At 38.6% G+C, this 86,522-nt stretch carries 86 protein-coding genes and 3 tRNA genes; 56 read left to right on the forward strand and 33 right to left on the reverse strand.

What is annotated here, in order from left to right; translation table 11 throughout:
• Positions 1 to 692: 692 nt before the first annotated feature.
• The 8 genes from BGO42_RS09200 to BGO42_RS09235 all read left to right on the forward strand — a co-directional run bounded on the left by BGO42_RS09200 (position 693) and on the right by BGO42_RS09235 (position 8,689).
• Entirely contained in the window at positions 693 to 1,190 is a 498-nt protein-coding gene (locus BGO42_RS09200; protein WP_273246886.1) for a hypothetical protein, read from the forward strand.
• A 211-nt stretch (positions 1,191 to 1,401) separates the two neighbouring features.
• On the forward strand, positions 1,402 to 2,766 hold the full coding sequence (locus BGO42_RS09205) for a hypothetical protein (RefSeq protein WP_273246885.1): 1,365 nt from the start codon (positions 1,402 to 1,404) through the stop codon (positions 2,764 to 2,766).
• Complete coding sequence (locus tag BGO42_RS09210; RefSeq protein ID WP_273246884.1) at positions 2,766 to 3,806, forward strand: hypothetical protein; 1,041 nt, start codon at positions 2,766 to 2,768, stop codon at positions 3,804 to 3,806. The genes BGO42_RS09205 and BGO42_RS09210 overlap by 1 nt, the downstream gene beginning before the upstream one ends.
• Before the next feature lie 8 nt (positions 3,807 to 3,814).
• Positions 3,815 to 4,861, forward strand: coding sequence for a JAB-like toxin 1 domain-containing protein (locus BGO42_RS09215; protein ID WP_273246883.1), 1,047 nt, complete (start codon positions 3,815 to 3,817; stop codon positions 4,859 to 4,861).
• Positions 4,836 to 5,396 carry a hypothetical protein gene (locus BGO42_RS09220; RefSeq protein WP_273246882.1) on the forward strand — a complete coding sequence of 187 codons (561 nt, stop codon included), beginning with the start codon at positions 4,836 to 4,838 and terminating at the stop codon, positions 5,394 to 5,396. The genes BGO42_RS09215 and BGO42_RS09220 overlap by 26 nt, the downstream gene beginning before the upstream one ends.
• 217 nt (positions 5,397 to 5,613) lie before the next feature.
• Positions 5,614 to 6,243, forward strand: a complete 630-nt coding sequence (locus BGO42_RS09225) for a hypothetical protein (protein WP_273246881.1) — start codon at positions 5,614 to 5,616, stop codon at positions 6,241 to 6,243.
• 427 nt (positions 6,244 to 6,670) lie between these two features.
• The gene (locus BGO42_RS09230; protein ID WP_273246880.1) at positions 6,671 to 7,660 is read left to right on the forward strand and encodes a phosphotransferase; all 990 of its coding nucleotides are present in this window, start codon (positions 6,671 to 6,673) and stop codon (positions 7,658 to 7,660) included.
• Between the two features lie 393 nt (positions 7,661 to 8,053).
• A complete protein-coding gene (locus BGO42_RS09235) occupies positions 8,054 to 8,689 on the forward strand; it encodes a hypothetical protein (RefSeq protein ID WP_273246879.1) in 636 nt (211 codons plus the stop codon).
• Between the two features lie 80 nt (positions 8,690 to 8,769).
• Here the strand turns inward: BGO42_RS09235 and BGO42_RS09240 are convergent.
• The 4 genes from BGO42_RS09240 to BGO42_RS09255 all read right to left on the reverse strand — a co-directional run bounded on the left by BGO42_RS09240 (position 8,770) and on the right by BGO42_RS09255 (position 11,137).
• Positions 8,770 to 8,845: transfer RNA gene (locus tag BGO42_RS09240), tRNA-His, on the reverse strand.
• Between the two features lie 62 nt (positions 8,846 to 8,907).
• Positions 8,908 to 9,624: a bacillithiol biosynthesis deacetylase BshB1 gene (gene bshB1, locus BGO42_RS09245; protein WP_177733713.1), complete on the reverse strand. Its 717-nt coding sequence runs from the start codon at positions 9,622 to 9,624 to the stop codon at positions 8,908 to 8,910.
• Positions 9,625 to 9,647: 23 nt separating this feature from the next.
• On the reverse strand, positions 9,648 to 10,712 hold the full coding sequence (locus BGO42_RS09250) for an isochorismate synthase (protein ID WP_273246878.1): 1,065 nt from the start codon (positions 10,710 to 10,712) through the stop codon (positions 9,648 to 9,650).
• On the reverse strand, positions 10,709 to 11,137 hold the full coding sequence (locus BGO42_RS09255) for a PaaI family thioesterase (RefSeq protein ID WP_273246877.1): 429 nt from the start codon (positions 11,135 to 11,137) through the stop codon (positions 10,709 to 10,711). Before BGO42_RS09255 ends, BGO42_RS09250 begins: the two co-directional genes overlap by 4 nt.
• A gap of 138 nt (positions 11,138 to 11,275) precedes the next feature.
• Between BGO42_RS09255 and BGO42_RS09260 the strand changes: the two genes are divergently transcribed.
• Together BGO42_RS09260 and purL are read left to right on the forward strand one after the other, a co-directional pair.
• On the forward strand, positions 11,276 to 12,829 hold the full coding sequence (locus BGO42_RS09260; RefSeq protein WP_273246876.1) for a hypothetical protein: 1,554 nt from the start codon (positions 11,276 to 11,278) through the stop codon (positions 12,827 to 12,829).
• A 106-nt stretch (positions 12,830 to 12,935) separates the two neighbouring features.
• Positions 12,936 to 16,622 (forward strand): phosphoribosylformylglycinamidine synthase, encoded by a 3,687-nt coding sequence (gene purL / locus BGO42_RS09265; RefSeq protein WP_273246875.1) that lies wholly within the window; start codon positions 12,936 to 12,938, stop codon positions 16,620 to 16,622.
• 188 nt (positions 16,623 to 16,810) lie between these two features.
• On the opposite strand, the gene BGO42_RS09270 is transcribed toward purL, so the two are convergent.
• The gene (locus BGO42_RS09270) at positions 16,811 to 17,857 is read right to left on the reverse strand and encodes an RluA family pseudouridine synthase (RefSeq protein WP_177733703.1); all 1,047 of its coding nucleotides are present in this window, start codon (positions 17,855 to 17,857) and stop codon (positions 16,811 to 16,813) included.
• Entirely contained in the window at positions 17,847 to 18,467 is a 621-nt protein-coding gene (locus BGO42_RS09275) for a PASTA domain-containing protein (RefSeq protein WP_177733701.1), read from the reverse strand. Before BGO42_RS09275 ends, BGO42_RS09270 begins: the two co-directional genes overlap by 11 nt.
• A 144-nt stretch (positions 18,468 to 18,611) precedes the next feature.
• On the opposite strand from BGO42_RS09275, the gene BGO42_RS09280 reads away from it, so the two are divergent.
• Both BGO42_RS09280 and coaD read left to right on the forward strand, forming a co-directional pair.
• Positions 18,612 to 19,583, forward strand: coding sequence for a D-alanine--D-alanine ligase (locus tag BGO42_RS09280; protein ID WP_273246874.1), 972 nt, complete (start codon positions 18,612 to 18,614; stop codon positions 19,581 to 19,583).
• 23 nt (positions 19,584 to 19,606) lie between these two features.
• On the forward strand, positions 19,607 to 20,062 hold the full coding sequence (gene coaD, locus BGO42_RS09285) for a pantetheine-phosphate adenylyltransferase (RefSeq protein ID WP_177733697.1): 456 nt from the start codon (positions 19,607 to 19,609) through the stop codon (positions 20,060 to 20,062).
• A 52-nt stretch (positions 20,063 to 20,114) separates the two neighbouring features.
• On the opposite strand, the gene BGO42_RS09290 is transcribed toward coaD, so the two are convergent.
• A complete protein-coding gene (locus BGO42_RS09290; protein WP_273246873.1) occupies positions 20,115 to 20,978 on the reverse strand; it encodes a T9SS type A sorting domain-containing protein in 864 nt (287 codons plus the stop codon).
• Positions 20,979 to 21,088: 110 nt separating this feature from the next.
• On the opposite strand from BGO42_RS09290, the gene BGO42_RS09295 reads away from it, so the two are divergent.
• The gene (locus BGO42_RS09295) at positions 21,089 to 22,822 is read left to right on the forward strand and encodes a M14 family metallopeptidase (protein WP_273246872.1); all 1,734 of its coding nucleotides are present in this window, start codon (positions 21,089 to 21,091) and stop codon (positions 22,820 to 22,822) included.
• A gap of 38 nt (positions 22,823 to 22,860) precedes the next feature.
• Here BGO42_RS09295 and BGO42_RS09300 read toward each other — a convergent pair whose 3' ends face one another.
• Positions 22,861 to 23,460, reverse strand: coding sequence for an NUDIX hydrolase (locus BGO42_RS09300; RefSeq protein ID WP_177733691.1), 600 nt, complete (start codon positions 23,458 to 23,460; stop codon positions 22,861 to 22,863).
• Positions 23,461 to 23,467: 7 nt separating this feature from the next.
• On the opposite strand from BGO42_RS09300, the gene pyrE reads away from it, so the two are divergent.
• The 4 genes from pyrE to BGO42_RS09320 all read left to right on the forward strand — a co-directional run bounded on the left by pyrE (position 23,468) and on the right by BGO42_RS09320 (position 26,446).
• Positions 23,468 to 24,115: an orotate phosphoribosyltransferase gene (gene pyrE, locus BGO42_RS09305; protein WP_273246871.1), complete on the forward strand. Its 648-nt coding sequence runs from the start codon at positions 23,468 to 23,470 to the stop codon at positions 24,113 to 24,115.
• Positions 24,116 to 24,147: 32 nt separating this feature from the next.
• Positions 24,148 to 24,540 carry an SRPBCC family protein gene (locus BGO42_RS09310; protein WP_177733687.1) on the forward strand — a complete coding sequence of 131 codons (393 nt, stop codon included), beginning with the start codon at positions 24,148 to 24,150 and terminating at the stop codon, positions 24,538 to 24,540.
• 266 nt (positions 24,541 to 24,806) lie between these two features.
• Entirely contained in the window at positions 24,807 to 25,700 is an 894-nt protein-coding gene (gene bla, locus BGO42_RS09315; protein ID WP_273246870.1) for a class A beta-lactamase, subclass A2, read from the forward strand.
• 2 nt (positions 25,701 to 25,702) lie between these two features.
• Positions 25,703 to 26,446, forward strand: a complete 744-nt coding sequence (locus BGO42_RS09320; RefSeq protein ID WP_273246869.1) for a GNAT family N-acetyltransferase — start codon at positions 25,703 to 25,705, stop codon at positions 26,444 to 26,446.
• 33 nt (positions 26,447 to 26,479) lie between these two features.
• On the opposite strand, the gene BGO42_RS09325 is transcribed toward BGO42_RS09320, so the two are convergent.
• Genes BGO42_RS09325 through BGO42_RS09335 form a run of 3 tightly spaced genes read right to left on the reverse strand, consistent with a single transcriptional unit; the run spans position 26,480 to position 27,539 of the window.
• Positions 26,480 to 26,857, reverse strand: coding sequence for a YchJ family protein (locus BGO42_RS09325; protein ID WP_273246868.1), 378 nt, complete (start codon positions 26,855 to 26,857; stop codon positions 26,480 to 26,482).
• Positions 26,858 to 26,859: 2 nt separating this feature from the next.
• Complete coding sequence (locus tag BGO42_RS09330) at positions 26,860 to 26,994, reverse strand: hypothetical protein (RefSeq protein WP_273246867.1); 135 nt, start codon at positions 26,992 to 26,994, stop codon at positions 26,860 to 26,862.
• Positions 26,991 to 27,539: a hypothetical protein gene (locus BGO42_RS09335; RefSeq protein ID WP_273246866.1), complete on the reverse strand. Its 549-nt coding sequence runs from the start codon at positions 27,537 to 27,539 to the stop codon at positions 26,991 to 26,993. Before BGO42_RS09335 ends, BGO42_RS09330 begins: the two co-directional genes overlap by 4 nt.
• A 111-nt stretch (positions 27,540 to 27,650) precedes the next feature.
• Between BGO42_RS09335 and BGO42_RS09340 the strand changes: the two genes are divergently transcribed.
• Positions 27,651 to 28,028 carry a DUF423 domain-containing protein gene (locus BGO42_RS09340; protein WP_273246865.1) on the forward strand — a complete coding sequence of 126 codons (378 nt, stop codon included), beginning with the start codon at positions 27,651 to 27,653 and terminating at the stop codon, positions 28,026 to 28,028.
• A 67-nt stretch (positions 28,029 to 28,095) separates the two neighbouring features.
• On the opposite strand, the gene BGO42_RS09345 is transcribed toward BGO42_RS09340, so the two are convergent.
• Positions 28,096 to 29,370 (reverse strand): Glu/Leu/Phe/Val family dehydrogenase, encoded by a 1,275-nt coding sequence (locus tag BGO42_RS09345; protein WP_177733672.1) that lies wholly within the window; start codon positions 29,368 to 29,370, stop codon positions 28,096 to 28,098.
• 245 nt (positions 29,371 to 29,615) lie between these two features.
• Here BGO42_RS09345 and BGO42_RS09350 point away from each other — a divergent pair, with 245 nt between their 5' ends.
• The 5 genes from BGO42_RS09350 to BGO42_RS09370 all read left to right on the forward strand — a co-directional run bounded on the left by BGO42_RS09350 (position 29,616) and on the right by BGO42_RS09370 (position 34,019).
• Positions 29,616 to 30,248: a Crp/Fnr family transcriptional regulator gene (locus tag BGO42_RS09350; RefSeq protein WP_273246864.1), complete on the forward strand. Its 633-nt coding sequence runs from the start codon at positions 29,616 to 29,618 to the stop codon at positions 30,246 to 30,248.
• On the forward strand, positions 30,249 to 31,049 hold the full coding sequence (locus BGO42_RS09355) for a sulfite exporter TauE/SafE family protein (RefSeq protein ID WP_273246863.1): 801 nt from the start codon (positions 30,249 to 30,251) through the stop codon (positions 31,047 to 31,049). It begins immediately after the preceding gene.
• Positions 31,050 to 31,111: 62 nt separating this feature from the next.
• Positions 31,112 to 32,527 (forward strand): MBL fold metallo-hydrolase, encoded by a 1,416-nt coding sequence (locus BGO42_RS09360; protein ID WP_273246862.1) that lies wholly within the window; start codon positions 31,112 to 31,114, stop codon positions 32,525 to 32,527.
• A 130-nt stretch (positions 32,528 to 32,657) separates the two neighbouring features.
• The gene (locus BGO42_RS09365) at positions 32,658 to 33,776 is read left to right on the forward strand and encodes a TlpA disulfide reductase family protein (protein ID WP_273246861.1); all 1,119 of its coding nucleotides are present in this window, start codon (positions 32,658 to 32,660) and stop codon (positions 33,774 to 33,776) included.
• Positions 33,777 to 33,937: 161 nt separating this feature from the next.
• Positions 33,938 to 34,019, forward strand: a tRNA-Tyr gene (locus BGO42_RS09370).
• A 115-nt stretch (positions 34,020 to 34,134) separates the two neighbouring features.
• Here BGO42_RS09370 and BGO42_RS09375 read toward each other — a convergent pair.
• Both BGO42_RS09375 and BGO42_RS09380 read right to left on the reverse strand, forming a co-directional pair.
• Positions 34,135 to 35,409 carry a sensor histidine kinase gene (locus BGO42_RS09375; RefSeq protein WP_273246860.1) on the reverse strand — a complete coding sequence of 425 codons (1,275 nt, stop codon included), beginning with the start codon at positions 35,407 to 35,409 and terminating at the stop codon, positions 34,135 to 34,137.
• A gap of 310 nt (positions 35,410 to 35,719) precedes the next feature.
• Positions 35,720 to 37,642: an LTA synthase family protein gene (locus tag BGO42_RS09380; protein WP_177733660.1), complete on the reverse strand. Its 1,923-nt coding sequence runs from the start codon at positions 37,640 to 37,642 to the stop codon at positions 35,720 to 35,722.
• Between the two features lie 132 nt (positions 37,643 to 37,774).
• On the opposite strand from BGO42_RS09380, the gene BGO42_RS09385 reads away from it, so the two are divergent.
• From BGO42_RS09385 to BGO42_RS09420, 8 genes are all read left to right on the forward strand, one after another.
• Positions 37,775 to 39,553, forward strand: a complete 1,779-nt coding sequence (locus BGO42_RS09385) for an AMP-dependent synthetase/ligase (RefSeq protein WP_177733658.1) — start codon at positions 37,775 to 37,777, stop codon at positions 39,551 to 39,553.
• Positions 39,554 to 39,668: 115 nt separating this feature from the next.
• A complete protein-coding gene (locus tag BGO42_RS09390; RefSeq protein WP_177733656.1) occupies positions 39,669 to 40,121 on the forward strand; it encodes a MarR family winged helix-turn-helix transcriptional regulator in 453 nt (150 codons plus the stop codon).
• A gap of 78 nt (positions 40,122 to 40,199) precedes the next feature.
• Positions 40,200 to 42,590: a 3-hydroxyacyl-CoA dehydrogenase/enoyl-CoA hydratase family protein gene (locus BGO42_RS09395; RefSeq protein ID WP_177733653.1), complete on the forward strand. Its 2,391-nt coding sequence runs from the start codon at positions 40,200 to 40,202 to the stop codon at positions 42,588 to 42,590.
• Between the two features lie 83 nt (positions 42,591 to 42,673).
• Positions 42,674 to 43,855 carry an acetyl-CoA C-acyltransferase gene (locus BGO42_RS09400; RefSeq protein WP_273246859.1) on the forward strand — a complete coding sequence of 394 codons (1,182 nt, stop codon included), beginning with the start codon at positions 42,674 to 42,676 and terminating at the stop codon, positions 43,853 to 43,855.
• A 47-nt stretch (positions 43,856 to 43,902) separates the two neighbouring features.
• Positions 43,903 to 44,256 carry a four helix bundle protein gene (locus BGO42_RS09405; protein ID WP_177733650.1) on the forward strand — a complete coding sequence of 118 codons (354 nt, stop codon included), beginning with the start codon at positions 43,903 to 43,905 and terminating at the stop codon, positions 44,254 to 44,256.
• A 46-nt stretch (positions 44,257 to 44,302) separates the two neighbouring features.
• Positions 44,303 to 46,093 (forward strand): acyl-CoA dehydrogenase FadE, encoded by a 1,791-nt coding sequence (locus BGO42_RS09410; RefSeq protein ID WP_177733648.1) that lies wholly within the window; start codon positions 44,303 to 44,305, stop codon positions 46,091 to 46,093.
• A gap of 128 nt (positions 46,094 to 46,221) precedes the next feature.
• Complete coding sequence (locus tag BGO42_RS09415; RefSeq protein WP_177733646.1) at positions 46,222 to 46,746, forward strand: superoxide dismutase family protein; 525 nt, start codon at positions 46,222 to 46,224, stop codon at positions 46,744 to 46,746.
• Between the two features lie 82 nt (positions 46,747 to 46,828).
• Positions 46,829 to 48,028, forward strand: coding sequence for an LETM1-related biofilm-associated protein (locus tag BGO42_RS09420; RefSeq protein ID WP_177733644.1), 1,200 nt, complete (start codon positions 46,829 to 46,831; stop codon positions 48,026 to 48,028).
• 36 nt (positions 48,029 to 48,064) lie between these two features.
• On the opposite strand, the gene can is transcribed toward BGO42_RS09420, so the two are convergent.
• The 5 genes from can to BGO42_RS09445 form a co-directional block, all read right to left on the reverse strand.
• Positions 48,065 to 48,700, reverse strand: a complete 636-nt coding sequence (can, locus tag BGO42_RS09425) for a carbonate dehydratase (RefSeq protein WP_273246858.1) — start codon at positions 48,698 to 48,700, stop codon at positions 48,065 to 48,067.
• A 39-nt stretch (positions 48,701 to 48,739) separates the two neighbouring features.
• Entirely contained in the window at positions 48,740 to 49,378 is a 639-nt protein-coding gene (locus tag BGO42_RS09430) for a carbonic anhydrase (protein ID WP_177733640.1), read from the reverse strand.
• Positions 49,379 to 49,515: 137 nt separating this feature from the next.
• Positions 49,516 to 51,114 carry a SulP family inorganic anion transporter gene (locus tag BGO42_RS09435; protein ID WP_273246857.1) on the reverse strand — a complete coding sequence of 533 codons (1,599 nt, stop codon included), beginning with the start codon at positions 51,112 to 51,114 and terminating at the stop codon, positions 49,516 to 49,518.
• A gap of 86 nt (positions 51,115 to 51,200) precedes the next feature.
• Positions 51,201 to 51,488, reverse strand: a complete 288-nt coding sequence (locus tag BGO42_RS09440) for a hypothetical protein (protein WP_177733636.1) — start codon at positions 51,486 to 51,488, stop codon at positions 51,201 to 51,203.
• 91 nt (positions 51,489 to 51,579) lie between these two features.
• Positions 51,580 to 52,059, reverse strand: a complete 480-nt coding sequence (locus tag BGO42_RS09445; RefSeq protein WP_177733634.1) for a Dps family protein — start codon at positions 52,057 to 52,059, stop codon at positions 51,580 to 51,582.
• Between the two features lie 105 nt (positions 52,060 to 52,164).
• On the opposite strand from BGO42_RS09445, the gene BGO42_RS09450 reads away from it, so the two are divergent.
• Positions 52,165 to 53,115: a LysR substrate-binding domain-containing protein gene (locus BGO42_RS09450; protein WP_177733632.1), complete on the forward strand. Its 951-nt coding sequence runs from the start codon at positions 52,165 to 52,167 to the stop codon at positions 53,113 to 53,115.
• Positions 53,116 to 53,129: 14 nt separating this feature from the next.
• On the opposite strand, the gene BGO42_RS09455 is transcribed toward BGO42_RS09450, so the two are convergent.
• The 4 genes from BGO42_RS09455 to BGO42_RS09470 form a co-directional block, all read right to left on the reverse strand.
• On the reverse strand, positions 53,130 to 53,327 hold the full coding sequence (locus tag BGO42_RS09455) for a hypothetical protein (protein ID WP_246296973.1): 198 nt from the start codon (positions 53,325 to 53,327) through the stop codon (positions 53,130 to 53,132).
• Positions 53,328 to 53,478: 151 nt separating this feature from the next.
• Positions 53,479 to 54,141, reverse strand: a complete 663-nt coding sequence (gene mnmC2, locus BGO42_RS09460; protein ID WP_273246856.1) for a tRNA (5-methylaminomethyl-2-thiouridine)(34)-methyltransferase MnmC2 — start codon at positions 54,139 to 54,141, stop codon at positions 53,479 to 53,481.
• Between the two features lie 2 nt (positions 54,142 to 54,143).
• A complete protein-coding gene (locus BGO42_RS09465) occupies positions 54,144 to 54,575 on the reverse strand; it encodes a hypothetical protein (RefSeq protein ID WP_177733628.1) in 432 nt (143 codons plus the stop codon).
• Positions 54,576 to 54,577: 2 nt separating this feature from the next.
• A complete protein-coding gene (locus tag BGO42_RS09470) occupies positions 54,578 to 55,084 on the reverse strand; it encodes a DUF4920 domain-containing protein (RefSeq protein ID WP_177733626.1) in 507 nt (168 codons plus the stop codon).
• 365 nt (positions 55,085 to 55,449) lie between these two features.
• Here BGO42_RS09470 and BGO42_RS09475 point away from each other — a divergent pair, with 365 nt between their 5' ends.
• Positions 55,450 to 56,517 carry a branched-chain amino acid aminotransferase gene (locus BGO42_RS09475; protein ID WP_177733624.1) on the forward strand — a complete coding sequence of 356 codons (1,068 nt, stop codon included), beginning with the start codon at positions 55,450 to 55,452 and terminating at the stop codon, positions 56,515 to 56,517.
• Between the two features lie 51 nt (positions 56,518 to 56,568).
• Here the strand turns inward: BGO42_RS09475 and BGO42_RS09480 are convergent, their stop codons facing one another.
• A complete protein-coding gene (locus BGO42_RS09480; protein WP_177733623.1) occupies positions 56,569 to 56,952 on the reverse strand; it encodes a pyrophosphohydrolase domain-containing protein in 384 nt (127 codons plus the stop codon).
• A gap of 303 nt (positions 56,953 to 57,255) precedes the next feature.
• Here BGO42_RS09480 and BGO42_RS09490 point away from each other — a divergent pair, with 303 nt between their 5' ends.
• Complete coding sequence (locus tag BGO42_RS09490; protein ID WP_273246855.1) at positions 57,256 to 58,350, forward strand: SRPBCC family protein; 1,095 nt, start codon at positions 57,256 to 57,258, stop codon at positions 58,348 to 58,350.
• A gap of 36 nt (positions 58,351 to 58,386) precedes the next feature.
• Here BGO42_RS09490 and BGO42_RS09495 read toward each other — a convergent pair whose 3' ends face one another.
• From BGO42_RS09495 to BGO42_RS09505, 3 genes are read right to left on the reverse strand one after another with little or no spacing between them, the layout of a single operon-like run.
• Positions 58,387 to 59,103 carry a tRNA threonylcarbamoyladenosine dehydratase gene (locus tag BGO42_RS09495; RefSeq protein WP_273246854.1) on the reverse strand — a complete coding sequence of 239 codons (717 nt, stop codon included), beginning with the start codon at positions 59,101 to 59,103 and terminating at the stop codon, positions 58,387 to 58,389.
• A 17-nt stretch (positions 59,104 to 59,120) separates the two neighbouring features.
• Entirely contained in the window at positions 59,121 to 59,765 is a 645-nt protein-coding gene (locus tag BGO42_RS09500) for a TatD family hydrolase (RefSeq protein WP_337955196.1), read from the reverse strand.
• The gene (locus BGO42_RS09505) at positions 59,765 to 60,364 is read right to left on the reverse strand and encodes a DUF1684 domain-containing protein (protein WP_177733617.1); all 600 of its coding nucleotides are present in this window, start codon (positions 60,362 to 60,364) and stop codon (positions 59,765 to 59,767) included. The genes BGO42_RS09500 and BGO42_RS09505 overlap by 1 nt, the downstream gene beginning before the upstream one ends.
• A gap of 153 nt (positions 60,365 to 60,517) precedes the next feature.
• Here BGO42_RS09505 and BGO42_RS09510 point away from each other — a divergent pair, with 153 nt between their 5' ends.
• The 4 genes from BGO42_RS09510 to BGO42_RS09525 all read left to right on the forward strand — a co-directional run bounded on the left by BGO42_RS09510 (position 60,518) and on the right by BGO42_RS09525 (position 64,342).
• Positions 60,518 to 61,732 (forward strand): MDR family MFS transporter, encoded by a 1,215-nt coding sequence (locus BGO42_RS09510; protein WP_273246853.1) that lies wholly within the window; start codon positions 60,518 to 60,520, stop codon positions 61,730 to 61,732.
• A gap of 167 nt (positions 61,733 to 61,899) precedes the next feature.
• Complete coding sequence (locus BGO42_RS09515) at positions 61,900 to 62,259, forward strand: BlaI/MecI/CopY family transcriptional regulator (protein ID WP_177733613.1); 360 nt, start codon at positions 61,900 to 61,902, stop codon at positions 62,257 to 62,259.
• A 4-nt stretch (positions 62,260 to 62,263) separates the two neighbouring features.
• Positions 62,264 to 64,138 carry a M56 family metallopeptidase gene (locus tag BGO42_RS09520; RefSeq protein WP_273246852.1) on the forward strand — a complete coding sequence of 625 codons (1,875 nt, stop codon included), beginning with the start codon at positions 62,264 to 62,266 and terminating at the stop codon, positions 64,136 to 64,138.
• A gap of 63 nt (positions 64,139 to 64,201) precedes the next feature.
• Positions 64,202 to 64,342, forward strand: a complete 141-nt coding sequence (locus tag BGO42_RS09525) for an SsrA-binding protein (protein ID WP_177733609.1) — start codon at positions 64,202 to 64,204, stop codon at positions 64,340 to 64,342.
• Here BGO42_RS09525 and BGO42_RS09530 read toward each other — a convergent pair.
• Entirely contained in the window at positions 64,339 to 64,851 is a 513-nt protein-coding gene (locus BGO42_RS09530; RefSeq protein ID WP_177733607.1) for an adenine phosphoribosyltransferase, read from the reverse strand. The genes BGO42_RS09525 and BGO42_RS09530 overlap by 4 nt on opposite strands.
• 73 nt (positions 64,852 to 64,924) lie before the next feature.
• Here BGO42_RS09530 and BGO42_RS09535 point away from each other — a divergent pair.
• The 4 genes from BGO42_RS09535 (at position 64,925) to BGO42_RS09550 (ending at position 69,014) form a co-directional block, all read left to right on the forward strand.
• Positions 64,925 to 64,998 (forward strand) — tRNA-Arg (locus tag BGO42_RS09535).
• Between the two features lie 305 nt (positions 64,999 to 65,303).
• Positions 65,304 to 67,994 (forward strand): PAS domain S-box protein, encoded by a 2,691-nt coding sequence (locus BGO42_RS09540; RefSeq protein WP_286749142.1) that lies wholly within the window; start codon positions 65,304 to 65,306, stop codon positions 67,992 to 67,994.
• Positions 67,991 to 68,395: a response regulator gene (locus BGO42_RS09545; RefSeq protein WP_177733603.1), complete on the forward strand. Its 405-nt coding sequence runs from the start codon at positions 67,991 to 67,993 to the stop codon at positions 68,393 to 68,395. Before BGO42_RS09540 ends, BGO42_RS09545 begins: the two co-directional genes overlap by 4 nt.
• A gap of 43 nt (positions 68,396 to 68,438) precedes the next feature.
• Entirely contained in the window at positions 68,439 to 69,014 is a 576-nt protein-coding gene (locus BGO42_RS09550; protein WP_177733601.1) for a pentapeptide repeat-containing protein, read from the forward strand.
• A 4-nt stretch (positions 69,015 to 69,018) separates the two neighbouring features.
• Here the strand turns inward: BGO42_RS09550 and BGO42_RS09555 are convergent, their stop codons facing one another.
• Positions 69,019 to 69,750, reverse strand: a complete 732-nt coding sequence (locus tag BGO42_RS09555) for a biotin--[acetyl-CoA-carboxylase] ligase (protein ID WP_273246850.1) — start codon at positions 69,748 to 69,750, stop codon at positions 69,019 to 69,021.
• A 93-nt stretch (positions 69,751 to 69,843) separates the two neighbouring features.
• Between BGO42_RS09555 and rsfS the strand changes: the two genes are divergently transcribed.
• The 9 genes from rsfS (at position 69,844) to BGO42_RS09600 (ending at position 77,271) form a co-directional block, all read left to right on the forward strand.
• A complete protein-coding gene (gene rsfS / locus BGO42_RS09560; protein ID WP_177733583.1) occupies positions 69,844 to 70,215 on the forward strand; it encodes a ribosome silencing factor in 372 nt (123 codons plus the stop codon).
• Between the two features lie 15 nt (positions 70,216 to 70,230).
• The gene (gene ftsH / locus BGO42_RS09565; protein WP_177733581.1) at positions 70,231 to 72,168 is read left to right on the forward strand and encodes an ATP-dependent zinc metalloprotease FtsH; all 1,938 of its coding nucleotides are present in this window, start codon (positions 70,231 to 70,233) and stop codon (positions 72,166 to 72,168) included.
• 115 nt (positions 72,169 to 72,283) lie between these two features.
• A complete protein-coding gene (locus tag BGO42_RS09570) occupies positions 72,284 to 72,886 on the forward strand; it encodes a lactate utilization protein B/C (protein WP_177733580.1) in 603 nt (200 codons plus the stop codon).
• 1 nt (position 72,887) lies between these two features.
• Positions 72,888 to 73,697, forward strand: a complete 810-nt coding sequence (locus BGO42_RS09575) for a phosphatidate cytidylyltransferase (protein WP_273246849.1) — start codon at positions 72,888 to 72,890, stop codon at positions 73,695 to 73,697.
• Positions 73,687 to 74,340 (forward strand): phosphatidylserine decarboxylase family protein, encoded by a 654-nt coding sequence (locus BGO42_RS09580; RefSeq protein WP_177733576.1) that lies wholly within the window; start codon positions 73,687 to 73,689, stop codon positions 74,338 to 74,340. Before BGO42_RS09575 ends, BGO42_RS09580 begins: the two co-directional genes overlap by 11 nt.
• On the forward strand, positions 74,340 to 74,606 hold the full coding sequence (locus BGO42_RS09585) for an acyl-CoA-binding protein (RefSeq protein WP_177733573.1): 267 nt from the start codon (positions 74,340 to 74,342) through the stop codon (positions 74,604 to 74,606). The genes BGO42_RS09580 and BGO42_RS09585 overlap by 1 nt, the downstream gene beginning before the upstream one ends.
• 3 nt (positions 74,607 to 74,609) lie before the next feature.
• The gene (locus tag BGO42_RS09590; RefSeq protein ID WP_273246848.1) at positions 74,610 to 75,398 is read left to right on the forward strand and encodes a superoxide dismutase; all 789 of its coding nucleotides are present in this window, start codon (positions 74,610 to 74,612) and stop codon (positions 75,396 to 75,398) included.
• 88 nt (positions 75,399 to 75,486) lie between these two features.
• Positions 75,487 to 75,876, forward strand: a complete 390-nt coding sequence (locus BGO42_RS09595; protein WP_273246847.1) for a helix-turn-helix domain-containing protein — start codon at positions 75,487 to 75,489, stop codon at positions 75,874 to 75,876.
• A 321-nt stretch (positions 75,877 to 76,197) separates the two neighbouring features.
• Positions 76,198 to 77,271: an RHS repeat domain-containing protein gene (locus BGO42_RS09600; protein WP_273246846.1), complete on the forward strand. Its 1,074-nt coding sequence runs from the start codon at positions 76,198 to 76,200 to the stop codon at positions 77,269 to 77,271.
• A gap of 118 nt (positions 77,272 to 77,389) precedes the next feature.
• On the opposite strand, the gene BGO42_RS09605 is transcribed toward BGO42_RS09600, so the two are convergent.
• Positions 77,390 to 77,551, reverse strand: coding sequence for a hypothetical protein (locus BGO42_RS09605; RefSeq protein ID WP_177733565.1), 162 nt, complete (start codon positions 77,549 to 77,551; stop codon positions 77,390 to 77,392).
• 208 nt (positions 77,552 to 77,759) lie between these two features.
• On the opposite strand from BGO42_RS09605, the gene fumC reads away from it, so the two are divergent.
• A complete protein-coding gene (fumC, locus tag BGO42_RS09610) occupies positions 77,760 to 79,157 on the forward strand; it encodes a class II fumarate hydratase (RefSeq protein ID WP_177733562.1) in 1,398 nt (465 codons plus the stop codon).
• Positions 79,158 to 79,234: 77 nt separating this feature from the next.
• On the forward strand, positions 79,235 to 79,798 hold the full coding sequence (locus BGO42_RS09615; RefSeq protein ID WP_177733560.1) for a pentapeptide repeat-containing protein: 564 nt from the start codon (positions 79,235 to 79,237) through the stop codon (positions 79,796 to 79,798).
• A gap of 3 nt (positions 79,799 to 79,801) precedes the next feature.
• Here the strand turns inward: BGO42_RS09615 and BGO42_RS09620 are convergent, their stop codons facing one another.
• Together BGO42_RS09620 and corA are read right to left on the reverse strand one after the other, a co-directional pair.
• Positions 79,802 to 80,497: a DUF1003 domain-containing protein gene (locus BGO42_RS09620; RefSeq protein ID WP_177733558.1), complete on the reverse strand. Its 696-nt coding sequence runs from the start codon at positions 80,495 to 80,497 to the stop codon at positions 79,802 to 79,804.
• Positions 80,498 to 80,517: 20 nt separating this feature from the next.
• On the reverse strand, positions 80,518 to 81,600 hold the full coding sequence (gene corA, locus BGO42_RS09625) for a magnesium/cobalt transporter CorA (protein ID WP_177733556.1): 1,083 nt from the start codon (positions 81,598 to 81,600) through the stop codon (positions 80,518 to 80,520).
• 158 nt (positions 81,601 to 81,758) lie between these two features.
• Here corA and hutI point away from each other — a divergent pair, with 158 nt between their 5' ends.
• The gene (hutI, locus tag BGO42_RS09630; protein WP_273246845.1) at positions 81,759 to 82,997 is read left to right on the forward strand and encodes an imidazolonepropionase; all 1,239 of its coding nucleotides are present in this window, start codon (positions 81,759 to 81,761) and stop codon (positions 82,995 to 82,997) included.
• Between the two features lie 51 nt (positions 82,998 to 83,048).
• Here hutI and BGO42_RS09635 read toward each other — a convergent pair whose 3' ends face one another.
• Entirely contained in the window at positions 83,049 to 83,924 is an 876-nt protein-coding gene (locus BGO42_RS09635) for a DUF8428 domain-containing protein (protein ID WP_177733552.1), read from the reverse strand.
• 101 nt (positions 83,925 to 84,025) lie between these two features.
• Here BGO42_RS09635 and BGO42_RS09640 point away from each other — a divergent pair, with 101 nt between their 5' ends.
• Positions 84,026 to 85,060: a formimidoylglutamase gene (locus BGO42_RS09640; RefSeq protein WP_177733551.1), complete on the forward strand. Its 1,035-nt coding sequence runs from the start codon at positions 84,026 to 84,028 to the stop codon at positions 85,058 to 85,060.
• Positions 85,061 to 85,121: 61 nt separating this feature from the next.
• A complete protein-coding gene (locus BGO42_RS09645; protein ID WP_273246844.1) occupies positions 85,122 to 86,381 on the forward strand; it encodes a DEAD/DEAH box helicase in 1,260 nt (419 codons plus the stop codon).
• The last annotated feature ends 141 nt before the right edge of the window (positions 86,382 to 86,522 follow it).

Genomic DNA, 86,522 nt, shown 5'->3' on the forward strand with positions numbered 1-86,522 from the left:
GAAACTACAGCTAATTTAAAAGCCATATTATAATCCTTTTGAGTACGCTTAACTCGCGTTGTTGTTGTGTCTTTCATAATAAGTCGATTTTGTGTCAACTTATTTCAGGACGGGACAAACAAATAAAAAAAGGCGGGACACCATGTGCCCCGCCTTTTAAATATATACGTATTATATCATTAAAAAACAGAAAAGCCTCATTATAATAATGAGGCTTTTCTTAATACCAGTTTTGTTTTTTCTTTTTGGAAAGTGTCTTTCCATCGCGTCTTTTTACATTGGATTTACCTTCAAAACTTAATTGTTTTTTCTTGCTTTTTGTAAAAAACCTAATAACTGATTCAAGTAAATTAGACATGAGAGTTTAAATTTGCTCTTCAAATGTATAAAAATTCATTAAATTAAAAATTTTTATGACTATTTTTTACATTAAAACAACATCAAATAGTAAAAAAATAATAATTAACACAATTTTTGAAAAATAAAACAATTTGTAATGATTCTAAATTATACTATTTTTCTTATATATATAAATTTATATAAGTTTTTTAATACAGTTTTTCACTTCTCCTATCCGATATCAGGTTACGGAAAACCGTAATGCCGCTGTCATACGCTTCAATAAGTTTGTACTGAACATTATGCCTTGTTCCAACAGGCATATAAAACGTATAATCTAAATATAAAAAAGTATGGCATTCATTAACAGTTTAGCAAAAGGTTTTATCAGATCGGCCGTTAACCAGGCGGGCAGGGATTATGGAAGATCCTTAAACAATCGTGTTTATACCGACTCTCAGGTCACTTCTTTAAACCTGATTTCAAATACGACCCAAAATACCGATCTGAAAGAAGAAAGGGAATATATTTATGTAAAGTTCATTTGGGCTATTATACTTTCATTAGTGTTACCGCTGGTGGGAAGTTTAATTGTCATCTACCGGGGTTATGTGAACTATACCAAAAACTATAAGATGATGTACCGTATAAAAGAGGAAATGATGTATTCCAGGGACAGAAGATTCCGGAACGGACTTAGGCCGGAAGGCTACCGCGATGTAAAGGTAAACGAGAAAGTGGCTATTGACGAACAAAAAAAAGCCAAAAACAGGTATAAGGCTATCGGCTATTTTATAATTGGAGGAGTCATTTTTACGATATACTTTATCCGTTTTTTTGTAATAAAGTAAAGATTGAGGTGGTGTTATTGATTGGATTAAACAGCATAAAAAAAGCGGCTTTAGAAATAAAGCCGCTTAAGACATTATAGCTCATTAAACATTCAAAATATACTCATTCACACTTATAAAAACATCTGCGTATTGATGCGTATTTATAAGTGCTTTATGAGAACATATTTTACTTTACATTTAAAAATCAAACAATTACAACCACAAAATTATGACCAGGACCAGACATCTTATAAATCTTCTTATACTACATTTCGGCTGTTCTGGTCTTGCTCAAAATATTCCTGAGTTACCAATGCCGAAATGGGTTACGATACCAAATTACGCTATACAGCTTAACACCATCAATCGGGGCATTCCAAAACAATCTGATTATTTTAAGCAAACTATAAGTCAAACACAGCAACAGAACGAAGCTAACATAAAAGAAATCGAATACTACATTAAACAGACAATACTGCAAAGACAAACCTATAATGCGCTTAATACAGATATCACAACCTTAAAAGCCGAGATGCTGTATTCTTTACCCTCCTGGGCTTCTCGCCCAGGAGCAGAATATTATTGTCAGGCTTTTGATAAGCTGATTTTATCAGATAGTCTGTATTCGCTTAAAGAAAATACATTTCTAATTGAAAACACCTATTACAACAATAAGCTTGACAAACAGGTATTTGACCAAACAATAAACAATTACCGTACATTTCTGATCTCAATTATGAAAGAACGTGGTTATGATACAAATAGTAATACCGCCAAAAACTTCATACTATTTCAGTTTTTTTCGGAAACATTACAGCTAAAAAAATCAAAAGAAAAACATGTACCGTTCCAATATGATTTTGACGATTATTCAGGGCTAAAAGATCATTCCAAAATGTTTATCACTAAGTTGCTTAAAACAGGAACAGGACAATGCCATTCCATGCCGCTTTTGTACCTGATACTGGCGGACGAGATCGATGCAGAAGCCTACTTATCTCTTTCTCCGAACCATTCCTATATCCGCTTTCCTGATGATAATGGCAAATGGTATAATATTGAATTGACCAACGGGATGTTCTCAACAACATCCTATATTCTACAATCGGGCTATATCAAATCCGAAGCATTGCAGAATAAAATATATATGCAGAATTTAAGCCGTAAAGAACTTATGGCACAACAGCTTGCTGATTTAGCCCAAGGTTATATTCATAAATTCGGTTATGATGAATTTATAACCAAGGTAATTGATAAAGCTTTGCAACTTCATCCGAACAGTATCAATGCGAATATGATTAAAGCCAATCTTGATACAGCTCGTTTTGAATACGTAATGAAGCAACTAAACATTAATCCACGTGATCACCAACAACTTCAACAGATTGGATATTTCCCAAAAGCAGTTGAATTGTTGAACATGGTTAACGAACAATATAATGCTGTTGACAATCTTGGTTATGACCCCATGCCTGCCGAAGCTTATCAGAAATGGTTACAGGCTATGAAGAATACCGAGCAGAAACAAGAAAACGACAGAATACAAAAAATGTTTAACGGGCTTAATGCTAAAGCCAAAACCTTGCGTAATTAATGAAGCCGTTCATAATTTTATTCTTTTTTCTGATAAGCGCGACCAACATTATAGCGCAAGACCAGCAAAAGGCTTACGAAGACAGTTTTACGCTTTTAAACAGTATGTTGAAAGGCGAAAGAACGTACAGCTTTAAAAAGGCGGTATTTTCGGTGGAGAATGCTTATTTCAACGGACATATTGATACCGTTTTTGTAAACCGAGAAATCCAAATCCTAACCAGTCTTTGTCATTCTTTGGTTGAGAATAGATTTTTAGCTTATCTCGAAAACGACAGGAAAGACGTAAATAAATGGGCTGCTACCTATCAGGTTTTATGTGACAGTATTCCATTAGTAATTAATGACAAGGAATATAAATACATTCCTTTCCAATATGATTTTGAGGATGTATTCGGCAGTAAAGACATCGCCAATATGTTTGTATCAAAACTGCTTTACTCCAGAAAAGGGAATTGTCATTCACTCCCCTATCTGTACAAAATTTTATGCGAAGAACAGGGAACATCTGCACATTTAGCCCTTGCGCCAAGCCATGTCTATATCAAGCATCAAAACAAAGCGAATGGTTGGTATAACACCGAGCTAACAAGCGGAATATTCCCGAATGACGCTTGGCTGATGGCCTCCGGATTTATTCATGTAGATGCCATTACAAACGGGGTTTACATGAAAGCTCTGAACGACAAAGAAAGTATTGCACTTGTATTGATTGACCTTGCACAAGCTTACGAAAGATCATTCCCTTACAATGACGGCACTTTCCTTTTAAAATGTGCTGAAACCGCAATCAAGGCTTACCCGAACTTTGCAACAGCGTTAATTCTAAAAGCCGAAGTCCATAAAAAACAGCTTGAACAGGAAACCGATACGGAAAAAGCAAAAAAGAAATTCCGTTCATTAGAAAAAGAATATGCCTATATCCATGAATCAGGCTATCGGTTTATGCCGGAACAAATGTATTTGAACTGGTTAGTGTCACTCAAAACCGAAAGAGATAAATATGAAAATAAAAAATTGAATACTTTTAACAAACAATAAAACCAAACATGAAACAGTTTTATTTTATTATGATATGTTTGCTTGTTTCCGGTGTAATTATCGCACAGGAAAAAACAAAGCTTCCCAATGAAGAAAAGGAACGCAGGGAAAAGAATATACAGGCTGCCAATCCTTTTGCTAAATTCGGCTATAAGGCAAGAATTGCTACCTTAAGTAAAGGAAAATACCTTGAAGTACACGACCTGGATAGCATTGTAACGATAGGCTCGGTTCGTTTCCATGTGGATAGAAAAGAGATTGTCGGTATTATAGAACCTGACAGGATTAACGGTGAATATACAAGACCTGTCGGTGATATTGCCAGCCGATGGTTATCGCCAGATCCATTAGCGGAGGAATTTCCTAGTTGGTCGCCTTATACGTTTGTATTTAACAATCCTGTTTATTTTATTGACCCGGATGGTATGCAGGCTATAGAAAATGATTCTACTTATGGAGTAGATAATAAAGGAAATATTAATAAAATTGATGATAAAGTATATTATGATAAAGATGGAAAAGAAATAGATAAATTAATCAGGGGTAATACTGCTAATTATAATAGTAAAGGGGAATTAACAAATAAAAGTGTTGATGTTTCCAAAGGTGTTTTAGATAATAAGCAAGATTTAAGTATGAAGGATAGTAAAAACAATGCAGTTAAGGGATATAGCCTTGACTTTGGAAAAAATCAATCTGAAGCTAAAAACGTTTTTGAATTCTTAGCAGATAAAGTCAATGTTGAATTTTCTTTAATTACTATTTCTAATCCTGAAAATGCTTCCAATCAGAAAAGCATGATATTAACATCTCAAATAGAAGATCGAGATTATTTTGGGGCTGATTTAGCTAATAAATACTCTAAATCTGGATTCCTTAAAGAGCATACACATAGTCATCCATATTATGATGGTCCTGGAGCTTCTAATGCTGATCAACGTTTTCGGTCAGTTATAGATCAAAACATAAAAAATCTTAAAGAGACAACTCCTAACAAGAAAATCAACGAACCCAAATTCAATGTATATCATGGATTTAAATATAACCCTTATTAAAATGGTAAGATTCAAAGCTATTATTTTGCTTACCCTTATCATCTTTTTACTTGATTCATGTTCCATAAAAAGAATGGAGAATTTTCAGGTAGAAAACAATAAAGAACTAATCACAACTCGGAAATTTATTATAAGCAATCACAATTTTAAAAAGTTAATTTTGAGTTCTAAAGAGCGCTTTAAAAAAAGATATAAGAAAGAACCAAATTCAATTACAATTTCATTATTAAAAAAAGACAATCAATTTATTGTAGAAATAATCAATTCCGAATATTTATACAATAATAAAGAAGAAAAAGATTTTATGAACGAATCATTCTTTGCTGGTATGTTGATTGACAATACACTTATTCTAATAAAAAACTCAGGAGATTATTATCTTGAAAAAGGACTAATCAATATAGAAAATGAATCAACTTCTTTCAAAACTTATTATGGGAATAGTATAAATTCATGTCTACAAACGTTTAAAATATTAGATAATAATTATGTTCTAATTAATAATAGCTGTGCATCTGATATTTATACTGAATAAAATTGATTGTAGTGATAAAAGTTAATATTTAATTAATGAATTTATTTTCTTTTTAGACATCAAATATTTAATAAAGAAGGAAACAAATTTCCTTCTTTATTAAACAATTACAGGATGAATTGGGATTGAATTTGAGCTTTAAAACATATACTGCAACAACAAATCTAGCTACGCGGGATGAGGAAATATTTAAAATCAGGAAATTAATCCATACAAGATGAAAAATAAAACTTTAATTCTACCATTTTTGTTTATTGGGTTACTTTCAAACTGTCAAAATAAAAATACAGTTGTGAAAAATAATGTAAATAATGTTGAAAAAAAAAGTGCAAATGATTGTAAAGCAATCTTTCGTAAGTTCAACGAAAAGTTAGTGGTAGAAGAAAATGATAGTGCTTTGTATTATCTTGATAAGGCTATTGAATGTGACCCGAAAAATAACAGTTTCAAGTATAGTAAAGTCAAATTTTTAACGAATATAAAAAAATACGAAGATGCAATTAAACAATTGGATGAGTTAACTTCCAATAGTACTGATCCTTCTTTAAAAATGCAAAAAGGGATTCTTAAGCTGAAAATTAATGCAGTTGATTCAAAAAATGTATTAGAAAAATGCTACGCAGAATTCAATCAGATTGAAAAGCCAACATCTAGCAATTCATTATATAAAATAGCGTTAGATAATTACTTTAAAGGAAAGGAATATTCTCTGAATGAAATTAAAAAATTCAGACAGGAGTATATGGGTAAACCTTATGAAACGGATAATATTAATGCTTTGGAGGAATTAATAAAAAAAGAAAGCAAAGAAAATGTTCTTTTTAAGTTATTTGATATAAACGATTAATAAAATTTTAAAGCGTTCCGACATCCTGAAACGAACCACAAACGGGTAATGTATAACGAGTTGAATAAGGATTGTAAATAGTCCTTATAATTTGTTGTACTCTATAAAAAACCTGTACTCTATAATTGCACAGGCTTTCGTTGTTTTGGATATATGATTGGCCTGAACCCACAATATTCGGTACCTTAATTCAATAAAGATTTAATAGAAAATATTAACACTGATTTTCGGCACTTTAAAATATAGGTATTATATTCAAAAACTATTGTTTAATCAAAATATAATTCAGATAATTTCAGATAAAAAACAAGAATCATCTTAACTTAGTGCATCTTTATACAAAATACAAAGATGATTGACGCAATGCGTAAATTAGAGGGTTAGCCGTCATGTACAACAACCGTAACCAATAGACAAACAAAGATTGATGACAGAAAAATTTTCGACAATTAACAGCACACTTTCGCCAAATGGACTTAGTGAACTTATCAGGCAAAAATATGGACTAAGCGACAAAACGGAATGTAGCATCTTCCGCCTTGCAATGAACCATTTATACCTAGTTCATGATGACGAAAACAAATACGTTTTTAGAGTTTATACCTGGAATTGGCGGACAAAATCAGAAATAGAAGAAGAATTAAGACTTTTAGTTCATCTTAAAGAAAATGACAAACAGGTTGCTTATCCAATAGTAGACAAATCAAACGAATACATACAAGAAATTGAAGCGCCGGAAGGAAAAAGATTTGGTGTTTTATTTTCATATGCCAAAGGCAACAAGACAGCAAGATTTTCGGCTGAAACAAGTTTCTTAATTGGACAAGCATTAGCCAAAGTCCATCAATCGACAGAAAATTTTGAATTGTCGAGAATGTCTTATAATTCTCAAAACTTACTTGACAACTCTATTATAAGAATAAAAAAGTTCTTCGCTAAAGCCAACAGCGAAACTGATTTTTTGGAAAAACTCTCAATTTTCTTAACATCGAAAATGCCCGGAATGGACAAACAAAAAATGAGATATGGAAGCGTTCATCTTGATGTTTGGTTTGACAATTTACATATTTACGATGAAAAAGACGTGACCTTTTTTGACTTTGATTTTTGTGGAAACGGCTATTTATGTTTTGACATTTCTTATTTTTTATACCAGTTGCTTGCAACAAATTTAAACGAAGAAGAATATCAGATAAAAGCCGAACGTTTTTTAAAAGGTTACGAATCCGTAATTGAGATTAGTGATGAAGAAAAAAAGTTTTTGCCTTTTGCCTGTTTAGCAATTATGACCTATTACATAAGTGTTCAGTGTGACAGATTTGAATATTGGACTAATATTTTCTTAAATGAAGACCATTTAAAGCGAATGGTAGGAAATATGAAACGGTGGATGGCTTATAATAAAATTGAAATGTAATAACAATTGAAAAACAACGAACGGCTCACAAATTTTTTAGCTCTCATGGGTGAAATCAGAATAAATTGGAGCAATTGTCCGGTAAACAGGACAATAATGTTGATGCTAATAAGATTTGCCTTGAAGAAAAAGCGTTTTACGAACTTGTAGAACAAAAAAACACCATCATCGGAATATATTAAATGTTTTCAGTTAGGTATGATGCAATACGAAGTCGAAAAAAAGATAGAGCGCAATATGATTTTTTTAAAGGACAGACCTGGTATAGATAACGACTATAGAAAAGATAGAGATGTTGATATGGAAAGATAATAATCAATTCCACTATTTACACCTCCTTTTTTAATCTGTCTGATACTAAGCAATAAATATTAATTTAATAATGAGGAAAATATGAAACAGGATTTAGTTTGGTATGCCGTATATGGGTCAAATTTGCATGAGGATCGTTTTATGTGTTACATTAAAGGAGGTAAGCCTTCCGGAAGTAATAAAGACTATGAGCCTTGCAATGATATATCTAATCCGGTCAAAACACTTCAATATAAAATAAACTATGAACTAATATTTTCTAAAAATTCTAAGACATGGCAAAATGGCGGCGTGGCTTTTATAAATAAGATTAAAAACTATGAACAAAACACATATGCAAAATTGTATTTAATCACCAAAGAACAATTCAATCATATAGCAAAGGGTGAAACAAGTTCAACTGAGAGAATAAATATTGATTTTGAAAATACAATTAGTACCGGATCTTCAGTATTCAAGCAGCATTCATGGTATGGTATGGCATTATATATAGGTGAAATAGAGGGTTATCCTATTTTAACTCTGACAAGTGAGTATGAATTAAAAGATTTTAAGAAACCAAGCTCCGATTATCTTAGCCAAATTATAAAGGGTTTAAAAGAAACACATTCATTATCTCATGATGATATTTTTGAATATCTGAAATCTAAAAATGGTATCCTAAAAGAATATCTGGATTCAGAACTTAGTTCCATTATCAGTAAAGTTCTAGGATAATAAAACTTAAAAATGTTCTACCTATGTTGTACCCAATAAAAAAGCCTGTGCTTTATATCGCACAGGCTTTCGTTGTTTAAGGGTGAATGATGGGTCTCGAACCCACGACCTTCGGAACCACAATCCGACGCTCTAACCAACTGAGCTACAATCACCATTTGATTACGGGTGCAAATATACGCCATTTCCCATATCCTGCAAATATTTTTTAAAGAAAATTATATTAAATTTTCTAAACTATTGACAGCCAAATACCTCTCTGCCGTAAAACCTTCACCAAAATCGGTCCCGATTAGTCTTCCCAGGTCCTGAGAGCGGTAATTCAGGCTTTCCAAAAAGTTTTTTGTGGCTATCGGCGTCACCGGTTCGTTAGAATTCGGCTCATAAAACTGGGAACTGTATGCCATTATTGCGGCAACCTTTGTATCCATAAACCCGGTTACGTCCACTACAAAATCGGGAGTGATGTTTTTCCATTGTATATAATGGTACACTACTTTTGGTCGCCAGGCTTCCTGAGCTGCACCGTCCACTTCCGTTTCGATACGTCGCAATCCGGATAAAAAGCAGGCATCCGAAACCAGCTTGCTGCCTTTTCCATGGTCGATGTGACGGTCGTCAACAGCATTGCACAATACTATTTCAGGACGGTACTTGCGAAGCATTTTAATGATCTCCAATTGGTGCTTTTCATCGTTTACAAAAAAGCCGTCACGGAACCTAAGATTCTCTCTTACGGCAATCCCTAATATCTCCCCCGCTTTACGCGCTTCTTCATCGCGTATTTCGGCAGAACCGCGCGTTCCCAATTCCCCGCGGGTTAAATCAACAATGCCTACTTTTTTCCCTAAGGATATTTCTTTTGCTATGGTAGCGCCACAACCCAACTCTACATCGTCAGGATGTGCTCCAAAAGCCAGTATATCTAATTTCATTTTTAAATCTTTATATCATACTATTATAGCAACACTTTTTTCATCGTCATGGATTTGTTCAGCGTCTCGAAAAACTCTTTTTCAGGATCACTGTCCTTTGTAATACCACAACCGATAAAAAGGTGTACATTTTCTTTTTTTAACTTCATGCATCTCAAATTGACATACAAATCGGAATGCTCACTCCTTCCGGTCGAAAAATTCTTGTTGAGCTCTCCCAAAAAACCGGAATAAAATTCCCGGTCGTAACCTTCATTTTCAAGAATAAAATCTTTGGCAAGATGTTTCGGCAAACCGCAGACAGCCGGCGTGGGATGCAAAATTTCCACAACCTGTTTCAGGCTTTCCTTATCGTTTAACCGCGCCGAAATATCCGTTTTGATATGCAGCAGATTCCCCGCCCGTGCCGTATACGGACTGGATACCACTTCCTCCGAAACACGGTCTTTAAGCTTATCCAGAATAAACTCGGTTACAAAATGCTGCTCCTCTATTTCTTTTGGTTCCCAAACCACATTCTCCGTTCCTTCATATAACTGCGTTCCGGCAAGTGCCACCGTTTGCAGCTGGTAGTCCTTCACTTTTAACAGCTGTTCCGGAGTTGCTCCCATCCACATCCCTACTTTGGGATGGTAAAAGCAATACTTAAAGGCATTAGGATAATTAGACAGCAGCCTGTTAAACAAATACTCTGTTTCCTTATTTTCAACCGCTACTTTCTCTTTGCGGGACAAAACCACTTTTTGGAAATATCCTGACTGTATCGCTGCTACCCCTTTGTCGACCAGTGCCTCAAAATCGGCTTTAGCCTCCTGCTCAAAATCCTTTGGAATATTTACCTCTTCCGGCAACGCATTCTTTTCATATTTTTCAATGATGATTTCCGCATAATCCTCCGGAATTAAAACATAATTCTCCCCGTCGAAGGGTGCAAAAACAAATCCCGTTTCGGCAAACGTTTCGGCATGATACAAATGATCATTGCTCTGAAACAAGCCAACTATTTCATCGGAACCGGGTTTGGAATAGATCACAAAGGGCAAATTTATCCCTTGCTGTATCTTTACTTTAAGGAATAAATCGGTCATGACTCTCTTTTTGGTAAAACCATATTGGTGAGCTTACACAGGGAGATCAGGCTCCCTTCTTCGTCGGTAATTTTAATTTCCCATAAATGAAGACTTCTTCCTTTATGTATGATCCGGGCAGTTCCGTAAACGATTCCCTCTCGTTTGCTTTTTAAATGATTGGCCGAAATTTCAATCCCTCTTACCTCTTGCTTTTCAGGATTTACAAACATAATAGAAGCGGCACTTCCCACGCTTTCTGCCAGGGCAACCGACGCCCCTCCGTGTAATAAGCCCATCGGCTGGTGTACTCTTGGATTAACAGGCATTTTGGCTACTAAAAAATCTTCTCCGGCATCTATATATTCTATTTCTAAAGTTTGCATCAAAGTGTTCTTCGACAAATGATTGCAAAGTTGCAGTACTTTTTCTTTATCAAATGACATAGTGTAGTTTTTGAAGGGTAAAAATACAAAATCAAAATCGAAGAGAGAATAAATTACCTTGCTTAACGTTATAGATAAATTCTCTTTTAAGTATAATTTAACATCTAAAAATTAGTATTTTTACCAAAATTCAAAACCATGCGCCATTATTACTATTTTCTTTTAGTGACTATATTAATCTCTTTGAGTTCCTGCCGTAACGATTTCTCGTTTGAACCCAGCAGCGGAAATTTAGAATTTTCTAAAGAAACGGTTTATCTGGATACCGTTTTTACCAATATTGGTTCCAGCACCTATACTTTAAAAGTATACAACCGCAGTAATAAGGATATCAAAATCCCGAGTGTACGCTTAGGAGAAGGAGAAAATTCAAAATACCGTTTAATGGTCGACGGTATGCCCGGTAAAGTATTCAACAATGTAGAACTACTGGCAAAAGACAGTATGTATATTTTTGTGGAAACCACCATCAATTATAATGAGTACGCCAATCCGGATGCCCAGTATTTATATACCGATAAAATCGAATTTGATTATGGTGCCAACTATCAGAAAGTAGACCTGATAACGCTGGTTAAAGATGCCTATTTTATCTATCCGGGACGTACGAACGGTATTTACGAACAGGTGGAAGCCGGTATCGACAACGAAGGCAACATCCTTACCACACGAGGCCGGAACCTAAATGAGGTGCATCCTGATAACGGGAATGAATTCCTTTGGAAAAAAGACAAACCTTATGTAATATACGGCTATGCCGCTGTTCCAACCGGAAAAACACTGACAGTTGAAGCCGGTGCCCGGATCCATTTTCATGCCGAATCCGGACTGATCGTACAAACCGGAGGCAGCTTAAAAGTGGAAGGTTCAAAATCGACAACGGAAGCCTTAGAAAATGAAGTTATTTTCCAGGGAGATCGTTTAGAACAGGATTTCTCTGAAATTCCGGGACAATGGGGAACTATCTGGCTGCGCAACGGCAGTACCGGACACCATTTAAAAAACCTGACCATTAAAAATGCCGTTGTAGGCTTATTAACCGAAGGAAATGACGGTACAGACGAAACATTGAAACTGACCAACGTTCAGATATACAACAGTGCCAACGTTGGCCTGTTGGCCCGTAATGCCCATATTAAAGGGGATAATGTTGTAATCAATAAAGCCGGACAGGCCGGATTAGCCTGTACCTATGGCGGGAAATATGCATTCCGTCAATCCACCTTTGCCAACTACTGGTCCCGCCCGAACCAGGTTGCAGTTGCAGTCGACAACGGTCCTGCCGAACAGCCGGTTGCTTTGGAAGCAGCCCAGTTTGACAACTGTATTATCTTCGGTTCCAGCAATATTTCGCTTTCAATGAGTAAAAATCCTGCCTCAGCTTTTAACTATAAATTCAACAACTGCCTGATTAAATTCTTTGATGTAGCACAACAGTACACCAACAATAGCCTATACCCTATTGCCAATACAACAGATTACGCAAATTGCCGTATTGCTGTAAATTCCAACAGCAATTCTTTTAAACCGGAATTCAAAAACACCGCTAAAAACCAGCTGAACATCGGAGAAAACTCCAGTGCCAGAGGATATGGTGTAGCGGTAGCCAATCCGTTTTTAGAAGATATCTTAGGAAATTCCAGACCAAACGGGGGTTCCGATCTGGGAGCTTATCAATATATTCCGGAATAAAACCCCGGTAAAATATTCCTTAATTAATTCTGATTTCAAAATTGGCTAATTGACCGAATTAGATTAATTTTGCATTTTTAAAAACAACACACAAACAACACACACAATGATTCATTTCTTCGGAAACCAGACCAATACGGTTTTTGCAGTACAATCGCAAAGCGAGCTTTCTGCTCAGGACATTACGAAATTAAACTGGCTGTTTGCAAGCGCTACTGAAAACCCTTGCACAGTTCTTAACGATACAAAGGCATCTCTGGATGCTTTTTTTGTTGGCCCACGTGCAGCAATGATCACACCGTGGAGTACCAATGCCGTTGAGATCACCCAGAATATGGGTATTTCGGGCATTATCCGGATTGAGGAATTTGAAAAAGTAACGGAAGATTTTAACGATTTCGATCCGATGCTTTTCCAGAAATATACTGCGCTTCACCAGGATATTTACACGATCAACATCCAGCCGGAACCTATTTTGGAAATTGAGGACATCGCAGCCTACAACCAAAAAGAAGGATTGGCATTAAGTCAGGAAGAAGTGGATTACCTGAACAACTTAGCCGTAAAATTAGGGCGCAAGTTAACCGATTCGGAAGTATTCGGATTCTCACAGGTAAATTCGGAGCACTGCCGTCACAAAATTTTCAACGGAACATTTGTGATTGACGGTGAAGAAAAACCGACTTCCCTATTCAAATTAATCAAAAAAACATCCGAAACACATCCAAACGATATCGTTTCGGCCTATAAAGATAACGTGGCTTTCGTAAAAGGGCCGCGCGTACAGCAGTTTGCACCTAAAACCGCCGACAAACCGGATTTTTATGCCATTCAGGAATTTGATTCGGTTATTTCGTTAAAAGCGGAAACACACAACTTCCCTACCACGGTAGAGCCTTTCAACGGGGCGGCAACCGGTTCGGGAGGAGAGATCCGTGACCGTTTGGCAGGTGGCCAGGGTTCTTTGCCATTGGCAGGAACAGCGGTGTATATGACTTCATATTCCCGTCTGGAAGAAAACCGTCCGTGGGAAAATGCCATGAACGAAAGAAAATGGTTGTACCAGACTCCAATGGACATCCTGATCAAGGCTTCCAACGGAGCTTCCGACTTTGGAAACAAATTCGGACAGCCGTTAATTACCGGTTCGGTATTGACTTTTGAACACGAAGAAGATGCCCGCAAATTAGGTTTCGACAAAGTGATCATGCTAGCCGGAGGAATCGGATACGGAAAAGAAAGCCAGGCAAAAAAACAAAAACCCGCTGTAGGTGACAAAGTAGTCATTTTAGGTGGTGAAAATTATAGAATCGGAATGGGTGGTGCTGCTGTTTCATCGGCAGATACCGGAGCTTTCGGTTCAGGAATTGAATTAAATGCGATCCAGCGTTCCAATCCGGAAATGCAGAAACGTGCTGCCAATGCCGTTCGCGGATTAGTGGAAAGCGATCACAATCCTATTGTTTCCATCCACGATCACGGTGCCGGCGGACATTTGAACTGTCTATCGGAATTGGTGGAAGAAACCGGTGGAAAAATCGATCTGGACAAACTTCCTGTTGGTGATCCTACTCTTTCTGCTAAAGAAATCATCGGAAACGAATCACAGGAACGTATGGGATTGGTTATCGGTGAAAAAGATTTGGAAACGCTACAGCGTATTGCCGACAGGGAACGTTCGCCAATGTATGCTGTGGGTGACGTAACCGGTGATCATCGTTTTACTTTCGAATCGGCTTCTACGGGTGCCAAACCAATGGATTTTGCTTTGGAAGACATGTTTGGAAGTTCTCCGAAAGTGATCATGAACGACAGCACCATCGACAGAAAATATCAGGATTTAGAGTATACAACAGCCAATATCCCTGCCTATTTAAACCAGGTTTTACAATTGGAAGCCGTAGCGTCAAAAGACTGGCTGACCAATAAAGTAGACCGTTGTGTGGGCGGACGTGTTGCCAAACAGCAATGTGCCGGACCATTACAGTTACCATTAAACAACGTGGGTGTAATGGCTTTGGATTTCCAGGGAAAAGAAGGGGTTGCGACCACTATCGGGCATTCGCCGGTTTCGGCTTTGGTTAATCCGGTGGCGGGCAGCCGTAACGCTATCGCAGAAGCTTTATCAAACATTGTCTGGGCACCGTTAAAAGACGGACTGAAAAGTGTTTCATTATCTGCTAACTGGATGTGGGCTTGTAAAAACGAAGGTGAAGACGCCCGTTTGTATGAAGCGGTAAAAGGCTGTTCCGATTTTGCTATCGAATTGGGCATCAATATTCCAACCGGGAAAGACTCCCTTTCCATGAAACAAAAATATCCGAACGACGAAGTAATTGCACCGGGAACGGTTATTATTTCTGCCGGAGGAAATTGTGCTGACATTACTAAAATTGTGGAGCCTGTTTTACAACGAAACGGCGGAAGCATTTATTATATCAACCTGTCTCAGGACAGCTTTAAATTAGGAGGTTCTTCTTTTGCTCAGATTTTAAATAAAATCGGTGAAGAAGTACCAACGATCACCAATGCCGGTTACTTCAAAAAGGTATTCAACACTATCCAGGATTTAATCAAGGCCGGTAACATTAAAGCCGGACACGACATCGGAAGCGGCGGTTTAATCACTACCCTTTTGGAAATGTGTTTTGCAGATGTAAATCTGGGTGCTGCTTACGATTTATCCTCTTTACAAGAACAGGATACCGTTAAAGCCCTATTCAACGAAAACATCGGATTGGTTTTCCAGGCAGATGCTGAAGCTGAAACAGTGCTAAACAACAACGGTATTGAATTCTTTAAAATTGGTGAGGTAACGGAAATCAATACCGTAACCATTACCAATAATGAAGACGTTTTTGCATTCAATGTTACGGAACTGAGAGATACCTGGTACAAAACCTCTTTCCTTTTAGACCAGAAACAGTCTAAAAACGGAATGGCGCAGGAACGTTATAACAATTATAAAAACCAGCCGCTAAACTATACTTTCCCGTTACATTTCGACGGTAAGAAACCGGTTATCGACGCATCAAAACCACGTCCGAAAGCCGCTATCATCCGTGAGAAAGGAAGTAATTCCGAGCGTGAAATGGCAAATGCGATGTATTTAGCCGGATTTGACGTAAAAGACGTGCACATGACCGACCTGATTACCGGGCGTGAAACATTGGAAGATATCCAGTTTATCGGTGCCGTAGGAGGTTTCTCCAACTCAGATGTTTTAGGTTCTGCCAAAGGCTGGGCCGGTGCTTTCCTATACAATGAAAAAGCCAATACGGCATTGAAAAACTTCTTTAAGCGTGACAATACGCTTTCGGTAGGTATCTGTAACGGCTGCCAGTTATTTATGGAGCTGGAATTAGTCAACCCGGAACACGAAGTACACGGAAAAATGCACCACAATACAAGTGCAAAACACGAAAGTATCTTTACTTCCGTTACCGTTCAGCCAAACAACTCGGTAATGTTATCCACATTAGCAGGAAGCACATTAGGGGTTTGGGTTTCACACGGTGAAGGAAAATTCAAATTACCGTATGCAGAAGAACAGTACAATATTGTTTCCAAATATGCTTACGACAGCTATCCGGCAAATCCAAACGGTTCGGATTATAACACTGCAATGATGTGCGACACTACCGGTCGTCACCTGGTAATGATGCCGCATATCGAGCGTTCCACGTTCCCTTGGAACTGGGCACATTATCCGGCAGGACAGCAGGATGAAGTATCGCCATGGCACGAAGCATTTGTAAATGCCCGTAAATGGATCGACAATAAAAACAAATAAAAACAAAAACGCCCCGAATCATCGGGGCGTTTTTAAATAGTAGAGGACTGATTTGAGATATTTGATATAATGACGTTTGATTTGAGATATATGAGATACGAAGTTTGAGATATGGGATTTGATTTGATATAAAAAATAAGGCGGGCAAATTTATTTTGCCCGCCTTATTTTTTATATCAATGTACTTATTACTCTTCTTCTTCCACAGTGTGGGATTTGGAGTACACTCTCCACTTTTCAATACATTCCTGCATATCCTGCGGCAATTCGGTATCAAATCGCATAAACTCTTTGGTTACCGGATGCTCGAAGCCTAATGTTTTAGCATGCAGTGCCTGTCTTGGCAAAGTCTTAAAACAGTTGTCAATAAACTGTTTGTATTTTGTAAAGGTAGTACCTTTCAAAATCAGGTGTCCGCCATAACGCTCATCGTTAAATAAGGTATGTCCGATATATTTCATATGGGCACGGATCTGATGGGTACGACCGGTTTCCAGTATACAGGAAACCAATGTTACATATCCGAAACGTTCCAACACTTTATAATGCGTTACCGCATGTTTTCCAAACTCTTCACTGTCATAAACCGACATTTGCATACGGTCTTTCATGTGACGTCCGATATAGCCTTCAATCGTTCCTTCCTCCTCTTCAATATTCCCCCAAACCAGGGCAACATATTCTCTTTCGGAAGTTTTATCGGCAAACTGTTTCGTCAAGTAAGCCATCGCCATATCTGTTTTGGCTACCACTAACAATCCGGTAGTATCTTTATCAATACGGTGTACCAATCCCGGACGCTCACTGCTGTTTAGCGGCAGGTTCTCAAAATGATAAGCCAGCGCATTTACCAGAGTTCCGGTATAGTTACCGTGTCCCGGATGGACTACCAGTCCGGCAGGTTTATTGATTACCAGCAATTGATCATCTTCAAAAACAATATCCAGCGGAATATTCTCCGGAATAATCACATTTTCAAACGGCGGCTGTTCCATTAACACACGCACCACATCAAATGCTTTTACTTTATAATTGGATTTTACAGGGATATCGTTCACAAAAATGTTTCCATTTGTTGCCGCCTGCTGTATTTTATTTCTTGTTGCATTCTCAACAAGATTCATTAAAAATTTATCCACGCGCAAAGGAGCCTGCCCTTTTGCCGCTTCAAAACGATAATGTTCAAATAATTCACCGTCTAAATCGGCTTCTTCGTTTATATTATTATTCTGCATTACTTTCTGTTGTATTTTCTTTTACAGGAATACTATCCGTTGCTGTTTCCTCTACAAATCCTGTTTTACCGTCTCCCAAAACCAAATCGATTTTTGAAGCTTTCAATACTTTATCGCCGGCTTTTAACTGTTTTCCACCCTGTTTCATCTCCAAAACAACATCTTTAGCCATATACGGAACATATTTCACGTTTCCTTCTTCCAGGCCTAAAGCCCGTAAAGTTGACAGCGACTGACGGTATGTTTTCTGGATAAGATCCGGCATGGTCACTTGCGAGTAACCGCCAGAGTTAATCTTAACATACACTTTTCTGCCGTCTTTTACCGTTACTCCCGGCAACGGATCCTGCTCTACTATGGAATAAGGCGGGAAATCGGCTTTGAAATCAACAGTATCCAGTAAATGAATTTCCAAATCAATGTCATTTAACTTCTCCTCTGCTTTATCAATAGTCATTTTTGACAAATTAGGAACCGGGATTTCTTCCCCGTGATTGGTAGCATATCCTAACCATTGCATCACTAATACCACGAATACAATCAGGATAATCAGTGCTAATGCTAAATTTTTAAAGAATGTAAAACTGGTTAAAAACTTTTTCCAACTCATAAATAATCGAATTTTGGCAAATATATAAAATACTAAAGGTTTTTACTTTCTTTAAAGCCTTATATTTTATTATTCAATCCGGAATGATTCAACAAATAATAATACTTTTGTAATATACTTAACTAATAATTCAAACGTAGCAAAATGAAAAATGTTGCCATTATTATGGGAGGATATTCCAGTGAATATCAAATCTCTTTAACAAGTGGAAATGTAGTCTATAAATTTCTGGACCAGTCAAAATACAACGCCTACCGCATCCATATTTTTAAGGACAAATGGGTAATGGTAGACGAAAATGATGCTGAATTTCCGGTAAACCGTCATGATTTCTCTGTGGAGTATAAAGGTGTAAAATTACAATTTGATGTGGTTTTCAATGCGATACACGGAACTCCGGGCGAAGACGGTTTAATGCAGGCTTATTTTGAATTATTAGGTATTCCGCAAACGTCCTGCGATTATTACCAGGCTGCTTTAACGTTTAACAAAAGAGATTTACTATCTGTATTAAAACCATACGGCATCAAAACGGCTACTTCTTTTTACCTAAACGAAGGCGATAGCATTGATGAACAAACAATCATCAAAACCGTAGGGCTGCCTTGTTTTGTAAAGCCAAATAAAGCCGGTTCCAGCTTTGGAATTTCCAAAGTAAAGTCGGTGGAAGAATTATTACCGGCAATTGCAAACGCCTATAAAGAAGATAACGAAATTATCATTGAAAGCTTTCTGGACGGAACCGAAGTTTCGGTGGGTGTAATCAACTATAAAGGGGTGACTACGGTACTTCCGATAACGGAAATCGTTTCCGAAAATGATTTCTTTGATTATGAAGCAAAATACCTGGGCAAATCCCAGGAAATCACTCCGGCAAGAATTTCACCGGAAATGACCGAAAAAGTAAGCGCGGTAGCCAAACGCGCCTATGATGTTTTAAAAATGAAAGGTTTTTCCCGTAGTGAGTTTATCATTGTTAACGACGAACCGTATATGCTGGAAATGAATACGATTCCCGGATTAACAACCGAAAGTATTTTACCGCAACAGGCAAAAGCAGCAGGAATTTCTCTAACCGAATTGTTTGACAATGCTATCGTATTAGCATTACAATAATTCCAACGCAAAAAACCAACCAAATGAGAAAAGCAATATTTCCCGGTTCATTCGACCCGATCACTCTGGGACATTATGATATTATTAAAAGAGCCCTTCCGCTATTTGATGAAATCATCGTCGCCATTGGGGTCAATGCCGAAAAAAAATACATGTTCTCTTTAGAAACGCGTCAAAAATTCATTGAAGATGCTTTTCAAAATGAACCGAAAGTTTCGGTAGTGACCTATCAGGGATTAACAATTGACCTGTGCCAGAAGTTAAACGCACAGTTTATTCTCCGTGGACTTCGCAATCCAGCGGATTTTGAATTTGAAAAAGCAATTGCCCATACCAACAGAAAGTTATCCCATATTGAAACGGTATTTCTATTAACGGCCGCCAGTACTTCCTATATCAGTTCCAGCATTGTCCGCGATGTTATCCGTAACGGCGGTGATTATACTGTTTTAGTACCGGATTCGGTAAAAATAAAATAAAAAAGAAGCGCCTGTCCGGGCGCTTCTTTACTTTTTGTCATGCGGGAAACGTTTACTGTTTCACGATTTTTTTCACTAAGTTTCCTTCAGCCGTTTCCAGATTCAACAGGTAAACACCCGTTGCAAAACCGGAAATATCAATTTTGCTTCCTGTATTGGTTTTTAAAGCAAATTGTTTACCGGTGATATCAACCAGCGTTGCTTTCTGGATCTCCAATTCGTTTGGCAGCTCTACTGTAAACAATCCTGACGTCGGATTAGGATAAACCATTACTGATTTTGAGGCAAATTCATTAACACCCAATGTCGTTCCTACCGCATTGATAACCATGTGTACATTTGGAAAACCGGTTCCCACCGCTGCCACATCTGTTGGCGTTGTTATCGAACAGGTAGTCGAAGCAATATAGCTTGGTCCTGTTTGTCCGGCCGAATTGGATCCTAAAATGATTCGGATACCGGATCCGGTTGCCGCTGCGGCATATCCTACTTCCACGATTAACGTTGCATTTGCAGGAACTGTAGCCGTTAACGGAACGGAAACAATAGTACCCACATTTGCAGTCTGAACGGTATAATCCGCCTGTCCTAACAAAGTATATCCGGTATTCGGGAACCCTGCAGGGAAAGCAGCCGTTGTACTGTATGCCTTAACGGTCACTACATAACTGCTGGCTCCGGTCAGGGAATTAACGCCAAACTGGATCGCCGACAAATTAAAAGCAGCCGTAACCCCCAATGCATTCAGGTTAAAACTTCTGTAATACCTGTTGTCACTGGATGTTGCCGTAGTACTGTTACCACAAGCTACTGTATTTCCATTGATTGCCTGCGAATTAGAATGTGTGAGCACAATTTGCGCCTCAACTGCAAAAGACATTAAAAAAAACAAGCATAAAAGAGTAATTTTTTTCATATTTTTATTTTTTAATTGATTAAGCAACACTAAGCTAACGATAAAAAAACAGAATACCTAAAAAACAAACCCCTTTTATAAAAATATCACAAAAAACACCCGGATATAAAATGAAATTCATAAAAATTCTACTGATCCTCCCCTTCCTGCATTCCCTTCCGACAATGGCACAGCAAAAATTTCCGACACCTTATGAAAAAGGAAATGGCAACCAGACGGCAACCTATGAAGAGACCATTGCCTATTTCCAGTTACTGGATCAGAATTTTGAAACCATTGCCATGAAAACCATGGGGCAAACAGACAGCGGCGAACCGTTGCATATTGTTACGTTTAATCCCGGAAAAAACTTCGACTTTCCGGAAATACAGAAAAATAAAGCCGTTCTTTTAATCAACAACGGAATACATCCCGGAGAACCGGACGGTATAGATGCTACCATGATGCTGTTCCGGGATCTGGCTACCGGAAAAATCACTGCTCCCAAAAACACGGTTGTCGTAGCCATTCCGATTTACAATATCGGCGGAGCCTTAAACAGAAATTCAACTTCCCGCGTTAACCAAAACGGACCGGAAGAATTCGGATTCCGCGGAAATGCCCGGAATTATGACCTGAATCGGGATTTTGTTAAATCGGATACCCGAAATGCCCGTAGTTTTGCGGAAATCTTCCAATTGGTTTATCCGGATGTTTTTATCGACAACCATGTTAGCAACGGTGCCGATTATCAATATACATTAACCTATATTTCCACACATTATCAGAAATTAGGCGGTACTGCCGGGACATATTTCAATACCGATATGTATCCCGCCATTTTAAAAGACCTGCAGTCCAAAAAAATTGAACCGGTTCCTTATGTGAATATTTACAATAAAACACCCGAAAACGGCTTTGCCAAAAACATGGAAACAGCCCGTTTTTCTACCGGTTATGCCGCAATGTTCAATTCCTTCGGAGCCATGGTGGAAACCCACATGCTAAAAAAATACAGCGACCGTGTAAAGGTGACGTACGAATACATGATAACTACCTTAAACTATACCGATAAAAACTTCCAGACGATTAAGAAAATCCGGAAAGAAACCCTTGCCAGCTATACGCCAGACCAAAAATATACGGTAGAATGGGAAATCGATTCGGCCAAAGTAACCCAAATCCCGTTCTTAGGATATGAAGGCAAATACAAAGCCAGTGCTGTTTCCGGCAAACCGAGATTGTATTACGACCGTTCCAAACCATTCAAAAAGATGATTCCCTATTATGAAGTTTACAAACCTAAAAAGCAGGTTACTATTCCGGAATATTATGTGATCCCGAAACAATGGTGGAATGTTCTGGACCTGCTGAAACTGAATAACATTGAAATGAAACAGCTGAAACAGGATACGCTCATTACTGTGGAAAGCTACAGAATAGCCGATTATAAAACCGGAAACAGTGCTTTTGAAGGTCATTACGGCCATTCCAACACTACGGTTACCGTTGAAAAAAAGCCCGTTACGTTTAAAAAAGGGGATTACCTGATTGCCACCCAGCAGAAAAATGTAAAATTCCTGTTGGAAACTTTAGAACCGGAAGCTGTTGATTCCTATTTCAACTGGAATTTCTTTGATGCCGTTTTACAGCAAAAGGAATACTACTCTCCTTATGTATTTGAAGATGTGGCAAAACAGTTACTGGATGAAAACCCGGAACTGAGAGCAGCACTGGAAAAAAAGAGAAAAAGCGATCCTAAATTTGAAAGCAGCGGTGACGCCCAACTGGACTGGGTCTATAAAAACTCTAAATATTACGAGAAATCACACCTGCAGTATCCGGTATACCGCATCATGAAATAAAACCAATAAAAAACCAGAGCAATGCTCTGGTTTTTTGTTTATAAAACTTTTTCTGCCTGAAACAACAGCTTAATATTTTCATAGGAATTGGTCAGCGCTTCTTTCACCTCATCCGGTTTCAGCCAGGCAACTTTTTCAATACCTTCTTCAATTTGCCCCTGTGGTATCCCTTCAAAATTGGTTTTCATCTCAAACCAATGGGTTACTTTCAGCTTATACCGCCCGTTGCGCTTAAAAACATGATAGGTTTTCTGTAACTTCTGCGTAATTTTCAAACCGTCAACACCGGTTTCTTCTTCCACTTCGCGCATGGCCGTTTGTTCGATCTCTTCTTTTTTCTCGATTCCGCCTTTGGGAAGGTCCCATTTGCCGTTTCTAAAGATAAAAAGTACCTCTCCTTTCCGGTTATACACTAATCCGCCGCCCGCTTTTACTACCGGAATCTTCTCCTTGAGTTTCTTCAGGATTTCCTTTTCGTCCGGATAGTATAAAAAAGCTTTCTGAATTTTGTTTTGAAACATTTTAACAATAACTTGCTTTATATCAACACTTTCCAAAAGAAAAAGTTGAAAATCGGTTTCTTTAACAATTTCATTTGTCAAGAAAAGTGGTTTGTCGTTCACAAAAACTTTATACATTTGTACTATGATTTTTAATACAGACACAGCTAAAAAAACTGCCGAATTGCTTTTACAAATAAACGCAATTAAATTAAATCCAAAAAATCCTTTTACATGGGCTTCTGGATGGAAGTCGCCTATTTATTGCGACAACCGTATAACCCTCTCATTTCCACCGATAAGAAATTATATCCGTGAGGAATTTGCGAAAAACATTGAAAAAGAGTTTGGAAAACCGGATGTAATAGCCGGAGTAGCAACCGGAGCCATTGGCATTGGTATATTGGTTGCAGAATATTTAGGTTTACCATTTGTTTATGTTCGTCCGGAACCTAAAAAACACGGAAGACAAAATCAGGTAGAAGGCTTTTTACAAAAAGGCCAGAACGTGGTTGTGGTGGAAGACCTGATCAGTACCGGAAAAAGCAGCCTTATGGCTGTTGAAGCTTTAAAAGAAGCCGGTGCAAATGTAAAAGGTATGGTGGCCATTTTTACGTATGGTTTTGAAATTGCTACTGAAAATTTCAAAGATGCCAACGTTAACCTCTATACTTTGGGGAACTACGACACCTTACTGGAAGAAGCAGTTGCCAAAAAATACATTACCGAAGAAGAACATGAAACCTTAAAAGAATGGCGTAAAAGCCCTTCAACCTGGGGAATTGAAGTTTAATCAAGCATAAAAAGCACTAACGATACTTATATATGAATTTAGAAAGTCCAAAAGTTAACGTAGAGAAATCAGCCGAGTACCTATTCGATTCTTTAACAGATGTTAAGAATTTCGAGAAATTAATGCCTGAAAATATAGCTAAATTCGAAGTATTGGATGAAAACGCTTTTATTTTCGGTTTAAAAGGTATGCCGGAAATTAAATTAAAAATGAAAGATAAAGTAGCCCCAAACAAAGTTGTTTTAGGAGCTGCCAGCGATAAACTGCCTTTCACTTTAACGGCAAATATTAATGCCCTTACTGCAAACACCTCGGAAGTTCAATTGCTTTTCACAGGAGAATTTAACCCGATGATGGCCATGATGGTAAAAGGACCTATCGGTAAATTTATCGAAACTTTAGCCGGAAACATGAACAAACTGTAAGCCGGAATTCCTTATAAAATTTAAAAAAACCTTTTAGTTGAACTAAAAGGTTTTTTTATGCCCTATTCTGATTTTCATATTGTTCTCAAAAACTACTCCAGAGTAACTGCCACACTGGCATTACAAAAAAATCCGGCTGGAGTGGCGTTTGCCTTTTAGGAGCCGGATTTAGCAGTATTGCGCTTATTTTTTGGCTGCTGACATTAAAAAAACAGAATAAATAATTGTAAATTTGATACTTTACACATCCCAAATACGCCATTCCAATGAATCTCCGCAAGCGCTTTTCCATCCTCCTTACCTTATCACTTGCCCTAAACGCTTCTGCTCAGACAACTAACTTAAGGGCTCAGATCAATGAGATTATTAAAGACAAAAAAGCTACTGTGGGTGTAGGTATCTATAACCTGACCAATAACGATACGCTAACGATCAACAATACGCATCATTTCCCGACCATGAGTGTGTATAAATTCCATTTGGCATTGGCCATTTTACACCAGGTTGATAAAGGGAAATTAAGGCTGGATCAGGAAATATTCGTAAAAAAATCGGATTTACTGGAAAACACACATAGCCCGTTACGGGAGAATTATCCTTATGGCAACATCAATATCAAATTGAGTGAACTAATCAGCTATACGGTTTCTTTAAGCGACAATAATGCCTGCGACATACTGTTTCGCCTGGCTGGCGGTACTAAAAAGGTGGACCGTTACATCAAAAGCCTGAAAATCCCGAATACCAGTATTCAGGCAACGGAAGCCGAAATGCATGAAAAATGGGAAAACCAATACCTGAATACGACCACTCCGTTTGCTGCGGTTTTACTGCTTAAGAAATTCTACCAGCTTCAGGTGTTATCGCCAACATCCTATGACTACCTGTTAAACGTGTTACAGGGAACCAAAACCGGACCGGATAAAATAAAAGGGCTGTTGCCTCAAAACGTAGTTGTGGCACACAAAACCGGAAGTTCCTTCCGGAAAGAAACCGGGCTTAAAGCCGCCGAAAACGACATCGGGATTGTATACCTTCCCGGCGGACAGGCATTTGCCATAGCCGTTTTTGTTAGTGATTCCATGGAAAGTGACACCACTAACAACAAGATCATTGCCGCAATTTCAAAAGCAGCCTTTGACTATTTTTCAATCAAGTAGTTATGAATATCATTACCCTCACAGCCGAAAATATTTCCAAAGAGCACATTTGCTGCGCCATTAGTGATAAGAAATTATCCAGCGGCTATGCGGCAAAGAAAGAATGGCTTACTTCGCAGTTTAAAGAGGGCTATATTTTTAAGAAATTCGATGTGAGCGGTAAAGTTTTTATTGAATATGTCCCGGCAGAAAAAGCCTGGGCTCCTGTTCACGCGCCAAATTATATGCTGATCAACTGTTTCTGGGTTTCCGGTCAGTTTAAAGGTCAGGGATACGGTAAAGCATTATTTCAGGAATGCGTCAACGACTGTAAGGACAAAGATGGCATTGTGGTCATTACCGCTGCAAAAAAACAACCGTATATGTCCGACAAAAAATTCTTTGCAAAACTGGGATTTCTATTGGCCGATACGGCACTTCCCTATTTTGAGCTCTGGTACAAACCATTACGGGAAAACGCAGCAATTCCAAAATTTAAAGACTGCTGCAAAAAAGGGGAATGCGACACTTCAAAAGGCATTGCGGTATATTATACAAATGCCTGTCCGTTTACGGAATATTATGTAAATGAAGAAACAAAAAACGCTGCCCTGGAAAAAGGTTACCCGATTACGATTCACAAAATAACAACGCGGGAACAGGCACAAAACCATTTTGTCCCTTTTACAATTCACAGTGTTTTTCTGAACGGAAAATTTGTAACGCAGCAAATACTGAATAAAAGACTGTTCGAAACCTTTGTTTAACAGCGAGTACTTAGGCAGTATACCAGAAGATTATTAATAGAACTTTCCGTCCACATAAAACCAGCTTCCGTTTTGCTGCTTAAAAGTCGATTTTTCATGATGTACCTGGGGCTGTAACAACGCATCTAAAAAGTAAGCTTTAAACTCCACCGTATTTTCCGTTGCTTTAATTATTTCCAATTTCAGCCACTGGTTCGAAACAGCCCATTGCTGTATGTCCTTTTTAGAATGGTATTTTCGCTGGGAAATATGCGTTGTATCCAGTAAATAGTCAACCGCATGTACTGCATAAGCCGAATACCGGGACCGCATCAGTGCTTCGGCTGTGGGAGCCTTTTTAATACCTTTTACATACGGTTCGCAGCAATCCCGGAAAAGCAGGCCGGAACAACAATAACATTTTTCGGTCATGATTATTCGGATTGGAATTTTTTTAATATTTCTTTTAATTTCTCTTTTCGCAACTGTGCAGCATTTTGTTCTTTTACCTTTTTATGCTGGATCTTTTTACTGTGCTTTTTTCTGTTTTCCTCGTTTTGACGGCTCATATCAGTAATCTGCTTTTTATTTGCTGTAGTGTTTTATTAGTGGTCAGCAGTTCGTTAATAATGGTTTCCCGAAGAGCATTCAGATCATCATATTCCAGGTATTTTGCCCAGGCTTCACTTTCAAATAACTTCCGGATCTGCTGCATGTATTTTGTGGTTTCGGCTGCATTGCGCAATACTGCCTTACCATCATATAAAGGATTGGATTTGTGTTCAAAAACAGCCGCTCCGCTTGTAAAATCGACAGTTATATAAAACAAATTATCCGAATCATTATTGGGATAGAAATCACTCCATTTTGCATACCCGATACGCTCCCTTGTTCCGTCAGTCGTGGCTAAAGGCAGCAAACGCCATCGGCAATTTGCGGCTCTTCCCCAATGATTGGAATAGCGGTAAACACCTTCTTCCGTAAAATAATAGCTACTGCCCGATTTACTTTTATAATTCGTCTGTATAGCGCTTACCTCATTTGAAGCTACTTCAGTAAAAACGCAGAAAGTGTGTTTAAAAAAATTGGTTTTATTATATGATTTCCCATTCATGCTGCAAAGATAAGAAATGCCTTTTTAGGATTTTATTATACTATGATTTACCTGAAGAATAGTATATTTGTAGTAATTACATTATATTTTTAATCCCCAAAAATTTATTTTATGAAAGATACCGTACTAACAATAGGCGCTTGTTATGGAGGTCTTGCTGTCATTTTTGGTGCTTTTGGCGCCCATATCCTCAAAAAGAAAATGAACACGGAAACCCTGAAAAATTTTGAAACCGGAGTAAAATACCAAATGTATCATGCACTGGCATTGGTTTTTATCAGTCAGTTTTTTGCTTTCACCAAAACTACCGAATCGTTAACGGCATTCTTTTTTATCGCCGGTACTTTTTTATTTTCATTCAGCATATACGGTTTGTGCCTGAGCAGCATTGGCGGTAAAAAGCTGAAATTCCTGGGACCAATAACACCCCTTGGCGGTATGTTGCTGTTTTTGGGCTGGTTTTTCCTAGCCATTTCCAGGGTGGTTTAAAATAATACATATAACCATAAAAAAAGCCACTCTTCCGAGTGGCTTTTTCTGTATTATTTCTACCCGATTAAGGGAAAATACCTCTTTGTTTGTAAGCCATTTCAATACGCGCTAACGCTTGAATGTAAGCTGCAGTTCTCCAGTCGGTTTTGTACTGACTTCCTGTTAAAACTACTTTGTTGAAAGCATCTTCCAGTTTCTTTCTTAATTTGATGATTACGTCATCCATAGTCCAGATTTCTCCGTTACGGTTTTGTAACCACTCGAAATAACTTCCGATAACACCTCCTGAATTACATAGAATGTCCGGGATGATTTCGATACCTTTCGCTAATAAGATTGCTTCTCCGTCAGTATCTGTTGGTCCGTTAGCACCTTCAGCAATTACCTGAGCTTTGATTGTATCTGCATTTTCAACAGTAATCTGGTTTCCTAAAGCAGCCGGGATAATGATATCACAGTCAATTCCGAAGAAATCTTCTGCTTTATAATCCTGAGTTCCTTTGTAACCGGAAATTGTATTATTGTCTGCCTGGAAACGCAATAAAGCTTCCGGATCGATTCCTTCCGGGTTATAGATTGTTCCGGTTGCATCCTGAACACCAACAAGGATTGCTCCGTTTTTGTTCATAAAGTGTGCAGCCCAGTACCCTACGTTACCAAATCCCTGAACAATATATTTTTTCCCTTCTAAAGAAGTTCCTCTCAATTTTGCCCAGGACTCCAAAGTAACCACTACTCCAAATCCTGTAGCTCTGTCTCTTCCTTCCAAACCTCCTGAACCTACAGGTTTACCTGTAACTACGTGTTGGTTTTTAGAACGCTCAGCCGGTGATTTTGTAGACATATAAGTATCTGCAATCCAGGCCATCATCTGAGCAGTCGTGTTAACGTCCGGTGCAGGAATATCATGCTCAGGACCGATATTATCACCTAATGCATACGCAAAACGACGGGTAATACGCTCTAATTCTGAAGTAGAATATTTTTTAGGATCTAACTGGATACCACCTTTACCACCTCCGTAAGGAAGACCAGCTAAAGATGTTTTCCAGGTCATCCAGGTAGCTAATGCTCTTGCTGCATCGATATCTACAGTTGCGTGGTAACGCAAACCTCCTTTGTAAGGACCTAAAACATTATTGTGTTGTACTCTGTAACCTGTGAACATTTCTACCGTTCCATTGTCCATTTTCACAGGAAAGTGAACTACGATTTCGTTATTTGTAACAGAAAGGATTTTTTTAACAGTCTCATCCAATCCCATCACAGAAGCAGCTTTTTCAAACTGGTTCTTAACATTTTCATACATGCTAGCCTTCGGCTTTTGTGCTGTTGCCATACTATTTAATAATTTACAACTTATTTTTGTTTGTTTGTTAATTTGCTATATAAAAAAGCATACAAATATAGGGCATTAAAATTGAAGCAAAAACGAAATACTTAATAAATTAACATAATTTAAACGCCTATTTTTCAATCCGGATTTCAGAATTCTACATTTCCGTTTTAGCAGAAAATAGCGAACTTGTAACAAAAGTTACAACTTATTACATTCCAAAAAGATACCTTTACAAAAAATATGGCATGAAATCACTCCTATTCGAATCCTACGACTACATTTTTGAAGAACAGCTGCTCGAAGAAATCAGCACTGTTTCCAGTTACAAGAAGTTTAAAGCCGACGATTATCTTATCGAGATAGGAGAAAATATTGAATGGATGCCTTTGCTTTTAAAAGGCGCTATCAAAATAATGCGCGAAGACACTAACGGCGATGAACTGTTGCTGTACTTTTTAGAACGCGGCGATACCTGTGCGATGACCCTGACCTGCTGTATGGGGAAAAACAAAAGCAAAATCAGGGCTGTAGCCGAAACCGACGGCGAAATGGTTTTGATCCCTATTGGCAAAATGGAGGAATGGGTCATAAAATATCCTTCCTGGCGCAACTTTGTGTTTGAGAGCTACAACATCCGGTTAATGGAAATGCTGGAAGCCATCGATACGCTTGCTTTTATGAATCTTGACGAACGCCTGTATAAGTTTATAACCGACAAAGCGAAAGTGCTGGGCACAACCGAAATTGCGACAACCCATCAGGAAATCGCCTCCGAAATGAACACCTCAAGAGTTGTAATTTCCCGACTTTTAAAGCATCTGGAAGACGAGCAGAAAATTAAGTTACACCGCAATAAAATTGAAATTCTGACCTTCTAAATGGAATCATTTTTCGGCTATATCGGTGCTTTTTGCATCGGACTTGTTTTAGGACTTACCGGCGGCGGCGGTTCCATACTGACCGTACCCGTTTTAGTATACTTACTGGGAATCCAGCCGGTAACGGCAACAGCCTATTCCCTGTTTATAGTAGGAACAACCTCCTCCTTCGGAGCATTCCGCAATTATTTCAAAGGGCTTGTAGCTGTAAAAACAGCTGTGCTGTTTGCCATACCCTCATTTATTGCTGTTTTTCTTACCCGCAGGTTTCTGGTTCCGGCCATACCCGAAACGATAATCAGCACCTCTGGTTTCACTTTATCCAAAGACACTTTTTTAATGGCGCTTTTTGCCGTAATCATGTTTTTTGCCGCCATGGCCATGCTTCGAAAAAAAGCAGCAGTATCCGATACGGAAAGCAATTCCGGCAGTATTAATTACCGCTATCTGATTCCACAGGTATTCCTTATTGGCATACTCATCGGGATGGTGGGTGCCGGCGGTGGTTTTTTAATCATCCCGACCTTAGTTTTTTTCGCCAGACTCCCAATGAAGAAAGCCGTTGGTACTTCCCTGTTAATCATTGCCATCAATTCCCTCATTGGTTTTACCGGTGATCTGGAAAACCTGAATGTAGACTGGAATTTTCTTTTAACATTTACTTTACTGTCTGTTTTTGGTATCTTTGCAGGCATATTTTTAAATAAATATATTAACGAAACACAGCTTAAAAAAGGTTTTGGATGGTTTGTTTTAATTATGGCCGTTTACATTCTTCTGAAAGAATTCCTCCATATGTGACAAAAGTCACACTGTAAAAAAAGACAACACCCTATCTTTACCCTAATAAAAAAAATGCAATTATGAAAATAGAACAGATTTATACAGGATGTATCGCTCATGCAGCATACTATCTGGAAAGTAATGGTGAGGCCGCTATTTTTGATCCGCTACGTGAAGTACAACCTTATATTGATAAAGCCGCTAAGGATAACGCTTCCATTAAATACATTTTTGAAACGCATTTTCATGCCGATTTTGTTTCCGGACATTTGGATCTGGCACAAAAAACCGGCGCTAAAATCGTTTACGGACCTACAGCCAATCCAAATTTTGAAGCCATAATTGCCGAAGACAATCAGGAATTTAAAATTGGCAACTATACCGTTAAGGCGATTCATACGCCGGGGCACACGCTTGAAAGTACCTGTTATTTATTAACGGATGAAAATGGTAAACAACACGGTATCATCACCGGTGATACGTTGTTCATAGGCGATGTAGGCCGCCCGGATTTAGCACAAAAACTGGTTAGCGATTTAACTCAGGAAAAATTAGCCGGAATGCTGTTTGACTCGTTGCGCAATAAAATAATGCCTTTGGCAGACGATTTAATTGTCTATCCGAACCACGGTGCCGGAAGTGCTTGCGGTAAAAACATGAGCAAAGAAACAACAGACACTTTGGGCAATCAGAAAAAAGTAAACTATGCTTTACGGGCCAACATGACAAAAGAAGAGTTCACGGCAGAATTATTAGACGGATTGGGTGCACCACCGGCCTATTTCCCTCAGAATGTTTTAATGAATATTCAGGGATATGACAGCCTGGAAACGGTTATGAATAAAGCCAACACACCAATGAGTGCCGCTGCATTTAAAGCCGCTGCCGGTCAATCTGAAGCTTTAATTTTAGATGTTCGCCATGAAAATGAATTTATAAAAGAGCACATACCGGGGTCTATATTCATCGGTTTGCAGGGAAACTTTGCCCCGTGGGTGGGCGCTTTAATAATGGATGTTAAACAACCGATACTTCTGGTAGCGCCGGAAGGAAAAGAAAAAGAAACAATTACCCGTCTTTCCCGCGTAGGTTTCGACAACTGTCTGGGGTACCTGGAAGGTGGCATCGAAACCTGGAAAACAGCCGGTTTTGAAGTAGATACCATTATTTCCATCACACCGGAACAGTTTGCAGCAGACAAGGACACGTCCGGACTGGCTGTAATTGATGCCCGAAAACCGGGAGAATTCAGTGCCGAACATGTGGAAGGTGCCATTAATATCCCTTTGGATTTTGTAAACGATCAACTAGCCGAAGTTCCTAAAAATGCTGATTTTTACCTGCATTGTGCCGGCGGTTACCGTTCTGTAATCATGGCTTCCATACTGAAAGCAAGAGGATATCACAATATGATAAACGTCGAAAAAGGAATATCCGGAATAAGACAAAGTAATGTTCCGCTGACGAAATTCGTCTGTCCTTCGACACTAAACTAACCGAAACCCCAAAATTTGAAGCTTCAGATTTTGGGGTTTTTCATTTCATACTGTTAAAAATAATATATTTTACTTCCCCTTATAGGGAGTTTTTAAATACATTTGTAAGCATAACAAATTAAAAATAAAGATGAAGAAATTTTTTTTAGTACTATCAATTGCTGCATTTTTTGCTTCATGTAAAAAAGATGATGGTTTTACCATTATTGGAGAAGCTAAAGGTGTAGAAAATGACAAAATGGTTATCATTGCCACACAAAGCGATTTAGGCCCTGTATCTAAAGATACTGTAAAGGTTAAAGATGGAAAATTCGAATTTAAAGGAAAATCCGAGCATCCGGAATTTTGCTTTTTAAGAATTCAGGACATTGGCGATATGATCCCTTTTGTACTTGAAAATGGAAAAATTAAAGTTGAATTTGTAAAAGATTCTGTTCGTAATTCAAGAGTTTCCGGAACGGTTACAAACGACCAGTTCCAAAAATATAACGACGAATCAAAAGTAATTTATAAAAAAATGCAGGCATTCCAGATTGCTAACAATCAAAGAATGGCTACAGCACAGCAAACGAACGATACCGTTACTATAAATTCCCTTAGAAAACAATTCATGGTATACCAGGATCAGATGAATCAAAAATCGGAAGATTTTATTCAGAAACATCCGGACTCCTTTTTATCAGTAATGCTATTGGAAAACTTTGTAAAATTCCAGTCTTTACCGGTTGATAAAATTGAGAAATACTACAAATTGTTAACCGCTGATGCGAAAAACAACCAGCACGGGGATACCGTTAAAAATTTCCTTGCAAAACAAAGTGCTGTTGAAGTAGGAAAAATGGCACCGGACTTTTCTGCTCCAAATCCGGAAGGAAAAACCGTTTCCCTAAAAGAATCATTAGGAAAAGTAACCATCATCGATTTCTGGGCTTCATGGTGCGGTCCTTGTCGTGCTGAAAACCCTAATGTAGTAGCATTATACAATGAGCTACACGCAAAAGGATTAAACATCATTGGAGTATCATTAGACCAGGATGCAGCAAAATGGAAAGAAGCTATTGCAAAAGACAAATTAGCATGGACACAGGTTTCGAATTTGAAATTCTGGCAGGATCCAATCGCGGAACAATATAATGTAAAAGCAATCCCGCAAACATTTATCCTGGATGCCAGCGGAAAAATTGTAGCAAAAGACCTTAAAGGAGCCGAATTAAAAGCGAAAGTTTTAGCGCTTTTAGGCACAAAATAAGACACACTCCAAAAAATCTCCTCCGGGAGATTTTTTTATTTCTCTAAGAAACAATACTTTAAAAAAAAGTGAGAAATTATATTAGAAATAAGTTTGCATAGTAAAAAAACAGTCCTATATTTGCACTCGAAATAATCAAGGAGAACACTTGAATAGCCAACGGGGAGATACTCAAGCGGCCAACGAGGGCAGACTGTAAATCTGCTGACTATGTCTTCGCAGGTTCGAATCCTGCTCTCCCCACAAAAAAGTTCTGATGAAAATCAGGACTTTTTTTTATGCCTGAAAATTACTTCCAAAAGCAATCCCAAAACGGCGCAACAAAAATTAAACAGTAGTCCAAGATCAAACTCCTGCTTTAGCCTTTCAACGGTAATACAAACTTAAAAGTACTTCCTTCCCCATGCTTGCTTTCGGCCCAGATTTCGCCCTGATGCCTTTTTATAAATTCACTGCAAAGCAATAAGCCCAATCCGTTCCCGATTTCATTTTCGGTCCCTTTCTGGATGACTTTTTCATTAATTTTAAACAACTTTTCTTTTATGCTATCCGGAATTCCAATACCGTTATCGGTAATAGACACCTCAACTTTTTGATTTATCTTTTGCATCGTTACTATAATTTCACCTTGCTGGTCTGTAAATTTAATAGCATTTGTCAGCAGGTTTCGCAAAACAGTATCGATCATATCCTTATCCAACTCAACCATAATCGTTTCTGTCGCTTCAAACCTAAGATCGATGTTTTTATGCAATGCCGTATTTTTATTGAGCGCTACGTTGTCTTCGATCAGGCTATTTAATGTCACTTTTTGAGGATTGTATTGGATCATCCCGGTTTGTACCCTGGACCAGTCCAACAGGTTTTCAAGCAGCTTATAGATATTTTTGTTCGATTCATGAAGCATTCCGGTGATCTGTTTAATTTCTTCCCGGGTATAATCTTCAATTTCCTGCGCCATGATTTCCGACAGTACCAGTGAGGATCCCAACGGCCCTTTCAGATCATGGGCAATTATGGAAAAGAATAAGTTTTTATCTTTTAGAAGTTTCTGTATTTTAAGGTCCTGTTTCTCTTTTACCAGTAATAAAAACCCGACTGTACCGATAAGCGTGAGCAGGAATAAACCAATGCTGTACAAACTATCAAAAGTACTGTATCGGAAAAAATATTTTTGCGGGCTTATATAGCTATAAACAGCCCGTAAAAAGATTAAAATTTCAAATGCAACATAACACAGCAGGTAAAAAATCCGGAATAAATTATTGGCTTTTTCTGTAAAATAGCTGATGGTTGGCGGTAAATAAATCGCAAATATCCCTAAAGACATTATTACAATACGGGTATTAATCGAACTCTCTAAAAACGTAGCAATATTAAAAACCAGCAGGGCTGCAATTGTTATCCCAACCTGAAAATGATAACGCCTCTTAAATCTTGCTTTGGTTAAGGACATTATCGCAATCGTTTCATAACAACCTCCCAAAAGAATGATTGTATTGGCAATATTGATGGAGATGAAATCCGGAACGATGTTTCTTAAAAAAATGAATACCCACCCGATTGTCAGTAATATTTTACCATAGCCAAAGGTTTTTAATTTTTTTCTATTCTCAATAGTAGCATACGACAACGAATAACTAAAAATTAGAATACAAACAAACAAGTTTCCCCAAAAATAAAGTAGGAAAACCGTTTTTGGATCTAAGGGTAAAAATTGGAACATTATAGCGTTTCGTATATTAAAAACCGGTCGCAAATATACAAATTCACAGTGGAATCAATACGGATATCCCCTATGTACAAAACAACGGACCAAATTACAAAACACCAACAGTAAACGATCTTTTCAATCCGGCTTAAAATAAGCCGCTGTAAAACAAAAAATCTCCGGCAATAACCAGAGATTTTCTATTCTTGAATATAAAGCCTTTTAAACCGCTTTATTTTGCATAAAGCTTCTTGTCGATGATACGCTCATAGTAATCCTGTAAAAACGCTTTACAGGCCACCTCAATAGCATCCATCTCTTTATTTCTGTTCCCGATCAGGTTTTTCTCCAAACCTCTGTCGTTTATATCATAAAATCCGGTCGCTTTTTTACCGTCAAACAGGCAGATATAATTTCCGCGCTGAAACTGGTATTGCGTGCCGTTATAGTTCATCACAAAAGGCTTGATCGATTTTTCATCCAGCAGGCTTCTTCCCCAGCTTCTAAACGGTTTGTCATACCCAATCATATCCAGTAAAGTCGGATAAATATCGATTTGCTGCGCCAATTCTTTATTAACACCGGTCAGGCTGCCATCCGGCTTGTAAATCAATATCGGTACTGCCGAACGATTCACAACCTTATTGTATTCGTCATAGCCCACCTGGTTACAGTGGTCTGCCGTAATCACAAAAATGGTATTGTTAAACCAGGGCTCTTTTTTAGCTGCTTCAAAAAACTTTTTAAACGCATAGTCCGTGTACCCTACGCATTCGTGCATCTGTATTGTTCCTTTTGGAAACTTCCCTTTATATTTTTCCGGAACCACAAACGGCTCATGGGACGAAACGGTAAAGATCGTTCCCATAAAAGGCTGTTTCTTCTTGTCGAAAGTTTGTTTCATAAACTGGAAGAACGGCTCATCCCATATTCCCCAGGATCCGTCAAAATCCGCATCATTATTGTATTCCGTCTTACCGTAATAATGATCAAATCCCAATATATTACCAAAGCCTAAGAATCCCATCGAACCGTTAGGAGCGCCGTGGAAAAATGACGTATCATAACCTTCTTCTTTTAAAGTGGAAACCAGCGACTGTATTTTCTGTTTCGGGTATGGCGAAGAAGTAAAAGCATCCTGGAAAGAAGGAATACCCGCCAGTACCGACGACATTCCGTGAATAGACTTACTACCGTTAGCAAAAGCATTGGTAAAAATCAAACTGTGCTGCGACAACGAATCAATAAACGGCGTATAGCTCACATAACCCGGTATGTTTTTATCCTTATTAAAAGCCCCTATATATTCCCTGCCGTAACTTTCCGTAATAAAAATAACAATATTCGGTTTTGTCTTCGGATGGTTACGATACAGCTTAATCGGTTCAATTTCGGTATTCACAACATCCTGCGATACAAAATTCACTTTCTTAAAGCTCGTGGTACGCATTGTTCTGATAATTGCAAAAGGCGTATTCAAAACAATATCGGCATGTTCCGGCTTGGTTACATAACGGTTTGCATCCACGATATTAATAGGACGTGTACTCTTTTTAAAATCGCCCCGGATACCGCCAACGGCCATTACCGCAATAACAACAAGTCCCAGCAAAGAGGAAAGGAAATATTTCGGTTTATTTTCATGCTTCACCTCCACTACCTTCACCTTTTTGTACAGGTAAACCCATAAAAAGGCACAAATAAAAAACAACAGGTAAACGTGCCAGTAGCTCACAATAAAGCGGGAAAACATATTGCCTTTATTGGATTCGTTTTTAATAATATCCATAAAAGCGATCGTTGTCCGGGCATACGTAAACCGGTAGTAGATAAAGTCTATAAAATTGGTCGCATAACCAATCAGGTTAAAGACAAAATACACATAAAACAGGAATTTCTGGTATCCTTGTTTAGTGGTTATCCATAACGGAAGTATGGAAAGCACCACAAACAAAGCATTCAGATACAAAATCGCGGCAGTGTCAAACACCATACCGTGATATGCCAGTGCTAAAAAGTCGGAAACGGAATCCACCTTCAGCAGCTTGTAATTGTATGTAAAGAACAGCAGTCTGGCAATGAAATAGAAAAGATAGGCTAAAAATAATCTGTAGAATAACGCCTTATATTCCTGAATACGATAATTTGTGTTCATAAAATCCTATAAAAGTCAAAATTATAAAGGAATCAAAATTACAAAATTACCAACACCACTTTTATAATTATTGCTTTTAAATTTTTTGGTTTGAGTTTTTTTTATAATTTGCAGTAACAAAAAAAACAGGACATGACTAACGTTACACGCTTATTTGACTTTCCATATTACCAGTTAGAGAAATACAACCTGTCTGACGCATTGGTAACAAAATACAATGGTCAATGGGTAAAAACATCTACTAAAGAATATCTTGATAAGGCCAATGCCATTTCCCGAGCGTTATTACGAATGGACATTCAGAAAAATGATAAAATTGCTGTCATTTCTTCAAACAACAGAACCGAATGGAATATTACCGATATAGGTGTATTGCAAACCGGAGCCCAAAACGTTCCGATCTACCCTACTATTTCGGAAGACGATTATGAATTTATCCTAAACCATTCCGAAGCGATTTACTGCTTTATTTCCGATATAGAAGTTTTTAAAAAAATCAATGCCATCCGCAGCAGAGTACCTTCTTTAAAAGAAGTATATTCCTTTGACCAGATTGACGGTTGTAAAAACTGGCAGGAAGTGCTGGACTTAGGAGCCGACGAAAGCAATCAGCAGCAGGTAGAAGACCGCAAAAACAGTATTGTTACTACCGATCTGGCTACTTTAATATATACTTCCGGAACCACCGGAAGACCAAAAGGAGTAATGTTAAGCCACCAGAACATTGTTTCCAATGTACTGGCAAGCTCCGTAAGAGTACCGTTAAGAGCCGGCAGCACAAGAGGATTAAGCTTCCTGCCGATTTGCCATATCTTCGAACGCATGATATTGTACCTATACCAATATTATGGTATCTCGGTATATTTTGCCGAAAGCATCGACAAAATGAGCGACAACCTGAAAGAAGTAAAACCGCATGTCATGACTGCCGTTCCACGTCTTTTAGAAAAAGTTTACGATAAAATATATGCCAAAGGAGCCGATTTAACCGGAATCAAGAAAAAACTATTCTTCTGGGCAATCGACTTAGGCCTGCACTACAAACCCTACGGCGAAAACGGATGGTGGTACGAACAAAAACTGGCCATTGCCCGAAAACTGATTTTCAGCAAATGGCAGGAAGGACTTGGCGGACAGCTGGAACTGATGGTTTCCGGTAGTGCTGCATTACAGTCGCGTTTAACCCGTGTTTTTGCCGCAGCCGGTATCCCTATCATGGAAGGTTATGGTTTAACGGAAACCTCACCGGTAATTGCCGTTAACGATCAGCGTAACCGCGGTTTTAAAATTGGTACCGTTGGAAAAGTTTTAGACAACCTGGAAGTAAAAATTGCCGAAGATGGTGAAATCCTTTGTAAAGGACCAAGCATCATGATGGGCTACTATAAAGATGAAGAGAAAACTGCCGAAGCATTACAGGACGGCTTTTTCCATACCGGCGATATCGGAGAAATCGATAGCGAAGGCTTCCTGAAAATCACCGACCGTAAAAAAGAAATGTTCAAAACTTCCGGTGGAAAATACATTGCCCCTCAAATCATTGAAAACACGATGAAACAATCCCGCTTCATCGAACAGATCATGGTTATCGGCGATGGCGAAAAAATGCCGGCCGCGTTTATACAGCCAAGCTTTGACTTCCTGAAAGACTGGGCAGCACGCAAACACCTTACTATAGGTACTACCAACGAAGCCATCGTTAGCAACGAACATGTTATTGAACGTATTAAAGAAGAAGTTGACGCCATCAATAAAAAGTTCGGACACTGGGAACAAATCAAAAAATTTGAACTTACCGCAAATGTCTGGTCAATTGACGGAGGCGAATTAACCCCGACACTGAAGCTCAAAAGAAAGATCATAAAGGAGAAATACCAAAATCTTTATGATAAAATCTACAATAACTCTTAAAAAAATGAATAGACTCCTCCTCGCTGGGGAGTTTTTTTTTATTTAACTTAAAATTAATTTTCCAATATTATGCATGCATAGTATTTTTTTGTATATTTGAAATCACAGAAGAAAAATGAAGGACAAAACTATAGATTATGTTTTACGTGCAACCTGGCAAGCTGTTGCAAGAATGTACAACGAAGAAGCTACAAAATATGGCGCCACTATGGCTACAGGTTTTGCTTTGTTAAGTATCGACAGGGAAAACGGAACACCATCAACAGCCTTAGGCCCGAAAATGGGAATGGAAGCAACAAGTCTGACCAGGACTTTAAAATCCATGGAAGACAAAGGGCTGATTATCCGAAAAAAAAATCCGGTAGACGGACGCGGTGTATTGATTCACCTGACCAAATTGGGTAAAGAAAAACGAGAACTGTCTAAAGTAACCGTATTGAAATTCAATGAAACTGTAAAGCAGCACATCAGCGATGAAAAACTAAACCATTTTATGGAAGTCGCTGAGATCATTAATGAATTGATTATGGATAAAACCATCTTCAATACAGAGGAGGATTCTAATTAATAGTACAATAATTGACTGCCTGCCCGTAATATAGCTACCGGCAGGCAGTCAGGCAAACAAAGAAAATTGAAAACACAAATGAAACGACTAATCAAAAAAGTAGCGGTTATTGGATCGGGTATCATGGGTTCTGGAATTGCCTGCCATTTTGCCAATATCGGTGTAGAAGTATTACTTCTCGATATCGTTCCGAGAGAACTAACCGACGCTGAACAAAAAAAAGGATTAACATTAGAGAGTAAAATTGTTCGCAACAGAATTGTAAACGAACATTTGGCCAACTCTTTAAAATCAAAGCCCTCTCCTATTTACGATCAGAAATTCGCCAGCCGTATTACGACCGGAAATATGGAAGATGATCTATCCAAAATCAAAGATGTCGACTGGATCATTGAAGTTGTAGTAGAACGTTTGGACATCAAACAAAAAGTATTCGAACAAATTGAAAACTTCAGAAAACCGGGTACTTTAATTACTTCAAACACTTCCGGTATTCCAATTAAATTCATGAGTGAAGGACGCAGTGAAGATTTCCAGAAACACTTCTGCGGCACCCACTTCTTTAATCCGGCACGTTACTTAAAATTATTCGAAATCATTCCTGGTCCGCAAACAACAACAGAAGTACTGGACTTTTTAAATAACTACGGTGAAAAATTCTTAGGAAAAACATCCGTAGTAGCCAAAGACACCCCTGCATTTATCGGAAACCGTATCGGAATTTTCGGAATTATGAGCCTTTTCCACCTGGTAAAGGAAATGGGATTAACAATAGAAGAAGTAGACAAACTAACCGGACCGGTAATCGGACGACCAAAATCGGCTACTTTCCGTACCGTTGATGTGGTTGGTCTGGACACCCTGGTTCACGTAGCCAACGGTTTGTATGAAAACTGTCCGAATGACGAAGCACATGACTTATTCAAACTTCCGGATTTCATCAATACCATGATGACCAACAACTGGCTGGGAAGTAAAACGGGTCAGGGTTTCTATAAAAAAGTAGACAAAGACATCCTGTCTTTAGACCTGGATACTTTAGAATACAGAGCCGCTAAAAAAGCTTCTTTCGCAACTTTAGAATTAACCAAAACAATAGACAAACCCATTGACCGGTTTAAAGTACTGGTAAAAGGAACCGATAAAGCCGGTGAATTTTACCGAAAAAGCTTTGCCGCCATGTTTGCCTATGTATCCAACAGAATCCCTGAAATTTCAGACGATTTATATAAAATAGACGATGCCATGAAAGCCGGTTTCGGATGGGATAACGGTCCTTTCGAAATCTGGGATGCCGTAGGCGTTGAAAAAGGTATCGAATTACTAAAAGCCGAAGGATTAACGCCGGCGGCCTGGGTAAATGATATGCTTGCTTCCGGAAACAAAAGTTTCTACACGGTAAAAGAAGGCACAACACATTATTACAATATTGCTTCCAGATCCCAAACCAAAGTACCGGGACAGGATGCCTTTATTATCTTAAACAACATCCGCGAAAGCAAAAAAATATGGAGTAACAGCGAATCCATCATTCAGGATTTGGGAGACGGAATTATCAATGTGGAATTCCAGTCCAAAATGAACTCCATTGGCGGTGGTGTTATCCAGGGAATCAATAAAGCTATTGACCTGGCCGAAAAAGAATACTCCGGATTGGTTATTGGCAACCAGGCTCCTAATTTCTCTGTAGGCGCTAATTTAGCCATGATCTTCATGATGGCGGTAGAACAGGAATATGACGAACTGAATATGGCTATCAAAGCCTTCCAGGATACTATGATGCGCGTGCGTTACTCCGGAATTCCGGTAGTAGTGGCTCCGCACGGAATGACTTTGGGCGGCGGATGCGAAATGAGCATGCATGCCGATAAAGTGGTTGCTGCTGCCGAAACCTATATCGGATTAGTAGAATTTGGTGTCGGGGTTATCCCTGGCGGCGGCGGTTCTAAAGAAATGGCTTTACGGGCTTCCGATACCTTCCGCAAAAATGATGTGGAACTAAACGTACTTCAGGAGTACTTCCTGAACATCGGTATGGCAAAAGTAGCGACTTCCGCTTATGAGGCTTTCGACTTCGGAATTCTTCAGAAAGGAAAAGATGTCGTAGTAGTCAACAAAGACCGTCAGTTGGCCGAAGCTAAAAAACACGCTTTATTATTGGCCGAAGCCGGTTATACCCAGCCGGTAAAACGAAAAGACATCAAAGTACTGGGCAAACAAGCCCTGGGAATGTTCTTAGTAGGAACCGACAGTATGGAAGCCGGACACTATATCTCCGAGCACGATAAGAAAATTGCAAACAAACTGGCTTACGTAATGGCCGGAGGAGATTTATCGGAACCGACATTAGTAAGCGAACAATACCTGTTGGATTTAGAAAGAGAAGCTTTCCTATCACTATGTGCAGAAAGAAAAACACTGGAACGTATCCAGTTTATGTTAACGAAAGGAAAACCACTTAGAAATTAGACAAAAGGAATTAGAAGTCAGCAAAAAGAAATCGGCCTGTTCCTTTATCTTTTCACTTACTTCATTCATCTAAAACAAAAACAATGAAAACAGCCTATATAGTAAAAGCATACAGAACAGCCGTTGGTAAAGCACCAAAAGGAGTATTCCGATTTAAAAGACCGGACGAGTTAGCTGCCGAAACCATAGAATACATGATGAAGGAACTGCCGGACTTCGACAAAACCCGTATTGACGATGTTATGGTAGGAAATGCCATGCCGGAAGCAGAACAGGGATTAAACGTAGGACGTCTGATTTCCTTGATGGGATTAAAGATCGAAGATGTTCCCGGTGTAACTGTAAACCGTTATTGCGCATCCGGAATTGAAACCATTGGTATGGCAACCGCAAAAATCCAGGCCGGAATGGCCGACTGTATTATTGCCGGTGGCGCAGAAAGCATGAGTTATATCCCGATGGGTGGTTACAAACCTACACCGGATTATAAAATTGCAGCAGCCGGTCATGAAGATTATTACTGGGGAATGGGACTAACAGCGGAAGCCGTTGCAAAACAATTCAACGTTTCCCGTGAAGACCAGGATGAGTTCTCCTATAATTCCCATCAAAAAGCATTAAAAGCCCAGATTGACGGAAAATTTGAGCAACAAATCGTTCCGATCACTGTAGAACAGGTATATATTGATGAAAAAGGCAAAAAGGCTGCAAAATCCTATATTGTCAATAAAGACGAAGGACCAAGAGCCGATACTTCAAAAGAAGCTTTAGGAAAATTAAAACCTGTTTTTGCTGCCGACGGTAGCGTTACAGCCGGTAACTCTTCCCAGATGAGCGACGGTGCCGCATTTGTTCTGGTAATGTCTGAAGAAATGGTAAAGGAATTAAACCTGGAACCCATCGCACGATTAGTAAACTATGCTGCTGCCGGTGTGGAACCAAGAATTATGGGTATCGGTCCGGTTAAAGCCATTCCGAAAGCCCTGAAACAAGCCGGTTTAAAACAGTCTGATATTGAATTAATCGAATTAAACGAAGCCTTTGCAGCACAAAGTTTGGCAGTTATTCGCGAATTAGACCTTAACCCGGATATCATCAATGTAAATGGTGGTGCCATTGCTTTAGGCCACCCGCTGGGATGTACGGGAGCAAAACTATCGGTTCAGCTTTTTGATGAAATGAAACGCCGCGGAAACAAATACGGTATGGTTACCATGTGTGTTGGAACCGGTCAGGGCGCAGCCGGAATATATGAATTGCTTTAGTATTTGAGGAGAGAGAGGAAAGAAGAAAGAAAAAAGACTAAAGAGTTATGAGACATAACTTTAAAAATTTAAAAATATGGACTTTAGCTATGGAAATTGCCGCCGATATTCATAAGGCATGCAAAACCTTTCCAAAAACTGAAGTATATGGTCTCATAAGTCAAATGAATAGATGTTCTGTTTCTATGCCATCAAATATAGCAGAAGGGTCAAGTCGGGGAAGTAAACATTTTCAACATTTCCTGGACATTAGTTTAGGCTCGTCCTATGAATTACAGACGCAGTTATTAATCGCGCTTCAAAACCAATATATTTCTGAGGAATCAGCTATAACAATAGAAAATAAAATTATCGAATTTCAAAAGATGACTTCGGGATTCATAAACAAGTTAGGCCGTTAGTCCTGCTTCTTTACTCTTTCATCTTTTATCAAAAAATCAATTAAAAATGGAAAACATAACAAGAGGAGGTCAATTCCTTGTAAAAGAAACAAAAAGTGAAGACATCTTCACTCCTGAGGATTTCTCAGAAGAGCAGTTAATGATGCGTGACTCTGTAAAAGAGTTTGTTGATAAAGAATTATGGCCTAACAAAGACCGTTTTGAGAAAAAAGATTATGCCTTCACAGAAGAATGCATGAGAAAAGCCGGTGAACTGGGACTTTTAGGGGTTGCTGTTCCGGAGGCTTACGGCGGACTGGAAATGGGATTTGTATCGACCATGCTGGTTTGTGACTATATTTCCGGAGCTACCGGATCTTTCTCTACCGCATTTGGTGCCCATACCGGGATCGGAACCATGCCGATTACATTATACGGTACGGAAGAACAAAAGAAAAAATACGTTCCGAAATTAGCCAGCGGAGAATGGTTTGGTGCTTACTGTCTGACAGAGCCGGGAGCCGGATCGGATGCTAATTCCGGAAAAACCAAAGCTGTTTTATCGGAAGACGGTAAAAGCTATAAAATTACCGGTCAGAAAATGTGGATTTCCAATGCAGGATTCTGCAGCGTATTCATCGTTTTTGCCCGTATTGAAGATGATAAAAACATCACCGGATTTATTGTAGAAAATGTTCCGGGTAACGGTATTACGTTAGGAGAAGAAGAACACAAATTAGGTATTCGCTCCTCTTCTACCCGTCAGGTATTTTTTAATGATACGGTAGTTCCGGTAGAAAATATGCTGGCTGGCCGTGGTGAAGGATTTAAAATCGCGATGAATGCCCTGAACGTAGGCCGTATCAAACTGGCGGCTGCCTGTTTGGATGCACAACGCAGAACGATCTCCGGAGCTGTAAAATATGCCAACGAAAGAATTCAGTTTAATACACCAATTGCCAATTTCGGTGCTATCCGTTCCAAACTGGCAGAAATGGCAACTTCCTGCTATGCCGGGGAAAGTGCTTCTTACCGTGCTGCAAAAAGCATAGAAGACAGAATTAATGCCCGTATTGCAGAAGGCGCCTCACATCAGGAAGCCGAATTAAAAGGTGTGGAAGAATTCGCTATTGAATGTTCCATCCTTAAAGTGGCCGTTTCGGAAGACATGCAAAACTGTTCGGACGAAGGAATCCAGATTTTTGGCGGAATGGGCTTCTCAGAAGACACCCCTATGGAAAGTGCCTGGAGAGATGCCAGAATTGCCCGGATTTATGAAGGAACCAACGAGATCAACCGTATGCTTTCTGTGGGAATGCTGATAAAAAAAGCAATGAAAGGACATGTTGACCTTTTAGGACCTGCCATGAAAGTAGCCGAAGAATTAATGGGAATCCCTTCTTTCGACACACCGGATTATTCCGAATTGTTTGCCGAAGAAAAAGAGATCATCGGCAAATTGAAAAAAGCATTCTTAATGGTTGCCGGTAGTGCGGTTCAGAAATACGGACCGGATTTAGACAAACACCAGCAATTATTAATGGCTGCTGCCGATATGTTAATCGAAATCTATGTAGCGGAAAGTGCTATCCTGAGAACCGAAAAATCGGCTAAAGCCAATGGTGCTGAAAACGTTAAAGAGCAAATCGCAATGGCGCAATTGTATTTATACCATGCGGTAGACACCATCACGCTGAAAGGAAAAGAAGGAATTGCTTCTTTTGCCGAAGGCGACGAACAACGCATGATGTTAATGGGATTACGTCGTTTTACAAAATATGTAAATGTGCCTAATGTAGTGGCATTGAGAGAAATTATTGCGGATAAATTAATAAAAGAGAACCATTACTGTTATTAATAACGCAATAATTATTTTGGTTTAGTTTGTTTGAAAAAAGCCGCTTTGCATTTTGTAAAGCGGTTTTTTTAATTATTTATCTTACATGGCCCCTTTAATTTCCGTAAATTTGATAAAAACAAAATATCATGAAAAAAATCATATTCCTTTCTTTCGGACTGGCACTGTTATTTTCCGGCTGTAAAACCAAAACAGCATCAAAAGCAAACGAGCTGAAAATAAACCTGGAGGCCAAAAGCAACACTAAAACCAGCGGCACGGTTACCTTTAGCGAAAAAGACGGCGTAGTTACCTTTACAGCGAATATTGCAGGACTAAAACCGGGTATTCATGCCATTCACATCCATGAAAAAGCAGATTGCTCTTCTGCCGATGCTACTTCTGCCGGCGGACACTGGAATCCAACTTTTAAAAAACACGGCAAATGGGGCTCAGCAGAATACCATAAAGGCGACATTGGAAACTTCCCGGCAGACCGTAACGGTAACGGAAAAATCATCATGTCCACAAACGAATGGTGTATTGGCTGCGGCGATCCTGCAAAAGATGTTCTTGGAAAAGCCATCATCGTACATGAAGGTTCAGACGATTTTGTAACACAGCCAACAGGAAATGCCGGCGGACGTGTTGCCTGCTCTGCAATCATCCGATAAGTTTCAATAATATTCTTAAAACTTGCCTGCATATTTTTGTGGGAGCAATAAAAAATATAGCTTTGCGGAATAATACACGGCAATGATTAACCCTTCGATTAACGGTTGGATAGACAAGTTTTTTATTAAGCAAAGTCCTTTGCCTTTACCTGTCGTTATCTACTCGAAAGCGTTTTACAACAACATCAGGGAAACGGGGTTTATTTACGGCCATGTTGTCGATTTTGTAACCGACAAGCCCATTAGTACAAAAGGCTGGACTTCCGAAGAGATTACGAAAGTAGCCTTATTAAACATACTATACGGCGTTTTTGGCATGGTAACGCATAGCGGTGAACCAAAGGATTTTATTGAAAAAGCCATTGCTTTTTACAACCAGATGAATCCGGAAGGTTTTAACCTGCTCAAAAAGATGCTTCCGAGCGCCTCACCCAGCAATGAATTAGAGAAAATAATCAATGAGAGAGTTCAGACTAATGACAACATCATTAGTAAGAACTTTTCTCATATTCTTACCAATGCGCTGCTGTTTATCGATGTGCTGGCTTTTCGTCAGTACCTGATACATGGTGAAATTCCCAATAATTACCTGAAAAAACTGGAAGAAACGATCGTCAACCTGGTTGCTTTGGCTTTAAACACCAAAACAAACAAATCCAATTATGACGATTTACTGATCAAATTATTTGAATCTTCCGTACGGTTTACCAAATTTTCCAAAATAGGCATCCAGGATCTGCAAATGCTGGAACTGGACTATTTTTCTTCGGCCCTGGAAAAAAACTATTTGCTGGATATCACCGGTATGGCTTTATGGAGCGATAACATACTGGAAGAAACAGAAACCCGTTTTCTATACAGTCTGGCCGATCAGCTTAAAATTGAAAAGGAATATGCCACGGAAAGCATTACCGCTATTGATAATTTCATCAAAAAATACCAGAAAGAGATTCCTTATTTCCGGTATTCCAATCCGGTAAAGCATTTTTATGATCAGGCAACGCAAAATGTGGTCGTACTGATTACACGCAATAAAAACCGGCTTTTAAAGGAAATCAGCGAAAGCGGTGAGTTAATGCTGCTCTTGGCAAAATCCACTCATAAAGAGCTGGATTCAAAGGAAAAGAAAAAAATGAAAAAGCAGCTGCTGGATATTTGTAAAACCATCCCGTCGCTAACGATTTTCCTGTTACCGGGCGGTACGTTGCTGCTGCCGATCCTGATTAAGTTCATTCCAAAATTACTTCCGTCAGCTTTTAATGAAAATCTCGATACCGAATAAATAAAAAGTCCGCTGATTAGCGGACTTTTTTATTGCTTATAATTTTAACTGGTAGACTTCATCCAGATCTTCATTCGAACTCAGGTTTACCTTTAAATCGGTTATATACCCCGATTTCAGTCCGTAAACCCATCCGTGTATGTGCAGTTCCTGGTCGTTTTTCCAAGCGGTCTGAACAATAGATGTTTTGGCTAAGTCATATACCTGTTCGGTAACGTTCAATTCTATGAAACGGTTAAACCTTTCGCTTTCATCTTCAATAGCATCCAGTTCCTCTTTATGAAAACGGTAAACGTCTTTTATATGCCGGATCCAGTTATCGATAATACCGACAGAATCGTTAGACATGGCTGCTTTTACGCCGCCACAGCCATAATGTCCGCAAACAATAACGTGTTTTACTTTTAAGATATTCACGGCATAGTCCAGTACGCTTAACATGTTCATATCCGAATGGACAACCATGTTTGCAATGTTCCGGTGTACAAAAACTTCGCCCGGTTCGGCCCCGATAATCTCGTTGGCCGGAACGCGGCTGTCAGAACAGCCAATCCATAACAATGGCGGATTCTGGCTTTTTGATAAACGAACAAAATAGTCCGGGTTGTTGCTCAGTTTGGATTCAACCCATTTTTTGTTATTCTCTATTAATTTCCGATAAAATTCGCTCATCAGGATTTGTCTGTTTTGGACTGAGTCATCAGTTGTTTACTAATCGTGTAAAATTTCTTTCATGAACTGAACTTCTCCGGTTTCAATGTCATAATAACCACCGGCAATTCCAATTTGTCCGGATTCAAAAAGATCTTTCAAAACCTCGCTTCTATCCAGAATTTCATCCATAGTATGAATTACATTGTGTTGTGCCACGGCAGCAACAAGTCCCGGATCGTTTGTTGCAACACCCGGCATCTCTGCTTTTACTTCATCAACAGACGGTTGTACTTTACTTAAAAGGTTAGTAAGATGTCCTAACTTCGCTCCTTCGCATGCTCCTTTAATAGCACCGCATTTGCTGTGGCCCAATACCACGATCAATTTGGTTCCGGCTACTTTACAGGCATATTCCATACTACCCAGAATATCTTCATTTAAGATGTTTCCGGCAATTCTCGCGCTGAAAATGTCCCCTAATCCCTGATCGAAGATTAACTCTGCCGACGTTCTGCTGTCGATACAGCTTAAAACTATTGCAAATGGAAACTGACCGTCTTTTGTGTCGTTAACCTGCTCTAAAAGATTTCTGTTAACTTTTAAATTGCTTACAAATCGCGCGTTCCCTTCTTTAAGAAATGCTAATGCTTTATAAGGGGTAATCGTTGCCTGTGTTTCTGCTGTATGTGCTTTCATTTTTATAATTTATTTGTTTGGAAGCTCCATTAAACCATGTTGAAATTAAGCTTTTTTAAATTTCATTAAAATTACTCATTAATATAAACATGATAATAACTTTTGCTTTTTAATTTATTTTTCTTTTTTTAAATCTCTTATTCTGAATGTTCTACAAATACATTTTTTTTATCTGTATTGGTATTTTCAAGCTCGTAGGCTTCTTTGAATCCTATCAGGTGTACTTCGATATTGTCTTCAACAGCCCTGATTGTCTTGAATTCTTTAATCAGATCCTGTACATCATGTGCAATATATACGGTATCGGAAGCATTGATGATCACTTTGGAATTTTCCGGAATTTCGTTTAGCGTATTTTTGATAGCCGCTTTATTTAAAAAGGATACTTCCTGTGCCAAATCAATATGGATGATATCACCGTCATGGTATTCTTTTTTAGTGAAGTTGTAGGCTCTTTTATGATTTCCTCTTAAAATAAAAAGAATACTGATCACAATACCTAAAGCAACTCCTTTTAGCAAATCGGTGAAAACCACTCCTAATAATGTCGCAATAAAAGGGATAAACTGGTATTTACCTTTGTGCCAGAAATGTAACAACACTGCCGGTTTCGCTAATTTATATCCTACCAGTAACAGGATCGCTGCCAAAGTAGCCAATGGGATTTTGTTTAGTAAAAAAGGAATGGATACCACACTGATCAGTAATAACAAACCGTGAATGATGGTCGACATTTTAGATTGTGCACCGGCTGTTGCATTAGCCGAAGAACGCACCACTACCGAAGTCATCGGCAATCCGCCTAATAGCGAACTCAACATATTACCAACACCCTGTGCTTTTAGCTCCACATTGGTATTGGTGAATCTTTTATGTACATCCATTCTATCGGCAGCTTCGATACACAATAGTGTTTCTATCGATGCTACAACTGCAATTGTAAAGGCTACGGTCCAAACCTGCGGATTGGTTATTGCTGAGAAATCTGGCGTTACGATAATGTTTTTCACATCATCAAAAGAAGTCATTACCGGTAACGATACCAAATGCTCTTTAGAAATAGCCAGGCTGCTTCCGCTGATCAGAAAGAGTTCGTTAATAATGATTCCCAAAACTACGGCCACCAATGCACCCGGAACCAGTTTTATTCTTTTAAGGAACGGAACCTTGTCCCATGAAATTAAAATAGCCAGGGAAATTACCGTGATAATGATCGAACCTAAATTGATATAATCCAATGCTCCCAATAGAGAGGAAAACGTATTCCCGCCTTCCATCTGTACAAAAGACTGATCTCCTTCGAAATCGTTGTCGTATCCTACTGCATGGGGAATTTGTTTTAAAATGATAATTACTCCGATACCTGCAAGCATTCCTTCAATAACATTGGTAGGGAAATAATTCGAAATACTTCCTGCTTTAATAAAGCCTAAAACGATTTGAATCAAACCGGCAATAAAAACAGTAAGCAGGAACACATCAAAGGCTTTAAGATCAGTAACGGCGGTAAGTACAATCGCGGTAAGTCCGGCAGCAGGTCCTGAAACACTGATGTTTGACTGACTCAGGTATCCTACAATGATACCTCCAACTATTCCTGAAATAATTCCTGAAAACAACGGCGCCCCAGATGCCATAGCAATACCTAAACACAAAGGCAGGGCCACCAAAAAGACTACTAATCCTGAAGCAAAATCCGCTTTCAGGTTAGCAAAAAGATTGATTTTTTTTGTCATAACCGATAAAATATAATGCAATTAGATAGTAAGCGTGTTAAAAGAAAACGCTTAAACTGTTGAACATAAAAGTTCCTGTAATTGTATTATACTAATTCGGGAGGTGGTGAGAAGATCTCTCGGAAACTACTATCGTGTTTTAAAGTATTTTCAAACGTGATGGCAGCTAATGCAGGTTTTGCAACAAAGTAAACCGGGATCTGCAATTCAAATTTCAATTGCGCTTTGGTTTCTTTGATTTCTTTAATCGTTTCTTCTTCTGAGAAACTATATACAGACGAAGTATCGGTATCACTCTTCAGGAACCCCACAACTGTTGGAGTAGCCAAAAAAGTGATAAATAGGAGTAAAACTATTTTTACCAGTACTTTCATGCCGCGAACTTACAAAAAAAATTAAGTAAAAAAAGTTAAGTGAAAAACAATTAATATTTCTTTAATACTTTTTCACTTAACTTTTGGATTTTTAGATCTCTTCTTCTAACCATGCTTTCATCATCCACATGGTTTTTTCCTGCTCTTTGATGAAATCACTCATCATCGAGTTGGTTCCTTCATCGTCAATTTCTCCCGACTGACTTAAAATAACTCTTTCAATCTGCAACAGGCTGGTCAACGATGCGATAATCAAATGAATAGCTTCCTCATCATTGGATATATTTTTCCCTACCGGTAATTTATTGTTTTTAATATAATCGTCAAAAGAATGCAGGGGTACTCCTCCTAAAGTCAGAACACGCTCTGCGATCAAATCCACTTTTAACTGGGCATCGTTATAAAGCTCTTCGAATTTTACATGCAGATCAAAAAAACGTTTTCCGCGGATATTCCAGTGCAATCCTCTCAGATTTTGGTAATAGACCTGAAAATTGGCTAATAGTATATTCAGTTCGGCTACTAAAACTTTCGTTTCTTTTACGGGTAATCCAAGACTATTTGTTTTCATACTTCTATTTTTTAAATATTATACCTACAAATTTAACCAAAATTTAGGGCTTAAACTATAATTAATATTGATACTTTTTATATTTTTATCGAAAATATTTATACAATGACCATCACCCAATTATACTACGTTTTAGCCGTAGCCGAACATAAAAACTTTACGCTTGCAGCCGAAAAATGTTTTGTGACACAGCCCACGCTGAGCATGCAGATTCAAAAACTGGAAGAAGAACTGGAGATTTTAATTTTTGACAGAAGTAAAAAGCCCATACAGCTAACCGAAATAGGACAGAAAATCGTTACCCAGGCAAAAAACATTGTCAACGAATCCGACAGGATTAAAGATATCGTAGACCAGCAGAAAGGATTTATCGGCGGGGAGTTTAAAATTGGTATCATCCCAACGATAATGCCAACGCTATTACCGATGTTCCTGACCAATTTTGTAAACAGGTATCCGAAAGTCAATTTAATCATAGAGGAATACAACACCGAAGAAATTATCAAACGCCTAAAAAACGGGCATTTGGATGTTGCTATTGCCGCGACACCTTTAGAAGAAGAAAGTTTAAAGGAAATCGTTTTGTATTATGAGCCTTTTGTGGCCTATATACCGGAAAGCAATAAAAACTTTGAGAAAAGTGAGATCGACATCAATGATCTCGATGTAGATTCTATCCTGCTGTTACAGGACGGACACTGTTTTAGAGACGGAATTTTAAATTTGTGCAAAAGTCACGCAGCACATCCTGACAGCCGTTTCCAGATTGAGAGCGGAAGTTTTGAAACATTAATCAAACTTGCCGATGAAGGATTGGGAACCACACTGCTTCCCTATTTGCACACGCTGGATTTAAAAGAAAAGGACAAAACCAAACTACGCCATTTTAAAGAACCCCGTCCGGCACGTGAGGTTAGTTTAATTTATCCCAAAAGCGAATTGAAAATGCACATTATCGAAGCCCTTCGCAGTACCATATCGGGTGTTGTAAAAGGTGCCATCGCTTTTCACAACGTACAAATTATCAGTCCGCTGAAAAATAAAAAAGGAGCTTAAAGCTCCTTTTTTATTTACTGATTAACGTATATAAGACATTGTTTTAATTCCGGCTTGCCAACTGTGTAATTCAGCAACCAATCTCTCAATTGCTCGATTTCGTATGGTAATAAATTCTTTATGGCTTTTTCTAATTCTTTACAAAATAATTTAGGGTCAAAACTTACTCTTTCTAAAATAGATTTAGTGTAAGAAAACATGGCTCTTGGCATAATTCTACAGCATTAATATGGTTAATTTAGGGTAAGAACGTAAAACTGTTGGGTAAATTTACAAAAAACGTATTTGTTTTCTAAAGACTTAACGTTTCAATTTCATTTTTAGTATGAATTTTATATTTTATTTAACATTCACACTAAAGACTTATTTTTTAACAGCTCTCAGCATTTCGCGTTTCCCCGGCGGCCCTTTTAGCTTCTCTGTTTCAAAACCGGCTTCCCGTAAAGCTTTAATGATTGAAGTTCTACAGGCGTATGTTACTAAAACACCTTTATCCTGTAGCGCCTCATACATGATTTTGAAAATTTCAACTGTCCAGAGCTCCGGCTGAACCTGAAATCCGAATGCATCAAAGTAAATCAAATTAAACCTGTTTTTGTAATATATTTCGTTAAAGTATTGTTGCCTTTTTGTTAAAGAAAAATAAGGCGAAACCTGTACCTGCTCTTCCCAGGGCGAATGGTGCAGCTGTTCAAACTCCTTTTCGAACGCAATGGCATTTAACTCCGATACATAGTTCAGACTCTTCCGCTCTTCCAACGAAATTGGAAATGCTTCCACACCAACATAGTCAACAAACTGTTTTTTTTGTTCCGCTTCCAGTAAGGTAATAAAGCTGTTGAGCCCCGTTCCGAAACCGATTTCTAAAACAGCAACGGACTGTTGCTCCATGAGTGACAGTCCGTTTGCTATAAATACGTGTTTTGCTTCCTGTATCGCTCCGAATTTAGAGTGATATGTTTCTCCCCATTCTTCTATATAGATGGTAGAAGAACCGTCAGCCGTTTGTATTACTTTTCTTTTCAATGTTATTTGATATACAATTTTTTAATTCTCGGAATAGGCCCGCCGCATTTGGATTCATGACAGCGCACACAGGCATCGACCCCATTATTAAAATGCTGTTTGGCATTTTTAGGATCGCTGTAGATCAATTCCTGAGCTTCAATAAATTTTTTAGCCTGTTCTTTAAAAAAGGCATCATTCTCGCTTTCATCCGTCATAACCGCTTTGTGAATCTTTAAAAAATGATTCGGAAAGCGCCCCACGTCTTCTCCGTTGTTAATACGATCTTTTAAACGCTGATTGTCCACATACATCTGCTCCATTAAAGCAGCCATTTCGGACATTTCATACATTTTAAAATCCTTTTTTCCGGAAACTTTTTCTTTTTCAACTTCCTTTTTCTGGCAGGCAGCAAACAAAACCACTGCCGAAACAAAAACTAAAATTTTCTTCATTATTATTTACTGATTAAAACCCCGTCCGCCATGAAGGAATACGTCACTTTCGGCTGAGTAATACTGTCAATCTCCGCCTGTGTTTTTCCACCATCTTTAGCATAGTGCTTTAAACGTTCCACCGTTTCAATATTAACAAATGCTTTTCCGTTTACTATCGCTTCCTGGTTCATTGCGTTCATCGGTACAAAAAAGGCATAGTCCTTAAATTTTACAAATGTTTCTTTACCATCTGCCAGATCCATTGTCATCCAGCATCCTTTTTTCTGGCAAACATCTTTAATATTGGACTTAAATTTAAGGTTTATCGTATCGCCTTCTTTTAAATCTTTAAATTTTGCAAACATATCTTCCTTTGTAATAGCACCCTCACTGGTAATACTATCGCCAAAAACGGCATATTCCGTTTTTACTGCTTCCGCTGTTTCTGCACCTTCCTGTTTTTTATTCTTATCATTACAACTCATTAAGCTCAATAATAATCCGGCTAGTAAAATAGTTTTTTTCATATATAATTGTTTGGTTAGTCTGGTTATCAATAGTTTAAAAAAAGAAAACAATAACCCTGTTAACGGCCGGAAGCTGACTTTTTTTTCTACAATCCAAAGAAACAAATTTATATCGAATAGACATAATTCTAATTAATTTTTTCGTTAATTCCCGCTAATCCGAATGATTTTGAACCTATTTTTATCAATTCACAAAAAATTTAATAATTCTTTATACAATTACATTATTTTTAATTGAACAGTCTAAAAAGTGCTTTTTTTCATTAAATTTGCAAAGACACAACAAAAATTTTATCAATTTAAAAATTACACTTTTCGTTGATAGCCAATAATTTAGTGTTCTTTTTAAATAATTATCACATTAAATGGAATTAAAAACAACTACTGATATTAAAATTATCAAAGCTGATGCGTCTAAAATCAACAGTGTTGATTTTGAAAACCTGACATTCGGAAATACTTTTACCGATCACATGTTAATTTGTGATTTTAAAAACGGTACCTGGGGACAACCTGTAATACAACCTTACGAACCTTTCACTTTGGATCCTTCTGCAAAAGTATTCCATTACGGTCAGGCGATCTTTGAAGGTATGAAAGCCTACAAAGACAATAATGATGATGTTTGGTTATTCCGTCCGGATCAGAACTTTGATCGTTTTAACAAATCAGCTGTGCGTCTTGCCATGCCGGAAGTTCCGGAAGAGGTATTCCTTGGCGGTTTGCACAAATTATTGGAAATTGAGAAAGAATGGGTTAAAAAAGGATTCGGAAACTCTTTATACATCCGTCCTTTCATGATTGCAACAGGCTCCGGTGTTGTTGCTGCTCCATCGACACAATATCGTTTTACCGTGATTTTATCTCCGGCAAAATCATACTATTCCGGTGAAGTTAAAGTAATTATTGCCGAACATTTCAGCCGTGCTGCAAATGGAGGAATTGGTGCTGCAAAAGCAGCCGGAAACTATTCCGGACAATTCTATCCGACAAAATTAGCAAACGAACAGGGCTTCCAGCAAATCATCTGGACAGATGATGCAACCCACACAAAACTGGAAGAAGCCGGAACCATGAATGTGTTCTTCAGAATTAACGATACCTTATATACCGCTCCAACCAGCGAGAGAATCCTGGATGGTGTTACCCGAAAAAGTATTATCGAACTAGCAGAAAGAGAAGGAATCAATATTGAAGTACGTCCGGTTTTGGTTAACGAAATCGTGGAAGCGGCAGAAAAAGGCACTTTAAAGGAAATCTTCGGAGCCGGAACTGCTGCCGTAGTAAACCCAATCGTTGGCTTCTCGTATAAAGAAACTTATTATGAGCTGCCAAAATCAGACACTACTTTTGCTGCAAATATCAAATCCATACTTACCGGTATCCAGCACAAGGAAATTGAAGATACTTTCGGATGGACTGTAAAAATCTAGTCCGTTCAAAAAGATAAACACAAAAAATCCCGAATATGATTCGGGATTTTTTTATTTTAGAATGGTTTCAAAATTGGGTTTGAAATAGTTTGGTCCTTTCATAACCTTACCATCTTCTCTGTAAATCGGTTTTCCGTCTTCGCCCAGTTTGCTCATATTGCTTCGCTGGATCTCCTCAAAAACATCTTCAATTTTGTGCTGCAGTCCGTGTTCCAATATCGTACCGCACAAGATATAAAGCATATCCCCCAAAGCATCGGCAATTTCAACCAGATCATTATTCTGAACCGCTTCAAGGTATTCTTCATTTTCTTCTTTCATCAGGTTAAACCGCAGCAGGTTTTTCTGTTCTCCCAAATCGGCTTTTGGCGCCTGACTAACTCCCAGACCAAATGATTCGTGGAATTCCTGAACGGCTTGCAATTGTTTTTTCATGACATTTAATTTTGCTGTCTAAAATAGAAAATCTCCTTTCAAAACGCTAATTTTGCATAAAAATTAAATCCATGTTTACATCAGGTCAGCTCTACTTTGCATTGTTTTTTGTTTTGGTATTTGTAACTGCTATGATTTATGTATATCGAAAAGACCTGTCAATGCACAAATTACACTATAAAGGTTCGCTTTGGATATTATTAGCCTTTTTTGCTTTTATAGGAATTTTATTTATAATTAAACTCTTTTTGAAAGAATAATTATTATAACTTTGGACAACAAAATGAAATTATCTATAATTCTATGCGCATAGTAAAATACATATTTCTTTTAATCGTTTTGGGGGCAATCGCTTTGGCGGTTTACATTGCTACTCAGAGCAGTAAGTTTGACATTCAAAGAAGTAAAGTAATAAACGTATCACAATCGGCTCTGTATAGTTATATCAATGATTATAAAAATTGGGAAGACTGGGGCCCTTGGAAAGAAGACGATCCGAACATTAAATACAGTTACCCGGAAATTACCGAAGGCACAGGAGCTTCTTTCTCCTGGACCGGAAAAGAAGGAAACGGTAAAATGGAAACCATCAAAACGGTTGACAACGACAGCATTACCCAAAAAATATATTTTAACGACAGTACTGTACCTTCCGATGTTTACTGGACTTTTACACCTGTAAAAAACGGTACAAAAGTAACCTGGGGCATGAAAGGCGAAATGAATTTCATGATGAAAGCATTCTCCATTTTAAGCGGCGGTGCCGAAAACATGCTGGCGCCAATGTTTGACAAAGGGCTTACCAACATTGACAATGTACTCGTTAAAGAATTAAAATCGTATAACATCAAAATAAACGGTCTGGTTAAAAAGGCTGGAACCTATTATATCAAACAAACCGTAAGCTGCAAGATTCCGGAATTGCCTAAATTAATGAGTGCTATGCTGATTAATTTAAACAAATTCACAAAAGACAATAATATAGCCGTAAACGGCAGCTCTTTTGCTATCTACAACAAATACGACACGGCTAATAACAGTGTAGAGTTTTCGACCTGTATTCCGGTTAAGGATGAAATTTTCACAGCACAGGGCAGCGACATTACCGGTGGAAAATTAGAACCGTATCTTGCCTTAAAAACAACGTTAACCGGGGATTACTCCCACAGTAAAGAAGCCTGGGATAAAGCCTATGCCGAGATCACCAAAAACAAGTGGATGGAAGATACCACCGGAAAATACATCGAGGTTTACAAAGTTAGTGCACACCAGCACCGAAAACCTTCCGAATGGGTTACCGAGATTTTTATCCCGATAACGGCAAAACCAAAACCGGCCGTAAAACCGAAACCGGTTACTCCTACAGCAACACCTGCAGCTCCGGCTGCCACCGAATAATAAAGCATAAAAAAAGTCCCTTTTCAGGGACTTTTTTTATTTCTTCAACAAATATTTGACTACTGTTTCCGCAGCATGCAAACCGAACAATGCCGGCATCCAGCTGTTCGTTCCGTAAAAAGACTTTTTAAAGTTGAGTCCGTCTGTCATTTTCAAACTGGTTTCATCCGGTGTTTCCGTCGAGAAAACAGCTTTTACCCCGGTAGTGATCCCTTCTTTCTTTAAACGCTTTCTAATGGTCTTTGCCAGCGGGCAAACATCTGTTTTACTGATATCCCTTACCGTAACTTTACTGGCAAGCAGTTTCCCTCCTGCTCCCATATTACTGATGATCTTTACTTTTTTTCGCTTTGCAGCCAGGATAAGATTCAGTTTTGGTGTAATACTGTCAATACAATCCAAAACATAATCAAACTCCGGAGTTACCAGTTCAAAAGCGCGTTCCGGCGATAAAAATTCCTGAACACGGGTTAACTGCAATTCGGGATTGATATCCATTAACCGGTCCCCTACAATGGTTACTTTGGGTGCCCCTACGGTAGAGTGCAAAGCCGGCAGCTGTCTGTTAATATTGGTTATATCCACTACATCACCGTCCACGATTGTCATTTTACCAACACCTGCTCTGGCTATAAATTCAGCTGCAAACGAGCCTACTCCGCCCATACCCACAACCAAAACGTTGGCATTCTGTAATTTATCCAATCCTTCTTTCTTAAAAAGCAATTCTGCTCTTTCTGTCCATTCCGCCATTTATTTCTTTTTTAATCTTATTTATTGTTACTATTAAATACGTTCTCAAAATTACGGGCCACTATTTCGGTAACAGCATACTGTTTTATCTCCTCAGCCTTCTGATATACCTCAAAAATGGTTTCTTCCACCATATCGGTTTCCATAAAAAAACGGTCGTCCGGTATTTGCTTAAAAACAGCCGCTAATTCCGGATTGCGCAGCAGGTATTTTCCAAAAGACAGGTAAAATCCGTTGTCCAGTAATGATTTTGCCACCTGGTAATTTTTTGAAAAACCATGTATAACCATCGGAACCGTGAGCTGCATGCGTTTTTTAATTGCAATCACCTCCTGATAGGCCGCCACACAATGCAGTATAACCGGTTTCTGAAAATGTCTGGCCAGTTCCAGCTGCTTTTCAAAAACGGCTATCTGTGTTTTCAGATCCGTTTCAATTCTTTTATCCAATCCGCATTCTCCCAAAGCCAGGCAGTTATCCCACTGCAGCTTTTCTGCTATTACAGCCAGATCCTGATCCAGGCGTTCCAAATGAATATGCCACGGATGAATCCCAATGGAAAAGTACTGTGCCGTCGCGTCAAATTCATTCGGATACTGGTTGACAATTTCCAAAACATTGGCAGCACCGGAAGCTTTATGGGTATGAAGATTATAGAACATTATTTTTTAAATGTTTTTACTCCGGCTTTGATTTCCGTTTTCAAATCATTTTCCTGAGGCGGGATCGGGCAGGAATATCCTTCGTTATAAGCACAATAAGGGTTGTATGCCTGATTAAAATCAATCGTCAGCATATCGGTTTCCGGCAGCTCCAGATCAATATAACGTCCGCCGCCATAACTCTCCACCCCACTCGTATAATCTGTAAACGGTAAAAACAAATGTTTTTTATACTGCTCCATTTTTATCAGCTCCAGGTTCTGATAAACATTCAGTTTAAAGTTTTTATCCCCTAATGTAAAATGTACTTCTCCGTATTTCACATACAGCGGCTTCCGCTTACCGGTTGTCGGCATATTAAACGGTTTGGCATCTGTAGTTCTGATGAATTTCGCTGTAACACAATACGCTAAATCAATTGGAAAAAAGTCCAGTGATTTAAATGTTTTTAAATCTTTTGCTTTTAAAGGACTATGGGCCGGATCGGCATATTCCGAATTAATTTTCTGCCGAAACGCCTCAACCGCTTCCTTTCCGCATTGCGAAAAACCCAAAACCGGGAACAGTATCGCTATCAGTAAAACGCTTATTACTTTCATGGATTCAAAGTCTTTAAAATCAATTTATTTTGTGCTGCAAAAATAATCAAAAATACCGTGCTGAAAAATTCATCATGATTTAACGATTAAACCGTATTAAAATACTAAAACCGGAATAAATTAGTTTGTAAATTTGATGTTTAGAAACCCGCTATGCTGCAACAGGCTTTTTCCCGTTATATCAATAACTTTAAAGGATTCTCAAGAGAGATCTGGATCCTTACGCTAATTACATTTATCAACCGTGCCGGAACCATGGTGCTCCCTTTTTTATCCAAGTATTTAAAAGAGGACCTGCTTTTCGACTACCATCAGGTAGGCTGGATAATGGTTTGTTTTGGCGCCGGTTCGATGATCGGTTCCTGGCTGGGCGGAAAACTATCGGACAAGATAGGCTTTTACCGGATCATGATTTTCAGCCTTTTCACCAGCGGTTTGCTGTTTTTCGTAATTCAGTTTATCACCAGCTTTGCAGGCCTGTGCCTCGCCATGTTTTCGATCATGATCATTGCCGATATGTTTCGTCCGGCAATGTTTGTATCGTTAAGTGCCTATGCCAAACCGGAAAACCGTACCCGCGCGCTCACCTTAGTCCGGTTAGCCGTAAATCTCGGCTTTGCTGCCGGACCGGCTTTAGGCGGTTTAATCATTATGGGAATCGGCTACCAGGGGCTTTTCTGGATAGATGGCGCTTCCTGTATTGTTTCCATCCTCATTTTTGCCCTGTTGGTAAAAGAAAAGAAAAAAGAAGCTTTTCACAGTCATAACGATGCTGCTGCCGTGGCAAAATCCGTTTTTAAAGACCGTCCTTTCTGGCTGTTTCTTTTTATCAGTTTTGCAACTGCCATGGTATTCTTTCAGCTATTTACAACCCTGCCGTTATACCATCATGAGCAATTCAACCTTTCCGAATTTCAAACGGGATTACTAATGTCCTTTAACGGTTTGATGATCTTCTTTTTTGAAATGCCTTTGGTCAGTTATTTCGAACGCAAAAAAACGGATAAAACAAAAATTATCTTTTATGGCTCCGTATGCATTGCCATAGCCTTTTACCTGCTGTTACTCAATATATGGGCCGGAATACTCGTGCTCAGCATGATTTTTATCACTTTTGGAGAAATGTTTGCTTTCCCGTTTTCAAATTCCTTTGCCATGGGACGTGCTCCCAAAGGACACGAAGGACGTTATATGGCTTTGTACACCATGAGCTTCAGCCTTGCGCATATTATGAGTTCGAAAACCGGAATGGAGATCATATCCCGCTACAACTACAATACCAACTGGATTTTTATGGGCACTTTTGCCGGAATCGCAGCTTTATGCGGAATCTGGCTGCAAAAAATATTGCGAAACGAAAATTCATAAAATACTAAAAAACAACATTTTAAAACACATTCCATCTTCCAAAACCCCGGTTTAACTATTTTTTTAGTTTACAAACTACTTTTTTAGTTGCAAAACTAAATTTATAGTTATACATTTGTTCTGCGTTACTATAATAAGGATTGCAAACAGTATCGCAATAATTTATCATGACACAGAAGTTAACAAACAAAGAAGAGGAAGTAATGCACATTTTATGGATGCTGGAAAAAGCATTTGTAAAAGAGGTGCTTGCAGAAATCAAGGAAGACCAGCCCCATTACAATACATTATCCACCATAATCCGAAACCTGGAAGAGAAAGGCTATGTGTCCCACAAAGCTTTTGGTAATACCCATCAATATTACCCGCTGATCTCGAAGGAGGATTACCGCAAAGGTTTTATGAATAATGCTATTGAGAATTATTTTAACAACTCCTATAAGAGTATGGTTTCCTTTTTTGCTAAAGAGGAAAAAATCAGTGCTGAAGAATTACGTGAAATTTTAGACATGATCGAAAAAAAATAGGTTTATGGAAGCGTTTGGTATTTATATCTTAAAAGTAACAGTGCTGATAGCTGTTTTTTATCTGGCGTATTTTATCTTTTTGAGAAAAGAAACTTTTTTCAATTCGAACCGCTGGTTCTTACTATTAGGATTGTTTACTTCCGTTTTACTGCCTTTAATATCGTTCACGAAAATTATCTGGGTAGAACGCACTCCAACTGTCCCGGACACCTATCATCCATACATACAAAATACAATTCCGGCGGTCAGTGAACCTGATTTTCAAATTAACTACCATTTAATTGTCATTTTATTATATGCTGTCGGAATTCTTTTATTATGTATCCGCTTTATAGCAGAATACATCTCTTTACAGCAGATAATTGAAAAACCAAAAGCCGTTACCAAAAATAATCTTTACTATATCGATACGGAAAAAGTCCAATCACCTTTTTCTTTCTTTAATTACATTGTTTACAACTCCAAGCTTTTACAGCAGCACGAGTTAACAGACATTATTGAGCACGAGAAGATCCACAGCATTCAAAAGCATTCGGCCGACATGCTTATTGCGCAGCTGTTCTGTATTTTCTTCTGGTTTAACCCTATTATCTGGGTATACAAAAAAGCCATTGCTCAAAATCTGGAATTCATTGCCGATGCAGAAGCAACAAAAGTTGTCAATGATAAAAAAGCGTATCAGAAAACCTTAGTAAAAGTAACCATGCACACCCAGTGCATTGCGATCACCAATCATTTTTATCAATCATTAATCAAAAAACGAATCGTTATGTTAAACAAAGATCAGTCCCGAAAAAGGAATTTGTGGAAGTACCTAATCATCCTTCCGCTTCTGGCATTATTCATCATGCAGTTCCAGGTAAAAATCCTGGCACAGGAAAAACAAAGCCGTATGGCACAAAGTGAAAAAGCTGCCGCAGCCGATAATGTCACTGTAGTAATAAACAAAAATACTACAGACGAAGAATTAAAAAGAAATGCCGAGCTGCTTCAGAACGAATATGGCATCAATCTTAAATATTCCAAGATAAAACGAAATAAGAATGGGGAAATCACCCGTATTAAAGTGCAGTTCAAAGACAATAACGGAAATAACGGTATTACGCAAATCGACAACGATGAACCAATATCCACTATCCGTATTGTCCGAAAAACGGACAAAAACGGGAAAGTAAAAATCGGTTTTAATACCGATGCAACACCTGACACTCCCAACAGAAGAATCAGTGTAAAAACGATTGCCCAAAATAGCGACGATGACAATGACGATGCCGAGGATAACAGCTCCTGGTTTGACAATCTGTTAAGCCCGCCGAGTCCACCATCGCCACCTAGTCCGCCTTCTCCGGCAAGTCCACTTTCTCCGGCAAGTCCGCTTTCTCCGGCAAGTCCGCTTTCGCCATCCGCTCCGGCATCACCAGCTCCGATGAGAAGTTCTACAACAACAACCAGCAGCAGCAGTGTGGTTATTAAAGACGGTAAAGTTGTTTCCAAAAAAGGAAGCACACGGATAATTATTGACGGTGAAGAAGTTTTTAATAGTGACGACATTGATATCGATACTGCAGAAATTACCCGAAAAGCCTTAGAAGATGCCCGCGTTTCAATGGAAAAAATCAGACCTGAAATAGAAAATGCAAAAGCGGAAGCTTTCAAAGCAAGAGAGGAAGCCATGCTGAAAAGAGATGAAATGTTCAAAAAGAGAGATGAGCAATTTAAGGTAAGAGACGAAATGTTCAAGAAAAGAGACGAAATGTTTAAACACAGAGACGAGCTCCGAAAAGACGCTATGAAAGCCAAAGAAAAAGCCCTCAAACTTCGCGAGAAAGAAATCGAAAAGCGTGTAGAAAAAGCGCAAAAAGAAGAAAAAAACAACTAAAAAAAAGACTGTCATGCATTCATGACAGTCTTTTTTTTTAACTTTACAAAAAACAATACACTCATGTTCAAAGCATTAGCCCGGATAAACAAAATACTGCTTCCCAGTTACAGCAAACAAAATCTGGATTTGTCCAAAGCCAGCAACTGGCAAAAGGCAATTCTTGCCTGGCGGTATTATGTTACCTGTAAAGCGCTGGACTAATATTCCATTGCCGCAAAAATATCATACGGCTTAATTTTCTCCCTTCCGTTTAAAAAACGCAGCTCCATTAAGAAATTCAACTGAACAATTTCTCCGCCCAGTTTTTCCACCAACTCACAAACAGCTTTAGCGGTGCCTCCTGTCGCCAGTACATCATCATGGATCAAAACCCTGTCTCCTTTCTTTATCGCGTCTGTATGGATCTCTAAATTGTCCGAACCATATTCCAGCTCATACGAAGCCGAAATGGTTGTAAAAGGCAGCTTTCCGGGTTTACGGACCGGTACAAACCCAACATTTAGTTCATGAGCCAGTAAAGTAGCAAAGAAAAAGCCCCTGCTTTCCACCCCGATTACTTTATCGATCTTCTTATTTTTCAGGTTTTCCATCAATATTGACAGACATTCTTTAGTTCCTTCCGGGCTATTCAGCAACGGAGTGATATCTTTGAAAATAATTCCTTTTTTAGGAAAATCCTGAATATCACGTACATACTCTTTTAGTGCCATTTTTTTTTAAATTTTATTTCAATTTCGTTTGCAAGTTACACATTATTGCCTATATTTGCACCCGTAAAAACAAGGCCTCGTGGCGCAACTGAATAGCGCATCTGATTACGGCTCAGAAGGTTACAGGTTTGAATCCTGTCGAGGTCACAATATCAGCTCATCTTTAAGATGAGCTTTTTTTTTATTCAAATCTAACTTTTATTGTGAAATAATGAGTTTTTTGCATTTTTTTTAATTCATTTATTCGTATTTTTTATAAATTTATAAAGTTTTAACACCCATCCCCAAAGGCATCTCTAATGAATCTGGATAAAAAAATTACTATTCTCATAAGTTGGTTTTTATCAAGACCTAAAACCACTGGGATATTGGTATTTACACTTTTATTTTTAATCTCAAATTTAATTCTTTTTCTACGTTATCAAATTATAAAAGAAAGCGAACAGCGTGAAATGAGCAGTATTCTGAATGTCGTTCATCAGAATATTGAGCAGTCTTTGAAAAACAGTTACATCACAACCCTAACGTTAGCCATGACCATTGACGATAACGGTCATTCCAAAAACTTTAACGAAGTAGGAAAACAACTCATCGAATCCAGTCCGAATATTGATGCTATCGAATTGGTTCCGGGCGGTGTGATCAAATATGTATATCCTTTAGAAGGAAATGAAGCCGTTGTTAATTACAATATCCTTGACCCTTTAAAAAAAAACAAATCCGCTTTAAAAGCTATTGAGCTCCGTAAAATGTACTATGCCGGCCCGGTAGAATTAAAACAGGGCGGATTGGGCATCATCGGGCGGTTTCCGGTTTTTAAAGCCAATAAATTCTGGGGCTTCTGCGCCGTTGTGATCCGTTTTGACACCTTTCTGGAGTCTTCCGGCATCAAAGCATTCTCTAAAGACAAATATTACTTTCAGTTCTCAAAAACCGACACCGATACCGGTAAAGAAGAATTCTTCTTGCCGAATAAGAAAAATTTCCGAAAAAGAACACACCTGACCGTTTCCTTCCCGGAAGGAGACTGGAAACTATACCTGATTACCACAAACAATTACTATTTAATCAAACAGCTAACACCGATAGCCATCCTGGCGATCGTGCTCTCGCTGATTTGCGGCTTATTTACGACAAGCTTATTAAAAAGACCGTCAGAACTACAGCGTCTGGTACATTCGCAGGCACTTCGTTTAATGAAGAGCGAAATCAAGTTCAAATACATATTCGAACAGGCCGCCATCGGAATTGCCCATATTGATTCCAATTCCAGTACGTTCATAGAAGCCAACGAACGCTTTTGCCAAATGCTGGGATATGAAACCAACGAAATCAGCAAGATGGATTATATGATGATCACCCATCCTAACGATCTGGAAAATGATTTCAAAAAAATGAGGCTTCTGAAAAGAGGTGTCATCCGGGAATTCGGACTTGAAAAACGCTTCTTCCACAAAGACGGAAACATTGTCTGGGCAAGCGTTACCATTACACCGCTATGGTCTGTTGGCGAAAAACCAACTTCACACATTGGCATCATTGAAGATATAACCGACAAAAAAGAAGCACAGGACAGAATCAAGAGAAGTGAAAAACGTTTTAAAAGTTTATTCAACAACTCCCCTATTCCGTTGTGGGAAGAAGACTTCTCCGAAGTAAAAAATTATCTAAGCGAACTGGATCTTATTGACGCCAGTAAAGAATATGTTGAGAATTATTTCAAAAACAACCGCGATGTTGTCCTGAACTGCCTTACCATGGTTAAGGTAATCGATGTCAACAACATGTGCCTGGCCTTACATTCCGTTAAAGACAAAAACATATTAAAAGGTAAATTAAGCACCATTTTTGACGAAGAAGGCATTCCTATCTTCACCAAACAATTAATTGCCATTACACAAAGACAAAACCACATTACCGGGGATTCCCAGGTAAGACTGCTGGATAACGAGCACCGCCACATTCATTTCAGATGGAGCGTGGTACCGGAATATGAAGGTACTTTAGAACGCGTTCTGGTATCAACAGAGGACATTACGGAACGTAAAAATTCTGAAGAAGTCATTCTGAAATCGCAGCAGAAAATCGAATCCCTGATCAACACTATCGACGGTATTGTATGGGAAGGCGATCCGAATACTTATGATTTTACGTTTATCAGCCGTAAAGTAGAAGACATCTTAGGCTATACACCGGAAGAATGGCTGGACTCTCCTTCTTTCTGGATCAACCACGTTCATCCGGACGACAGGGAATGGGTAATCGAGTATTTCTCCCGATACACTTACGAAAAAAGACAGCACGACTCCGAATACCGCATGATTCGCAAAGACGGTGAAATCGTATGGCTACGTGACATCGTTAGTGTTGTGGTCGAAAATGATATTGCCGTAAACCTGAGAGGTATCATGATTGACATTACCAAAGCCAAAATGGCAGAGCTTGAACTGAACAATACCCTCCATCTGGTGACCGAACAAAACAAGCGTCTTTTAAACTTCTCGTATATCGTTTCGCACAACCTGCGTTCGCATACCAGCAATATTCAATCCATTTCGAATCTGATTGAATCTGCGGATACCGATGAAGAAAGAGAAGAAATGATTCAGCTGCTGAAATCTGTTTCTTCGGTACTTAATGAAACCATGAACAACCTGAATGAAGTTGTTACCATTCAAACCAATATTAACCTTATCATTGAACCCTTAAACCTAAATAAATACATAGTAAAAACACTGGATGTACTCCGAGAACAAATTTTAAAGAATGATGTAATAATTAAGAATGAAGTAAACAATGATATAGAAGTAAAATACAATCCTGCTTATCTGGAAAGTATATTGCTTAATTTTATATCGAATGCCATTCGATACGGACATCCTGACAGACAAACGGTCATTGACCTCAGATCGTATCAGGAAGAAGGAAAAACCGTTTTAGAAATAACAGACAACGGAATAGGAATTGATTTGGAAAAAAATGGAGAAAAACTTTTCGGAATGTACAAAACATTCACCAATCACGGTGAAGCAAGAGGAATCGGTTTATTCATTTCTAAAAACCAGATTGATGCTATGGGTGGAAGAGTTGTCGTTAAAAGCGCATTAGGCGAAGGAACAACTTTTAAAATATATTTCAGATGAACGCCCCAAAAAGTATCTGTATCATTGATGATGACCCCATCTATCAATTAATTACAAAAAAAATAATTGAGAAAAGTCAGTTATTTAGTCAGATCCTTAGTTACAAGAATGGAAAAGTTGCTATTGATTCATTCAAAGAAATTGAAAATGCCGAGGAATTTCCCGATGTTATCCTACTAGACATCGACATGCCGGAAATGGACGCCTGGGCATTTATGAATGAATTGCGGCGGATTGATTTCAAGTTTGAAAAAAAACCTGCCATTTACATAGCAAGCTCCTCAATTGCTAACGAAGACCGGGAAAAAGCCAATAGCTTTCCCGAAATAATAGGCTACCTGTGTAAGCCTATTGACAGAGATATTCTCGAGAGAATTGATTTAGAAAACCCCAAAAACTGACACATGAAAAAAAATTCACTTTAAGCATTCAGCAGCCACTTTAATGAAAAACAACGATTTTATATTCAATACCACTTTTAAGGATCATATTTTTTCCGAAAACGAAATTAAGTTTAAAGAATACGAAGAATGCACATTTAGTCACTGCGATTTTACCAATTGTAATTTTTCAGGAGTAGCTTTTACCGACTGTAATTTTGACAACTGTAACTTTAAAGAAGCAGAAATCAATTATGTCGGCTTACGAAATGTCCAATTTAACAACTGTGATTTCACGAATGTTAACTTTGCCATGACCGACCAGCTGCTGTTTGAATTCCATTTTAAGGACTGTCTTTTAGACTATTCCAAGTTTTACGCTCTCAAATTAAAACAAATGACCTTTACCAATTGCAGTATGATTGCCGCCGATTTTATGGGCACCGATTTAACAGCAGTATTATTTGACAACTGCAACCTACACCAAGCAGTTTTCACAGATGCCAAAGCAGAAAAAGCGGATTTCGTAACCAGCTACAATTTCACGATCGATCCGGAAAAGACCCGGTTGAAAAAAGCGCAGTTTTCTAAAGACGGCTTAAAAGGATTACTGAGTAAATACGAAATTATCGTCAGGTAAAAGGTTAATATAACAACCTGACTTCTTTAATATCAAACGTTTTTACCGAATCATCTTCAAGGAGTACCTCAAGCTTACCGTTTGAGGTTACTCCTTTGATAATTCCCATAAAACGATGGTGATCATCCGTTTCAAACGGCATCGGCACTCCTTTTTTAAACAGGTTTTTATCATAAACCTCCCAAAGCAGGCTGTACTCCTTATTTCGCAGCAAAGCCATATTCCGTTTCAGGTTTTCCAGAATGGCAACAAAAACGGTTTCCTTATCAAATTCTTTACCCGTTATCACCAAAAGTGAGCTTGCTTTAGGCAGATTTTTAAAGTTTTTCTGGTTCACATTAAGCCCGATGCCCACGATAGAAAAAATCTCACCATTCGGTTTGATGCTGTTTTCAATCAGTATGCCACCGATCTTTTTGTTCTCTGCCAAAATGTCGTTAGGCCATTTAATAAATAAACCGGGAATATTTAAACTTTCCAACGCCTCCACGATGCTGATGGCTACCGCAACATTCAAATGAAAAATCGCATTGATATCCAGCAGCAAATCCTTGATTAAGACACTAAATGTCAAATTCTTACCCGATTCCACATTCCATTCCGACCCCATCTGGCCTTTGCCTTTTGTCTGATTTTCTGCAATGATAACCGTATAGTTTTCAACAAATTGTTTTGTCAGTAAATCTTTTAAAAAATCATTTGTCGAAGATGTGGCACCGAGTTTGATAATATTCATAGAAATAAATAACTTTATATCGCTTAATCTTGTGTTAAGGTTCAAAAATAAAGACAAAATTTGATAACTTTGCGAAAATATATAAAATAATAAATGGCGAAAAAGGATATTAATAATGATGATTTATTAGCAAACATCATCAAAGGCGTAGAAGAAGTTAAAGGGAATGATATAGATATTCTGGATTTAAGAGCAATCGAAAACACCGTATGCGATTATTTCGTAATTTGTAACGGTAATTCCAATACACAGGTTAACGCGATCGTTAACTCTATACAAAAAGTAGTTTCCAAGGAATTAAAAGACAAACCTTGGCATGTTGAAGGTACCGAAAACGGAGAATGGGTTTTAATGGACTATGTGAGCATCGTGGTGCATGTATTCCAAAAACACATCCGTGAATACTACAACATCGAAAGTCTGTGGGGTGATGCTAAAATCACTTCAATTGAAAACAAATACTAACACTCACATTTTCACATGTCAAAAGATAAAAAACCGAATCCTTCTAAGATCAGAATAAGCCCATGGGTTATTTATGGTGCAGTACTTTTGATTTTAATTGCGATACAGCTTGTTTCCAGCGGAACCAATTTCCAGGAAGTTAAACCGACAACTTTATCCAAATTCTACCAATACCTAGACTCCGGTCAGGTAGACAAAGTAGTTTTTAATAAAAGTACGGCTCAGGTATTCCTGAAAAAAGAAGCGCTTAGTAGCAAAACTCACGCAAAAGTTGAGAAAAAAAACCTATTAGGAAAAGAAAATACCGGTCCGCATTACACGCTGGACATCGGTACGAACAGCGAACTTTTTCAAAAGAAACTGGAAGAAGCCCGTTTGGAAGGAAAACTGAATGATTATTCCTCAGAACCGGAAAGTAACTGGGGAGATATCCTGATTAACTTCCTTCCGATCATTCTGATAATAGCCTTCTGGTTATTTATGTTCCGAAGAATGTCAGGCGGTGGTTCAGGCGGCGGTGGCGGTCAGATTTTCTCTATCGGAAAATCCAAAGCCAAACTATTTGACGAAAAAAACGATATTAAAGTTACGTTTAAAGACGTAGCCGGTCTGGAAGGCGCTAAAGAAGAAATCCAGGAGATCGTGGAATTCCTGAAGCAGCCGGAAAAATATACCAGCATTGGTGGTAAAATCCCTAAAGGAGCCTTATTGGTTGGTCCTCCGGGAACCGGAAAAACATTATTGGCAAAAGCCGTAGCCGGAGAGGCAAAAGTACCTTTCTTCTCTTTATCCGGTTCCGATTTTGTTGAAATGTTTGTAGGTGTGGGAGCTTCACGTGTACGTGACCTTTTCAAACAGGCAAAAGAAAAATCACCGTCCATCATCTTTATCGACGAGATTGATGCTGTGGGTAGAGCCCGTGGTAAAAACAATTTCTCCGGTTCTAATGATGAGCGTGAAAACACCTTAAACCAATTACTGACCGAAATGGACGGTTTTGGCACCAATACCCACGTAATCGTTCTGGCAGCGACAAACAGAGCCGATGTTTTAGACAAAGCTTTAATGCGTGCCGGACGTTTTGACCGACAAATCTATGTGGACTTACCGGACGTTCGTGAGCGTAAAGAAATATTTGAAGTACACTTAAAACCGCTTAAAAAATCGGAAGAACTCGATACAGACTTCCTGGCAAAACAAACACCGGGATTCTCCGGAGCAGACATTGCCAACGTTTGTAACGAATCGGCGCTGATTGCTGCCCGTAAAGGCAAAAAAGCGGTTGACAAACAGGACTTCCTGGATGCTGTTGACAGAATCGTAGGTGGTCTTGAAAAGAAAAATAAAATTGTTACCCCGGAAGAAAAACGTGCCATTGCCATACACGAAGCAGGTCACGCAACGGTTAGCTGGATGCTGGAACATGCAGCACCACTTGTAAAAGTAACCATCGTTCCGCGTGGTCAGAGTTTGGGAGCTGCTTGGTATTTACCGGAAGAGCGCCTGATCGTAAGACCGGAGCAAATGCTGGATGAAATGTGTGCAACCATGGGTGGCCGTGCGGCAGAGAAAGTTATTTTCGACAAGATTTCAACCGGAGCGTTAAGCGACCTTGAAAAAGTAACCAAACAGGCCCGTGCTATGGTAACCGTTTACGGATTAAATGACAAATTAGGGAATGTAACCTATTACGATTCGTCAGGTCAGAGTGAGTACAATTTCTCCAAACCATATTCGGAAGAAACAGCCAGAATCATTGACAAAGAAATCTCGGATTTAATCGAATCGCAGTACAACAGAGCGATTCATATCCTGAATGAAAATAAGGAAAAACTGAATCAGTTAGCCGATATTTTAATTGAGAAAGAAGTTATTTTCAAAGACGACCTGGAAACGATCTTCGGGAAGCGTCCTTATGAAAAAACAGAAAATGAAGTAGTTACCGAATCATAAGAAAAATAAATATCACATTTTATATAAAAATCTTAATTCTAATGTAATATTGAATTAAGATTTTTTTATCTTTGATTGATTTCAAGTGCAAAAAACAAAGATCTGACCTACTTTTATGAGTCTTTTTAAAAAACTTTTCGGCAATGCGAACGATACTTCAAAGGAGGAAAAAGAGCCCGAATTGAGCCAGTATCATCCGGAGATTGAGATGCCAATAGACGAGCAATTCACTTTCAATTTCAAAAAAAATGGAGGTAAGTTTTTGTATTGTGAAAATTTACCCGAAGTACACGATAATTTTGAAAGCATATTAGTTGAGAACGACTGGTTCGAAAGCGAAGTAATTTGCCTGGAGCCAAAACTTTTTAGTCTTCTTGACGAAAATAAACTAAGCTATAACAGCCCTAAAAACCCGAAATTTTTATTCGCTACCTGTGAAAGCCTTATCGCCGATGAAGGTTCGATACTTTTTTCATCCAATCAGCTTAGACAAAACAAACCCAACGATTTACCCTCTAATATCATCATACTGGCTACAACCAGTCAGATTATTGCCAATAAAAGCGATGGTTTAAGAGATATTAAAAGAAAATACGACAAAGAATATCCAACGAATATCACCACTTTTAAATATTTCGAAAAAGCGAAAGAAGAAGATTTTTTACAATACGGCAGCTGCCCTAAAAATCTCTATTTACTGCTTTTAGAAGATTTGTAATATGGGAGAAAGCAGTATCAGGGCCCTTTCGGGTTTTATATATATATTATTATTAATATCGGCTACCCTTTATTCTGAAGTAAGCTTTTCTTTGCTCTTTGGAGTCTTCCTACTGATTGCTGTTGTAGAATTCTGCAAACTGATTCATTTAAAAAACGGATTACCCATAGTACTCGGACTGGCAAGCTACATCTTGTTTGTTGCTTTCCGGACCAATGCTTTTGCTACCGATATCGCCATCTGCCTGGCGGCTTTATTTGTATCTGTTAATCTGATCATCGATCTGTTCAGCACCCGTATTCATGTAAAAGCAGACAAAGCCTCAAAATACGTAAAACTATTCGGCTACATTATCCTGCCTTTTATACTGTTAATGAAACTCCCTTTTACAGCCAGTACTTTCAATCCTAAGATTGTTATTGGCGTGTTTGTATTAATATGGACGAATGACACATTTGCCTATATCGTCGGGAAATCATTCGGAAAAACGAAACTCTTTGAGAGAATATCTCCTAAAAAAACAATTGAAGGCTTTGTTGGCGGACTGATCTTTACAATGATCGGAAGTTATATCCTAAGCCAGTTCTTCACTTTCTTCTCCCCTCTTACCTGGATATTTACCGGTTTGATTGTAGGCTTTTTCGGCACTATCGGCGATTTGGTAGAATCAAAATTCAAAAGAGTTGCCGGTGTAAAAGACAGCGGAAAAATAATGCCCGGACACGGAGGTATCTTAGATCGCTTAGATAGTGTTATATTTGCAATACCATTTCTATATTTATTTTATCAAATTTTAAATTATGTTTCATAAGGAAGGCGCAAAAATTATTTTAATAACAACCATTTTGGTTACCGCTGCTATACTTTTAGCAGATCGTTTCATTAGTATTTTCTGGTTGATGAAAGCAGTACAGATTATTGCTTTAATCCTGTTGGTACTCGTACTTCAGTTCTTTAGAAATCCTAAAAGAATTGCCACTATCAGCGACAATCATGTTATTGCTCCGGTAGACGGAAAAGTAGTTGTTATTGAAGAAGTATACGAACCGGAATATTTTAAAGAAAAACGTTTAATGGTTTCTATTTTTATGTCACCTATTAACGTACACGTTACCCGATATGCGCTAAACGGATTGATCAAATACAGCAAGTACCATCCGGGTAAATATCTTGTTGCATGGCATCCGAAAGCCAGTGAAGAAAACGAAAGAACAACTGTTGTTATCGAAAACAGAATCTTTGGTGAAGTATTGTACCGCCAGATTGCCGGTGCATTGGCCAGACGTATTGTTAACTATGCCGAAGAAGGCATGAGAGTTGTTCAGGGAACGGATGCCGGTTTTATTAAATTCGGTTCCAGAGTGGACTTATACTTACCATTAGGTACGGAAATTAATGTAAAACTAAATGATAAGGCCGTAGGCAATAAAACTATCATTGCAACCAAACAATAATGACCGATTACGATTTAGATACGCAATTTCAAAAAGCTTTCGAAAAAGCTTCCAATATGACAGAAGGCCTGCCTCAGGATGTCATGCTGCGTCTCTATGCCTATTACAAACAAGCCACTTCCGGCTATTCCAAAGGAGAATCTTTCCAGGAACCCCAGGATCTCAGAAACGCCTTTAAAATGAATGCCTGGATGCAGGTACGCCATTTATCTCCGGATGAAGCCAAAAAATTATACATTGAAATTGTTAATTCCTTAATACCATAAATTATGAGAAAATCCAATATCATAGTTGCAAGTTTCCTATTTTCCAGTGTTCTGTTTTCCTGTAAAGACAAAAACAACCTGGAAGAAGTTGTTCAGATACCCGATCCTGTAGAACAGCCAAAAACGGCCTCTCCTCTGGGAAATCCTGCCGATGTAAAAGCTGATCCGGGTACTTTTCAAATGAAAGGACTGCCTTATGCCTATGATGCCTTAGCACCACATATTGATGCTAAAACCGTGGAAATTCACTATTCAAAACACCATGTAGGATACGCCAATAACTTAAACAAAGCGATTGCCGGTACCGCATTGGAACAACAAACCATAGAAGACATCCTAACCAAGCTGGATCCAGAGAACAAAGCTGTCCGCAACAATGCCGGCGGTTATTACAATCACAATCTGTATTGGGAAATTATGGCTCCGAAAGCCGGTGGGGAACCAAAAGGTGCTTTAGCAGACGCTATTAACACTAAATTCGGTTCTTTTGAAAACTTCAAAACACAGTTTTCCGATGCCGGTGCAAAACAATTCGGTTCCGGATGGGCCTGGTTGGTTGTAGACAAAACCGGAGCTTTAGTAGTAGGAAGCACGCCAAATCAGGATAACCCGTTAATGCCAAATATAGGTATCTCCGGAACGCCGATTCTTGGCATGGATGTTTGGGAACATGCTTACTACCTGAACTATCAAAACAAAAGAGCAGATTATATCACTGCTTTTTTCAACCTGATCAATTGGGATGCCGTTTCTAAAAAATTCGATGCCGCACAAGCAAAAATCAAAAAATAAATACTAATCCGCCCGCAGGCGGATTTTTTATTATCCATCATCAGTCAATCCGTACCTTTAATCTAACTTTGTATTTCACTGTTATAAGATGACCAAACTGCCTCAAAAATACATTTCCCGGAAAGAAGAAATTACACTTCAGTTTATGGATCAGGTTAACCTGCATCTTGACAATATCCTGCAGGGTAAGGCCGATACGATGTATGAAATCAAAGACATCGCAGCTATAATGTGCATTCATCCGGTACACTTAAGTACAACCATAAAACTACAAACCGGCAATTCACCCTGTTTCTATTTTGAAAACAGAATTATGGAAGAATCCCGAAAATTACTGAAAGACTCCACGATGCCCATTACCGGCATAGCCGCCTTACTGACATTTGACCCTTCCAACTTTACCAAGTTTTTTAAGCGCTTTGAAGGCTGTACCCCTTCCCAGTACAGAACGCAATTATCTCCGGGCGTACAGGATTAGTATTTTTTATTACAAAAAGTTTAAAATAAAACACTGCGTTTCAGCATTATATAAATTTTATAAAAAAATAACATTTTTTAAAGCAACCAAAACGATAATTCAGAATCTTATAGACTCATCATACTTTTATTACCCACGTTATAATTATAGAGAATCTACCCCAGGGTAGATTTTTTATTTTATACGATTTTCTAAAACAGTACGCACAGCAAAGCAACAGCGGCACTCTTAACACAAAAACGACGCTTTCTGATGTTAATTCTCAGAAATAATTGTCATTCTCAAAAAAATAATGGATTTTTGACTATTAATACATATCAAATGAAATCGACCTATACCCTATTCTTACTGACCTTTTTATTAATCGCCTGCAAAAAAGAAGAAAAACCGACAGAAATTGTCAACAACTGGAAAGATTATAAACTTTCCGACAATGTAAAAAGCGTTACTGAAAAATCATTTGCACTCGTTGATGGCAAAATCGGTGAACCAAAAACCGAAAACCAGAACGGCTACAACAGCCATCTGGCATTCAGCAATACCGGAAGTCTGATCCTGGAGAAAAAAATCCTGATGAACGGAAACCTGCTTGAAGAAACGACTTTTACCAATAAAGACAAAAAATTACTGGTTACCCAATATATTAATCCGACCTCAGCATTTACAACCAAATATTCCTGGGACGACAACGGGAACAATACCATCATCACCCGCAGAAATCCTCAGGGAGAACAAATTGAAAAAACACTGAACACCTTTATCAAAAACCAACGCGTGGAAGTAAGACGCTTTGACGGTAAAGACAATTTAACAGACAGAACGACCTATACTTTCGGGAAAAACGATAAAGTGAGAGAAGAGAAAGCTTTCCTAAAAGAGAAAACCATTCAGTTCCTTACCGATTATACTTATGACGAGCATAACAATATGACAATGGAACAGCGCCTGAATCCCGATTACAAACGACTATACACCATCAACAATAAATATAACGCCCAAAACCTGCTCATCGAAACCGTAACGCTGAATGCCCAGGATAAAATGGAATATTCCGAAGTTAAAACCTATGATGCCAAAGGCAATCTGACATCAAACCGTACCTATGACGGATTTGTAGACGGGAAAGTACTGGAAGAATTTCAATATGACAAAAACAACAACCTCATCCAGCGCAAGGAAATCATCAACGCGATTGTAACGGCGCAATTAGACCAGACGTATGACGATAAAAACAATCTAATCACAGAAAGGTATACCGGTAAAGACAAAACCGTTCTTTTGGACCGCAAAACGGCTTATGAGTATGACAGCCATGGCAACTGGATTAAAAAAACCATTACGATTAGCGGAGTACCTAAATTTGTAGTGGAACGCAAAATAGAATATTTCAAATAAGATACTAAAAAAAGGGAGCTCATTTACAGCTCCCTTTTTTATAATATACTTCCTGCAAAAAAACAAGGCAAATAAAAAGGGAACCATTAGTTCCCTTTTATATCTTGAATAATTAATATTATTCATCTTTCTTTTTATTTCTCTTTTCTTTGATCAATTCGATGATTGCTCCGCCCAGCCAATACTGAACAAAACCAACCAAGAAAATCATTAACCAAAATCCAATGGTTAAGATACACAAGAAAAGTAAAAAGCCTAAATACTGTTGAAATTCAAACATGTTTTCCGGAATTTTGAATACCCGCCAAAGATAAGCTGAATAATCGTCTTAACCAATATTTATCAGAAATTTATTTTATTTCATTTTTTTAAGCTGTCGATATTGATTATTTTTGAAAGGATTTTAAAACAAGGGACACAGCTTATTATTTTCCTGTTATCCGTTGTTTCTCATTACGAATTTACAAATACATATACACAACAATAAAATGGAATATAGAATAGAAAAAGACACCATGGGTGAAGTAAAAGTTCCGGCAGAAAAATACTGGGGAGCTCAGACAGAACGTTCTAGAAACAACTTCAAAATTGGTCCGTCCGGATCAATGCCAAAAGAAATCGTTGAAGGATTTGCCTACTTAAAAAAAGCGGCGGCTTATGCTAACCACGATTTAGGTGTATTACCCGTAGAAAAAAGAGATGCTATCGCTGCTGTTTGCGACGAAATCTTAGCCGGAAAACTGGACGACCAGTTTCCGTTGGTTATCTGGCAAACAGGTTCCGGTACACAAAGCAACATGAATGTAAACGAAGTAGTTGCTAATCGTGCTCAGGTTTTAGCCGGATTTAAAATCGGTGAAGGCGAACAAATCATCAAAGCAAACGATGATGTAAACAAATCACAATCTTCTAACGACACTTACCCGACAGGAATGCACATTGCTGCTTATAAAGCTGTAGTGGAAGTTACTATTCCGGGAGTTGAAAAATTAAGAGACACCCTTCACGCTAAAGCAACCGAATTTAAAAGCGTTGTAAAAATCGGACGTACTCACTTAATGGATGCAACGCCATTAACATTAGGTCAGGAAATTTCCGGTTATGTAGCGCAGTTAAACCACGGTTTAAAAGCATTAAGAAACACGTTGTCTCACTTATCGGAAATCGCTTTAGGCGGTACCGCTGTTGGAACCGGATTAAATACTCCGGACGGCTATGACGTGAAAGTAGCGGAATATATCGCTAAATTCACCGGACATCCGTTTGTAACAGCCGAAAACAAATTTGAAGCTTTGGCAGCACACGATGCTATCGTGGAAACTCACGGAGCGTTAAAACAATTAGCAGTTTCTTTAAATAAAATCGCAAACGACATCCGTATGCTGGCATCGGGACCACGTTCCGGAATTGGTGAAATTTTCATTCCGGAAAACGAACCGGGATCATCCATTATGCCTGGAAAAGTAAACCCTACACAATGTGAAGCCTTAACAATGGTATGTGCTCAGGTTATGGGTAACGATGTGGCCATCACGATCGGAGGAACACAAGGACATTATGAACTGAATGTTTTCAAACCTTTAATGGCTTCCAACTTCTTACAATCGGCAAGACTATTAGGAGACGCCTGTATCTCTTTTGACGAGCATTGTGCACAAGGTATCGAACCGAACCACAAACGCATCAAGGAACTGGTTGACAACTCTTTAATGCTGGTTACTGCTTTAAATACTAAAATCGGTTATTATAAAGCTGCAGAAATCGCACAAACCGCACACAAAAACGGAACAACTTTAAAAGAAGAAGCAGTTCGTTTAGGCTATGTATCACCGGAAGATTTCGATGCCTGGGTAAAACCGGAAGACATGGTAGGAAGTTTAAAATAAGAACTTTCCCATACACCATAAAACCAAAAACCTGCAACAGTAGTTGCAGGTTTTTTATACTATAAAACCAAGCGATCATGATTATAGAAGACCAGATTTTCGAAAAGATAGATTACACTTCCCATCCGTTGGAAAAAGCAGAATTTGACAACTGCAGGTTTATTAATTGCAGCTTCGCCAACGTTTCGCTTCCGAATCTGATTTTTATTGATTGTGAATTTACCGATTGCGATTTCAGCATGGCTAAAATTAACGGTACCGCTTTTAAAGACGTTACTTTTACCGACTGCAAACTGCTGGGCGTTAACTTTAACGATTCGGAACCTTTTTTACTGCAATTGAAATTTCAGAACTGCAATTTAAAACTGGCCTCTTTCTATAAATTAAAACTGAAAAATACCGCTTTTAAAAAATGTATCCTGGAAGATGTCGATTTTACCCAAACCGATCTCACAGGAGCCACGCTTGAAAACTGCAATTGCAACAAAGCCATCTTTGACAATACCATACTGGAAAAAGCCGATTTGCGAACGGCTACCAACTACTCCATTGATCCTAATGTAAACAGGATCATCAAGGCCAAATTTTCCTATCCTTCCGTTTTGGGATTACTGGACAAACATAAAATTATAGTACAATAGCAGTTATTTCCCTACCCTTTTAATAATATCATTCATCATATCAATCTGTACCCGCTGAATTTCCAGCATGGATTGCTCCTGATGTAAAATGAGGTGGTCGATTTTCTCGTGCAGCATCCGGATTTCCAGTTCCGATTTCAGGTTGATCATATAATCATTCTTCGCTCTTTCCCTGTCTTTTTCTTCCTGGCGGTTCTGGCTCATCATAATTACCGGCGCCTGCAATGCCGCAATACAGGAAAGAATCAGGTTTAACAGAATAAACGGATACGGATCAAATCCTTTATTCATTAAAATAAAGACATTAAACCCTATCCAAAGGACTAAAAAGGTCATAAACGAAATGATAAATGTCCAGCTTCCGCCAAACTCCGCAACCCTATCTGCAACCCGCTGTCCGAACGTATAATGCTGCGCCTCATCCTCTTCCAGCTTACTGCTCACGATGGTTTTATCTTTAAGGGCATTCAGCACCGTTTGTTCCAATTCTGAAATTTCCCCTACTTCTCTTAACAAAAAATCGGAAATGTATTTCTCCCGGAAATAATTCAGTTCCCCGATAGCCATAAACTTATCGTTGGAAAATTCGGGATTCTCTTTCAGGATAAACGCCATTATGGATCCTCTGATTGTTTTTCCGGAAACTTTCTCCTGTATCGGAAACTCTTTTCCGGAAATAGCACTGATAAATGTTTTCATAGTAACGTTTGTCTAAGCTTTTAAAACCATTTTTTTCTTTTAAAATAGGTCACCATCAAAATGGCTAAAATCCCCATTAACCCTAAAACCGCATAATAACCGTTCTCCATTTTTAACTCCGGCATGTATTCAAAATTCATCCCGTAAACCCCCACGATAAACGTTAACGGCATAAAAATAACCGAAACAACGGTCAGTATTTTCATGATCTCGTTCATTCGCTGCCCCTGAGCCGAAAAATAAAAATGTGAGGCACTGTCCAGTGAATTTGTATCATAATCAATTTGCTCTAAAAGCTCCAGACACTTTTGATGCAGCCGGGCGAAAAACGTATAGTTTGCCTGTTCAATCCCGTCATACTCATCATCATCCTGAAAACTTTTCAGGCTATACAAAGCGTCCCGTAACGGAATAATGGACCGTTTCAGGAAATTAAGGTTCTCCCGGTTTTTTTCAATACGTACCAGTACATCCTGGCGGTAATTTATTTTGGATTCGATCATTAACGCTTCAATCCTGTCCTCATAACTTTCAATCGTGATATAAAAGTTTTCAATAATGGCATCCAGCATTAAATACAGCAGGTAATCGTTCTTTTTCTTGCGGACTATCCCGGTTCCGGTCCGGATCCTTTCCCGGATATGGGTAAAAAAGTCACTTCTTTTTTCCTGGAACGAAACCAGCAAATTCTCCTTCAGGATAAAACTGATCTGTTCCACCTGTATGTTATCCAGATCATCTCCCGGCAAAATCGATTTGATATTAAAAAACAGCATATCGTCCAGTTCTTCAACTTTTGTACGGCGAAGCGTGTTTAAAATATCGCCCACAATAAAATTCTGGATCCCAACCTGATCACCAATCTTTTTTATCAGCTCCACATCGTGAAGTCCGTGTATATTCAGCCATTTTACATCCTCTTTCTGCAGCAGGTCATTCAGCTCTTTTTCGATCTTGTTTATCGCAACTTTGGAATATTCCTCAAACCGGTTTTCATTATAAACAAACAATTGCATCTTCACAGGCTCATCGGTGTGAATTCCTGTATATTCATAGTAATTAGGCTGGACTTTCCGGACTTTTCGATACTTAACTTTTCTCACTGCATAATAATTTTATATAAAGATAGGAGTTTTTAAAATTCCAGTTTATTTTTACAAAAATTATTTAAACACAAAACAGCAGCCGGCAGCAGCCCTTTCAAAACGGCCCGTTATTTCCGAATACCGGCAAACACTATAGCTGCTTAAAAGACAACAACATGAAAATCCTGATTAAAAACATAAAAGAATTACTACAGGTAAGACCCGCAGGAATAAGCAAGGTTTCCGGAGCGGAAATGGCATCACTTCCCAAAATTGACCATGCCTATCTGGTGCTTGAAAACGATTTGATTTCCGATTTCGGAAGTATGGATAACTGTCCTCCTGAATCCGGGTATGACGTTATCGATGCCGAAGGAAGCGTGGTATTGCCAACCTGGTGCGACAGCCATACTCATATTGTATATGCCGGCAACAGGGTACAGGAATTTGTAGACCGCATTAATGGTCTTAGTTATGAAGAAATCGCCAATCGCGGCGGCGGAATCTTAAATTCTGCTAAAAAACTACAGGAAACACCGGAAGAGGAAATCTATAACCAGTCCAGAAAAAGACTGGAAGAAGTAATGCTGCAGGGAACCGGTGCGGTAGAAATCAAATCCGGTTACGGACTAACGGTCGAAGCCGAATTAAAAATGCTTCGCGTAATCAAAAAGCTATCCGAAAACTATCCAATCGCGATTAAAGCTACTTTTTTAGGTGCTCACGCCTTTCCGGCTGAATTTAAAGAAAACCATACCGGCTATATTGATTTAATTGTTAACGAAATGCTTCCGGCTATCGCCAGAGAGAACCTTGCCGAATATATTGATGCCTTTCTGGAAACCGGTTATTTTTCGGTAGCGGAAACAGAGCGGATCATCGAAGCCGGAAAACAATACGGATTGATCCCGAAAATCCATGTCAACCAGTTTACGGCAATTAACGGAATTGAAGCCTGTGTAAAACACGGAGCTCTTTCTGTTGACCACCTGGAAATTGTGACCGACGAAGACATTGCCGTTTTAAAAGACAGCATCACCATGCCGGTCGCACTGCCAAGCTGTTCTTATTTTATCAGCATACCATATACTCCGGCGCGAAAAATGATTGCTGCCGGATTGCCTTTAGCTCTGGCTTCCGATTTTAATCCGGGAACCACCCCTTCCGGAAATATGAATTTTGTGGTCGCCACCGCCTGCATTAAAATGAAAATGACCCCGGAAGAAGCCATTAATGCCGCTACGCTGAATGGCGCCTACGCCATGGGACTTTCCGATACTCACGGCAGTATTACAAAAGGCAAAAAAGCAAATATCATTATTACCAAACCGATCACTTCCTATTATCAGCTGCCGTACGCTTTCGGTACGGACCTGATTAAACAGGTTATTATTGACGGAAAAATAATCGCATAAAAAAAGCGGAACTTTAAAAGTTCCGCTTTTTTTATTTTGCCGTAGTTCCGCTTATCGTAAAGTGAAACTGGTTTTAGATACTAATTCTGCTTTGTCGAAAATATTCACAAAGAAAGTACCGCCTTCAATATTCTCAACCGGTAGATCCTGAGTAACCTGAACGGTTTTGTTTTCATATTTAACGGTTTTAGTAAAACTGTATGTTAAGGTTTTATCCCCAAAGTTCTCAATACGTTTTTCACCTAAAACATTGTTTTTGCTATCGATAATCTGGATATAATAGGTTTTATCTCCCGATTTTGCAATCTGGTTTTCAGCAATCGTAAAGCTCACTTTCAACACATCTGCTCTTCTTGCTTTATCCGTATCAATCTGTTTTCCGGAGCTTCTTTGTTTCACAGCAGTTGTCTGTAAATTAAGGACTGTCAGTTTAGACCCTTTTTCAACGGTTTTTGCCAACTGGTCGTTTTGTGATGTTAAAGTATCGTTTACTACTCTGGCATTGTTTAAAACCACCTGAGTACTGTCACGTTGTGTTGTTAAGGTTGCATTTTGCTTTTTAAGCACATCATTCTCCTTCATTAAATTATCCATTTCACGTTTTAAACGCAGATAATCATTTTTAAATTTAGCCAGTGAAGCGGCATCTCCTTTCGATTTTTCAAGCTCTTTTTGCAATTGGACCAATTTATCTCTTTCTGCAGTCAACTCTGTAGACAGAGAAGTGTTATCTGCAATAGCGGCATCATATTTTGCAATTGAAGCTTGAAGCTCTTCATTAAGCTTATCTTTCTCACTCATGATCTTATTCTCAGAAGTCTGATTATCAGTACTCATCTTGTACATATAAGCCAAACTTCCTATTAACAGCAGTGATAAAACAACAATAATAGCCTTTAAACTCGAATTACTTTTTTGATTTTCCATAGTCACATTTTTTTTTCAAATATATGTATATAAAATTATTACTTTAAGTTATTAACGAAAGTTTTATAGAAAATAGTATTTTTGGAAGCAACATTTTTTATATGGAAAAACTTATCCGTTTTACATTAAACGATTTAACTAAAATAACCAATCATCGCAGTGGTGAAATAAAATTTGGCGAACGTATTCAAACCGTTCCTAAAGAGATGGATACACTGGAATTCGTACAATCCAGTGATGCCGAATTTGTTTTACTGGGAATTCCGGAAGATATCGGAGTACGTGCCAATTTGGGTCGTCCCGGAACTGCTTCGGCCTGGGAAAGCACTTTAAAAAGCATTGTAAACATCCAGAACAACCGTTTTTGCAAAGGAAGCCAATTGTTAATTTTAGGTAAAATTGATGTTTCCGCCGAAATGGAAGAAGTCACCAAACTGGACATCCATTCAAAAGAAGACCGTAAGAACTTTTTTAAACTTGTCGAGAAAATAGACAAGGAAGTTTCCCACATCGTCTGTCAGATCATCAAAGCCGGAAAAACACCTATTGTTATTGGCGGCGGTCACAATAATGCTTACGGCAATATTAAAGGACTCGCCCTTGCAAAAGGCAAACCGGTTAATGCTATTAATTTTGATGCCCATACCGATTTCCGTGCGCTGGAAGGACGTCACAGCGGCAATGGCTTTTCGTATGCCTTTGAAGAAGGCTTCCTGAAAAAATACTTTATTTTCGGACTGCACGAAAGCTATACGCCCAAAAGCGTACTGGATGCCATTAAAAAGGTTACCGAAAAAATTAAATACAACACTTACGAGCAAATCGCCGTTCGCAAAGAAAAAGGTTTTGAAGCCGAAATGGAAATGGCTAAAAAACATATCGCTTCCGAACCTTTCGGGATTGAGATTGATCTGGATGCCATTCCCGGAATTGCCAGCAGTGCCATGACTTTAAGCGGTTTCTCTGCCGAACAGCTGCGCCAGTTTATCCATTATTTCGGGCAAAGCCTTAATGCCTCTTACCTGCACATTTGTGAAGGGGCACCCGACCTGGACAATGAAAAAAACAACCACCTGGTGGGCAAATTGATCGCCTATCTGGTAACCGACTTTATGAAGGCAAAACTGAACATATAAACAAACTCAATATTTTAAACTACTTTTGTAAACGATAACAACTAAAAGTTATCGTTTTTTTATGCAATTTCAAGACTTAGATTTACTTCGTAATATACAACAAGCTTTAACAGAAGAAGGATATGAAAGCCCTACTCCCATTCAGGAACAGGCAATTCCGATTATTTTAGAAGGAACAGATTTAGTAGGATGTGCACAAACCGGAACCGGAAAAACGGCCGCTTTTGCAATTCCTATCCTGAATTTACTGCACCGCATTGTGGGTTCTTCAAAAAAAGTAAAGCACATTCGTACCTTAATAGTTACCCCAACGCGGGAACTGGCCATTCAAATCGGAGAAAGTTTCAATACCTATGGCAAATATACCAACATCCGGACTTTAGTGATTTTTGGTGGTGTCAACCAGGTACCGCAGGTCGATCAGCTAAAAAAAGGAGTGGATGTACTGGTTGCCACACCGGGACGTTTATTAGACCTTCACAAGCAGGGTTTTATCGATTTGAACCACCTGCACCACCTGGTACTGGATGAAGCCGACCAGATGCTGGATATGGGATTCATTAACGATGTTAAAAAGATTATCAAACTGACGCCCAGTAACCGCCAGACACTGCTGTTTTCCGCAACAATGCCTATCGCTATCCGGGAATTGGCCGATACATTCCTGACACAGCCAAAATATGTTTCTGTAGCTCCTGTTTCCAGTACAGCCGAAACGGTACAGCAAAAAGTATATCTGGTAGAAAAAGAAGACAAACGCAAATTATTATACCACATTATCCGCAACGATAAACTTTCCAATGTACTGGTATTTACCCGTACCAAACACGGTGCCGACAATGTTGTAAAAGCTTTAAAGAAAAACGGGATCAATGCCGAGGCTATCCACGGCGATAAGTCACAAACGGCAAGACAGCGTGCGCTGGATAATTTTAAAAACAAAGAGGTATCCGTATTGGTGGCGACCGATATTGCTGCCCGGGGTATCGATATCGAGCAATTGCCATATGTGATCAACTTTGATTTACCCAACATTCCGGAAACCTACGTACACCGTATCGGTCGTACCGGACGTGCCGGAAATTCCGGACTTGCCATTTCATTTTGCAGTAAAGACGAAAAAACCTACTGGCAGGATATTGAAAAATTAACCCGTCAGAAAATCAAAGTGGTTACCGATCAGCCTTATCCGTGGAAAGAAGAAGAAGCTGCAGCGGCTGCCAAAACAGCAAAACCGGATCTTAGAAACAAGAATAAAAATGCGGGTTCCAAATCAAGAAAATCACCGGAATCCAAGAAAAACAAAAAACGCTGGTACTAAGTTTCCAACAGACTTACAATCCTTTATGAGTCGTCCTAAAATAGGTTGACAGATTTTAGAATAAAAAATATATTAACCAGTCAGGTTTACCTGGCTGGTTTTTTCATGTATAAAATTAGGTGTTTTCATCATTAAACTCAA

Origin of the sequence: Flavobacterium sp. 40-81, assembly GCF_001898245.1 — a bacterium.
In the GTDB taxonomy this organism is placed as follows: Bacteria; Bacteroidota; Bacteroidia; order Flavobacteriales; family Flavobacteriaceae; genus Flavobacterium; species Flavobacterium inviolabile.

Coding starts and splice junctions, on each gene's coding strand:
- BGO42_RS09640 (WP_177733551.1), top strand. CDS start 84,026: ATGGAAAAACTTATCCGTTTTACATTAAACGATTTAACTAAAATAACC.
- BGO42_RS09585 (WP_177733573.1), top strand. CDS start 74,340: ATGACCGATTACGATTTAGATACGCAATTTCAAAAAGCTTTCGAAAAA.
- coaD (WP_177733697.1), top strand. CDS start 19,607: ATGAGAAAAGCAATATTTCCCGGTTCATTCGACCCGATCACTCTGGGA.
- bshB1 (WP_177733713.1), bottom strand. CDS start 9,624: ATGAAATTAGATATACTGGCTTTTGGAGCACATCCTGACGATGTAGAG.
- BGO42_RS09325 (WP_273246868.1), bottom strand. CDS start 26,857: ATGACCGAAAAATGTTATTGTTGTTCCGGCCTGCTTTTCCGGGATTGC.
- BGO42_RS09235 (WP_273246879.1), top strand. CDS start 8,054: ATGAAACAGGATTTAGTTTGGTATGCCGTATATGGGTCAAATTTGCAT.
- BGO42_RS09435 (WP_273246857.1), bottom strand. CDS start 51,114: ATGACAAAAAAAATCAATCTTTTTGCTAACCTGAAAGCGGATTTTGCT.
- BGO42_RS09380 (WP_177733660.1), bottom strand. CDS start 37,642: ATGAACACAAATTATCGTATTCAGGAATATAAGGCGTTATTCTACAGA.
- BGO42_RS09255 (WP_273246877.1), bottom strand. CDS start 11,137: ATGTCATTTGATAAAGAAAAAGTACTGCAACTTTGCAATCATTTGTCG.
- BGO42_RS09580 (WP_177733576.1), top strand. CDS start 73,687: ATGTTTCATAAGGAAGGCGCAAAAATTATTTTAATAACAACCATTTTG.
- BGO42_RS09410 (WP_177733648.1), top strand. CDS start 44,303: ATGGAAAACATAACAAGAGGAGGTCAATTCCTTGTAAAAGAAACAAAA.
- BGO42_RS09220 (WP_273246882.1), top strand. CDS start 4,836: ATGGATTTAAATATAACCCTTATTAAAATGGTAAGATTCAAAGCTATT.
- BGO42_RS09335 (WP_273246866.1), bottom strand. CDS start 27,539: ATGAATGGGAAATCATATAATAAAACCAATTTTTTTAAACACACTTTC.
- BGO42_RS09350 (WP_273246864.1), top strand. CDS start 29,616: ATGAAATCACTCCTATTCGAATCCTACGACTACATTTTTGAAGAACAG.
- BGO42_RS09510 (WP_273246853.1), top strand. CDS start 60,518: ATGCTGCAACAGGCTTTTTCCCGTTATATCAATAACTTTAAAGGATTC.
- BGO42_RS09365 (WP_273246861.1), top strand. CDS start 32,658: ATGAAGAAATTTTTTTTAGTACTATCAATTGCTGCATTTTTTGCTTCA.
- purL (WP_273246875.1), top strand. CDS start 12,936: ATGATTCATTTCTTCGGAAACCAGACCAATACGGTTTTTGCAGTACAA.
- BGO42_RS09215 (WP_273246883.1), top strand. CDS start 3,815: ATGAAACAGTTTTATTTTATTATGATATGTTTGCTTGTTTCCGGTGTA.
- pyrE (WP_273246871.1), top strand. CDS start 23,468: ATGATTTTTAATACAGACACAGCTAAAAAAACTGCCGAATTGCTTTTA.
- BGO42_RS09270 (WP_177733703.1), bottom strand. CDS start 17,857: ATGCAGAATAATAATATAAACGAAGAAGCCGATTTAGACGGTGAATTA.
- BGO42_RS09540 (WP_286749142.1), top strand. CDS start 65,304: ATGAGCAGTATTCTGAATGTCGTTCATCAGAATATTGAGCAGTCTTTG.
- BGO42_RS09635 (WP_177733552.1), bottom strand. CDS start 83,924: ATGGAAAATCAAAAAAGTAATTCGAGTTTAAAGGCTATTATTGTTGTT.
- hutI (WP_273246845.1), top strand. CDS start 81,759: ATGAAAATCCTGATTAAAAACATAAAAGAATTACTACAGGTAAGACCC.
- BGO42_RS09200 (WP_273246886.1), top strand. CDS start 693: ATGGCATTCATTAACAGTTTAGCAAAAGGTTTTATCAGATCGGCCGTT.
- BGO42_RS09210 (WP_273246884.1), top strand. CDS start 2,766: ATGAAGCCGTTCATAATTTTATTCTTTTTTCTGATAAGCGCGACCAAC.
- BGO42_RS09295 (WP_273246872.1), top strand. CDS start 21,089: ATGAAATTCATAAAAATTCTACTGATCCTCCCCTTCCTGCATTCCCTT.
- BGO42_RS09275 (WP_177733701.1), bottom strand. CDS start 18,467: ATGAGTTGGAAAAAGTTTTTAACCAGTTTTACATTCTTTAAAAATTTA.
- BGO42_RS09545 (WP_177733603.1), top strand. CDS start 67,991: ATGAACGCCCCAAAAAGTATCTGTATCATTGATGATGACCCCATCTAT.
- BGO42_RS09600 (WP_273246846.1), top strand. CDS start 76,198: ATGAAATCGACCTATACCCTATTCTTACTGACCTTTTTATTAATCGCC.
- BGO42_RS09205 (WP_273246885.1), top strand. CDS start 1,402: ATGACCAGGACCAGACATCTTATAAATCTTCTTATACTACATTTCGGC.
- BGO42_RS09490 (WP_273246855.1), top strand. CDS start 57,256: ATGCGCATAGTAAAATACATATTTCTTTTAATCGTTTTGGGGGCAATC.
- BGO42_RS09500 (WP_337955196.1), bottom strand. CDS start 59,765: ATGTTCTATAATCTTCATACCCATAAAGCTTCCGGTGCTGCCAATGTT.
- BGO42_RS09575 (WP_273246849.1), top strand. CDS start 72,888: ATGGGAGAAAGCAGTATCAGGGCCCTTTCGGGTTTTATATATATATTA.
- BGO42_RS09615 (WP_177733560.1), top strand. CDS start 79,235: ATGATTATAGAAGACCAGATTTTCGAAAAGATAGATTACACTTCCCAT.
- BGO42_RS09330 (WP_273246867.1), bottom strand. CDS start 26,994: ATGAGCCGTCAAAACGAGGAAAACAGAAAAAAGCACAGTAAAAAGATC.
- rsfS (WP_177733583.1), top strand. CDS start 69,844: ATGGCGAAAAAGGATATTAATAATGATGATTTATTAGCAAACATCATC.
- BGO42_RS09465 (WP_177733628.1), bottom strand. CDS start 54,575: ATGAAGAAAATTTTAGTTTTTGTTTCGGCAGTGGTTTTGTTTGCTGCC.
- BGO42_RS09620 (WP_177733558.1), bottom strand. CDS start 80,497: ATGAAAACATTTATCAGTGCTATTTCCGGAAAAGAGTTTCCGATACAG.
- BGO42_RS09250 (WP_273246878.1), bottom strand. CDS start 10,712: ATGACCGATTTATTCCTTAAAGTAAAGATACAGCAAGGGATAAATTTG.
- BGO42_RS09450 (WP_177733632.1), top strand. CDS start 52,165: ATGACCATCACCCAATTATACTACGTTTTAGCCGTAGCCGAACATAAA.
- BGO42_RS09400 (WP_273246859.1), top strand. CDS start 42,674: ATGAAAACAGCCTATATAGTAAAAGCATACAGAACAGCCGTTGGTAAA.
- BGO42_RS09230 (WP_273246880.1), top strand. CDS start 6,671: ATGACAGAAAAATTTTCGACAATTAACAGCACACTTTCGCCAAATGGA.
- BGO42_RS09605 (WP_177733565.1), bottom strand. CDS start 77,551: ATGTTTGAATTTCAACAGTATTTAGGCTTTTTACTTTTCTTGTGTATC.
- BGO42_RS09440 (WP_177733636.1), bottom strand. CDS start 51,488: ATGAAAGTACTGGTAAAAATAGTTTTACTCCTATTTATCACTTTTTTG.
- can (WP_273246858.1), bottom strand. CDS start 48,700: ATGAGCGAATTTTATCGGAAATTAATAGAGAATAACAAAAAATGGGTT.
- BGO42_RS09555 (WP_273246850.1), bottom strand. CDS start 69,750: ATGAATATTATCAAACTCGGTGCCACATCTTCGACAAATGATTTTTTA.
- BGO42_RS09520 (WP_273246852.1), top strand. CDS start 62,264: ATGGAAGCGTTTGGTATTTATATCTTAAAAGTAACAGTGCTGATAGCT.
- BGO42_RS09505 (WP_177733617.1), bottom strand. CDS start 60,364: ATGAAAGTAATAAGCGTTTTACTGATAGCGATACTGTTCCCGGTTTTG.
- fumC (WP_177733562.1), top strand. CDS start 77,760: ATGGAATATAGAATAGAAAAAGACACCATGGGTGAAGTAAAAGTTCCG.
- BGO42_RS09260 (WP_273246876.1), top strand. CDS start 11,276: ATGCGCCATTATTACTATTTTCTTTTAGTGACTATATTAATCTCTTTG.
- BGO42_RS09225 (WP_273246881.1), top strand. CDS start 5,614: ATGAAAAATAAAACTTTAATTCTACCATTTTTGTTTATTGGGTTACTT.
- BGO42_RS09345 (WP_177733672.1), bottom strand. CDS start 29,370: ATGGCAACAGCACAAAAGCCGAAGGCTAGCATGTATGAAAATGTTAAG.
- BGO42_RS09590 (WP_273246848.1), top strand. CDS start 74,610: ATGAGAAAATCCAATATCATAGTTGCAAGTTTCCTATTTTCCAGTGTT.
- BGO42_RS09420 (WP_177733644.1), top strand. CDS start 46,829: ATGATTAACCCTTCGATTAACGGTTGGATAGACAAGTTTTTTATTAAG.
- BGO42_RS09480 (WP_177733623.1), bottom strand. CDS start 56,952: ATGAAAAAACAATTGCAAGCCGTTCAGGAATTCCACGAATCATTTGGT.
- BGO42_RS09550 (WP_177733601.1), top strand. CDS start 68,439: ATGAAAAACAACGATTTTATATTCAATACCACTTTTAAGGATCATATT.
- BGO42_RS09530 (WP_177733607.1), bottom strand. CDS start 64,851: ATGGCACTAAAAGAGTATGTACGTGATATTCAGGATTTTCCTAAAAAA.
- BGO42_RS09290 (WP_273246873.1), bottom strand. CDS start 20,978: ATGAAAAAAATTACTCTTTTATGCTTGTTTTTTTTAATGTCTTTTGCA.
- bla (WP_273246870.1), top strand. CDS start 24,807: ATGAATCTCCGCAAGCGCTTTTCCATCCTCCTTACCTTATCACTTGCC.
- BGO42_RS09390 (WP_177733656.1), top strand. CDS start 39,669: ATGAAGGACAAAACTATAGATTATGTTTTACGTGCAACCTGGCAAGCT.
- BGO42_RS09445 (WP_177733634.1), bottom strand. CDS start 52,059: ATGAAAACAAATAGTCTTGGATTACCCGTAAAAGAAACGAAAGTTTTA.
- BGO42_RS09415 (WP_177733646.1), top strand. CDS start 46,222: ATGAAAAAAATCATATTCCTTTCTTTCGGACTGGCACTGTTATTTTCC.
- BGO42_RS09355 (WP_273246863.1), top strand. CDS start 30,249: ATGGAATCATTTTTCGGCTATATCGGTGCTTTTTGCATCGGACTTGTT.
- BGO42_RS09455 (WP_246296973.1), bottom strand. CDS start 53,327: ATGCCAAGAGCCATGTTTTCTTACACTAAATCTATTTTAGAAAGAGTA.
- BGO42_RS09570 (WP_177733580.1), top strand. CDS start 72,284: ATGAGTCTTTTTAAAAAACTTTTCGGCAATGCGAACGATACTTCAAAG.
- BGO42_RS09645 (WP_273246844.1), top strand. CDS start 85,122: ATGCAATTTCAAGACTTAGATTTACTTCGTAATATACAACAAGCTTTA.
- BGO42_RS09525 (WP_177733609.1), top strand. CDS start 64,202: ATGTTCAAAGCATTAGCCCGGATAAACAAAATACTGCTTCCCAGTTAC.
- BGO42_RS09280 (WP_273246874.1), top strand. CDS start 18,612: ATGAAAAATGTTGCCATTATTATGGGAGGATATTCCAGTGAATATCAA.
- BGO42_RS09320 (WP_273246869.1), top strand. CDS start 25,703: ATGAATATCATTACCCTCACAGCCGAAAATATTTCCAAAGAGCACATT.
- BGO42_RS09340 (WP_273246865.1), top strand. CDS start 27,651: ATGAAAGATACCGTACTAACAATAGGCGCTTGTTATGGAGGTCTTGCT.
- BGO42_RS09475 (WP_177733624.1), top strand. CDS start 55,450: ATGGAATTAAAAACAACTACTGATATTAAAATTATCAAAGCTGATGCG.
- BGO42_RS09405 (WP_177733650.1), top strand. CDS start 43,903: ATGAGACATAACTTTAAAAATTTAAAAATATGGACTTTAGCTATGGAA.
- BGO42_RS09430 (WP_177733640.1), bottom strand. CDS start 49,378: ATGAAAGCACATACAGCAGAAACACAGGCAACGATTACCCCTTATAAA.
- BGO42_RS09595 (WP_273246847.1), top strand. CDS start 75,487: ATGACCAAACTGCCTCAAAAATACATTTCCCGGAAAGAAGAAATTACA.
- BGO42_RS09360 (WP_273246862.1), top strand. CDS start 31,112: ATGAAAATAGAACAGATTTATACAGGATGTATCGCTCATGCAGCATAC.
- BGO42_RS09470 (WP_177733626.1), bottom strand. CDS start 55,084: ATGAAAAAAACTATTTTACTAGCCGGATTATTATTGAGCTTAATGAGT.
- BGO42_RS09310 (WP_177733687.1), top strand. CDS start 24,148: ATGAATTTAGAAAGTCCAAAAGTTAACGTAGAGAAATCAGCCGAGTAC.
- BGO42_RS09300 (WP_177733691.1), bottom strand. CDS start 23,460: ATGTATAAAGTTTTTGTGAACGACAAACCACTTTTCTTGACAAATGAA.
- BGO42_RS09495 (WP_273246854.1), bottom strand. CDS start 59,103: ATGGCGGAATGGACAGAAAGAGCAGAATTGCTTTTTAAGAAAGAAGGA.
- BGO42_RS09385 (WP_177733658.1), top strand. CDS start 37,775: ATGACTAACGTTACACGCTTATTTGACTTTCCATATTACCAGTTAGAG.
- ftsH (WP_177733581.1), top strand. CDS start 70,231: ATGTCAAAAGATAAAAAACCGAATCCTTCTAAGATCAGAATAAGCCCA.
- BGO42_RS09395 (WP_177733653.1), top strand. CDS start 40,200: ATGAAACGACTAATCAAAAAAGTAGCGGTTATTGGATCGGGTATCATG.
- BGO42_RS09515 (WP_177733613.1), top strand. CDS start 61,900: ATGACACAGAAGTTAACAAACAAAGAAGAGGAAGTAATGCACATTTTA.